We start from the raw sequence: 115343 nt of genomic DNA, 5'->3' as shown, positions 1-115343 counted from the left end.
AATCGGCATTAATTTTTCCATCATTTATATATTCAAAATAGCAGCCTTTTGTATAATCGAAATTAAAAACGTTGTTTGCCGACATTAGTTCTTTGGTCGTTATTTTACCATAATCGCAATTAATAGTTGCATCGCCTTCAAGTTTACCTAAATTAATGTTGCCGTAATCGTTATTGAGGTGTACGTTATTGGTTGCAGGCATTTTAATTACATAGTTAACTTTCATGTTTACTTTATTGTTGTTACTCCAGTTCCACCATGAATTCGAATTGTTTTTGTTGAAAATTGTTTGCGCCGAAACATAGTTTGAAGCTCCTGAAAACTTTACATCAATGGCTTGTAATTTTTTTTCAACTTTATCTTGGTCGTTGCCAGAGGTAGTAATTGTTATTTCGAAAACTACACGGTTTTCATCCCAAGTAATCACATCTAAATTGCCGTAGCTGTTTGATACTTTTACCGTAGCATTTGGTGCTACTGAAAACGTTTTTGAAATGGTTTTGCTTTTTGAGTGTTTATCTTTAGCGGTTTTGGCTTGAGATAAAACGGGAAAAAGTAAAAAAGCGATTAAGGTGATATGTAATATTTTTTTCATAATTGTAGTTTTTTGATTGATGATTTTGTTGTTAATGATCAAGATAAATACGATTTAAAACAGCTTAAATAATTTCAGGTTCTTGGTTTGTTGTGTCTGCTTTCATCTGTTTTATGTTATCAATTTGCTGAAGTGTTTGTTGTAAAATTTCAATACGACTTTGAAAGTTTGATATCATAGCATAAATAACACGATTGTCGTCACCACTTTCATATAAATCTTCTTTTAAAAGCGAATAATCGTTTTCAAGTTTTTTAATTTGAAACATAGTATCTTTAATTAAACCTTGTACTTCGGGCGATTTTTCGTTGTTTAGTTTATTAAGTTCTTCGTTAATAGTAACTGTAAAAAAATCTTGCGTTTGCGCCATTTTTGGTGAAACACTTGCCAAATCGAGCGCCGTTTCTGGTTTGTTTGTGTTTAAAACAAAGGTAAAAATAAGCACTAACGAAGCCGCAATGCCCATTATAGGTTTCCAAAAGCTTTTTTTAAAGGCTATGGTTTTTGCTTTTGGGGTATTATTTAATTTTTCGAGAAATCGGTTTTCGTGCCCTGTATTTGGTTGGGCAACATCAAACTTATTTTCGAGGTTTTTAAATAAATTGTCGATATTATTTTTACTCATAATATATTTACTTTAAGCAAAATGGGTTTGTAATTTTTGTCTTAAGCTTTCTTTAGCCCTCGATATTATTGTACGGCAATTGGCATTCGATATTTTTAATATCTCGCTAATTTCGTCATAATCATAACCTTCAATTAAATTAAGCGTTAAGGCAATTCTGTAATTATCTTTTAAGTTTTTAAGCGTGTCTAAAACTTGTTGTGCTTTTAAATTGGTAAACTCCTCGTTACTGTTTAAACCGCCGGTATCGTCTTCCATTTTATAAAGCATATTGTCTAGAGCAACTTCTTGGTATTTATTGTTTTTTTTATAATGATAAATACTGTTGTTAATAACAATTCGTTTAAGCCAAACACCAAACGTTTTTGCATCGTTTAAACTATCAAGCTTTGTAAAAGCCATTAAGAATGAATCTTGCATAATGTCTTCGGCTTCAAAACTGTTTTTTACAATTCTTAAAGAAGCGTTGTACATGGTTTTGTAGTACCTGTTGTAAATTTCCAATTGCGCATTTTGGTTGCCGGCTTTACAAAGTGCTACGAGTTGTTCGGTATTTGGTTTGGTTGATATCAAAAAACATAAACGGGTTGTTATCTTAAAGATGCCCCTTTTTTTAGTTTGTTACAGTTTATTATAAAAAAGTTTTTTTAGAAGATTTTTTAGATCTATTTATCATGAGGTTTTATGCTCGAACGACCTTCTTCAAGAATTGATTTTGCCCAGGTAATAGCTTCATCAATATCTGTAAATAACTCAAAGGGTTTATTTAAAAACAATTTTTCAATTTCGGCATTACTTAAAGATAAGCTGTTGGTAGAAACAACTGCAAATCCAACGAGGTTTTCTATAAGAGATGTTTGTTTGTAAACAGAGGGATCTACAGCATAGGAGTTTATGCGATTAGTTATGTAAACGAAATTTTTGTCAACATAGAATGTGTCAACAATATCAACAAGAATGTTATTAGAATCGGGGGTTACTGTTATACCTTCATTCATTTCTACAACCAAGTAGTTTTTATAAATATAAAAATTACCTATTTCAATTTTTATGGTTGTAATCATAGATTAAATATAGTAAAAAAAATAAAAAGCTCAGAATTTTAGTACTGAGCTTTTCGTATTGAAAGGTTTTATATTCACTCTAAGCAAGTTTTAGAGTTTCTTGTCTTAATTTTTTGGCAACAAGCACTAAATTTTTAAGTGCACTTTTAGTTTCTGGCCAATGGCGTGTTTTTAAACCACAATCTGGGTTTACCCAAATATGTTCTTTTGGTAATACTTGTGAGGCTTTTTGTAGTAATGTTTCAATTTCGGATATTGAAGGTACTCTTGGGGAATGAATATCGTACACTCCAGGACCAATTTCATTTGGATATTTAAAGTTAGCAAACGCATCGAGTAATTCCATTTCAGAACGTGAGGTTTCAATGGTAATAACATCGGCGTCCATTTTAGCTATATCTGCGATAATGTCGTTAAACTCGGAGTAGCACATATGTGTGTGAATTTGAGTTTCATCTTTAGCTACACTCGCCGAAATTTTAAAGGCATTTACCGCCCAATTAAGGTAGTTTTGCCATTCATTTTTACGTAAAGGCAAGCCTTCTCTAATAGCAGGTTCGTCTATTTGAATAACTTTTATACCGCTGTTTTCTAAATCGGCTACTTCATCGCGAATCGACAGCGCAATTTGATTACATGTTGTTGCACGTGGTTGGTCGTTTCTAACAAAAGACCACTGTAAAATGGTTACAGGACCAGTAAGCATGCCTTTTACAGGTAATTGGGTTAACGATTGTGCGTATTGCGACCATTTTACGGTTAAAGGTTCTTTTCTAGAAACATCGCCAAATAAAATAGGAGGTTTTACACATCTTGAACCATAACTTTGTACCCAACCAAAATTACTAAACACAAATCCGTTAAGGCGCTCGCCAAAATACTCAACCATATCATTGCGCTCAAACTCACCATGAACCAATACATCTAAACCAATGTCTTCTTGAAAGCTAATGGAGGCTTCTATTTCTTCGGCAATATTTTTTTGGTAAGTTTCGGTTGGCAATAACCCTTTTTTGTGTTGTAATCGCCAGCTTCTAACTTCTTTAGTTTGCGGAAATGAACCAATAGTTGTTGTTGGAAATAGCGGTAAATTAAGGTGAGATTTTTGCTTTTCCTGTCTTAATGCAAAAGGACTATTACGCTCACTATCTTCAGGTTTTAAGTTAGCCACACGAGATTTTACCTCTGGATTGTGAATAATTTTAGATTTCGATTTGTTGATGTTAGCCAACTTATTTTCTTCAAACAAATAGGCGTAATCATTAGCTTCATTTGAGACTAAGTTTTTTATAGCGATAACTTCCTCAAGTTTCTGTTGCGCAAAGGCTAGCCATTGTTTTATTTCGGGATTAATATTTTGTTCTAAATTTAAATCGTAGGGCACGTGAAGCAGAGAGCAGGATGTGCTAATCCATAATTTATCTTTTGGAATTTTCGCAGTAACCTTTTCAATCGTTTTTAGTGAATTTTCGTAATTATTAATCCAAATATTTCTACCATCAACTAAACCAAGGGATAAATGCGTTTCGGAATTATAATTTTCTGATTGTAAAATATCATCAATTTGAAGTGAGCATCGCACCAAATCTAAATGCAAAGTATGTACTGGTAATTGTAAAGCAATGTTGAGGTTGTTTCCGTAGCAATCGAAATAATTAGCTAAATAGATTTTTAAATTGGGAAATTTTTCACTGATGGATTTATAGGTGTATTGAATCGCTTCTTGCTCGTTTTTGTTTAAATCTAGTGCTAAACAAGGTTCGTCAAACTGAATATATTCTACTCCTAAGTTTGATAATTCTTCAAGAATTTCAAAGTAAATTGGTAATAGTTTTTCTAATAAATCGAGTCTGTGGAAGCCAGTTTCCTTTTCTTTTCCCAATAGTAAAAAGGTAACAGGAGCAATTAGTACAGGTTTGGTTTTAATGCTTAAACCTAAAGCTTCTTTATATTCTTCAACAATTTTTTTTGAAAAAAAACTGAAGTCTTGATCTTTTTCAAATTCAGGAACAATGTAGTGGTAATTAGTATCGAACCATTTAGTCATTTCCATGGCCGTAACATCAATATGTTCGTTTTGCAAGCCGCGAGCCATAGCAAAATAAAGATTTAGCAGATTGTTTTTCTCTATTGATTTAAACCTTGACGGAATGCAGCCTAATGTTAAACAAGTATCTAAAACTTGATCGTAAAAAGAAAAATCGTTCGATGGAATACTGTCAATACCCAATTGTTGTTGATTTAACCAATTTTCTTGTTTTATTTTGGTTGCTACATTTTGCAATTCGGCTTCATTTATTTTTCCTGACCAATAGTGTTCGCAGGCTTTTTTTAGTTCTCGATTTTTGCCTATTCTTGGATGACCTAAAATGGTTGTTTTCATGATTGTTGTAGTGGTTTTTATTACGTTTCAAAACTACAAACACAGAATAAAAACAAATAAATTCTCGTAAATATTGGTTTAAATAACTTTTAATGGTTTTATTTGAAGAATAAAATTCTTTTTAACTCGATTAAATTTCAGATCAATGGAAAATAATTCTACAAGTCGTCTAGACGATATTGATTTACGACTTTTAAAGCTGCTACAAAACAATTCTAACTTAACAGTAAAAGAGCTGGGAGCTAAAGTAAATTTATCGGCGACACCTGTTTTTGAACGCGTAAAAAAATTAGAGAAAAACGGGTTTATAAAAAAATACGTTGCCGTTCTTAATGCAGAAAAACTCGATAAAGGATTAATTGTTTTTTGTAACGTAACTCTAAAAGAACATACACGTGAAATAGGGCGGCAGTTTGTTAAGGATATTATTGCGCTAAAGGAAGTTGTAGAATGTTATAATATTTCAGGTGATTATGATTTTTTACTTAAAATTATGGTAAGTGATATGAAGGAATACCAAAATTTTGTTTTGGATCATTTGGGAAGCATTAAGAATATTGGTAGTGCGCACAGTACTTTTGTAATGGGCGAAATAAAAAATGATTATGCTGTACCTATTTAATAAAAATAAAAAAGGCAGACTTTAAAGCCTGCCTTTTGGATATATCTAAAAATTCTAAATTAAGATTCTGTTGGTTTTTCAGATTTTTCAATAGAAATGACTAATTCGTCTTTACTATCATCAAAATCGAGTTTTATACTATCGCCTTCTTGCAGGTTCGATGCCACAATTTCTTCGGCTAAAGCATCTTCAACATACTTTTGTATGGCTCGTTTTAATGGCCTTGCACCGTATTGTTTATCGAAACCTTTATCGGCTATAAAATCTTTAGCAGGATTGGTAATTGTTAAATTATAACCTAAACCTTTAATTCTTGCTAATAATTTTTCTAATTCAATATCAATAATTTTATTGATGTCTTCTTTCTCTAGTGCGTTAAAAACAATTACATCGTCAATTCTGTTTAAGAACTCGGGAGCGAACGATTTTTTCAAGGCGTTTTCAATTACACTTCTGGCATTTTCGGCTTCTTGAGCTTTTTGCGATGCTGTGCCAAAACCAATTCCTGTACCAAAATCTTTTAATTTACGGGCACCAATATTTGATGTCATAATGATTATGGTATTTCTAAAATCGATTTTTCGCCCTAAACTATCGGTTAAATAGCCATCATCAAGTACTTGTAATAGCATGTTAAATACATCTGGATGTGCTTTTTCAATCTCATCAAGAAGTATAACCGCGTAAGGCTTACGACGTACTTTTTCGGTTAATTGACCACCTTCTTCGTAACCTACGTATCCTGGAGGTGCACCAATTAATCTAGAAATAGCAAATTTCTCCATGTATTCACTCATGTCTATTCTTACTAAAGAATCTTCACTATCGAATAATTCACGAGATAAAATTTTAGCCAATTGCGTTTTACCAACACCAGTTTGACCTAAGAAAATAAACGATCCAATTGGTTTATTCGGGTCTTTAAGCCCCGCGCGATTACGTTGTATGGCTTTTACCACTTTAGCAACAGCATCATTTTGGCCAATTACTTTACCTTTAATAAGGTTTGGTAATTCGGCAAGCTTATTAATTTCGGTTTGCGCGATACGATTTACAGGAACGCCAGTCATCATCGAAATAACATCGGCAACATTATCTTCAGTTACAATTTCGCGATGTTGTTTGGTGTCTTCTTCCCATTTTTCTTGAGCAATGGCGAGTTCTTTCTCAATACGCTTTTCGTCGTCTCTTAAACGCGCTGCTTCTTCGTACTTTTGTTTACGAACCACGGCGTTTTTCGACTCTTTAATGTCTTCAAGCTGTTTTTCAAGCTCAATAATTTGCTTAGGTACATCGATATTTGTGATATGAACGCGCGAACCAGCTTCATCTAAAGCATCAATAGCTTTGTCTGGTAAAAAGCGCTCTGTCATATATCTGTTGGTTAATTTTACACAAGCTTCAATAGCTTCAGGTGTATAATCAACATTGTGATGATCTTCATATTTAGCCTTAATGTTGTTAAGAATTTCAATAGTTTCTTCAACACTTGTTGGCTCCACAATTACCTTTTGAAAACGACGTTCTAAAGCGCCATCTTTTTCAATATACTGTCTATATTCATCAAGCGTTGTAGCACCAATACATTGAATTTCCCCACGTGCCAAAGCAGGTTTAAACATGTTTGAAGCATCTAAGCTACCAGTGGCACCACCAGCTCCAACAATGGTATGAATTTCATCAATAAATAAAATAACATCATCATTTTTTTCAAGCTCGTTCATTACGGCTTTCATGCGCTCTTCAAATTGTCCTCGATATTTTGTTCCAGCTACTAAACTAGCCAAATCTAAAGTCACTACACGTTTATTAAAAAGTATGCGTGATACTTTACGCTTAACAATTCTAAGCGCTAAACCTTCGGCAATGGCCGATTTACCAACACCAGGTTCACCAATTAACAGTGGGTTATTTTTCTTTCTTCTACTTAAAACTTGAGAAACACGCTCTATTTCCTTTTCGCGTCCCACAACGGGGTCAAGTTTGCCTTCTTCAGCAAGGGCGGTTAAATCGCGCCCAAAATTATCTAAAACAGGGGTTTTAGACTTTTTATTCGATTTGTTTGATGGCGAATTAAATACATCCTTTGTTCCTTCGTCATCAGAAGCCGTATCATCATCTTGAAACGATTCCGATTTAGGTTCTATGTAGTTATTATCGTTTGTAATCATAAACTTAAATTGTTCTTTAACATTGTCATAGTCAACTTTTAACTTATTTAAAAGTTTGGTAGTTGGGTCGTTTTCATTTCTTAAAATACAAAGCAAAAGGTGTGCGGTATTAATAGAAGTACTTTGAAAAAGTTTGGCTTCTAAAAAAGTTGTTTTTAAAGCGCGTTCGGCTTGCCTTGTAAGGTGTAAATTCTTTTTTTGGTTGGTAGTAACAGATATATTGGGGTTGGCAGGACTTAATATTTCTACCTTACGCCTTAAATGATTTAAGTCGATATCTAAGGCGTTTAAAATATTTATTGCTTTGCCACTTCCGTCGCGTAATAGCCCAAGCATTAAGTGTTCGGTGCCAATAAAATCGTGCCCCAAACGCAATGCTTCTTCCTTACTAAAGGCAATTACATCTTTTACTCTTGGTGAAAAATTATCATCCATAAATTGTGTCCTTTCTGCATTAAAAATAGTAAAACATTTAACTAAAGGCAAAAACTATACCTAAAAAAGTCTGTTTGATGCTAATTGACGAAAAATTCTGTAAATAATCAAAACCTTTAAAAGGATACTTATTAACTAAAAAAGGTATAGAAATTGTTAATAAAAAAACGTTAAAAAAATATTTTGAAGGCTTAACAAAACTAATGAAATACGTATATTAGCACGTTTTGAATTATACATAAAATTAAATTAAATTATATATGGCAGAAGGAGAAAAACTCATTCCTATTAACATAGAAGATGAGATGAAATCGGCTTACATTGATTATTCAATGTCGGTCATTGTGTCACGTGCGTTACCAGATGTAAGAGATGGATTTAAGCCGGTACACCGTCGTGTACTTTATGGGATGCATACTTTAGGAGTAAGATCGAATGTAGCTTATAAAAAATCTGCAACTATTGTTGGTGAGGTTTTAGGTAAGTACCACCCGCATGGCGATTCTTCGGTATACGATACCATGGTTCGTATGGCACAAGATTGGAGTTTACGTTATTTATTAGTTGACGGTCAAGGAAACTACGGTTCTATAGATGGTGATAACCCTGCAGCAATGCGTTATACCGAAGCGAGAATGCAGAAAATTTCTGAAGACATGTTGGCAGATATCGATAAAGATACCGTAGACCACAAGCTTAACTTCTCCGACGAATATAAAGAACCTACCGTTTTACCTACCAAAATTCCAACTTTATTAGTTAATGGAGCATCTGGTATTGCAGTTGGTATGGCTACAAATATGCCGCCTCATAACTTAACCGAAGTTGTTGATGGAACTATTGCTTACATTGAAAATAACGATATTGAAGTAAGCGAATTAATGCAACACATTAAAGCGCCAGATTTCCCAACAGGAGGAACTATTTACGGTTATGATGGCGTAAAAGAAGCTTTTGAAACTGGTCGCGGACGTATTGTGTTACGCGGAAAAGCAGTTATTGAAGAAGTAAATGGACGTGAGTGCATTATTGTTACTGAAATTCCTTATCAAGTGAATAAGGCAGATATGATTAAAAAGACTGCCGATTTAGTAAACGATAAAAAACTTGAAGGTATTTCTACCATTCGCGACGAGTCCGATAGAAACGGTATGCGTGTGGTTTACGTGTTAAAGCGCGATGCCATACCTAATATCGTTCTTAATAAATTATACAAATACACGGCTTTACAATCGTCGTTTAGTGTAAACAATATTGCGCTTGTAAATGGGCGTCCGCAGTTATTAAATCTTAAGGAATTAATACATTATTTTGTTGAACACAGACACGAAGTAGTAACGCGCCGTACACAATATGAATTACGCAAAGCGGAAGAACGCGCGCACATTTTAGAAGGTTTAATTATTGCTTCTGATAATATTGATGAAGTTATCGCACTTATTCGTGCCTCGTCAAACGCCGATGAAGCGCGTAATAAATTAATTGAACGTTTTGAATTAACCGAAATTCAAGCGCGTGCTATTGTAGAAATGCGTTTACGTCAGCTTACAGGATTAGAGCAAGATAAATTACGCTCTGAGTACGAAGAGTTGATGAAAACCATCGAGGATTTAAAAGACATTCTTGCTAAAAAAGAGCGTAGAATGGATATTATAAAAGAAGAATTAACCATAGTAAGAGACAAGTATGGTGATGATCGTCGTTCGGTTATCGAATATGCAGGCGGAAGCTTAAGCATTGAAGATATGATACCTAACGAAAAAGTGGTTATTACTATTTCTCATGCAGGTTACATAAAGCGTACGTCGTTAAACGAGTATAAAACTCAAAATAGAGGAGGTGTTGGTCAAAAGGCATCAACCACTAGAAATGAGGATTTCTTAGAGCATTTATTTGTGGGTACTAACCACCAGTACATGTTATTCTTCACTCAAAAAGGAAAATGTTTCTGGATGCGTGTTTACGAAATTCCAGAAGGAAGTAAAACATCAAAAGGTAGAGCTATTCAAAACCTTATAAATATTGAGCAAGACGATAAGGTTATGGCCTTTATTTGTACTCAAGATTTAAAAGATGAAAATTACATAAACAGCCACTATGTAATTATGGCAACCAAGAACGGACAAGTAAAGAAAACGGCTTTAGAGCAGTATTCGCGTCCGCGTACTAACGGTATTAATGCCATAACAATTAAAGATAACGACGAGTTACTTGAAGCTAAATTAACCACAGGTAACAGTCAAGTTATGCTAGCTTTACGTTCAGGTAAAGCTATTCGTTTCGAAGAAGCTAAAACAAGACCAATGGGGCGTGGTGCTTCTGGTGTAAGAGGTATTACTCTAGCGCACGAGAACGACGAAGTTATTGGTATGGTAACAGTAGAAAACCCTCAAGAAGAAACGGTTTTAGTAGTAACCGAAAATGGTTATGGTAAACGTACTTTTATTGACGATCCAGAAGATGGTGAAGCAGTATATCGTATTACTAACCGTGGCGGAAAAGGTGTAAAAACCATTTCTATTACAGAAAAAACGGGTAATTTGGTGGCTATAAAAAGTGTTACAGATAACGATGATTTAATGATTATTAATAAATCTGGTATCGCCATACGTCTAGCTGTCGAAAATTTACGTACAATGGGTAGAGCAACGCAAGGTGTTAGGTTAATTAACTTAAAAGGTAACGACTCGATTGCTGCGGTTGCTAAAGTGATGCATGATGAAGAAGAAGTTGGTGATGAAGATGCCGAATCTATTGAAAACACTGGTGAAACTCAAGATGGCACAACTCTTGATAATTCATCAACAGAAGAATAAACCTTAATAAACTTAATATTACTTAAAAATGAAAAAACAAATTATTTTTGCTTTAGCCTTATCAATGAGTGCCTTTTCATTTGCACAAAAAAAAGAATTGAAGGCTGCTGAAAAAGCAATTAAAAGTGCTAATTTCTCTGAAGCTAAAACCGTTTTGAGCGCAGTAGAACCAATGATTGGCTCTTTAGACGACAAATTAAAGTCGAAGTATTACTTTTTAAAAGCGCAAGCACTTTATTCTAATGGTAGTGCAAGCGATAGTGACGTTGATGCGGCTATTGAAAATTTAGATAAAGTAGGTTCAACATTATCTACCGATGCAGGTACGTTAAAAACATCAATGATCGAAGCTTTCCTTAAAAAAGGAAACGAAGCTTACGAAAGTAAAGATTTTGGATCGGCTTCTGTTAATTTTGAGCGCGCTTACAACTTAAAGCAAGCTGATACATCGTATTTATATTATGCGGCGGCTACAGCTATAAACGTTCCAGATTATGATAGAGCGTTATCGCTTTACGAAAAATTAAGAGATCTTGGTTATACTGGTATCGAAACACAATTTTATGCGACTAATGTAGAAACAGGAGAAGAAGAAATTCTTGGAGATAAAAACACCCAAGATTTATATGTTAAAGCGAAAAGCCATATAAAACCAGGACAACGTCAAACAGAATCTAAACTTCCAGAAATCGTTAAAAACATTGCACTTATTTATGTGAATAATGGTGATAATGAAAAGGCATTAGAAGCAATGGCACAAGCCAGAGCAGCCAACCCAGAAGATATTAACTTACTTTTAAATGAAGCTAATATTTATTACAAAACTGGAAATACAGAAAAGTTTCAAGCCTTATTACAAGAAGCTGTTACTTTAGATCCTAGTAACCCAGAATTACGTTATAATTTGGGAGTTATTGCAACAGAATCTGGAGATGTGGAAGAAGCTAAAAAACAATATGAAAAAGCGGTAGAATTAGATCCTAAGTATATAAATGCTTATATTAACTTATCCGCATTGGTTTTAGAGCAAGAAGCGCCTTTAGTTGAAGAAATGAATGGTTTAGGTACTTCGTCTGCCGATGATAAACGTTATGAAGAATTACGTTTAAAAAGACAATCGCTTTACAAAGAAGCTGTACCATATTTATCGAAAGCTTTAGAGTTAGACGAGTCTAACTTAAACGCAGCAAAAACTTTAATGAACATTTACAGCATTTTAGGAGAAACTGATAAATACCAAGCATTAAAAACTAAAGTTGAAGCTATTGAAACCGGACAGTAAGGAAATTACATTTATAAAACTTAAAAAACCACTTTTTAGTGGTTTTTTTTATGTCATAAAATTGTTGTTTTACTCAACAGGTCTTAAATCTACAGCAACATTCATTTTGTTTCTTCCTGTGCTGTAAATAACACCTTTTAGTGGTGGTACATCGTAATAATCACGGCCATAAGCAACAACAATGTGCTTATTTTTAGGAATGTGGTTATTTGTAGGGTCGAAGTCTATCCAACCATGATGCGGAATATAAACCGAAAACCACGCATGCGAAGCATCGCTACCTATTAGCTTTTCTTTTCCAGGAGCTGGTAAGGTTTCAATATAACCGCTTACATATCTTGCAGGCAGGCCTACCGAGCGCACACAGGCTATGGCAATTTGAGCAAAATCTTGGCATACTCCTTTTTTCTGTTGTATTACATTATGTATTGGTGTTGCAACATTGGTGGCTTTGGTATTAAATTCAAAATCGGTATAAATACGTTGCATTAACTCAAACGAAGCTTCAAAAACTGAACGGTTTGGTTTAAAAGAAACTTGAGCGTATGCTTTAATTTCAGGAGTTATTTTAGCCACTAAAATAGATTCTAAAATAAACTGCTTTATAGCAACAAGCTCGGGTTTAGTCTGTTTAAAAAAAGCAATACTTTCGTTTAAAGTAATTTGTTTTGCTTGCAAATTTGTATTTATATCTGGTAAAACACTAAAATCACGAATAATTTTACTTTTTGCAATTACTTTTAATTCTTTATGATGTTCCTGTATAGAAAACCTCGTAATGTTATTGCCGAAAAAATCTAGTTTATCGGTAATTTCACTCGGGGTTGGCGTAATTTCTAAATGATATTCTAATAAGGTTTGCCCTAAAATGGTTTTAGGTTTTAAAGTCGCCAAATTATGGCAAAAAGTTAGGCCATTTTCGTAATTGTATGTGGTGGTATGTGATAATTGATAGGTGGTCATGCTTTAATTAAGGTAACGGAAAGTTTTGTGTTACCAATTGTGTTTGTTGGTAAGCGTGGTTAAAATAGGTGTCTGAAATTGCTAAAGAGGTTTCGTGCAATAACTCACTAAGTTCTGCCAATACATCATCCAGTTTTTGTCTTACAGATTCTGTTTCATCTAACTCAATTAAATCGCCAACATGGAGTTCTTTTATAATATTGTACGCTTTTTCAATAGTTTCTTTACAAACATTCACAGCTTCCAAATCGGTGTTAGGCAACCTATCTAAATCCTTTTTTATACGTTTTAGTTGATAGGTTAGCGATTTTGCGTATTCCTTGTCTAACAACACTAAATTAATCACGTTTTCAATACTTAAATAGGAGCGATAACTGTATCTATAAATATTTAAACTTTCATGACTTGATAAAAAGGACTCTAAAATTTCGTACTGCAAGTGCTCTTCATATTTAGGTACTAATAACGATCTACATTTGGCAACATGCATCATGGCTTGTTCGGTTTGCAACCCTATAAAATAGAGTAGTAGACCTTGATTTACTAATATACTTTCCTCAATTAAACCCATAAAAGCAATAAGCCTTGTAATAATGCGGTCTAATAGTTTGGTAAGTGTAATAATGGAATAGTTTTTATCTTCTTTAAATTTGCCCCATAACTTTTTTATACTATCAAAAACACGCCACATGTCTTTGGACCATAGGCTTCGTAACGAATAATAAGAATGGTTAAAACTCATCATGGTTTGGGCAAAACTACCAATTCTGGTATCGTCCATTATTAGCGATGTGAGTTCTTTAAGTGGATTTTTTAAAGTGTCTTTTGAATTTGCACCAACAAAACCAGGAAAAGTTGAGGTAATATTGGTAACCGATTTATAAAGAATAGTTAAGCTTTCTGTATTTGAATAGGACACATCGTAATGCTGCTGATTCATTCGATTTAAAACCATGCGTAAATAACGTGCGGTTACTAAAGCACGCCCCAAATAACGTCCGGACCAAAATAAATTTTCGGCGGTATTACTTGGTAAATCGTTAATATCGGCAATAGAAATTCTACAAGAATTATCCCAAGAGTAACTTTGAAAATTAGTTTGAGCCTCATCGGTTACTACCCAAAAATCTTTACTAATTCCGCCTCGGTTGTTTGATATAAAAAGCGTTTCACGTTCTGCGGCTACACGAACCAAACCACCTGGCATTACTTTATATTTTTCTTTATTTGCAATCGCAAAAATACGGCACATTACTTTTCTTGGTTCTAAAGCACCATTTATAAAATTAGGGGCGGTTGAAAACGATATTTTAGCTTGAGCTACAAATTTATAAGGAGCCGATAAAATGTCTTCTTTTAATTTATTTAAGGCTTTTTCATCTAAAAACTCGCAAAAAAATATGTTTTCTCGATTCGATCGGTCAATGTGTTTTACAACCAACTCGTTTAAATGATTTAATACATAATCGAGCTCCTTTTTTTGTCCGCACCACCACGAGGCTATTTGAGGTAAAATTAAATCTTCATCGAAAAAATAATTACAAATGCGATTCATAAAAGGGATTAGTCCAGAATTTTCCAGAACGCCACTACCAATTGGGTTAACCACAGCAACCTGCTTGTTTCTTATAATGTCGAGTAATCCGGCAACGCCCAAATAAGAATCTTCACGAAGTTCTAGCGGATCCATAAATGCATCGTCAACTCGTTTTAAAATAACATCAACTTGCTTTAACTCTTTTAAGGTTTTCATATAAAGCTTACCATTACGCACTACTAAATCGTTGCCCGTAACCAACGGATAACCTAAAAACGAAGCCATATAAGCATGCTCGAAATAAGTTTCGTTTAATGGCCCAGGAGTTAAAATTACAATATTGGGGTTGGCTTTATTTTGCGGCGCACAATTAATAAGCATTTGGTTAAACTCATAAAAGAATTTAGACGATTGCTTAACATTTATATTTTTAAAAGCTTCAGGAAATACCCGACTTAAAGAATAACGATTTTCTAGAGCGTAACCCATTCCCGACGGGGCTTGAGTGCGGTCGTTAACCACCCACATTCTGCCATCTGGCCCTCGTGCTAAATCTGTAGCATGTATTAATAAGTGCTTACATGTAGCGTAATATATGTTATCGCATTGTCTTAAAAAGCCACGGTGCGCATAAACTACTTCTTGGGGTAAAATACCTTTTTTAATAAGCTCTTGGTCGCCGTAAATATCTTTTAAAATAAGATTTAAAAGCTCTGCCCGTTGTGCAATCCCTTTTTCAATTTTAGACCATTCAGTTTCGTGTATTAAAAAAGGTACAACATTTAAATCCCATGAACGATGAATGCCTTTAGGGTCGTTATAAACATTGTAAGTAACGCCATTTTCTTCCATTAACCAGTTCACTTCCTTTTGTTTATTTGATAGGTTTTCAAAACCAATATCAGATAAGTTAGCAAGCAATTTTTGCCAATTAGAATTAATGGACATGTTGGATTTTAAAACCTCGTCATAATTCTCAAAATCGGAAAAATAATTTTGAAATAAAGTGCTATTTGGTTTGGTTGGCATTATTTATTTTCTTCTTAAATCTAAAGTATTAGGAAACTCCGAATTAAATTCAATCTCTCTGGTCTGGAAATTTTTATTGCTAGTTGCAGTTTTTTGAAACTTCTTAATTTCTTTTTGGTCTACAACATATCGCTTAGGTTTAAAAACTTCACCTTGCGCTTGCCCAATTTCCCAAAAACGATTAATTCGTCTTGATTCTGCTTCGTAACTATTTATTGGGTAGGTATCGTACGATCGGCCACCAGGATGCGAAACAAAATAAGTGAAACCACCTAGCGATTGGTCGTTCCATGTATCAACTACATCAAAAACAAGCGGCGTGTCTACACCAACTGTAGGATGCAATGCCGAATACGGATTCCAAGCTTTATAACGAATTCCAGATACATATTCGCCTTTTATCTTGGTTTTTTTCAACGGAATTTTAATACCGTTGCAAGTTACATTATATCTTTCACTTATAAAATTAGAAACCTTTATTTGGACACGTTCTGTGGAAGAGTCTACGTAACGCGATGTGCCAGCACCACTCATTTCTTCGCCTAAAACATGCCAAGGTTCGATAGCAGCTCGTAATTCTAAATGAATATCGCCAACGGTTTTTAAGCCAAGTAGCGGGAAACGGAATTCGAAAAACGGATTAAACCATTCGGTTTTAAATTCGTAACCTGCTTGGTTTAATTGTTCTACAATACTGTTTATATCGTCGCGTACAAAATGCTCAATTAAAAACTTATCGTGTAACTCGGTTCCCCAACGAATTAATTTATGTTCGTAAGGTTTTTTCCAGAACCAAGCCACTAGTGTTCTTACCAATAAGTTTTGTAATAAACTCATTTGAGGGTGTGGCGGCATATCGAAAGCACGAAGCTCTAAAATACCTAAGCGACCCGATGAAGAATCTGGCGAGTATAATTTATCGATACAAAATTCGGCGCGATGCGTATTTCCTGTTAAATCGGTTAATAAATGTCGAAATAACCTATCGGTTAACCAAAACGGTACATCGCCATCTTTGGGTATGTTTTCGAAAGCTATTTCTAGTTCGTATAAATTTTCTAAGCGACCTTCGTCTACACGAGGCGCCTGACTTGTTGGACCAATAAATGCACCAGAAAATAAGTAAGATAACCCCGGATGATGCTGCCAAAAAGTTAGTAAACTTCGTAATAAACTTGGTTTACGAAGTAAAGGGCTATCGGCAGGTGTGTCGCCACCTAATGTAACATGGTTACCACCACCAGTTCCTGTATGTTTACCATCAACCATATATTTTATGGTGCCCAAACGCGATTGTTTGGCGTTTTCATAAAGTTTTAATGTGGTTTCGGTGAGTTCTTTCCAGTTTTTTGCAGGATGTACATTTACTTCGATAACACCAGGATCGGGCGTGATTTTTAATGATTCTAATCGGCTGTCCTTTGGGGCGCTATAACCTTCTAAAATAACCGGTATTTTTAATTCAGCCGAAGTAGCTTCAATAGACGCAATAAGGTTTAAAAATACTTCAGCAGAATGCGTTGGAGGTAAAAATAAATGCAGTTTGCCATCTCTAACTTCTGCACATAAGGCGGTTCTTATAAAAAATTCGTTATCGTATTGTTTTAATTGATTTTTTAAGAATTTATCTCGTCTTATTAAAACGGATGAAAAATACTGCGGTAATTCTTTTTGTTTTGAAAACTGATCTGGAATGAAAACAGGAAACTCTTGTTGATGTGCTTGCTGAATTAAAGAACTTAAAGGTAAGCGTAATCCAATTGGTGAATTACCTGGAATTAAAAAGAGGTGTTCGCGCCTAAATAGCCAACTACAAGTAAACCATTTATCTCTGTAATTATTAATGGGTAATACATAACCAACAGGGTTAGATTTTCCGTCTTTTAATAACTTTTGAAGCTTATCTTTAACCAACATGTTGCCGTTTTCCTTAGTTGGATCTATATCAATTGGCATTTTACCTTCTTCCCACAAGAAATAGAAACTATCTTCGTAGGTTGGCATGATGGTTTTATTGGTAATACCCAAATAGGTGGTTAAAGTTTCTAAAAACTGCTTGTCGGCGTTTGGTGGCAAATTGTTATTTTCGGCAAATACCGAGAATAAGGCTTTGTTATGATTGCGCCACATAGATTTACCGTCTTTACGCCAACATAATTCTATACTCCAACGTGGTATTGGTTCTCCTGGATACCATTTTCCTTGGGCTTGATGTACAATACCATTGTTACTAAATTCGTCGTATAATTTATGCGCTAAATTTTTAGCAAGTTCGCGTTTATGAGGGCCATCGGCTTCGGTATTCCATTGTTCCGATTCCATATCGTCAATAGAAATAAAAGTAGGTTCTCCACCCATAGTTAACCTAACATCGCCTTTTTCAAGTTCTTTTTCAACTTTAAAACCTAAGTCGTAAATGGCATTCCATTGGTCTTCGGTGTAAGGTTTTGTTACACGAGGCGATTCGAAAATACGTTTTACCGAGTTATCAAATTCAAATTCAGTTTCACAAACATCGGTCATACCTGTAACGGGTGCAGCACTTTCAAAAGAAGGTGTACAAGCTAAAGGAATATGGCCTTCGCCAGCTAATAAACCAGATGTGGCATCGAAACCAATCCAACCCGCACCAGGTACGTAAACTTCGGTCCAAGCATGTAAATCGGTAAAATCTTGCTCTGGTCCCGATGGGCCATCTAGTGATTTTTCATCAGATGAAAGTTGCACCAAATACCCCGAAACAAAGCGAGCACCAAAACCTAAGTGACGTAATGCTTGTACAAATAACCAAGCATAATCGCGACACGAACCACTTTTTTTGGTTAAGGTTTCTTCACAGCTTTGTACACCAGGATCGAGCCTGATGTTATATTTTAAATAGTCGTAAATTTTCTTATTTAAATCAATTAGAAAATAAATGGTTTTACGCGGTGTTAGGTCTACGGTTTTTAAAAAATCTTTGAGCAAATCACCTTTTTCGGTAACTTCTAAATAAGGCAGTAGTTCTTTTTTTGTGGTTTCGGCATATTTAAACGGGTAGTCTTCAGCATAATCTTCAACAAAAAAATCGAATGGATTTATGGTTTTTAAATCGGCAATAATTTCTACATCAATAGAAAGCTCTTTAGTTTTTTCAGGGAATGTTAATCGCGCTAAATAATTTCCAAAAGGATCTTGCTGCCAATTAAAAAAATGTTTTTCGGGCTTTATTTTAATAGAATACGATTCTATTGGAGTTCTGCTATGTGGTGCAGGACGAAGCCTAAAAACATGTGGAGATAAAGAAACCGAACGGTCATATTTGTAAACTGTTTTATGAGAAATAACAACTTTTAACGCCATGTAAGTAAGTTTTGCTAATTAACTACAAATTAAGCAATTTTTGTTTCTATTAAGCGGAAAGAAAGTTTAAATAAACTTAAAATTAAATTATTATTAAAATACTATTTAAGCGATGAAAATTTTGTTGATATGATAAATTTATCTGTTAAATCTTCCTGAAGTATTACCGTTTAAAATAGCTGTAACTTCATCAACTGTGGCATAATTTACGTCGCCTTCGTAGGTGTGTTTTAAGGCACAAGCAGCACTAGCAAATTCCATTGCTTTACCATCGTTGTATTTTTGTAAACCATAAATTAAACCAGCCGCAAAGGCATCACCAGTGCCAATTCTATCGATAATATGTGTAATATCAAGATCGGTAGTTTCATAAAACTCGTTTCCATTCCACATTCTGGCTCTTATTTTATGCCAAGACGCGTTAATGGCAGTTCTTATTTTATCGAAAACCTTTTCAATGTTTGGGAATGTTTCCATTAGGAGTTTACTGGCTTCAATAAACTCATCGTTAGAGTAGCCAAAATTGGTGTCTAAAATTTCATTCATTTCATTTATACCGCCAATAAAAATGGTAGAATACGATACTAAATCGTTTAATACATCCTTAGGATTTTCACCATATTTCCACAAGCCGCTCCGGTAAGTGGGGTCGGTAGACACAGGAATACCGAGTTTCTTTGCAATAACTAAACCCGCTTTTAGGGTGTCTTTAGCACCTTTAGATAGGGCAGGAGTAATACCCGTCCAATGTAACCATTTAGCTTTGGTAAGGAGTTTTTCCCAATCGACCATTTCGGGTTTAATATCAGAAAACGAAGAGTGCGACCTGTTATAAGAAATAGCACTTGGGCGCATAACCGCACCAACTTCCAAAAAATAGACGCCTAAAGGTCTGGAAGAGCGTACAATTGCCGAGGTGCTAACGCCAAACTTTTGGATGTAAGATAATGCCGTGTCGCCAACAAAATCATCCGAAACACAACTTATATGTTTTACAGGCTCTCCAAAATTAGCAATAGAAATACCTACGTTAACCTCAGTGCCACCAAAATAAAATTCTAGTAAATTTGCCTGTTTAAACTTTTTGTTGCCTTCGGGGGATAAACGCATTAAAACTTCACCAAAAGTTATTATTTTTTTCATTTAAAGCGGTTTTAAATTATAAAGAAATTACTTGGTGTAAATTCTATTTTCCTGTTCGTTAACCCTAATAAAAGTAGTCCGTTTAGTAAGTTCTTTTAATCTGGCAGCGCCAACATAGGTACAGGTGCTACGAATGCCGCCTAAAATATCTTGCAACGTATATTCTACAGGACCTTTATAATCTACTTCTACTGTTTTACCTTCGCTAGCGCGGTATTCGGCAACGCCACCCACGTGTTTTTCCATTGCTGTAGATGAGCTCATTCCGTAAAATTGTTTGTAAGTTTTACCGTTTTTCTCAATAATTTGTCCGCCGCTTTCGTCGTGACCAGCCAGCATACCACCAAGCATAACAAAATCGGCTCCTGCGCCAAAGGCTTTAGCTATATCGCCAGGAGTAGTGCAGCCACCATCGCTAATAATTTGTCCGCCAAGTCCATGAGCAGCATCGGCGCACTCAATAATTGCCGAAAGTTGCGGATAGCCAACGCCTGTTTTTACACGTGTAGTACAAACCGACCCAGGACCAATACCCACTTTTATAATATCGGCACCGCAGAGTAATAATTCTTCAACCATTTCTCCTGTAACAACATTACCTGCAATAATTACTTTTTCTGGATAAAGTTCTCGTGTATGTTTTACAAAATTGGCGAAGTGTTCGGAGTAGCCATTGGCCACATCAATACAAATAAACTTTATATTGGGGTTTTGCTTAATTATTTGCGCTAGTTTTTCGGAATCGTGCTGACCAATACCAGTGCTAACAGCAATAAAATTTTCGGTTTCTGGTGTTAAACTCTCTGCAAATACTTTCCACTCGGTTAAATCATAATGTTTGTGAATTGCTGTGAAAAGTTTTTTGTTTGTTAGTGCTTTGGCCATTTCAAAAGTACCAACGGTGTCCATGTTTGCAGCCATTATAGGGATGCCTTTCCATGTAAGCGGACTGTGTAAAAATTTAAATTCTCGTTCTAAATTTACTTCCGATCGACTTTTTAAAGTAGAACGTTTTGGGCGAAACATAACATCTTTAAAACCCAGTTTTATATCGTATTCTATGCGCATAAAAATTTTTGAAAATCTATTTTTGAAGATTATGAAATTAGAAAATATATTTAAAAATAACCAATTTAAATCAATAGTTTTGATAATTATAAATTTTATAGATAAGTTTGTTTAAATGTGAATTTTAATGGGGTTTTCTTCAAAATTTAATAGAAACAGAAGGACTTTATCGTACTTTGTTTTATTTTCAATAGTTGTTATTTTCGGTATTGCCTACTGTTATTTAGAAGGTATAGTTCAAGTTGAAGCAACAGCGGTTATTCTTTTTGTACTTGCAATTAGCCAAGTTTTTGTGCTTCAGTTTTTTTTAAAAAATCAGCTTAAAAACAATATAATTACCAAAAGCCAGAAACTTAGAATTGAGGAATTAAACAAGAATTTGGATAAAAGCGAACAAATTTTTGAAGATAAATCGATCAACCTTATAAATATGAGTTATGAGGTACGAACGCCTTTAAATACCATTTTGGGAATGCTTAAAATGTTGTCGGAATCTGATTTGGATGAAGACCAATTACTTAAAGTTGAAATTGCCGAATACTCATCGAAACACTTACTTCAGTTTTTTAATTTGGTGGTTAGCAAGGAAGAAATTAAAAAGAATGAATTTACGCTTAATAAAAGCGCGGTAGACTTAAAAGCCGATTTACGTAATCTTTTTAAAGTGTTTGAATATCAAGCTTGGGAGCATGATTTAGATTTTGAATACGAGTTTCTTAGCGAAGAAAAAAATGATAGATTTTTAGTTTTAGCTGATTCTGAGCGTATTCAACTTATATTAATTAATCTTATAAATAATGCCATTAAGTTTACCGATTCTGGTAAAATTTCTATTATCGTTGATCAAACTATTGAAATAAACGACGATCAAATAGTGAGCTTTTACATAAAAGATACGGGTATTGGTATGACGCCCGAAGAAATTAAATATTACTTAGGAAACACAAAAAGCAAGCGCATTACAAACGAATTTATGAATGAGTATCGCGGTTGGGGTGTTGGACTTGCTATTTCGTATCATTTAGTTGAAAATATGGGTGGCGAGCTAAAATTAGAAAGTAAAGAAAACGAAGGCACCACGTTTTATTTTAGCTTACAACTTAAAAAGACACTAAATATAAAAACCGAAACAGAACCTATTGAAGCCTTGTCTTTAGGGTTAAATAAGATAAATGTTTTAGTGGCCGAAGATAACCGAATGAACCAAAAGGTAATTCAGTTTTTATTAGAGAAAAATGGAGCGCAATGTACGTTTGCAAAAAATGGGGTAGAAGCTATAGATTTGTATAAGGTTTTAAATTTCGATATTATTTTTATGGATATTTATATGCCAGATATGGATGGATACGAGGCAACCAGACAAATAAAGTCTACTAAAAAATATGCTAAAAAAAACACTCCAATAATTGCGGTTTCGGCTAGTGCTTTTGAGGAAGATATTATTAAAGCTAAAGAAGCGGGAATAAATGAGTTTTTAGCAAAACCTATTGATGTTGTAAAACTTAAAAAATTACTTTTAGAGTATGCAGGATCAAGTGTAGCCTAAATTAAATTACAGCAATCATACTTATTTCAACATTTACACTTTTAGGTAATTGAGCCACTTGTACCGTTTCGCGTGCAGGTGCAGTAGCTTCGTCAAAATAACTACCGTAAACATCGTTTATTTCAGTAAAATTATTCATGTCGCTTATAAAAATAGACGATTTTACCACGTTGTTAAATGTTAGGTTTGCGGCTTCTAAAATAGCTTTTAGGTTTTCCATTACCTGCTTAGTTTCTGTTTTAATATCGTCAAGAATTAAATATCCAGTGGTTGGATTAAAAGCAATTTGTCCTGAAATGTATAAGGTGTTTCCAGCCAAAACGGCTTGGTTGTACGGGCCAATAGGAGCTGGAGCGTTTGTTGTGGTAATTATTTGTTTCATAATGTATAATTGTTATAATCGGCGGTCTGGTTGACGGCGTTTTTCGTATTTTAAATCGGATAATAAACTAGATTTAATACCTATAAAGAAGTTCCAAGAGGCATTTGTACTAAAAGGAATCCAGCTAAAATTCATGCGCCAACTCATTAAATCGCGTTCAAATCGTAATTGTGTATAGGTAAAACCTGCATTTTTTAAATCGTATCCCGATGATGCTCCAATATTCCAATTTTCGGTAAGTTTAATATCGCCCGAAAACATTAATGAGTGCGACGAAATTTCGTTTTGTCTGGCAGAGTTCGAGTAATTTACGGCGTAGGCTAACCTTAAATTCCAAGGAATTTTAAAATTGTAAAAACTTTTAGTCGCCTCGTCTTCTTCACCTTTTTTATCTTGAATTTGCTCGTTTGCAAAATCTTGCGGCATACCAAATAAATCGTCGTCGCGTCCACCGCTTCTTAGATTTTCGTCGATGCCTTGTTGTTTCTTTTCGTCGTTTTTCTTATCACCCGATTTGCTAGAGAACGACCAACTTGCTGTGGCATTTGCACTTGTAAGTCTAAATAAACTACCGCCGTTATCAATATTAAATTTATCAATTTTTCGGTTGTTGTTATCTAAAGCGTAGGGGTCTAGTGTCGCACCAAAATTTACACTTAATTTATTATCGAAAAACTGCGTACCACCACTCATTCTTACGGGACTCCATTGCAATGAATCGCCAGCAAAATTGTATGACGTAGAAAAGTTTAAGTTATTAAGCAGTTTTATATTTTTTGGTTCGGTTGCGGTACTGTCTTTATCTTTTACTTTAGCTTCAAAATTATTTGCTAATGAAATGCCCATAGAACTCGAAAAGGTTTTACCAGGTGTACCAAAAATGCTTTGCTCAAAACGGGTGTATTCTACATCGCTAGTAGTTAATCCATCGGCGCTTATAACTTCATAAGAATCATAATATTTATCGAAAGCAGGATTAATATTGTAACTAATTGAAGGACGCATAACATGGCGTATTTTTTGAATTTTAGGATCTTTCCCTTTCTTTTCAAAATTAAACATACCATAAATAGTGGTTCCTAAACTGGTACTAAAGTTGTAGGTTCTAAAGGCATCAAAACCATTAATAGTGTCTGTAATAACTTCTCTATTTATTTCATCAAAATGTTTTTCAACAGTTTTAAAGGTCCAAACCTCATTATAACTGGTACTAGCACTCACACTAAAGTACTTAAATAGTTTAAAGTTAGTACTTAATGGTATAGAGTGTTGAAAGCCTATTTTGGCATCGTTAAACATTTCTTTTTTAAAGAATAGCGAATCGGTAGTTGTAATTCTGTTTTCCCCACGAATGTTATACTGTAAATTTATGTTTTGTATTAAACCCTTTTTAGTGCCTTCTTTTGGTGCTAACGGATAAATTCTACCTACACTGGCTTGTAAAGTAGGTAGCGTCATGTTAATTACTTGTGTATTGGTGTTTTGCGAATGCGTTGCTGTTAAGCTGAAATTAACTTCGGGTTCGCCAGCAAACGATTTTGAATATGATACCGACGACGATAACGTATTGTTTAAGAAAGAACCTGCATTTACCTGATTGATAGAATTTCGGTAATAACGGCTACTACCAAGGTTTACAGATGCTGAAAAACGAGAACTCGGACTCGCTTTTGAGTCTTGACTATGTGACCAACGAATGTTATAAATTACGTTTTTGGAATAGTCGGAAAAACCGCGTTCGCTATTAATTAAATTCTCGTAGCGTAAAGCAAAATTACCTCTGTATTTGTAACGTCTATTGTAGGTGTTTTCTACACGTAAACCGTAGCTTCCATTGGTGTAATAATCGCCCATAACGGCCAAATCTATATAGTCGCTAATTGCAAAATAATAACCACCATTTTGTAAAAAGAAACCCCGTGTATTATTCTCACCAAAAGTTGGAAATATAACACCAGACGTATGTTTTTCGCTTTGAGGGAAAAAGCCAAAAGGCAAGCCTAAAGGTGTTGGAACATCGTAAATAAATAAATTAGCTAAACCCGTAACAATTTTTTTACCAGGCACAATTTTAGCTTTACGAAGTTTTATGTAGTATTCTGGATCGTCTAGATTTTCGGAGGTGGTGTATTTGGCATTTTTCAAAAAATACACCGAGTCGTTTTCCTTTTTTGTAATATTTGCAATTACAGTTCCTTCACCTTGAGCCGTTTTTGAATTGTAAATTAAGGCTTTTTTCGACTTTGTATTAAATAAAATGGAGTCTGGTTCTACCTCGCTGTTGGATTGTTTAAAAACGGGTTTTTGTGTATAAGCTCCGGTAGAATCAACAATACCTTTAGCGTAAACTGTGTTGTTTACATGGTCAATTATAATAATACCCGCTTTAATATTCATATCGCCATAATCAATAGAGGCATTGTTGTATAAATACAATTTATGGTCTTTTTGGCTAAAACGCGTGTAATCATCAGCGTGGTAAACCACCTTATGCTCAAGCAATTCTTTTTTAGGTTTAACCGAATCTGTTATGGTAGAATCTTGCTCAATTTCAACATCATTAAGTTCTAAAACGGTAAGCGAATCGGTTTCTTTTAGCGCCACATCTTTTTCGGTACGCTCGAAGCTGGCTTTCTTTTTTGGGATGTCTTGAGCATAGCTTAACATGTTAATAAACATTGTAAAACTTAGTGCAAAAAGTATTTTAAAGTTGTTTGTATGCAACGCTTTTAAATGTATTTTTGTAAAAGTATGGCTCGGTTTTTGAAATGCCAAAATTACATATATTTTTCTGGGATTGATTTATTATTTAATTAAAAATTTTATTTAATAAAACCGCCCTTTTTTATCGAGAGCAAATATTACTTTTTATTAGTTCTCTTTCAAAAAAAATATGAGTTTTAAAACTGTAATTAACACCGTGTTGTAAATAAATTTTCATGGAATTAAATAGAAAAAATAAAATTCACCCCTTAAAAACGACGGGAATATACGTTTTCGTATGCTTTATCATAGTATTAACATTTTCGGCATTTACAGGACAAGATGTTGAAAAACAAGAAAACAAATTTGTTGTGGTTTTAGATGCAGGCCACGGCGGAAAAGATTCTGGAAATACAGGAAGTGGTTTTAAAGAAAAAGATATTGCATTAAAAGTGGTGTTGCAAGTAGGAAAAGAACTTGAGAAAAACCCAAATATAAAGGTTATATATACTCGAAAAACCGATAAGTTTATAGATTTATTTGTTCGTGGTAAAATTGCCAATAAGGCGAATGCCGATTTATTTGTGTCTGTTCATTGTAACGCACATCGGGCGGGTTCCTCGGCACATGGCACCGAAACTTTTGTTTTAGGTACTCATCGAAATGAAACTAATTTTAATGTCGCAAAAAAAGAAAACTCGGTTATTTTTATGGAGGACGATTACGAGAAAAATTATAATGGTTTCGATCCAAATTCTCCCGAATCGGTAATGAGTATTCTTTTAAGTCAAGAAGAATATTTAGATCAAAGTATCATGTTGGCAAGTGCTATTCAAAAAAAGTTTACTTACGATTTAAAAAGAAAAAACAGAGGTGTAAAGCAAGCTGGATTTATTGTGTTACATCAAACGGTTATGCCTAGTGTTTTAGTCGAGTTAGGTTTTTTAACCTATAAACAAGAAGGCCAGTATTTAAACTCCAAAAAAGGGCAAAATCAAATTTCGACAGCCATAACAGATGCCATTTTAGATTATAAAGCAAAATTAGATGGTAATGTTGAAACAATTTATGAAAATAATATAACAGAAGATGTTGTAGACACCAATGGCATTTCATATAAAATTCAAATTGCGGCAAGTTCTAATGCGCTCGAAACAAAACCTTATAATTTTAATGGGCTAAATAATATTTCTCGAGTAAAAGAAGGTAACTTATATAAATATTTTTATGGTAACACCTCTAATTATGAGGAATCTAAAGTGTTAGAAGAACAAGCAAGAAAAAAAGGATACGGCTCGTGCTTTGTAGTTGCTTTTAAAGATGGCGAAAAAATAGATTTAGCAAAAGCCTTAAAATCGCAAGCAAATTAGTAACAGTTCTTTTTAAATTTATATTAAATTTGTTTAAAAAACATTTTTATTTTGAAGATATCAAAAGAAATCAAAACAGGTATTTTAGTATTATTAGGAATCATCCTTTTTATTTTTGGGTTTAACTATTTAAAAGGGCAAAACCTTTTAGAGTCTAATAATGTATATTATACCGAGTTTAATTATAATGCTTTAACGCCGTCGTCGGTAGTTACGGTAAAAGGAAATCCTGTTGGAAAAGTAACCGAAATTAAATACGACTATAAAACAGGAAAAACCAGAGTAGCTTTTTTTGTAAACGAACAATTAGTGTTTTCAAAAAACAGTAAAATTCGTATGTACGAAACAGGCTTAATGGGCGGTAACGGATTAGCCATTTTAGTTCGTAAAGACGGTGAAAGAGCAAAACCAGGCGATGTTTTAGAGTCTGAAGTAGAAGTTGGATTGGTAACGAGTTTATCAAAAAACTTTTCCGGTTTAAGTACCGATTTAGATCTTACCTTAAAATCGGCCGATACATTAATGTCTAACTTAAATAAGTTGGTAGAAGATGATTCTAGCCAAGGATTAAAGGCAACCATTTATGAGCTAAACGAAACCTTAAAGTCTTTTAAAGGTACATCAAATTCTGTAAACAGTTTAATTGGGAAAAATGATGCTAATATAGAAGCACTTTTAGCTAATTTTAAAACTATGAGTGCCGATTTAGCTGTTGTTATTACCGAATTAAAAGAAGCTAATTTAGGCAATACAGTTGCAACGCTCAATACAACTTTAGCAAATTTAAATAACGTTTTAGCAAAAGTGAATAGTAGTGATGGTACACTTGGTAAATTACTTCAAGACGATGCTTTGTATACTAATTTAGAAGGTGCCACAAAAGAACTAGAAGCACTTTTACAAGACATAAAATTGCATCCAAAACGATATTTTAGGATTTTATCGAAAAAAGAAATACCTTACCAAGAACCACAAACTAATTAAACTTAATGAACTTTATTCCCAATATTCTTTTTGTAATAGCACTCATTGCGGGAATAGGCTTTTTTGCTAAAAATGTAAAAAAGCTTATTCGTAATATTAAATTAGGTCAAGATGTCGATGTAAGCGATAATAAATCGCAGCGCTGGAAAAACATGGCGATGATTGCTCTTGGGCAAAGTAAAATGGTACGCAGGCCAATAGCAGGAATACTCCACGTAATTGTTTACATAGGTTTTATTATAATAAATATTGAAGTACTCGAAATTATAGTTGACGGTATTTTAGGCACCCATCGTGTTTTTTCATCTATAGGAAGTTTATACGGGGTTTTAATTGGTAGTTTCGAGGTATTGGCTTTGTTAGTTTTTGTCTCAGTTATTGTTTTTTGGATACGCCGAAATATTATAAAACTACAACGTTTCTGGAAAAATGAAATGAATGGTTGGCCAAAAAACGATGGCAACTTTATTTTGTATTTCGAAATGGTTTTAATGACCTTATTTTTGGTTATGAATGCTACCGATGTTCATTTTCAAGCCATGAATTCAGGCAATGTTATTAGCCAATTTATAGCACCTTTGTTTTCAGGGTTATCAGAAGGCGCACTTCATATTATCGAGCGCAGTGCTTGGTGGTTGCATATTTTAGGCATTTTGGTGTTTTTAAACTATTTATATTATTCAAAGCATTTGCACATCTTGTTGGCGTTTCCAAATACCTTTTATGCCAAACTAACACCAAAAGGACAGCTTAATAATTTGGAAGCTGTTACTAAAGAGGTAAAAATGATGATGGATCCTAATGCAGATCCGTTTGCAGCTCCTGCTGAAGGTGACGATGATGATGTACCCGCAAAATTTGGAGCTTCAGATGTAGCCGATTTAAATTGGGTACAACTCCTAAACGCTTATACTTGTACAGAGTGCGGACGATGCGCCAGCGAGTGTCCGGCAAATTTAACAGGTAAAAAGCTATCGCCACGAAAAATAATGATGGATACGCGCGATCGTTTAGAAGAGGTTGGAAAGAATATCGATGCCAATAACGGCGAGTTTAAAGACGATGGCAAACAATTGTTAGACGATTATATTTCTCGCGAAGAACTTTGGGCATGTACAACCTGTAACGCGTGTGTAGAGGCTTGTCCTGTAAGCATCAATCCGCTGTCAATAATTTTAGATATGCGTCGTTATTTGGTTATGGAGCAAAGTGCCGCACCTACCGAGTTAAATAATATGATGACAAATATTGAAAATAACGGAGCGCCATGGCCTTATAATCAAATGGACAGACTTAATTGGAAAGACGAGTAATGTATGAAAACCAAACTTATCATAGCGCTAATTTTATCTTTTGGTCTGTACCAAATGCAAGCGCAGGTAGGTTATCAAAAAGATTCGCTTCAAATTAAGGTTTACGCCACCATTCATTACACCGATGGCAATGCAAAATCTATTAAGGTAAAACATGTATTTTGCGATTATTGCTCCGATTATCAAAAGGAAAGAGTTTCAGAAGAAGCTAAACGCCAAACCTTTTTAATTCGAAATGCAAAAGGCGTTAGAATGTTAAATGGTATATATAGACACGCGGTTTATATTAGAGTTTCAAAAGAAGATTTTGCGAATTTAAAAGAAGAAGAGCAGCAACATCAAGACGAATCAAATGAAAAAATATCAAGTAAATATTAAAATGAAGTTTTTAAAAGTATGGTTTTTAACCTTAATATTATGTTTTAGTATTGCAGGTTTTTCACAAAGTGATGCTTCCGAAGTTCAACAAATCAAGGAAATTGCAAATGCCATGTTAAACGATGTCGCTACAAAAAACTACGATGCGCTTATCGATAAAATGCACCCCAAAGTGTTTTCAATTGTTCCTAAAGAATCTTTAAAAGAAGTTTTTAAAAGCACTTTTGAAGGAAATGGCATGTTGTCAATAGATATGTCAGAAGAAAAACCAGAGTTTAAAATTTCAGATATTTTTAATGTGCATGATACTTTAAAGTATGCTTTTATTTCTTACGATATGAAAATGAAAATGACTTTTAAAGACCAAGAGTTCGATGAAGCTTCGCAAGATATGATGAAAAACATGATGAAAGCCAAAGGAATGGACGTTAATTTTATTACTAATAATACCCTCGATGTTTTAGCAAATAATAGCATGACCATTGCTTTAAAAGATAAGGCAAGTAATAACCAATGGACGGTTTTAAACTACGATGCCGATTCGCCATTGGTGTACCAAATACTGCCTTCAGAATTGTTAGAAAAAGCAAAATATTATAAGCAAGATTTAATGCTTGAGAGTAAAAAGAAATCAGAATAAAATACTATGAGCGAGACATTAATAGTACCAACTATGGCCGATTTAATGGCCGCAGGAAAAACGCCCGAAATATTATTTTGGGTGGGTTCTGCTGGTAGTTACGACGATAGAGCAAAAAAAATAACACGTGCTTTTGTTAAAATTTTAAATAAAGCCAATGTAGATTTTGCAGTTTTAGGAACTGAGGAAAGTTGTACTGGCGATGCTGCTAAACGTGCTGGAAACGAGTTTCTGTTCCAAATGCAAGCGGTAACTAATATTGAAGTTCTAAATGCTTACGAAGTAAAAAAAATAGTTACTGCCGATCCGCATTCGTACAATACTTTAAAAAACGAATATCCTGAATTAGGAGGTAATTACGAGGTGTTACACCATACGCAATTTATAAAACAATTATTTGATGATGGGCGCATAAAACCATCAACATCAAATTACAATGGTACGCGTGTAACGTTTCACGATCCGTGTTATTTAGGTCGAGCTAATGGTGTTTACGAAGTGCCACGCGAATTACTAAAATTAGCAGGAGTAGAATTGGTAGAAATGAAACGCCACAAACGTACGTCCTTATGCTGTGGCGCTGGTGGTGCGCAAATGTTTAAAGAACCTGAAAAAGGAGATAAAGATGTTAATGTACTTCGTACCGAAGATGCGCTTAAAACCAACCCTAAAATTATTGCTACTGGTTGTCCGTATTGTAATACTATGATGACCGATGGTATAAAATTTAAAGAAAAAGAAAGAGAAATTGCGGTGTTAGATATCGCTGAAATTATTGCAAATTCGCAAGATTTATAAATTCATATGCTGACGAATTTATATTGATTGCAGTATACGTCAGGCAATTGTTATTTTAAAAAAAAATGCTAGTAGATTTTAATACATTACCAGAAACATCAATAGTTTGGATATACCAAGCGAATCGTTCTTTTTCGGAAGAAGAACTACAAGAACTACAAACTAAACTAGATACATTTATAGAAAGTTGGACCGCTCATGGTAACGATTTACAAGCAGGCTATACTATTAAATACAAGCGATTTATCGTAATAGGCTTAAATCAAGATCTTAACAAGGCAACGGGCTGTTCTATTGATGCTTCGGTGCGTTTTATTCAAGAATTAGAGCAAACGTATAAGGTCGATTTAATGGATAAAATGAATGTGTCGTACAAACAAGGCGAGTTTGTCGCTTATAAATCGTTAACCGATTTTAAAAAAATGGCCAAGGACAAAGCTGTTTCTAAAAAAACAATCGTGTTTAATAATCTTGTAGCCAATGTAGCCGAATTCAATGAAAATTGGGAAGTGCCAGCAAGCGAGAGTTGGCATAGTCGTTTTATTAAATAATTTAAAAGTAATTTACCTAAAAAAACTTTTATAATTCAATAAGAATAGGCATTTTTACAGCTTATTAGTGTTTTAAAAAATTATGGCTAACGATATTTTTTTACTGAATATTTCAGGACAAGATAAACCCGGTTTAACAGCAGAATTAACAAGTGTTTTAGCAGCTTACGATGGTAAAATACTCGATATTGGTCAGGCAAATATACATGACACCTTATCTTTAGGTTTAATGTTTGAAATTGAATCGGGCGAAAAATCTTCAGCAGTTCAAAAAGAATTACTTTTTAAAGCTTACGAACTTGGTGTAACTGCAAAATTTTCACCTATTTCATTGGCTAATTACGAAGATTGGGTGAGCCAACAAGGTAAAGATCGTTACATTGTTACTATTTTGGGAGAAAAGCTTGCGGCGAACCAAATAGCCGAAGTAACCAAAGTCATTTCAGAAAAAAACTTAAACATTGATGCGATTAAGCGTTTAACAGGGCGTTTATCGTTGGTTAAACAGGATGAATACCCAAGAGCATCCATCGAATTATCTATTCGTGGGCGCTTGGATAAAAAGTCAGATTTAACCGAAAAATTTATGCAAATTTCACGCGAATTAGATGTGGACATTGCATTTCAAGAAGATAATATTTACCGTAGAAACCGCCGTTTAGTATGTTTCGATATGGATTCTACACTTATTCAAACCGAAGTTATCGATGAGTTAGCAGAACTTGCAGGTGTTGGCGAACAAGTAAAAGCCATAACAGAAGCAGCGATGCAAGGCGAAATAGATTTTAACGAAAGTTTTAAACGCCGCATGAAACTTTTAGAAGGTTTAAGCGAAGAAGTGTTACAAGGTGTTGCCGAAAGATTACCTATTACAAAAGGTGCTCGCCGTTTAATTGATACTTTAAAAAGCTACGGTTTTAAAACAGCTATTTTATCGGGTGGTTTTACCTATTTTGGTCATTATTTGCAAAAAGAGTTGGGTATCGATTACGTATATGCTAACCAACTAGAAATAAAAGATGGTGCCTTAACAGGTAATTATTTAGGCGATATTGTTAACGGTGCTAAAAAAGCCGAATACCTTAAAGAAATTGCTGATAAAGAAGGCATACATATAAATCAAACCATTGCTGTGGGCGATGGTGCTAACGATTTACAAATGCTTAACTTAGCTGGTTTAGGGATTGCTTTTCACGCAAAGCCTAAGGTAAAAGATAATGCACAAAGTTCAATTTCTAGCATCGGACTCGATGGTGTATTGTATTTGTTAGGATACCACGACCGACACATCGATTTGTAATTATAAAAGGTTAATTATTTCTTTATAAATCTATCTTAAAGTCTTTTAAACTTCTTTTTAAAAGTAGTATTTTGGCATGATTATTTATGTAATAGTTTTGTTACATCATAATTATTAATTAATACTTTTTATGCGTTACTTAGTTTGCAGTATACTATATTTTCTGATTTTTTTTAATGCTTTTGGTCAAACAATAAACCCGTTGTTAACTACAGATGCCGAAGCTCAAAAAAAATGGGTTGATAGCGTTTATAATGCCATGACCTTGCAGGAAAAAGTAGGGCAACTGTATATGGTTCAGGTAATGTCTAACCACGATGAAACCAAGAAAAGAGAAATAATCGATATTATAAATAAGCACCACATTGGTGGTATTATTTATTCGCTTGGTGGCCCTGTAAGGCAAGCTAAACTGAATAACGAATTACAAGCTCTATCAAAAATTCCGTTGTTAATTGGTATGGATGCCGAATGGGGTTTAAGCATGCGTTTAGATTCTACTTATGCTTTTCCTTGGAATATGACATTAGGAGCGATAAAAAATCAAAATTTAATTGAAAGGACGGGAAAACATATTGGCGAACATTGTAAACGTTTAGGTGTACATTTCAATTTTGCGCCAGATGTAGATATTAATACAAATCCCGATAATCCTATTATTGGAAACCGTTCTTTTGGTGAAGATCGTGATAATGTTACCGAAAAAGCTTCAGCCTTTATGAAAGGTATGCAAGGTGCAGGTGTTTTAGGTAATGCAAAACATTTTCCAGGTCATGGCGATACAAATCAAGATTCACATAAAACCCTGCCATCTATCAGTTTTACTGAAAAGCGCATTGATTCTATTGAGCTTTATCCGTATAAAAAATTAATTAAAGAAGGACTTGCGAGCGTTATGGTAGCGCATTTAAATGTTCCTAGTTTAGACGATACAGGTTATCCTTCCTCTTTATCGAAACCAATTGTTACTGGTATTTTAAAAGAAAAATTAGGGTTTAAAGGACTTATTTTTACTGATGCTTTAACAATGAAAGGTGCCGCAAATTTCGATGAAGTTGGCGATATCGATTTGGCAGCTTTTGAAGCAGGAAACGATGTTATGTTGATGTCTGAAGATGTTGAAAAAGGCGTATCTAAAATTATTGAAGCTTATAATAATGGCGATATAACTGAAGAACGCTTATCACTTTCTGTTAAGAAAATTTTACAAGCAAAATACAAAGTTGGTTTGCATAATTACCAGCCAGTTGGATTGTATGATTTACCGAATGATTTAAATAGGCTAACCGATGATATGTTGTACGAAGAGCTTATGGAAAACGCCATAACCTTAGTACAAAATCGTTTAAATGTAGTGCCTATTCAAAATTTAGACAAGCAAAAATTAGCGTATGTAGGTTTGGGTGACGATAGTGGAGAGGCGTTTTTTAATGCTTTGAAGCGTTATGCTAAAATTCATAAAATAGAAGCTGATACTCCTAATAATTTTGAAGATTTAACTACTAAACTGCAATCTTATAATACCGTTATAATTGGTTTGCATCGCTCTAACGCTTCACCATGGAAAGCCTATAAATTTACTAAAGACCAAATTTCGTGGATAGAAGAAATAGCTAAAACGCATACAGTAATTTTAGATGTATTTGTAAAGCCTTATGCTTTAATGGATTTGAAGAATATTGATGATATTGAAAGCATTATAGTTAGTTATCAAAATAGTGAAATAGCCCAAGAAACATCAGCCGAAATTATTTTTGGTGCACTTGGAGCTAAAGGGCATTTACCTGTTTCGGCTGGAGACCATTTTGTTGTTGGCGAAGGGTTGCCGTCGGTTGCTTTTAAACGCTTAGGTTATAGCTATCCTGAACGTGTTGGTATGAGTTCCGAAAAATTAAAGCGCATCGATTCTGTGGCTAATGTGGCTGTAGATTCAATGATGACACCAGGAATTCAGTTGCTCGTAGCTAGAGAAGGTAAAGTTATTTACAACAAAAACTTTGGCAAACATACTTACAAAGGCGACGACATTGTAACCTCCGATGATATTTACGACTTAGCATCACTTACTAAAATTTTAGCCACTTTACCACTTGTTATGGAACTTGAAGAGCAAGGTGTGATTGATTTGGATACGAAGCTTTCAACTATTTTACCCGAATACAAAACGTCAAATAAGTCAAATGTAACTATAAAGAAAATGTTGTCGCATTATGCGCAGCTACGTCCTTGGGAACCGTTTTATTACAAAACATTAGATTCGGTTACAAAGCAACCTAGTGAAAAATATTATAGAAAAAAACGCAGTGATACTTTTAATATTGAGGTTGCTAAAAATTTATATTTACGTACTGATTATCAGGATTCTTTGCCCGAAATTATTAAAGATTCGGAGTTGTTAAGCAGATTGCGATACCGTTATAGTGATTTTCCTTATTACATTTTAAAGAAATTTATTGAACAACATTACGACCAATCTTTGGAAGATTTGGTACAATCACATTTTTATAAGCCATTAGGAGCAAGTTACACCATGTATAATCCGTACAAGCGCATAAGTAGTAAAAAAATTGTACCAACAGAAATTGACGATTATTATCGCTACCAAGAGGTACATGGTTATGTGCACGATATGGGAGCTGCTATGCAGAATGGAGTTGGTGGTCATGCTGGTGTGTTTAGTAATGCTAACGACGTGGCAAAAATCATGCAAATGTATTTGCAAAAAGGATTTTATGGCGGAAAGCAATTTTTAAAACCAGAAACGGTTGAAAAATTTAATAGATGTTATTTTTGCGATAACCATAACCGTAGAGGTGTAGGGTTCGACAAACCACAATTAGGCGAATCTGGACCAACCTGTGGCTGTGTTAGTATGACTAGTTTTGGGCATTCTGGATTTACAGGAACCTATACTTGGGCAGATCCAGAGGAAGAACTGGTTTATGTGTTTTTAGCCAATAGAACTTATCCAACATCGGCTGGAAAAAATTTATTATTAAGAGAAAATATTAGAACCGAAATTCAACGCTTAATTTATGAAGCAATTGAAAATTAGGTCACTTAAAGGTAACGTTTTAAGTCTATAAAAATTAAAAAATGAAAATAGGAATAGTGTGCTACCCAACATTTGGCGGTAGTGGTGTTGTAGCAACAGAATTAGGTTTAGAGCTTTCTAAACGTGGCCATGAGGTACATTTTATAACATACAATCAACCAGTAAGGTTAGAGCTAATTAGTAACAATGTGCATTACCACGAGGTAAATGTTCCTGAATATCCGTTGTTTCATTATCAACCATACGAGTTGGCTTTATCGAGTAAATTGGTAGATATGGTGAAGCTTTACAAGATTGATATTTTACACGTACACTATGCAATTCCGCACGCTTATGCTGCTTATATGGCAAAGAAAATGCTTCGTGAAGAAGGTATTTTTGTGCCTATTGTAACTACGCTTCATGGTACCGATATTACTTTAGTTGGGAATCATCCGTTTTACAAACCAGCAGTTACTTTTAGTATAAATAAATCTGATGCTGTAACAGCAGTTTCCGAAAGTTTAAAAAACGATACACTACGTTTATTCGACATAAAACGAGAGATAAATGTGGTGCCAAATTTTATCGATTTAACAAAATACCACGATCATTTTAATGATTGCCAACGCAGTATGATGGCAAAGCCCGAAGAGCGCATTGTAACGCATATTAGTAATTTACGCCCGGTAAAACGAGTGCAAGATGTAATTTCTGTGTTTTACAATATTCAAAAGGAAATGCCTGCAAAATTAATGTTGGTAGGCGAAGGGCCTGAGCGCGAAAAGGTGGAATTACGTTGTAAAGAACTCGGTATTTATGAGAAAGTTGTTTTTCTAGGGAAAAGTAACGAAATAGATAAGATTTTATGTTACAGCGATTTATTCTTATTACCATCTGAAGCAGAGAGCTTTGGTTTAGCGGCTTTAGAAGCTATGAGTTCTAGCGTGCCTGTAATTTCTAGTAATGCAGGAGGTATTTCTGAGGTAAATAAACAAGGCGTTACAGGCTTTTTAAGTAATGTAGGTGATGTAGATGATATGACTAAGAATGCGCTTTACATTTTAAAAGATGAAAAACGCTTAAATACATTTAAAGCTAATGCGAGAGCGGAAGCTAAAAAGTTCGATTTACATACTATTGTACCGCAATATGAAGCTATTTATGAAGATACCTTAACAAAATGCTTGGTACTGTAAAAAGTTAAATTCTAGACGTTAACCAAGTTTTAAACTCAAAAAAGTTTTGGGGTGCTACACCATGGCCAACAGGAAACTCGTTGTACTTGTGTTTTATATTTAAGCTATTAAGAAAAGGAGACGTCTGTTGCGCCCATTCTACAGGAATAACTTGGTCTACACTACCATGCGAAGTATAAATATCTAAATGACTGTAATCTTTAGTTTCTAAGTGGTCGCCTAAAATATCTTTATTAATGTAACCGCTTAAACCAATGACATTTTTAATTTTTTCAGGATATGTTAAGGCTACGGCAAAACTTAGAATGCAACCTTGACTAAAACCTAAAATTGAAACATTATTTTTATCAACAGGATAAGTTTCAACAGCTTTGTCAATAAAACTAGCAATTAAATCGCGCGATTGAATGGCTTGATCGTTATCGCTCCATTTACCTTTTTCAGCATCAAAATTTATTGCATACCAAGCGTTTCCGTATGGCTGCATAGGGTATGGCGCGCGTACCGAAATAATAAAAAGTTCTTCTGGTAACTCGGTTGCAAACGAAAACAAATCGTTTTCATCGCTTCCGTAACCATGAAACATGATTAACAAAGGTGCGTTTTCTTTTAAAGTTGATGGTCTTGTAATATGATAAAGTGGGAGAGACGTATTCATGTTTTTATTTTCCTATGTTAGCAAACCAATCTTGAAATAATTTTCCTAAATACGGCGTTAATTTAGTTTCACCTTTACTAGCGTTAATTAAACCATAAATCCAGAAAGCAAAAGTAATACACCAGCAAGCTGTACCTAACCAACTATTCACATATTTTTCTGTAACGTTCGAGAAAATTAGCATTAAAATTAAACCTAACATTTGTCGGCAATGAAATGCAATAAAAGGATTTTTTTTATTGGTATTCTGAAAAATAGAAATTATAAGTCCGATAAAAGTTAAATAAGCAACTATGCCTAATGTTTTTCCTTCTTGTATATCTTGGTTTGTCATGAATCTTAATTTATGAACGATTGATTGTTAGCTATAATACCATAAACTTTACCTTTTAAAGTTTCGTTTTCAAAAATGGCATTTTTAGAAGTTGAAACCACATTATTTTTAGTAAATGTGTATTTCTGGTCTGGATTAAATAAAGTTAAATCCGCTTGCTCACCTATGGCTATGGATGGCTTTTCCAAACCAAAACGTTTTGCGCCTTTGGTAAGCAACTCAACAGTTTTCTTGAGTGTAAATATATTTTGTAGGGCTCCAAAAGCACTTTCAAGACCAATAGAACCGTATTCAGCATGATCGAATTCTACTTTCTTTTGCTCAACATCTATAGGTGTGTGGTCGCTGGTAATCATGTCGATTGTGCCATCTTTTACTGCTCCAATTAAAGCATCAACATCGGTTTGTGTGCGTAAAGGCGGCATCACTTTGTAGTTGGTGTTAAAATCGGTTAAAACCTCGTCTGTGAAATATAAATTGTGAATGGCGACACTACAAGTTACATCTAATTTTTTCTGTTTAGCTTCACGAATCAATGCTACCGATTTTGCCGTAGAAATCGTTGGAATATGCAATTTTCCTCCTGTGTATTCTAATAAAAACAAATCGCGAGCCACATGCAATTCTTCAGCCAAAGCAGGAATCCCTTTTAATCCTAATTTGGTGCTTGTAATATGTTCGTTCATTACGCCTAAACCAGCTATTTTGCGTTCAAAAGGAAAGGAACAAACCAATCCGCCAAAATTACTGGCGTATTGCAAAGCAATCTTAACTAAATTCGGATTTTCAATCGGTTTTTTATAATCGTAAAACGCGATGGCGCCTGCGGTGTGCATATCGTAAAGTTCGGCTAAATCTTCACTATTACTTTTTACAGTAAGCGCGCCAATAGGTAACAAGTTTACAATGTTGTTCGCCGATTTTGCGTTTATAAAGGTGATATCTGCGTTGGAATCGATAATAGGATTAGAATTAGCATTAAGCGCAATGCTTGTAAACCCAGAAGATGCCGCTGTTTTTAATCCGTTTGCAATGGTTTCGCGTTCTTCGTAACCTGGTTCTCCAAAACTCACACTACTATCAAACCAACCTTGCGATACATGAAGGTTTTTTAAAGAAACTTCCTCGTAGTTTTTCGAGTTTTCAATGGATTTATCAATTTGGGTAATAACACCATTTTCAATTAAAATATCTTGAGTGGTGTTGTGAAAATCACTCTTAGAATCTAGTATTGTAGCAGATTTTACAAGTATGTTCATTTAAAGTATTTTAATATGAGCATTTCAATTAGCAATAATGCTAGCGCAAAAATAACAAACCATTTCCATAGCGCATTAACATTTGTGTTACTTTTTATGGTATCGAAAATAGCGGTAATTGAATTGCTGTAATTTATGTTTTCAATAGCTGATAAATCGCTGTAAACCAAATCACTTTCATTGCGGTTGTAATTAAAGCTAACGTTGCTAATGATTTCTGTTTTTCGGTTTACGTTATAAATTCCAGAAACTTCAGGGTTTTCGTTGGTGCTAACAACTACTTTATTATTGAAATACTGTTGTTTTGGAATAATATTGATGTCTTCATTTACAAGCGTGAGTACTTCATCTTGTTGTAATTGGGTGTCGATATCAAAAGTATTTTCTTGCCCTATAGTGTAATACAAATCAGGAATTTTGAAGCTTTGTTTTGCAATATTATATAAGGTTGGAACAATAAGCGGCGAATTTTTAAAGTTAGAATTTTCACTATTGAAGGCCGAAGCAAACACGTATGTATTTTGACGCTGACCAAGAAACAAGCTTTTATCTTCAAACTGTAAAATAGGCGCTATTCCAGCGGAAGCGATGTTATAAAAACTATTCACTTTAGGGTATTGAAAGTTGCTTACTTGCTTCTCGAAAACACCATTGTTGAATAACGGATGCCCATAATTTATAGTCGTTATGCGCTTTTCTGAAGTAATAAAATTTGAAAAGTTAAATTGAAACGCATTTAAAAACGGATTGTAAGCATCAATATTCGCATTGGTTGACGGAATTACAATTAACGCACCACCTTGATTGGTAAATTGTTTTAAAGTCGCGGTTAACGATACCGGAATGCTGTTCAACTCATTTAAAACAATCAAATTTTGCTCGGTAATGCTATTATAGTTTAATTGATTTATGGGCGTTGATGTATAATTAAACTCATCGTTGGTATAAATACGTTTTAAAAAGTCATCATCGTCACCATTAATAACTAAAACATTGATTTTTTTGGTGTCGTTTATGTTGAAAAATAAGGTGTTATCGAAATCTAAATTGGCATCATCAATTTCTATTTTACCATTTATTTTTTGGTTTGCAGGCAACGAAAAAGTGGTTTCGGCTTCTTTTTCAATTGAAACGGATGTTTTGGCAATTAACTTATCGCCATTAAATAATGAAATTGGTAGGTTTTCAACCGTAGCGCCGCTATTTTTTAAACGTACTTTTAGTTCTATAATACTTGCGGTGGTTTTGCTTATGTAAGCGCTATCAATAGCGATATTATTGGTGTTTACAGGTTCAAGTTGCACCAAATGCAATTGAGTTAGCGTATCATTTTTAGTTTCGAGATTTAACTCGCTTTTTTGAAAATCGCTAACCAAAATCAAGTTTCTTACGGTATTTTTTTTGTTTGAAAAACTAGATTTCCCTTTTAATAAAACCGCATCAATAGGTGTTGGATTCGCGGTATAATCTAACTGTAACAAATCATTTTTAATAGCTTTTATAGTGGTGTTTTTATAGCTGGAATTATTAGTGAAAATGGAGATGTTATCATCCTCAGGAATATTAGTAATAAGATCTTGTACAGCGCGCTTAAATAGTTCGCCTTTTGGGCCTTTGGCTTGCATGCTAAAGGAGTTATCCAGGTAAATTACGGTTTCTTTTTCGACTTTAAATGCATTTGTTTTTGCCGTAAAAGGTTGCGCAAAAGCTAATACTAAAGCGGCTAAAAGTAACATTCGGGTAAGTAGTAATAACCATTTTTTTAATTGTCTACTTTTTCGGGTTTGTTGTGTGGCTTCTTTTAAAAATGCAACATTTGTAAATGCTACTTTTTGAAACTTACGAAGCTGAAAAAGATGAACAATAATCGGGATGAGCAGAAGAAAAAGTGCGTAAAGAATTTCGGGGTGTTTAAACTGCATTCCTGTTTCGGGTTTGTCAAATATAGAAAATGCACACGACAAATTTTATCAACAAAAGAAAATATAATCAATTACAGGTTGCTTTTTTATCGTTGCCATGTATTTATGAATTTCTTTTTGCGCTATTTTGTTGGCTACCGTTACTATGCTTTGCGAGTTTTCAACCGAGGCTAAATTCATAAAAGGTTGTAGTGTAACGCCGTAAATGGCTTTACCAATTTTGTTAGGGTTATCGCAAATCCATGTAAATGGAATATCTTTTTCAACCAAGGTTTTAGCTATGAGTTTGCCTTTATGTCCTGCACCCCAAATCACCAAATTTTTATCTGGATTATAATCGATTTCTAAAAAATGCATCAATTTTAAATCGATAAAATGATTTAAAGCATAGTGCTCGTGCGTTCGCGAGGTTCGGTAACTGTAATCGCGCCAATAATGCAACAATTGGTTGTTAGGTATGCATTTGTATTGGTTTTTGTAAAACCTAAAAGTTAAATCGTAATCTTCTGGATATACATTGGGGTTAAAGGCATCACAAGCAATTAAATCTTCTCGATGAAGCATCCAACATGGCGAAGCAATAACACATTCTTTGTAAATTTCGTTGTAATTGCTTCCGGTTTTGGTGAGGTTGTTAATCCAAGTTTCGTATTGTTGGTAGCCGTCACTTATGCCAGCATCAGAGAAATATTTTACCAATCCTGTGGCAACATGTTGTTTTCCGTGGGTTTTCAGCTGATTTACTAAGACTTCAAGTTTATTATCCGTCATAATATCATCGCTATCCATTCGTGTAATAAATTCGCCCGTACTGGTTTTAAAAGCGAGTTTCAAGGCATCGATAATGCCACTTCCTGTGTTTTTAAGTAGCTTTATTCTCGGCTCATTTTCCGCGAAAGCGTTAACCACATCATAACTATTATCGGTAGAATGGTCGTCGATAATAAGTAATTCCCAATGCGGATACGTTTGGTTTAAAATAGATTGAATGCACTCACCAATAAAGGATTGCGTGTTTTTAAACGGTGTTAATATGCTTACCAAGTTTTTTTGCATGTGGCGAATATACAGAATTCTCATTTTAACAAAATATTAGTTGTTAAAACTGTAACATAATGGTACTTTGCACGTCACATGAAAAATTAAACGAATTAAAAATGACTATTAAATTTTATCCTGCGTTAATTGCGGCAGGACTTATTTTAGCAAGCTGTAGTTCTACAAAAACGGGCAACGATTTGGCCACGGCTTCACCAATTGAAACTTCAATAAATTTATCGAATGTAAGCGACGATAAAGCTCCGGTAACTATAAATCCTGGTCGTTTTGTTGCAGAAACCGTGACGTATAGATTACCAAGAGTGGTACAAGGAACTTATTCTGTGAGCGATTTTGGTAAGTATGTAGACGATTTTAAAGCGATAGATTACAACGGAAACGAATTGCCAGTAACAAAGGTTGATGATAATACTTGGACGATTACTAACGCGAAACAACTTGATAAAATCACCTATTTAGTTAACGATACTTTTGATGAAGAAAAAGTAGGTGGTATTGGTAAAGAAGTGCCATTTTCGCCATCGGGAACCAATATTGAACCAACGAATTACGTACTTAATTTACACGGATTTATTGGGTATTTCGATTCATTAAAGAACAATCAATACAAACTTGATGTTACTGCCGATGCTACTTTTGTGCGTACTTCGGCATTACAAACTATAAATTCTACCACTAGCGAAGATGGTAAAATGTTAACCACAAGCTATTTGGCACCACGTTATTTCGATATTACCGATAACCCAATGATGTATGGTAATTTAGATGTTGAAGAGTTTGAGGTTGGCGACATTAAAATTGTATTAAGTGTGTATTCGCCAAACAAAGTGCATTCGGCAAAATCGTTAAAAGAAACGGTTTATAAAATGATGGAAGCGCAAAAAGCGTATTTAGGCGATATTAATTCTACACCACGTTATGATATTTATTTATATCTATCGGAAGGAAAAGAAGACTCACCAAAAGGTTTCGGTGCTTTAGAACATCATACGTCTACGGTTGTGGTTTTACCAGAATCTATGGATGATGCGGCTTTAGCTGAAAGTATGACTGATGTGGTTTCGCATGAGTTTTTCCACATTGTAACGCCTTTAAGTGTACATTCTGAAGATGTGCATTACTTCGATTACAACAAACCAACATTCTCGAAGCATTTATGGATGTATGAAGGTGTAACCGAATATTTTGCAACCTTATTTCAAGTAGATCAAGGTTTGGTTGATGAAGAGGCTTTCTATAATAAAATTATGGAGAAAATTCAGTTTTCTAAGCAACGTTACAACGATGCTATGAGTTTTACTATAATGAGTGAAAATGTTTTAAAAGAACCTTACAAAGACCAATATGCTAACGTGTACCAAAAAGGAGCGTTAATTGGTATGTGTATTGACATTTTAATGCGTGAAGAAAGTAACGGACAACGCGGTAATTTATCGTTAATGAAAGAGTTATCGGGTAAATATGGTAAAAATAAGCCTTTTGAAGATGATAAATTAATTGAAGAAATTACAGCAATGACTTACCCAAGCATTGGTGAATTTTTAAATACTTACGTTGTTGGAGATATTCCTATTGATTACAATACCTTTTTTGAAAAAGTAGGTTTAGAAATAGGTGAAGGTAAAGTTGAAACCAATTATATTTTAATGAATGGTGCGCCAATTGTAAGTGGCGATCCTCAAAAAGGAACCATTTTCTTTACCGATGCTGTTGCAGAAAATAGTTTTTGGGCAGATAATGGCGCGTTACCAAACGACGTTATTAAAACCGTTGACGGTACTGCTTTAACAATGCAAAATGCAAACACTGTTTTACAACAAATTTTTGGTTGGAAACCAGGACAGGAGATAGAAGTGGTTTTAGTTAGAGATGGAAAAGAGGTAACCATAAAAACTACCGTTGAAAAAACATTTACAACAGGTTCTGGAATTATGGAAAATGAAGATGCTACCGATGCTCAAAAAGCATTACGCAAAGCATGGTTAAAAGGATAATACCCAGAAATAAAAGCATAAAAAAAGACTGGTTTCGCGACCAGTCTTTTTTGTTTTAATATGTTTTTTTAAAATAATTAAAGAGAAAGCATAGAATTAATTTTTCTCGTATTTCGCTGCTTTACCATTGCTTAACGAGCTTTTAATAAATGCTCTAATGTCGTCGTTTGCGGTAATTAAATCTTCGTTACGTAAGTACATCATGTGTCCGCTACGGTAGCCTTTAAAAGTAAAACGATCTTTCATTTTACCACTTGGGTCTACTTGCCACATTGTGTATTTCGCACCAAAATAAGTGGTTGCGCCATCGTAATATCCCGATTGTATCATCACTTTTAAATATGGGTTTTGCGCCATAGCTTCACGCAAATCGTCACGTGTGTTGTTTCTAGAATTATCCCAAGGATGTACATCGCCAAACATATAATATTTCTCGTCGGTTTTAAAGTTTAAATGTTCGCGAATGTAATAGTTAATTGCTGGTGTAAATGAGTGGTTCCATGAGCTTAATTCAGCATTGTAGTCTGGTCGAGTACCCGCTTCGGTTCTGTCGATTCCTAAATAACGAGAATCTAGGCGACCTATGGTTTGTCCTGTTTCATCGCGAAGTAATTCTTTCCAGAAAAAAGATGCAGGTACTTCTAAATTATGTTGTAAAATAGAAGTTTCAGACAATCCTGAATAATAAGCCATCTTTTGGGCAACACTAAGTTTTTCTTCTTCAGAAATAAATCCGCCTTTAGCAATTGCAGGCATTAATTTATTAATGGTAAATTCTTCAACTTCAGGTAAAATTTCTAGTAAATCCTTCTGCTGTAAAGCATCAGGTAACACTTTTTGATACCAAGCAGCAGCAGCATAATACGGTAAGTTTAATGAAGAATAAACAGGTTGCCCAGTGTTGTACAATTTATAATCGGCAGGCGATACCATAATCACGCCGTTTAAATACATCCATTGGCTATTTTGTAACTCGTTTGCTAATCCCATAACACGCGTGCCACCGTAACTTTCACCGATGATATATTTAGGCGATTCCCATCTGTTTTTACGTGTCACAAAGGTGTTAATCCATTCGGATAGATATTTAATATCGGCGTTAATACCAAAAAACGTGTCTCGGTTTGGTAATTTTCCATCTTTATCGGCAATCATTCTAGAATATGCGGTGTTTACTGGGTTTACGTAAACAATATCAGCAACATCTAAAATTGAATTCGGATTATTTTTTACGCCATAAGGTTGCACGGGGTAACCTTCACTATCAATGTTTAAAACTTTAGGGCCAGTGTACGCAATATGCATCCAAACCGAAGCCGAACCTGGACCACCGTTAAAAGAGATAACAAGCGGACGATTAGCACGATCCTTTACATTGTTACGTTCGTAATACGTGTAGTAAAGTGTTGCCATAGGTTCGCCTTTACTGTTCCAAACAGGTTGTGTTCCTGTAGTGGCTTTGTATGAAATACTAGTGCCTTTAATGGTTGTTGTATGATTGGTAACAACCATGGTATCGACAGGTATTTTTCGATTTTGAGCAAAAGTTAAGGTAATAGTGAGCGTTATTAAGACGGAATAAAAGTGTTTCATTTGGTTTTGATTGATTAGTTATGATTAAAATTATTTGTGTTCTCTATTTTAATATACTGAATTTAAATGTTGTGCCTTCATTTATTATTGATGATACTTCAATGGTGCCATTAAGTTTGGTAATAAGCGATTTTACTGTAAATAGACCAATACCAGTACCTTTATTTCCGTGTTTATCAGCTTCGTGAGCGGTATTAAATAAATCGAAAAGCGCCTCTTGTTTATTTTGGTCTATGCCTTTTCCGTTGTCTTTTACATAAAAAATGTGGTGTGTTTCATTTTCTTCATAATCAATTGAAACTACGGGCTTTTCTTTGAAATTATATTTAAATCCGTTATCGACTAAATTGAGTAATATTTGCTCTAAAACGTAGGTGTTTACATTTTTAAGAGTGCCGTTGTGTAACAGTTTAAAGTTGTTTTCGTTTAAGCTTAAAATCGTTTTTATAGATTGATAAACATCTGCAAGTTTGGTTTCTTTCTTGTCTTTTTCAAGTAAAGATTCACTTTTATAGTGCTTTAAAATCCCATCGATGTAAGCGCGAAGCGTATCGGCAGATTCTTCAATAAAATTTAAATACTCTAAATTTATTTCGGGGTAAGTTTCAATTAATTCACTTTTAAATAAATGTGATAATGAGGTAATGTTTGCCAAAGGCGATTTTAAATCGTGCGATACCTTATTGGCAAAAGTTTTTAAGGTGTTATGGCGTTCTTCAAGCGATTCTAGGGTTTCATTAAGCACTTTGTTTTTTAAACGCAATTCAAACAAGTTAACCACTTGTTTTGCTAAAATAATTAAGGCTTCTTTCTGTTTTTCGCTAAGTTTACGTGGCTCAACATCATATATACATAGTGTTCCAAGCGCATAACCATTAGGGTTTATTAATGGCACACCAGCATAAAATTTTACATTATTTTCGGTAATTATTGGGTTGTCGAAAAAGCGTTCGTCTTTTGTGGCATCTTCAACAATAAAAATGGGGTTATTATCTAAAATGGCATGACCACAAAACGAAATATTTCTAGGCGATTCGTTAAAGGTTAAACCATGATGCGATTTTAAATAATTACGTTCGGTATCTAACAGGGTAATTATTGATATGGGAACATCACAAATACTAGCTGTTAAACTAGTAATGTTGTCGAAATCTGGCTCAGGTAAGGTATCCAAAAGGTTATAATTTCTAACAGCCTCAATACGTTGGGGCTCGTTAGAAGGTATACTTGGTTTAATCATAAGTAGGCATTATAAGTTAATTATACCTACGTAAATATAGAACAAAGAGTTTTTATTAAATGTTAAAATTTCTCAAAAACTCCTAAGCCAAATAGCGCAAAGTCATATTTAACGGGATCTATTTCGTCTAATATTCTTAAGTTATAATCTAGTTCGCTCAAAGCCTTTGAGTCGTTTTGTTTTCTACTTAACAAATTTAATTTTCGAGCAACGTTGCCCGAATGCACGTCGAGTGGGCAGGACAGTTGGCTAGGAGCAATGCTATTCCATATACCAAAATCTACACCGGCATTGTCTTTTCTTACCATCCAACGCAGGTACATGTTTATACGTTTTGCTGCCGAATTTTTTAAAGGATCGCTAATGTGTTTTTGGGTTCGTGGTAAATGCTCAACTTCAAAAAACACAGTTTTAAATTTAGAAATAGCTTCTTGAAGATTATTGGTATTTAGTTTATTAAACAAACTTTCTAAACCATTATGGTTTTTATAAATATGCTGTAAAGCACGAATAAATGTAATGCAATCGGTACCATTAAAGGTGCGGTGTACAAAGTTTTCTAGCTTTTGTAAATCGTTTTCTTCATGGTTTATAATAAAATCGTGAGGTGCATCATCTAAAAAATGCATTAACTTTTTAGCGTTGTTAATTATGCTTTTACGATTTCCCCAGGCAATAGTTGCAGTTAAAAAACCTGAAATTTCAATATCTTCTTTTTTACTGAATTGATGCGGAATTTGTATTGGGTCGCTTTCTATAAATTTAGGGTTATCATAGATTTCAACCTTTTCGTCTAAAAAATCTTTTAATTCTAAAATAGATTTGTTGCTAGCCACAGAATTTTTTTTTCAAAAATAGCAACAGTTTCTTAAACGGCTATTCAATACGCATGTAATTTTCGGCTAAAATTCTATCGCCATTTTCGTCTAATTCAATTTGGCTGTAGCTATCTTTATCTAAATCAAGTTCAAAATAAAAATCATGGCCATGTTCGCCATCAATATATTTATTTACAACATTGGATCCAAAAACAAGATTTTCATGCAAAGTGCTATCGGTAGTATCATAATCGCCATAACCAAAAAAATCGGTAGAATCTAGCTTGTTTAAACGGCTCCACATTACTTTTGTTGGTGTATACACTTTTATTTGTTTATAGGCATCGCTACTCAGAAACGAATCAACAATTTTATTGTCTCTGTAATTATAATATCCAACCATTTGCCAAACGCCAACTAAAGTATGTTGTTCTTTTGCAACCTGTGCATCAATAGTTGGGTTTTTTGTATCGGTTTTACAAGAAATAAAAAGGCAAGCAATTAAGGCGGTAGTAGTAATAAATAGTTTCATAATGAGCTGATTTTAGTGTGTTGGTACTACCTGTAATTTACGAAAAAAATGTAATATTATAACTAATAGTTTTTTATAGATTTTTTTTAAACTTTATGATAATACCGACGAAATACCATTTAAGTGCAAATAAATCAATAGCTTAATCATAAATAATACAATATAAATGGCATTTTTCGTTATTTACAAAACAAAAACTTTAGTTATGAAAAAAATTTTGGTTCTTATTTTGGTGAGTGTCTTTTTTAGTTGCGATACGGAAACAGCGAGTAATACAACAAATCCTACCTCGGCTGTTGAGGCTTTAACCGAATATGTTACTATAAACAAAGTATTTCAAGATGTTGGTAATAATAGTGGCGATAATGTGTTAAGCGCTGAAACTTCGGCTTCTGCAAGATCAACGAGTCATAAGGGCGATGCAACGGTGACCATTGAGCCTTACGATTTAACTAGTTTTCCAAAAACTATAACCATCAATTACGGTGATGGTGTTTTAGGGCCAGACGGTATAACTCGAAAAGGTATTGTAACTATTGTTTCAACCAATTGGTATCGTGTTGAGGGAAGCACGCATACAACTACTTTTACAAATTTTTATCACAACGATTTTAAAGTTGAAGGCACACATATTGCTGAAAACTTAGGTGAAAATAACAAGGGTAATTTGCAATTTGAAGTTACAATTACCAATGGAAAAATTACAAATAACGAAAACCAAAGTATTTATTATACCGAGAATGTAACACGAACTTGGATTGCAGGAGATAATACGCCACTTTATATTTGGGATGATGAATATTTATTAGAAGGTATACAATCGGGTATTAGCTCGAAAGGCGTAAATTATACCTTAACCACCGATGAAGCTTTGCATTTTACTTTATTACCTCGAAATATAGAATCAGGAATATTAGATGTCACTTTAGGGGTATTTAATGGGATAAAAATTGATTATTCAGAATCTACTATAACTATTTTAGGTGTTGTTTATCCGTTTGAAAATTGAAAGTAAGTAGAAAATTAAAAATGTAAGGTCTTCTAAAAAACTACATTTTTGTCAATCTGAGTTTGTTTAACATCCTGAAGTAAAATCGGAATGACAGATTTCACAATTTTTAGAAGATCTTTTTTATTTTTTTAAGGAAAAACTGAAGCAGCTTCCTTTGCCAACAGCAGACTTTACACTGATATTACCACCCAATTTGGTAACCAATTTTTTAACCGTAGAAAGTCCAATACCATGACCTTTTTGTCCGAATCTATCAGTTTCTTCAACTGTAGAAAATAGCTTGAAAATTTTCTTTTGCTTTTCTTTTGGTATGCCGATACCGTTATCGGTAACGGTTACGTAGTTAAAATTTTCGTTTTCAGTCTTTAAATCAATATCAATAATAATTTCTGGTTTATCGTTATACTTTAAACTATTGGTAATTAAATTAAGTAAAATTAGTTCTAAAGCTGCACGATTGGTAACTATATCGAAATCTTTTTCAGGAATATTAATCGTACAATTTACTTTTATGTTTAAAATATCGATAACCTCTTCAAGTAATTGATTAAAAGAAAAGGACGTTACATTTTTTTTGTCTACACTACTGTTTTCGTAGTAGTTAAGTAAATTGTTAATGTAATTGCTTAAAGATAGCGACGAATCTTTTATATTAATAAGGTAACTAAGACCTTTATCGTCGATGTTTTTTTGATATTTAGATTTTAAAATATCGGTTGTTAAAATCATATTGGCTAAAGGCATTTTCATATCGTGCGCTACTTGCGATGCAAAACTCTTTAGCATTTTATTTTTTTTGATAAGTTTACGCTTTGTTTGCTTAAGCTTGGTGTTACTTTTATTAAGTTCAATAAGTTTTACAACTTGTTTAGAAAGCAATTGTAATGATTCAATTTGCTCGTCGTTAAGCGTATTTTCTTTATGGTCTATAACACATAATGTACCTAGTTTGTGATCGTTTTTATCTTTTAAGCAAACACCTGCATAAAAAACAATGGGTTTTTCGGCATCTTTAACAAAAGGGTGATTTATAAATTTTAAATCCTTTTTTGCATTTTCAACAATATAAACATCTTTATCACTAGCTACGGCATAACTACAAAAAGATAAATTTCTGTCTGAGCTACAAATTTCCATGCCTTTAGCCGATTTAAACCAAACCTCATCTTTTTCAACAATAGAAATTAAAGCATTAGGTATTTGGGTAATCGAGCAAGCTAAATCTGTAATGTTATTAAAATTAACATCGTTTTGGTTTTTTTGCAACTTATAGCTTTTAACCGCTTGGAGTCGTTCGGGTTCGTTTATTGGAATGCTACTTAGTTGCATTTGATGGGTTATTTAATGTTCAACTAAAATACTAAAAAATTCAACAAAAATGATAGAAAAATGAATTTAAATAATTTTTCCGTCCACCATAGTTAATTTCCTATCGGCCATATTAGCTAATTCTTCGTTATGAGTAACAATTACAAAAGTTTGACCAAACTCATCACGAAGTTTAAAAAATAGGTTATGTAAATTTTCAGCTGATTCGCTATCTAAATTTCCAGAGGGTTCATCTGCAAAAATTAAATCAGGATTGTTTATAAGCGCTCTAGCCACAGCAACACGTTGTTGTTCGCCACCAGAAAGTTCATTAGGTTTATGATTATAGCGATGCGATAAGCTTAAAAAATCTAAAAGTTTTTTGGCTCTTTTTTCGGCTTCATTTTTTTTTGTGCCTTTAATAAACGCAGGTAAACAAACATTTTCTAGGGCTGTAAACTCTGGTAATAATTGATGAAATTGAAATATAAAACCAATATTTTCATTCCTAAATTTGGCCAAAGCTTTATCGCTTAAATCATTAACGATTTGTTCGTTTATTTTAAGTTGAAAGTCAGTTTCGGTTGAAGCTTTATCTAAAGTACTTAAAATTTGAAGTAAGGTAGTTTTTCCTGCTCCCGAAGCACCAACTATCGAAATTATTTCGCCTTTTTCTATTTGAAGATTTACACCTTTTAAAACATGTAAATCGCCATAATATTTATGAATATTTTTTGCTTGAATCATCAATAAAAATTAATACCGTGAAATTACTGTTTTAAACTGGTATGTACAATTATGATAAGCTTTTCTTCGTAAAAATTATGATAACATTTCGAGTTATTTTAAATATCACTATTTTTATAAAAAATGAATGTTATATGCCATATAATAAGTTTGAAGAATACAACATGCAAGTAACCGATGATGTTAAAGAGCGTTACAAAAACATTATTGACGATTTAGGAGAAGATACCAAACGCGAAGGCCTTTTAAAAACTCCAGAACGCGCCGCAAAAGCAATGCAATTTTTAACGCAAGGATATAACCAAGATCCTGTTGAAATTTTAAAAGGCGCTATGTTTAAAGAGTCTTACAATGAGATGGTTATTGTAAAAGACATTGAGTTATATTCACTTTGTGAGCATCATATTTTACCTTTTTTTGGAAAAGCGCATATAGCTTATATTCCTAACGGACAAATTGTTGGGTTAAGTAAATTGCCTAGAATTGTTGACGTTTTTGCACGCCGATTACAAGTGCAAGAACGATTAACCGAGCAAATTCTAGATTGCATAAACGATACTTTAAAGCCTCAAGGTGTAGCGGTGGTAATTGAAGCAGCACATATGTGCATGATGATGCGCGGTGTGCAAAAGCAAAACTCAACAACAACAACCTCTGGTTTTCGTGGGCAATTTGAAAAAATTGAAACAAGAAATGAGTTTTTAAAGCTTATAGGGAAATAGTTTTAAAAACGGTACGTTTCTTGTTTATAGTAAATTAAAATATTACTATATGAATGAAAAGCACAAAAAATTACTACTCTCTATATTTTTAGATGCACTTGGTTACGTATCATTTGTAATTCCTGTTGTGGGAGAATTTACCGATGTGGTTTGGGCACCATTTTCTGGTTGGTTAATGATGAAACTTTACAAAGGTAAACCTGGTAAAATCGCCGGAGTTGTATCGGTAATAGAAGAAGCTTTGCCTGGTTTCGATATCATTCCAACCTTCACAATTATGTGGTTTTATACTTATGTGTTTAACAAAAAATAAAAACTTTTTTAACATTTCTTAAACTAAGAGTCCTTGCTGTTTTCTTTAAATTTTGAAAAAAAACAAGTATGGCGATATTAGGTAATATTATTAAAGGCATTATAGATTTACAAGGTGTTTTTACTTCAGAGGTTAACCATGTTGAAGCACAACATAACGTTTTAAAAGATTTATTAAACAAAGCAAAGCACACACAATTTGGAGAGCATTACAATTTTGAGTCTATTTTAAAGTCTGATAATATAGAAAAAGCTTTTGCTAAAGCCGTACCATATTTTGATTATAACCGAATAAATGATGCCTGGTGGCATAAATTACACGAAGGAGAAACCAATGTGACTTGGCCAGGAGATTTATCGTATTTTGCTTTAAGTTCGGGTACGACTGGTAAAACAAGTAAACGTATTCCAGTAACAGACGATATGGTCGAAGCCATTAGAAAATCGGGAATAAAGCAGGTATTAGCTTTAAAAAACTTTGATTTTCCAGCCGATTTTTTTGAAAAAGAAATTATGATGCTTGGTAGCTCTACCGATTTAGAAGAGAACAACGAGTTTCTTGAAGGCGAAATTAGTGGTATTAGCGCGAGTAATATTCCGTTTTGGTTTAAAAGTTATTATAAACCAGGAGAAGCCATTGCAAAAATTGACGATTGGGATGCCCGTGTACAGCGGATAGCCGAAAATGCTAAAAAGTGGGATATTGGCGCATTAAGCGGTATTCCGTCTTGGATTGAATTAATGCTTCAAAAGGTAATCGATTATCATAATTTAGATACTATTCACGACATTTGGCCAAACTTAAAAGTGTACACTTCTGGAGGCGTTGCATTTGGACCTTATGAAAAAAGTTTTCATGCTTTAATGGGAAAACCTGTTACGGTTATTGATACGTATTTAGCTTCCGAAGGGTATATGGCAACTCAAATAAGACCAGAAACTGATGCGATGCAATTAAATACAGAACATGGCATTTACTTTGAGTTTGTTCCGTTTAAGCCAGAATATATTAATCCAGATGGATCTTTAAAACAAGAAGCTCCTGTTGTTAGTTTACAAAATGTTGAGCTAGAGCAAGATTATGTTTTAATAATTAGTGCTGTTAGTGGTGCGTGGCGCTATTTAATTGGTGATACTATTGAATTTACTAACATTGAACGTGCCGAAATAAAAATAACAGGAAGAACAAAATTTTTTTTAAATACTGTTGGATCACAGCTTTCTGTAAATAAAATGGATGCTGCAATGAAGGGGTTAGAAGAGCAATTTTCAACAAAAATTACCGAATATACCATTTGTGCTAAACGAGGAGAAGATGGCGAGTTTTACCATTTTTGGTATCTAGGAGCAGCAGATGAAAATTTAGATGAGACTAATGTAGCAAACGCTCTTGATGATTTATTGATAGAAGCAAACAAAAATTATAAAGTTGCCCGAAGCAAAGCGTTAAAAGGCGTAAAAGTTAAATGTGTAGCCCCTGAAGTATTTCACGATTGGAATGCGGAAAACAAGAAAAAAGGCGGACAAGTAAAAATGGAACGTGTTATGGCAGAAGATAAATTTGAAGCTTGGGAGGCCTTTGTAGCAGCGTGTTAATTAAGTTGTGGTTTCGCATTGTTTGCATTAACCAGTTCCATAATTTCTTCGGGAGATAAGTAGTATTTTTTAATACGCATTACGTACGAAGGATTAATATCGGCGTGGTTTAATATAAAATTTTTAGTTTTTAAAATATAATTGCCCATGCCATGTTTTACCGCATAAGTATCTGCAGCACGTTCGGCTTCAATAATGTGGTTTTCAGAAAATAAATAACTAAAACCAAAACCAATAAGGTTTAAAGTACTTCGGTTTTGGTAATCTTTTATATGTCCTAGTTCATGTCCAATCCAACCAATTAAAATATCTGAAGGAATGTTTTCGGTCAAGAACTTTTTGTCGGATATTTTAAATGTTTCACTTATTAAAATAATATAACTTCTATTTTTTTTGCCCTTAAAAAAACTACTCAATTTTGGCTGCGCCTGCATTGTAGATTTTTTTATGTTTTTTTTAAACTTAAATTCTATAGAAGTATTTTTTAGTTCTGGAAAATAAGATAAGGCTGTTTCAACTTCATTTTTAATACTTTTAGGAATTATCTTTTGTGTAGTCATAGATGATTTTATGTTTGCTCCCAATATTGTTATAACAAATAATAAGGTTGCTATTACTAATTTCATTTTCATTCATTTTAATATAACAATAAATTAAAAAAGCACCCAAAATTGAGTGCTCTTTAAGTTTTATTTAGCGTTTTGGTTAGAATTGATAGCGTACTCCGAGAGCCACATCAAAATCAACATCATTGTTATCATAATAATCTTCGCCAAAACCAATTTCTGGTCTAAAATCTAACGATAGTTGTAACGGAAAATCAAATGAATATTCAACACCAATATTACCGGCAGCGAAAACAAAAGTATCGTCATTGTCATACCCAAAAGCGTTGTTATTATAATCATACGATGCTAAACCGCCACCAACACCAGCGTACCAGTTAAAATCGCCATCAAGCAACCATACCCATTGGTACAAACCAGTTAGTTTAAAACCATCAAAATCTCTTGCACTTCGCCAGCCTAAATCAAATTCTGCACGATTGTTATTGGTTATGGCACGTTGGTACGAAACTTCAGGTCCTAAGCCATCACTTCCGCCTAAGCGTAAACCAATAGCGTTTTCTGAAATGTTTTGAGCGCTTGTAGTAAAGGCAAAACCTAAAATAGTTAATGATAATAAAAATAATTTCTTCATAAGTTGAATTTTTTTGTTTAATGAATAGTACGAAAAACTAATCAAAATGGATGTTAAGGATATTTTAAAGTTTGATTTTACAAAAATAACGTCAAAAATGTGTTTATATTTAGCCCTTTGGCACATAAATTTTTACCATGTCTTTAATATCTTTAAAATCAACTTTATCAGGCGAATTATATTTCGATAATCTTATAAAATCTATTTATGCTACCGATGCGTCAGTGTATAGGATGTTACCAAAAGCAGTAGCATATCCTAAAAACAAAGCTGATATTAAAGCATTAATAACCTATGCCAAACAGCATAAAACATCGTTAATTCCTCGAACGGCGGGAACATCTTTGGCTGGACAATGCGTTGGAAATGGTATTGTAGTTGATGTCTCTAAATATTTTACTGAAATTATTGATATTGACACCAAAGCCCAAACAGTTACCTTACAACCGGGTGTAGTTCGAGATGCTTTAAATAACAAAGTAAAGCATTTAGGTTTGTTTTTTGGTCCTAATACATCAACATCAAATCGTTGTATGATTGGAGGTATGGTTGGTAATAATTCTTCTGGTACAACCTCAATTCAATATGGTGTTACACGCGACAAGGTTATAGAAATGCATACCATATTAAGTGATGGTAGTGAGGTTGTTTTTGGAGAATTAACAAAGGATGAATTTCAAGAAAAGTTGAAGTTAAAAACGCTTGAAGGTGATGTTTACCGTAATATTTATGCGGAATTAAAAGATGAGTCCATACAAAAGCAAATAACAGAAAACTTTCCTAAGCCAGAAATTCACCGTAGAAATACGGGTTATGCAGTTGATGAGTTGTTACAATCGGAAGTGTTTAATACTTCAACACAAAAATTTAACTTTTGCAAATTGCTGTGTGGTAGCGAAGGTACTTTGGCATTTACCACACAAATTACGGTGAAGTTAGATAAATTGCCACCAGAGCAAGCCATTATGGTAGCAGCGCATTTTAGTAGTATTGAAAACTGCCTAAATGCCGTTGAAATGGTTATGCAACACAATTTGTACACTTGTGAAATGATGGATAAAACCATTTTAGATTGTACAAAACACAACAAAACACAGCAAGAAAATCGGTATTTTATTGAAGGCGATCCTAAAGCAATTTTAATGTGCGAAGTCCGCGCAAACACTATTAAAGAAGCGGAAGCCAATGCAGAAAAACTAATAAATGCGATTAAAAATTCTGGTTTAAGTTATGCGTTTCCAACCTTAGTTGGACCAAATATTAATAAAGCTAACCATTTAAGAAGTGCAGGTTTAGGACTTTTAGGAAACATTATAGGCGATAAAAAATCGGCCGCTTGTATAGAGGATACTGCTGTAGCATTACCAGATTTAGCCAATTATATTGCCGATTTTGGTAAACTTATGCAGCGATATAAACAAGAAGCTATTTATTATGCTCATGCAGGTGCTGGTGAGTTACATTTGCGTCCTGTTTTAAATTTAAAAAAGTCGGGCGATATTGCTTTATTTAAGCAAATAACAACCGATGTGGCGCATTTAGTTAAAACCTATAATGGCTCAATGAGTGGTGAACATGGTGATGGTATTGTGCGTTCGGGATTTATAAAGTTGATGTTAGGTGATGCTAATTATGAACTTTTAAAGCGTATAAAACACGTTTTTGATGCTGATAATATTTTTAATCCTGGTAAAATAATTGATGCCTTACCAATCGATGAAAATTTGCGTTATGTAGCCGATAGGGAAGAACCTAATATTGAAACGTTTTTAGACTTTTCGAAGTCGCAAGGCATCTTACGAGAAACCGAAAAATGTAACGGTTCGGGTGATTGCCGAAAAGCGCCAGAGTTTGGGGGTGTTATGTGCCCTAGTTACAGAGCTACAAAAAATGAAAAAGATACCACACGAGCCAGAGCAAATGCATTACGTGAGTTTTTAACTAACTCTAACCAAGAAAACAAGTTTAATAACACCGAACTTAAAGCCGTTTTTAGTTTATGCTTAAGTTGTAAAGCTTGCGCTAGCGAATGCCCAAGTAGTGTAGATGTGGCTAGTTTAAAAGCTGAATTTCAATACCAATACCAAAAGGCTAATGGTACGAGTTTACGAACTAAATTATTTGCTTACAATAATAAGCTAAATGGTATGGCTAGTAAATTTCCAAGACTTTCAAATGCGGTATTTTCAAATGGCGTTTCTGCTTCAATCATTAAAAGTGTTACAGGTGTAGCCGCACAACGTAGTTTGCCTTTGGTTTCTAAAACAAGTTTAAAGTCTTATTACAAAACATTTAAAAAGGAGCATTATCAAGCAAGTTATATAAAGAAAATCTATTTATTTAACGATGAGTTTACCAATTATTTGGATTCCGAAATTGGTCAAGATGCTATACAGTTATTAACTTCTTTAAATTATAAGGTTGAAATTTTAAATAATGCTGAATCTGGGCGAGCATTTTTATCAAAAGGACTGCTAGAACAAGCTAAAGTTGTTGCGAATAAAAATGTCGCTTTATTTAAAGATAAAGTATCAAAAGAAACACCGCTTATTGGTATTGAACCTTCAGCAATATTAAGCTTTAAAGATGAGTATTTAAAATTGGCAGACGATAAATCTTCCGCGGAAGCGATATCAAAAAACACGTTGTTAATCGAAGAATTTATTCAGCAAGAAATTTTAATCGGAAACATAAAAACCGAGCAATTTACAACCGAAGCTAAAACCGTGAAATTTCATGGGCATTGTCACCAAAAAGCATTGGCAAATCAATTATCGAGCTTTGCAGTGTTGAATTTGCCAGCAAATTATAAAGTAACCATTATACCTAGTGGCTGCTGTGGTATGGCAGGTAGTTTTGGCTACGAAAAAGAACATTACGAAGTTAGTATGACAGTGGGCAGTCAAACTTTATTTCCAGCCGTAAACAATGCAGCAAACGATGTTTTAATATCGGCAAATGGAACAAGTTGTAGGCATCAAATTAAAGATGGAACAAATAGAATTGCAAAACACCCAATTAGTATTTTAAAGGAGGCTTTGGTTTAGTGGGCAGTCGCAGTACACAGTCGCAGTATTCAGTCGCAGTCTCAATGGTCAGTATTGAGTATGGAGTTACAGTTTTAAAGTATAACCATTTAAAGTGTCTTTCTGATTGCAGTCGAAGAATTTTTTGTAATTAAATTTTTAAATTGAAGTTAGAGTAAACTCTAATCCTTTTTCTTTTTTTTCTTCTTCTTTTTTTCTTTGTCAACAATAGTTATGGCTGCAATAAGTTCGTTAATTTCCATGTTTTCTACGTCATCTTCAACTACAAAAGGCGCGAGTTTATCTTTATTATAATTGTAAATTTTCCAACGCTTAAATTGATATTCTAAGGCAGTAAAGTTTTCAACCCAATCTCCCGAATTTAAGTAAGTAGTGGTACCATTTTTAGTTTCAATTCTTTCAAGTTTTGGCTGGTGAATATGTCCGCAAACCACGTAATCGTAAGCATTTTCAATAGCAATTTCGGCAATTACTTTTTCAAAGTCGTTAATGTATTTTACGGCACCTTTTACGCCGTTTTTAACCTTTTTACTAAGCGAAAACCGTTCTTTTCCCCGTTTTTCTAAATACCAATTTACACCACGGTTTAGTAACGTAAGTAAATCGTAACCCCAACCACCTAGTTTAGCTAGCCATTTAGCGTTTTGTATCGAAACATCGAATACATCCCCATGAAAAAACCATGCTTTCTTACCGTCTAAATTTAAAACTAGCTTATCTACAATCGAAATTTTTCCAATGTTAGTACCGCTAAATTTACGTAGCATTTCGTCGTGATTTCCTGTAATGTAAATTATGTCAACACCATCAGAAGCAAAATCCATAATTTTTTTAATCACTTTTAAGTGCGATTTAGGGAAGTAACGCTTGCTAAACTGCCAAATATCAATAATATCGCCATTTAAAATTAGTTTTTTGGGCTCAATGCTATTTAGATAAGTTAATAAATGTTTGGCGTGACAGCCATAAGTGCCGAGGTGAACATCTGAGATAACGGCAATTTCTACTTTTCTTTTAATCTTCAATTGTAAATAGGGTATTGGTCATAACAAATTACCCATTCTAATATTATTCAATCATTATGTAATAATTATTTATATATCAGCTTATTGTTAAGTTAAAGTTATCCAGATGGTATTTTATGTCATCAAAATGCAATTTTATTTCAGTATTTCTAAGAATAGAATTATTTTAGCGTCAAAATTTTATTATGGCTGGAAATTCTTTTGGAAAACTATTTAATTTAACAACTTATGGCGAATCTCATGGGCCTGCATTGGGCGGTGTAATAGATGGTTGTCCTCCTGGAATTGAATTAGATTTAGATGCAATACAAAACGAATTAAACCGCCGTAAACCCGGTCAGTCGGCTATTGTAACCCAGCGTAAAGAGCCAGATACGGTTAAATTTCATTCGGGTATTTTTGAAGGTAAATCTACCGGTACACCAATTGGTTTTGTTATAGAAAATACCAACCAAAAATCGCACGATTACTCACATATAAAAGATAGTTACAGGCCAAGTCACGCCGACTACACTTACGATAAAAAATATGGTTTAAGAGATTATCGTGGCGGCGGACGCAGTTCTGCTCGCGAAACCGCTTGTAGAGTAGTGGCTGGAGCCATTGCAAAACAAGTGTTAAAAGGCATAGAAATTAAAGCTTATGTTTCGGGTGTTGGCCCTTTAAAACTAGATAAGCCACATACCGAAGTTGATTTAAACAATATAGAGTCTAACATTGTTCGTTGTCCAGATACCGAAATAGCAACTAAAATGGAAGCTTTTATTAAAGAAGTGCGTAGTAAAGGCGACACCGTAGGTGGTATTGTAACCTGCGTTATTAAAAATGTTCCTGTTGGTTTAGGCGAACCAGTGTTCGATAAATTACATGCCGAATTAGGAAAAGCCATGCTATCTATTAACGCTGTAAAAGGTTTTGAGTATGGTAGTGGTTTTCACGGCAGTACAATGTTTGGTAGCGACCATAACGATGCTTTTAATACCGATGGAAGTACTAAAACAAACTTTTCGGGAGGCATTCAAGGAGGAATAAGCAATGGTATGGACATATATTTTAGCGTAGCCTTTAAACCCGTTGCAACATTAATTCAAGCTTACGAAACTATTGATAAAGAAGGTAAAGTAGTGCAAATGCATGGTAAAGGGCGTCACGACCCCTGTGTTGTACCGCGCGCTGTACCTATTGTTGAGGCCATGGCGGCACTAGTTTTAGCCGATTATTTTTTAATAAATAAAATGCATAATTAGTAGCTGTTTCCCGCTTTCGCCTATATCTTTTTAAAACCTTTAATAATAAACAGGATGATTTTTTAATAATTGTCCTGTTTTTGTTTTTAAAATAATAACTTACTAATCAAAGTTTTAAAAAGGATGCCGTCTCAATCGGGGCTAAAATTTTTGCGAATTCTTCAACCAAAGCCTAAAAATACTTATCTTGTTTGCGAATAACTCAAAACGAACTACATGAAAAAAATAGCATTACATTGGAAGATTTTAATAGGCATGGTTCTAGGAATCATTTTTGGTTTTATAATGAACACGGTCGATGGTGGAAAATCGTTTGTAGGCGATTGGATAGCCCCTTTTGGTAAAATATTTATAAATCTTTTAAAGTTAATTGCTGTTCCTTTAATTCTAGCTTCACTTATAAAAGGAGTTTCCGATTTAAAAGATATTTCTAAAATAAAATCTATGGGATTACGCACCATAGGAATTTATATTGGCACAACGGTAGTTGCCATAATTATTGGTTTAAGCATTGTAAATGTTGTAAAACCTGGAAATGGTATGCCGCAAGATACCATCGAAAAAATTAAACTTAAATATGAAAATGATGCTGGTGTAACCGATAAATTAGTAAAAGCATCAGCGCAAAAAGATGCTGGACCTTTACAGGCTTTAGTAGATATTTTTCCGAGTAATATTTTTCAATCGTTTGCCGAGGCGTCAATGCTTCAAGTTATCTTTTTCGCTTTATTTGTTGGTATTTGTTTGTTATTAATTGGTGAGAAAAAGGCAAAACCATTAATCGATTTCTTCGATTCGCTTAACGAAGTCGTTATGAAAATGGTCGATTTAATTATGCTTTTTGCGCCCTATGCCGTTTTTGCGTTGTTGGCAAACGTTATAATTGCATTCGATGATACCGAAATTCTATTAAAACTATTGTATTACGCGCTTTGTGTTGTTGGCGGACTAATAGTAATGATTGGATTTTACATGCTATTAGTAAGTGTATTTACAAAAAAATCACCATTATGGTTTATAAAGCAATTAAGTCCTGCGCAATTATTGGCTTTTTCAACCAGTAGTAGCGCCGCTACTTTACCTGTAACCATGGAACGCGTTGAAGAACATTTAGGTGTCGATAAAGAAGTATCTGGGTTTGTATTGCCTGTTGGTGCCACGGTAAATATGGATGGTACAAGTTTATACCAAGGCATTGCCGCCGTATTTATTATGCAAGTAATTTGGCCCGAAGGTTTAACGTTTGGTAATCAGTTAGTAATTGTAGCTACGGCTTTATTAGCCTCAATTGGTAGTGCCGCGGTACCAAGTGCAGGTATGGTTATGCTAGTTATTGTATTAGAATCTATTGGGTTTCCAGCAGAATTGTTACCTATTGGTTTAGCACTTATTTTTGCGGTAGACAGACCACTGGATATGTGCAGAACGGTTGTAAACGTTACTGGCGATGCTACCGTATCGATGCTTGTTGCAAAGTCTTTAGATAAATTACACGACCCTAAACCAAAAGAATGGGACGATCATTACGATGAAGTAAAATAAAAAATATGCTATTAACCACGCCTTTAGTTTCTGTAGAATGGCTTAGTGCCAATTTAAACAATGACAAACTTATTGTTTTAGACGGTACTATAGCCAAAACTTTTGAAGCAGATTCGAAGCAAATTAAGCATGCACGTTTTTTTGATATAAAAAATAAATTTAGTGATACTACAAATAATTTTCCAAGCGCCTTTCCTTCAGAAGCTCAATTTCAAGAGGAAGCTCGAAAATTAGGTGTAAATAATGATAGCGCTATTGTAGTTTACGACGATAAAGGGATTTATTCTAGTGCCAGAGTATGGTGGCTTTTTAAAGCTTTTGGATTTAATAATATAGTGGTTTTAAATGGTGGATTACCTGCTTGGTTAAAGGCGAGTTATCCAACCGAATCTATGATACTCTATAACGGTAGTACAGGTAATTTTGTAGCGAATTTACAACCTGGTTTTATGCAGTTTTTTGAAGATGTAAAACGAGCTTCTAAAGATAAAACGCATACTATCATTGATGCACGTGCTGCGGCAAGATTTAATTGTGAAGTGCCAGAGCCGAGAGAAGGATTACGTTCTGGTACAATACCAAATTCGGTTAATTTACCTTTTCAGGATTTATTAGAAAATGGGATTTTTAAATCTAAAGCAGAAATTGAGTTAATGTTTAGTAAAATGGCAAAACCTGAAGATGACTTAATATTTTCTTGTGGCTCTGGAATTACAGCTTGTGTGTTAGCATTAGGCGCAGAAATGTCTGGATACAAAAATATTTCTGTATATGATGGCTCATGGACAGAGTGGGGAACCCTTGTTGAATAGAATATTAGATTATAGGGCGAAGCTTTTAGTTTAAAAACTTATTTTTTAATTCTGGTGTTGGTATCATACAAGCTTCTTTTTTACCATACCATTTGTATCGATTTTTTGCAATAAAATCGTAAACCCAATTGCGTATAAATGCTGGAACAATTAAAAAAATAGCCATCAAATGATTTGGAAAACCTAAGTAAAATGCAATTTTTAATGCCGCAGTACTTTTATAAACAATGCCTTTGTTGGGCGTGTAAAGTAAAATAGAATCGGTTTTTTGGGTATCTATATTAAACTGATTAATAATTTGTTTTCCTAGGTCGCTTTGTAACGCAGCAAATCGAAATACATCGTTTTTATCATGTTTAATAATGTATTGCACCGAGCTATCGCAAAGGTTACACACACCATCAAAGAGTATTAGTTTTTTGTTATCTGGAATAGGTATTCCCATATTACAAAGGTAGGTGTTTTACAAGCCATTTAAAAAACTTCCAAGGTCGGTTTCTTTATCGAGTTTTAGTTTCTTTTTAAGTCGGTATTTGCTTTTTAAAACACTTTCGGGTAAAACATTAAGCATCGATGCAATTTCTTTGGTAGATAGGTTCATGCGTAAAAACGAAGCCAAGCGTATCTCTTTCTCCGAAATATCAGCATAAATAGCTTTTAATTTGTTGTCGAAATTATTGTGTACTTCAGAGAAGTAGCTTTTAAAAACCTCCCAGTCTTTATCTTCGGCACTTTCTTTTTTTAGTAGCATAACTAAGCGTCGAAATTCTACTTTAAACAATTCTGGCGACTGTTTTATTTTCTCCAAATTTTCTTTTAGTTCTTGAATAAACGTATTTTTTTGTACCAAATGTAAAGTTTGGCTAGCGAGTTCTTTTTGTTTGAATTCTATTTCTTGTTTGTAAATTTCTTCTTGTTTTTCGCGTGCTAGTTTATTCTTTTTTATACGTTGTTTAAACCCGAAATAGAGTAGACCAGCAATAGCTAAAAACGAAAACATACCAATGGCATAAAGGGTTTTTATAAGTTTATCATTTTCTGCTTGAACATTTAAAGTATTTATTTCTTCATTTTGTAGAGCGATTTGGGCTTCTTTTTTTTCGGTTTCATAAATGGTTTTTAATTCTTCTATTTGTTTTGATTTTGTCTTGTTAAAAATACTATCATTTAAAACTTGAAATTTTTTTCTATCTGCCAATGCAGCTTTGTAGTTCCCTTGTTTTTCATAAGTTTCAGCACGCCCATAATAACTGTCAAGAATTACATCTGTGGCTTTAATTGAATCAGCTAGCTGTATTCCTAAATTATAATATTTTAGCGATTCGGCATAATTTTTTTTAAGAGAATATACTTCTCCTAAACTATTGTAAGCTATTGTTAGATTGATTTTTGAACCTATTTGTTTTTCAATAGGAACAGAACCTAAAAGTGTTTTTAAAGCTTCGTTATAACTACCTTTTTTTATTTGCAATGATGCAATATTTGAAAGATTCATCGAAATGAAGTCTTTACGATTTATTTCTTTAGAATAGTTTAAACTTGTGGTGTAACTATTTAAGGCATTATCATAGTCGTTTAAATACCAATAAGCATTTCCAATTTCCATAAAATTAACAGCAAGCCACTTTGTGTTTTTTATTGATTTCAGAATTTTTATCGATTCTAATAATGGTTCGAGTACAAGTTTGTAATTCCCTCTTAACATTTCTATTCTCGCCTTATGACCAAGAGATACAGCTTTTAGTAGAGGTTTTTTACGTTTTAAAGAATCAATTATATTTAGTGATAATAGATTAATTATAGTTGCCTCTTTAAAATCACCTTTATCCATAAGCGTTGTTACTTTTCTGTTAAGGGCAACAGCCATATACTCACCATTGTTATTTGTTTTAGCATGATTATAACCAGTTTCTGCAATTTCTATTGCTTCATTATAGTTCCCTTGAACACACTCAAAAGTTGCAAACTCTTCACAGGTTTTGGCTGCTTCTAAGCTATTTTTATTTTCACTTAAAATTTTTAGAGATTTTTTAAAAGAATATCTTGCAGAATCTACATTTGGTTTAAATCTAAAATAATACCCTTTGTTTCTTAAGCTAATACCAATGCCTTTTTTGTATTTGTTTTGTATTGAGGTGCTTAGCATGTCATTAATATAATTATATGTTTCTTCAGGATTTTTATGTTTCAATTCTTGAACAATTAAATCACCTGTTTTAATTTTATCTATAAAACTTATAGATGATTTATATGATTGTTTCAAACTATCAATAAGTTTTGTGTTTTGAGAAAAACCTATTTGAACAAAAAGGATAATGGATAAGGCGTAGTGTAACGGTTTCATAATTATGGTTATTAGCTAGCACTAAGATACTTATAAAATCAATTCAAACTCAATGGTTGTCCGCTGCTTAAAATGTCATTGTCCATGTAAAATCTATATTGCAAGTTTGTTTTAGAATAGATGTAATTATGGTAAATATTTGATTTTTAAGTATTTGTGTGTGTTTTGTTGTTTTGTTAAAAACGCCATGTCCATGCGCTATTTTAGGTAAAACCCAATTCGTTGTCCATACTTTGTCCATGCCTAAAATTAGAAAATAGCTTATGTGCTTAGTAATTTTGAAGTGTTGAATCACAAAAACTAAAATTATGAAAACAAGGCTATTAACATTGATTCCCCAATTAAAATTAACCTGCTTAGTTATGTTTTTATGCATATTTAGTTGTAGTAAAGAAACTATAGACGAGGTTGGTAAAAGCGTTTCTGGCGAAACTGCCGAAGCAATTGAAGATTATTTAGCAAGTTTAAATTATAATCCAGACGATTTGTTAAACGTACAGAGCAATACAGGTAAGAATAATTATAATTCATCAGAAAAGTCTAGCAAATACCAAGGTATGGTAAACCAGTGTATTACGCAATATTATAATATCCGTTCAAATTTTGAAGATGTTGTTATGTTCGATCCTGGAAATGGTGTTATTTATCCTGGAGCGTTGGTTATAGGCAACAGCGATATGTTAGGAGGCGCACCACAACCATTACAAGTTCCGCGCGCTGCGGCAAGTTTAAGAGTGGATTTACCGGGTATTGGTGAAGATGGAAATATTACCATTGATAACCCAGGGCAAAACACAAATGTACAAGCCGGAATTGATAAAGCTTTAGAGCATTGGAATGCAAACATACAACCACAAGGTTACGAAATTGATGCCGATACCTATTTTGAAAAAACCGAAGCACACTCATCCGAACAAATGAGTTTAGACTTAGGTATTAGTGGCGAATGGGCAACAGGATCTAGTTTTGAGTCTAGTTTTAGCTACAATAAAACCACCGAAAAACGTGTTGCAGCTCTGTTATACCGCCAAATTTTTTATGAGGTTACCATGGATACTCCAGCAACACCGTCGGCCGTTTTTGGTAGCAATGCCAGTTTAGAAACTATTGAATCGGCCATGAATAGCGAAAACCCACCAGCTTATGTGCACTCAGTGCAATACGGTCGTATTATAATGATTAGAATGGAAACCACCGATACCCAAACCGATGTTAGTTTAGAAGCTGCATTATCCTACGCTACTGGCGCTGGCGATTACGACGGTACGTTATCGGCGAGCTATAAAAAAGTAATTTCAAAATCTACATTTAATGTGGTAACTATTGGTGGTAATGCCGAAGTTGCAACTAGCGTAATTACAGGCGATAGTATTGAAGAAAACACCGAAGGTGGACTAAATTATGTTATTACCGAAAATGCACTGTATAGCCGCCAAAATCCAGGTGCGCCAATTGGTTATACCATTAAATATTTAAAAGATAACCGCATAGCCAAAATGGGATATAACACCGATTATCAAATTGAAACCTGTGGCGAATTCCCATACGATCATAAAAATGTTTATGCAAAACGTACAACTGGTCTTTACAGTATCAGATTCAGATATTCTTATTTTGGCAGAAATGATAATGACGACCGTAAATATTCTGGTTGGACCACTTTAAAAGACCAAAAAGTGAACTATTCTCAAAGTCCGCCAAACGGAGCACACGACATAAAAGTACAATTTCAATTATGGGATTTAACCTGGAAAACCATGGGAGAATTCGATTTAGATTATGTAACCAGAGACTACTATTTTGAAGCCTATTGTTCTAAAAAAGTCCTCGGAATTTGTACTCAAGTTTCGGTAAAAGAAATTTAAACACTAAACTTTGTATTAGTAAAACAGCTGGCACCTAAAGTTGCGATTCAACTTGGTGTTGGCTGTTATTTTGTGTTTAAATAGTTTGTTATTTTGGATGTTTCCCTCCTAAGGTCGGGTCGGGCTTTCGGCAGTCGCTCTCTCCTGCGTCGAGGAGCTCCAACAGATGCCTCAATCCCTAACACAAACTACCTTAAAGCAAATAGATTACTTAATACTGAATACTTGAATACTGCAAACTGCCTACTGTATCAATCTACTTCTTCACCGCCTCAACTAGCTCCAGTTGGTCTAAACTAACATTTGTGGTAAACATGCCGTAGTTAACAACGGCTTTATTTTTTTCAATTTTATCTATTGAACCTACTGAACGGCTATCTTCAAGTCGTACACGGTCGCCAACTTTTAAAATAGGTTTTGGTTTTGGTGGTTGTTTGGCTTTAAGTTCTTTTTCCTTTTTTTTCTTCTTTCTAATAACTTCCACCTTTTTATCAACCTCTTGTTTTACCTTTTGTTCTTTAGCTTTTTCGGCTTTTTTCTGTTTTGCCGAAATACGTTTACGCTTCGAGTTTTCAATTTGCACCAACTTAAAAAGCTCGCCCATAAGCTCACGTTTTTGTTTGTTGTTAAAATACTTTTCGGCTAAATCATCAATTTTTTGCCCTAAATAAATTAAACGCTGATTGCTATCGTAAAGTTCTTGGTAACTTTCTAATTTTTTCTGAATACGTGCGTTAATTTCTTCAAGCTTATCAGCTTCTTCAATTTTTTTCTTTTCGTTGGCTTTTAACGATTGTCCCGTTTTTTCAAGCTTGCTGCGTTCCTTTTGAAGTTTTGCAATAGTAGCGTCAAAGCGCACTTTACTACGTTCAATTTTCTTTTTAGCACGATTAATTAAACTATACGGAATACCGTTTTTTTGTGCAACTTCAAAGGTAAAACTACTTCCGGCTTGCCCGATAACCAGTTTGAACAAAGGCTCCAGAGTACGCTCATCAAACAACATGTTAGCGTTAAGCATGTGCGGTAGCTCGTTAGCCAAAATTTTAAGGTTGGAGTAGTGGGTCGTAATGATTCCAAAAGCTTCACGATGGTAAAATTCTTCAAGAAACGTTTCCGCCAAAGCGCCACCCAATTCAGGATCACTACCTGTACCAAACTCATCAATTAAAAACAGCGTGTTTTTGTTACATTTTCGCAGAAAGTAATTCATCTGCTTTAAACGGTAGCTGTAAGTACTTAAATGATTTTCAATAGATTGGTTGTCGCCAATATCGCTTAAAATTCTATCAAAAATATAAGCCGAACTACGTTCGTGCACCGGAATTAACATGCCGCTTTGCAACATGGCTTGCAATAAACCAACCGTTTTTAAAGTAATGCTTTTTCCGCCAGCGTTAGGACCTGAAATCACAATAATACGGCTATCGGCTTTTAAAGTAATGGTTTGAGGGTATGTAGTTTCCTTTTTCTTTAGGTTGTTTAAATACAATAGCGGATGGTAGGCATCGCGTAAAAACAGACTTTTATCTTCCGAGAAATTAGGTAAAATCGCGTTTAACGATTGTGCATATTTCGCTTTCGCAGAAATGACGTCGAGTTCGATTAAAAATGTTTGATAATCTTTTAAAAGTGGTAAAAACGGACGAACATAATTAGTAACTTCCTTAAGAATTCTAATGATTTCTTCTTTTTCTTCGTACTCTAAATTGTTTAATTCTCGGGTGTGTTGTAAAGTGGTTTCGGGTTCAATATAAACAATGCTTCCTGTTTTACTGCTTCCCATAATTGAGCCTTTTACCTTACGACGGTACATGGCTTTTACGGCTAAAACACGACGATTTTCAATTACCGTTTCTCTAATATCATCTAAATAATCGAGGTTATTGTAAGACGTTAAAGCCGAGGTAAAGCTTGCATTTATCTTGCCTTTAATTATGTTTATAGCCTGCCTAAGTTGTTCTAAAAGCGGTGATGCGTTGTTTTTTATTTCACCAAAGCGGTCTACAACACTGTTTATTTTTTCAATAATAAGTTTGGTAACTTCGATATGCGAAGCAAAAGTATTAAGCGTAGGGTAGTATTCTTCAAACTTTTTTAAGAATACTACAATCTCGTTTGCAGTGGTAGAAATAGCCACAATTTTCTTTAAACTATGAACTTCTAAATAGGTGTTTTCAATTTTTAAAAGTTTGAGCTCTTTGGTAATTTCATCGAAACCATGATTTGGTATTCGGTTTTCGTTGGTAAACGATGCTACATATTCGTTGGTTAGGTTTAACGAAAAAAACAGTTCCTCTTTCGTTTTGTAAGGCGAAATTTTAAGAGCTTCGGCGTTACCTAACTCGGTAATGCAATGTTCGCTTACCTGCTGTAAAACCTTTGGGAACTCTAAATCTTGTAATGTTTTTTCGTGAATATGAATCATTCTTTTGCTAACCACTTTTTATTGAAAGCAGCAAATTTAAGCAATTACTTCGCAAGTTTAAATAGTGCTAATGGCTTCTTGTTAAAATGTTATTTAACAGATCATTACCGTAGTTTAACAAATAACTAACAATAAGGAAAGCAATTTCTGATAATTTTACGATTGAAAATTCATCAATCATCAAACCATCAGTTATTTAGCTCAATTAATTTGTTTTAATTGGGCTTTTAACTTATATAATTCCAAATATTTTTAAACTTAGCTAATTGGCGATACGTATTTAAAATGACTTGATTTTCTGGTAAAGATAAACTGCTGTCGTTCTTTAATGTTAGTTTCGCGTAATGTCTTGCGCTGTTTAAAATAGCGCTATCTTTTACAATATCGGCAATGCGAAGGTTTAAAACGCCACTTTGTTGTGTACCCATTAAATCACCAGGACCACGCAGTTTTAAATCGGCTTCAGCAATTTCAAATCCATCATTAGTGCGTACCATAGTTTCTATACGGGTTTTACTGTCGTTACTTAATTTATGTCCGGTCATTAAAATACAATAACTTTGTTCGGCGCCACGACCAACACGACCACGTAATTGATGGAGCTGCGATAAGCCAAAACGTTCTGCGCTTTCAATAATCATAACCGATGCATTAGGCACATTAACACCAACTTCAATAACTGTGGTGGCCACCATAATTTGAGTTTCGCCTTTAATAAAGCGTTGCATTTCGTATTCTTTGTCGTCGGGTTTCATTTGTCCATGAACAATGGATATTTGATATTCTGGCATCGGGAAGTCTCTAGAAATACTTTCGTAGCCATCCATTAAATCTTTGTAATCCATTTTTTCACTTTCTTGAATTAACGGATAAACAACATAAACTTGACGGCCTTTTTTTATTTCGTCACGGATAAATCGAAACACATTTAAGCGGTTTTTGTCGTATCGATGTACGGTTTTTATAGGTTTACGTCCGGGAGGTAATTCATCGATGACAGAAATATCTAAATCGCCATAAACCGACATGGCTAGTGTTCGCGGAATTGGAGTGGCAGTCATAACTAAAATGTGGGGTGGGATAGAAGCCCCACCAACCTCCCCAGAAGGGAGGCTTTTTAAAGTGTTTTCGATATAAGTTAAAACGTTGTTTATATCACCAATTACTTGCTCGTTTGTAAAACGGATAACTTTAAAACCTATTTCTTTTAGTATTAGAGTTCGAAGTTCGTCTGCTTCTTTCTGCTCGATGGAAGTGTGATAGCCACCATCAACTTCAATAACCAAGCTTTTTTCAATACAAACAAAATCAACTATAAACTCATCAATAATATGTTGCCTTCTAAATTTTAAATCTAGTTTTTTATTTCTTAAACATTCCCATAAAATTTGTTCTGCTTCAGTGGCTTGTTTTTTGTTTTTAGTCTGTAATTCTTTTAAAAGATTGTATGTTGATGGGCGAGCTGTCATGTATTTTTGGCGTACTGTTTTAGCTTCCTCCCAATGGGAGGATTGAGGAGGACTTGTTGGTCCTTTTTTCCATAATTTGCTTCGTTGTGCGACTCCAAATCGGTGTTGCTCATCTACGATGGCGAGTCCTAAATTCTTAAATTTTACTTTGTCTTCAAGCAGTGCATGCGTGCCAATTAATATTTGTAAATCACCATTTTCTAGACTTTTATGAATTTTTTTTCGTTTTGAAGTTTTTGTTGAACCTGTAAGTAATTCTATGTTGATATTCAATTTTTTACAGTACTCTCTTAAACCGTTGTAGTGCTGAACTGACAAAATTTCAGTTGGTGCCATTAAACAGGCTTGGTATTCGTTGTCAAGTGCCATGAGCATTGACATAAGCGCGACTATCGTCTTTCCAGAGCCTACATCACCTTGCAGAAGACGGTTCATTTGTGCTTGACTACCCAAATCGGCACGAATTTCTTTTAAAACACGTTTTTGGGCATTGGTTAAATTAAAAGGTAAATGCTCACTAAAAAAGGTATTAAAGTAGGAGCCAACTTTATCGAAAGGTAGGCCTTTAATTTTCTTTTTATGCGATAAATTTTTAATTATTAATTGAAACTGTATATAAAATAGTTCTTCAAATTTTAATCTAAATTGAGCTTTATGAAGTAGCTCTGTACTTTTAGGAAAATGAATATTAAATAAGGCCTCAGATTTATTAATCAACTTTAAATCTTCTAAAATAGGTTTCGACAAGGTTTCAACAAATCGACCTTTAGTTTCAATAAAAAGTTGTTGCATGATTTTACTAACCACTTTGTTAGTGATGCCTTTATTCGATAATTTTTCTGTGGATGGATAAATGGGTTGCATCGCAGAACGAATATTTTTTTCGTGTTCTTCTAGAGGTTCTAACTCCGGATGTGCCATACTAAATTTACCACTAAACCAATTTACTTTGCCAAAAGCGACATAAGGTTTGTTGGTTTTAAGGTTGTCTCGAATCCATTTATGGCCACGAAACCAAACCAATTCCATAACACCTGTGTCGTCTTGAAAATTAGCAACAAGTCGTTTACCACGTTTTTGAGCTACTTCTTTAAATCCTGTAATTTTTCCAATTATTTGTACATCGGCATTAGTTTGTTGCAGCTCGTTAATTTTGTAATATCGTGTTCTATCAATATATCTGTTTGGAAATAAGTTGATTAAATCTTGATACGTGTAAACACCCAATTCGCTTTTTAGCAAAGTAGCTCGATTAGGCCCAACGCCTTTTAAATAATCTATGGGTGTTTGAAGGTTAACAGACATAAAAGCGAATTTAAGTTATTTCGTTTAAGATTAAAAGTGCTATTTTGGTCTTATACTTGATGAAGTTATGTTATGAAAAATGTACTGTGTTTTGTTTTTGGATGCTTTTGTTGGTTTGGTTTTTCGCAACAAACTGATTACGTTGATTTTAAATCGTGCAGAGCTTCAATTGCCTTTGGCAACCTTCAAAATAAAGAAGTAAAAGGAAAAGCGATTTACGAGTTGAAAATATTAAAAGACATCGATTCTGTTTTTCTAGATGCTCAAAATTTTTCAGAAATTAAATATATTTTAAATGATGCTATTGAAGGCCATTTATACGATGGTAAACATCTTATTATAAAACATAAATTTAAAGCAAAAACAAGACATAAATTAGAAGTAACTTGGGAAACTTCACCTAAAAAAGCCATGTATTTCATAGATTGGAGCGATGTCTCTTCGAGTGATTTTGAAGTTAATCAAAATCGTATCGATAAGGCAATTGTGGTAAAATCTGGACAAATCTGGACGCAAGGACAAGGCAAATACACCAGTAATTGGCTCCCAAGTATCGACGATATGAACGATAAAATAGAGTTCGATTTAAACGTGACATTCGACAAGGATTATCAAGTAATTGCCAATGGAAAGTTAATAGGAAAAGAAAATCGTCTTAATAAAACCATTTGGCATTACGACATGCGCAAACCCATGAGTAGTTATTTAGTGGCCTTGGCTGTTGGGAAGTACAGGAAAAACGTTGAAATTGCTAAAAGCGGTATTCCTTTAGAAATGTATTATTATCCTGAAGATACCTTAAAAGTAGAGTCAACATACCGCTACACAAAACAAATGTTCGATTTTCTTGAAGATGAAATTGGAGTTGCTTATCCTTGGCAAAATTACAAACAAGTTCCTGTAAAAGATTTTTTGTATGCCGGAATGGAAAACACCAGTTGCACCATTTTTTCTGATGCTTTTATGGTTGATGATGTGGGTTTTGTAGATAAAAACTATGTTAATGTAAATGCGCACGAACTTGCACACCAGTGGTTTGGCGATTTAGTTACCGAAACTTCGGGAACACACCATTGGTTGCAAGAAGGTTTTGCTACGTATTATGCTTTATTGGCCGAAAAAGATGTGTTTGGAGAAAACTATTATTACTGGCAACTTTACGAATATGCGCAAGAATTATACGAGCAAGATAAAGCAGGAGCAGGAGGAACATCGTTACTAAACCCAAAAGCGAGTAGTACTACATTTTACAAACGCGGTGCTTGGGTATTGCATGCCTTACGAGAAAAAGTAGGAGATAAGACTTTTAAAAAAGCAGTTAAAAGCTATTTAAAGAAATACAAATTTGAAAATGTTGAAACCAATGATTTTATAAATGAAGTTGAAAAATATAGCAAAACTGATTTATCGGAGTTTGTTGAAACATGGTTAATGGCTGAAACCTTTAATTATGATGATGCTTTACTAAACTTAAAAAAATCGACTTATATAAATGAGTATCTTATGGTAGATTGCGAGGTTTATAGCTCAAAATGTGTAGACTATTTGAAGTATTACGCTTCCGATGAAGCTAAAGCTAAAGTAGTATCGCAAATTCCAGATAAAATATCGGCGACCGATTTTAAGAACCCGTTAAAAGTGCGTCAAGCCATTGCAAAATATGTAACTAACGTTTCGCCATCAATAAAAACGGAGTATGAAAGTTTGCTCGACGATAAATCGTATGTAACTATTGAAGCAGCTTTGTTTAATTTATGGAGAAATTTTCCGCCACAGCGCCAAAATTATTTGAATAAAACCAAAGAAATAATCGGCTTTAACGATAAAAATGTTAGACTTTTATGGTTAACGTTGGCATTAGTTACAGAAGACTACGAACCTGAAAACAAAACAAAATATTTAAATGACCTTACAAATTACACAAGTCCAAACTACGGTTACGAAACCCGAATGAATGCATTCCAGTATTTACATCAAATAGAAGCCTGTAATGCCGAATGTATACGTAATTTAGAGCAAGCAACTACGCATCATAATTGGCGTTTGGTAAAGTTTGCAAAGGAATTATTGAATGTTATAAAACCCAAATAACTACTTCCTACGCTCCATTCTAGCAGGATCTCTACAAATTAAACAGCCTGCCAAATAGGTTAGTGATATTTCGTAAACACCGTTTGTGTTTCCAATTTTTGTGGTATTAAAATCGTAAGAGAAACCAAAGCGTAATTTTTCATATTCTAAACCAATAAAAGTATTGACAGATGTAAGTAAATGACTCTGCGAATGGTTTTTATTTGGGTTAGTTACAGCCGTTGCACCAATAAATAATTTGCTTAGTTTAATATTTGTTCCAATATCTAAACGGTTAAATTCGCCTTGTTGCATGTAATTTAGTGACACTTGCATTTTATTACGGTCTAAATACGGGAATTTATAATTAGCATGAACAGAGTAAAAAATATCTAAAGGCACATGACTGTTTTCAACAAACGAAATATTTGGTCGGTTAAGGTGTTTTATAGCAAAACCAAACCATAAATCGGTGTCGTTGTAAATATTCTGTTGGTCGAAAACAAAGCCGGCTGTAAAATCGAAAAATGTTTTGTTATCGTTGGCATTCATGGCAAACGGATCGGAAGAGGAATTGCTAACTGTTCCGCTATTAATATTTAATTGGTCGCCCAAAACAATACCACTAAAATTGAACGATCGCGTTCCGAAACCTAATTCTACAGCGGGTCTAAACGCCCAGTCGTTACCAAGCCGTACTATATAAGCGTAGTTTACATTGGCTTGTAAATGGTTAAAATTGGTGTTGTTTTCATGCTGATTTAAAATACTAAAGCCAACGCCGCTATCTAAATTTTCAATCCATGTATTAATAAATGCGTATTGTGTATTTATTCGTAAATCTAAACTTGGCCATTGGGTGCGATGTAATATGCCGAAATAAGTGGCGTCTTCAAAACCCGAAAACCCTGGGTTTAGCGTTTCTGGAACTAAAAAGTATTGCGTAAAAACAGGATCTTGAGCTTCGGCTTTAAAAAAAAGACCACTTAAAATTATTAGGATAGATAGTTTTATTTTCCTCATGTATAGCAATTTATTTTAATGCAGAAAATGCGCCTTTTTTAGTAATAGTTTCACCGTAAAGTGTTTTAGCAGTTAAGGTGTAATAAAAGTTTCCGTTTTCGGTGTCGTAGTCTTTTATCGTGCCGTTCCAACCTTGCAAGGCATCACCACTTTCAGAAAAAATTAAACTGCCCCAGGTGTTAAAAATGCTAAAGGTCATATCGGTTAACGCCTTAGTTTTAGGAACAAAATAATCGTTAATGCCATCGTTGTTTGGGGTAAATGTGTTAGGCACCATAAGGCTGTAGCCTTTCTCGATAGTTAAAATGATTTCTTTGGTATATGCACAACCAAAAGGATAAGTTACCGTTTGAATTATGGTATAAGTACCTTCGTTATTGTAACTATGAGTTGGACTTTCGTCGGAAGAAAAAGTGCCATCACCAAAATTCCAAGAAACCGCTTCGAAATCTCCTGTAGATTCATTGGTAAATTCAATAGGAATTAATTTTGAATAAAATCCGAAATTTGTGAAGCTTTCGGAGGTTTGGGTAAAATCAGGATAACCCAAAACAGGAATTTCAACTTGATACGAGTATGAAATTGAACATCCCATGCTGTCGGTAACATCAATGATAGTTAAACCATTTTGGTTGGTGCTCATAAACTCATTATTTGTACCAGAAACTGTTCCGCTAGACCATTGTATTTGATACGGCGGAACACCACCACTAGGTTTGGCTTCAAAAGTTTGATTGACTTCGCGAGTCGCGCAGTCGTGTATGGTGTGTGTTTCAACATCAACAATTAAAGGTTCAAAACGGTTAATGTTCCAACTTCCAGAAACGTCGCAACCATTCGCATCGGTTACGGTAACCGAATAATCTCCTGGTGGAATATTACTTAAATCTTCAGTGGTTGCACCGTTAGACCAAGAATAAGTAAACGGCATGGAGCCACCAGTAACCACAAGGTTTATAGCGCCACTTTCAGCAATATCACAATCTAAAGCATCTGTTGTGTTAGCAGACAGGTTTAACTGTGCTGGTTCTGTTATCGTAAAAGTTTCTGATATTGTACACGGTGTGCCATCGGTAATAGTAACAGAATACGTTCCAGGACCAATATTATTGCGTTCTACACCGGCAGTTGGGTCGTCGTCCCAAACCAAAGTAATTGGGGCAATACCGCCTTCAAAATTTAGAGTTATTCGTCCGTCCATAGCACCATAACAACTCACATTACTTGTTGTTGGTGTTATTCTAAAAATAGGAGGTTCTTCTATAAAAATAGTCGCTTCTTTTACACAATTAGCATCATCGGTTACCGTGATAACATAGGTTCCTGGCGATAAATTATCTTGTACCATACCCGAACCTAAATTACTCCAGCTAACCGTATATGGTGCAATACCTCCCGTTATCGAATTTATAGTTATTACCGCATCATTATCGCCATAACATTTAATTTCGGTGGCTGTATAATCTATTGTTATTTCGCCGGTTTGGTTAACAATAATTTCCAGTGTATCTGTACAACCCGATCTGTCTGTAACAGTTACATTATAGGTGCCTGCGAATAAATTATTGATATTTTGATTGCTACTACTAAATCCATTTGGGCCTGTCCAAGCATATGTATAGTCAAAAACACCAGGGCTTAATTCGTTTGGTCGCCCGCCATTAACGTTGATGTAAATTTCTCCGGTTGAATCACCATAACAAATCACATCAACTCTCGATGATAAAGCAACTTGTAATTCTGCAGGTTCAATAATTTGAAAACTTTGGGAAATACTTGGGCAATTGTTAGCATCAGTTACCGTAATTTCGTAATCGCCTGGACCGAGATTTGTTAAATCTTCATCGGTGCTAAATGGCGTTCCGTTAAGCGTCCAGTTGTAAGTGTAGGGCGTTGTACCACCAGAAATATCAATCCCAATATTACCATCATTCGCGCCAAAACACGAAATAGTTTCAGGATCAAAATATACATTACTAAAAATAAGTTCTTCGGGTTCGATAATCGTGTATGTGTTGCTATATGGGCATCCGCCGTTGTCGTTGATAGTAACGGTGTAATCACCAGGTTCTAAGTTGTTAATATCTTCGATATTACTTGTAAATCCGTTAGGGCCAATCCATGTTATTTGATATAAATTTCCTGAAGTAAACGGTACACCACCAGTAATAGAAATATCAATCGAACCACTTTGTGAATTGTAACAGGTACTATTTGCGATAGTTTCAGTTACACTTATTGAAGGATTTACGGTGATAGTAACCGTAAATGGAGTTCCTGCACAGTTTCCTGATGTAGGCGTAACCGTGTAAGTTACTGTGGCAGGATTTATAGTGGTATTTGTAAGGGTTTGACTAATGCTTGAAGCTCCAACAGTTTCGTTTGAAGCACCCGTAACAGATCCAGTTGGTGCAATAGTTGGTGTGTCCCAAATGTATGAAGTGTTACTAGGAACGTTGTCGCCATTGGTTTCATCTGGAGAAATATCAAAAGTAACACCACTACAAATTGTTAAATTATAATTGCTAATACTTGGCGTTTGGTTTACCGTATGCTCTGTGATATCGGACGTAATTTGAGTACATCCACCAGAAGCAAAGGTGATAACCACGTAATAATAAGTAGTTCCAACAGTTCCCGATGGTGGTGTAAATGATGCATTTGTTTCTCCTGAAATGGCAGTTCCAGAAGTAGAATTGTTAACGGTATTGCTATACCATTGATAACTTGGAGTACCCACACCATTATTGTAACTCACTGATATGGCATTAAAAGTTTCACCAAAACAAATGGTTTCCGAAGTGGGTTGATTGGTTATGTTTGGTGCCGCATTTACATTAACTTCTGCTGTATTGCTTTTGGTGTAACAACCTGGTTCAGTTTGCGAAATTTCGCAATAATAATACAATGTACCAACATTGGTGGTTGGAGTTGTAAATGTACTATTTGTAGCACCTGAAATTAAAGTCCCGCCTGCATTGGTGTTAGTAGTGTTGCTATACCATTGATAGGTATATGTTGCACCAAGGCCACCTGAAACCACTACTTCCAAATCTTGAGGAATAATGCCTTGACAAAGTGTTTGTGAAGCTAAAGGCTGACTCGTAATGGTAGGAGCGTCCACCACAATAACCTCAGAAACGGCGCTGGTGATATCTCCGCAACCACTTCCGTTTAAAGAAATAACGACGTAGTAATAAAATGTACCTGCGGTTGTATAGGTTGGTGGCGTGTAAGAAGCATCGGTCGCTCCAGAAATAGCTGTTCCACCAGTATTGTTATTGGTTGTATGGCTATACCATTGGTAAGATACAGTACCTGTTCCACCCGAATGCGAAACCGTTAACGGATTGTTTAATTCACCACCAACGCAAAGACTTTGAGTGTTTAGTGGTTCTGTGTCTATCTGAACACCTTCAACCACCTCAATTCTAGCCGTATTGGATGCTATTTGATTACAACCAGCTCCAGACGAGCTAAATGAAACAACACAATAGTAGTATATAACTCCAATAGTATCATTTGGAGGTGTGTAAGTATTTGAGGTTTCTCCTGTAATTTCTGTTCCCGAAGAAGTATCATCAACCGTATTACTGTACCATTGGTAACTTGGCGTGCCCGACCCGTTAACGGCAACTGTTAAAGGTGTAATCGTTCCGTTTAAACAAACGGTTTCGGGTTGCGGTTGAGTTGTGAACTCGGGTGCAGGCTCAACTGTTACTGTAAATATTTGTGGCGCTCCGTCGCAACCATTTAACGATGGTGTTACCGTATAAGTTACATCTTCGGCTGTTGTTCCAGAGTTAAAAATAGTTTGAACTGGTATAGTATCGCTTCCAGAACTTAAAAAACCAGTTACAACTGCGGGAGCATTTGCTGTCCATGAAAATGTTGTACCACTTAAATCGGAAGTTAACACAATTTCATTCGTATCAGTTCCCGAGCAAATGGTTTGATTAACATCGGTATTCGTAATGCTTGGTTCTGGGTTAATTGTAAAGTCGTAAGTTGCAGTAACGGTATCGCAGCTATTGGTTACTTCTAAAGTTATAGTATAATCGCCAGGTGCTGTATAATTAACAGTTCCAGGATCTAAAGTGTTGGCAGTTGCAGGTGTTCCGCCAGGGAAACTCCATGCATAGGTTACGGTTTCAGAGGTTGGAGCACAAGTGCTTACGGTTGCTAAAGGGTTAAAGGATGCGCTTCCGCAAAAATCGTCAATTTGGTTTATGCTTGCTTGTGGAGGTTCTTTTACTTCAATAACTTCAGTGTGTTCGCTATCACCACAAGAGTTTGTAGTTGTTAAGGTTAAGGTATAAGTTCCTGCAGTAATAAATTCAAAAGAAGGTGCTGCTGAGTTTTCGTTGGTTCCATTAGTAAAACTCCATTGCGGTGTTGTGCTGCCACAAAACCCTTGCGTATAATCCACTTCCCAAAGATAGGTTTCGCCACCGCAGCTTTGAGCAAAATCGGTGGTATTCGTGCTTTGCACAGCTAGTGGTGAACAGTCATTATTGGTGTTTAAGGTGAAATCGGTTATTAATTCTGGTTCGATACAAATTGTATTTGAAATGGTATCGGTTGTACCGCAAAAGTTTTGGGCATATAATTCAATAGTGTAAACACCAGGACTGGTATAAGTATGGTTAGGATCGCGTAATGTTGAGGTGGTTCCATCACCAAAATCCCAATAATAACCAGCAGATGTATCACAATTTTGATTATAACCTGTTGTTGAGGTGTTTGTGAATTGCACAGGCATATTTAAACAACCACTGGAATCGTTGGTAAAAGAAACATCAGGCTTTTTTAAAATAATAATTGGACCAGCTGTAAGTGTAGTTTCTCCACAAGACGTGGTTATATATAAAACAGCAGTATAACTATAATCTGGACAATTCGATTCTGTATATTCATGTGGAATTGGAAAATCATCAGAATTTACGGGGTTAGCAGCATCAAAATAAGTAGAGGCTTCTAATTGTTGTTGCGAGTAAGTTATAATGGTACCGTCACCAAAATCAATATAATAATTTGTATCTGGTGGATTTGTACCCCAAGAACCTATGGCAAATTGTATAGGAGCAATAGGAGTACAAAGGTTTACCGTGTTTCCTGGATTTACAATAGCTCCTGTTGGGTTACTTGAATTTTTTACTAAATAAGTTATTTTGTTATCACAATCGGTTCCATGCGCAGTAATCGTCATATTATATGATCCTAGTTGCGCGTAAGTGTGTGTTAGCGGAAAAGTTACATTCGTTTCGGTTGTATTGTCCCCCCAATTAATATCATACGAAGTTATACAATTACCATTAGATCTATTACCTACAGTTATGGTGTATGTAGGGTCGGAGGTATTGTTCCCACAATTATCAAAATGCGGTGAAAAATTAGCTTCTGCATCAACATCATAGAAATTTAGGTTTGGTTTCCGTAAAACAGGAACTTGTTTGGTTATGGTTGCAGATTCATTGTTTGCGTCGGTTACTGTTAATGTTACATTAACATTTTGAATACCACAGCCAACAGCATTAAAAGTATGCGACGGATTAGCATTGGTACTCGTACTACCATCGTCACTAAACGTCCATAAATACGTAAATGGACCATCGCCAGAAACAGTTGATGTGAAATTTACTTGAGTACCCGAACAGGCGCCACTATTGTTAAAAGTAAAATTTATTGTTGGAGGTAAAAATGATGGTGTTTTGCTGTGATTAATTCGAGGTAATTCTAAATTAAAACTTCTATTTAAAGCAAAAAAAGAAACACTTAAAATTAAAAACGCAAATACTGTAAGAAAAGTGGTTTTTCTCATAGGAAATAGAATTGTTAATAGCTGAAACTAAAATAGATATTCTTTTTTTAAACCGATACAATTAAAAGATATATGTATCCTTTTTTTAGTTAAAATACCCAATGTTAGGTATATTTTTAAAGCTTAAATACTTAAAGCTTAGTTGGCAGTTTTTACTTTTATATATTTACAATTAAATATTTTAACATTGAAAGCATTAGTTATTTCTGGAGGAGGAAGCAAAGGCGCCTATGCAGGTGGTGTTGCCGAATATTTAATAAAAGAACAAAAACGCGAATACGATTTGTTTTTAGGAACATCAACAGGGAGTTTATTAATTCCGCATTTGGCAGCGGGAAAAATCGATGAGATTCATAATGTATATACCAGTGTAAATCAAGATGATATTTTTAGCGTAAACCCATTTGTTATCAGAAAAAAAGGCGATCGCGAGTTCGTGTCGATCGATTTTGTAAATACCATTTGGCAATTTATTAAAATGAAACGCACTTTTGGAGAAAGTAAAGCCTTAAGAAAACATATTAAAAAACATTTTACTAAAGGTGATTTCGATTTAATTAGAGCTACAAAGGAAGATGTGGTGGTAACGGTTTCAAACTTATCTAAAAATTGTGTAGAATATAAATCGATTAATGATTTTAGTTACGATGAATTTTGCGATTGGATATGGATTTCCTGTAATTACATTCCGTTTATGTCGCTTGTAAAACGAAATGGGTTTGAGTATGCCGATGGCGGATTAGGATGTGTTATTCCTATTCGTGAAGCTATTTTACGTGGCGCAACGCAAGTTGATGCCATTATTTTAGATACCGAAAAAATGGTTTATAATAAAGTGTTGGGGAAAAACCCGTTTTCGCTTTTAATAAATTTATTTGGGCATTTATTAGATCAGGTAGAACGAAGCGATATTATTATAGGAAAACTAGCGGCTAAAAATAAAAATGTTGATTTAAACTTATTTTACACACCATCACGATTAACCGAAAATGCTTTGATTTTCAATAAAAAATTAATGAAAGAATGGTGGCAACAAGGTTTTGATTATGCTAAAGACAAATTATCGGAAGCGCAATCGAACGAATTACGAGAATAATTACCAAATACTTGAAACTTCTTCTTTTACAAAAGCCAAAGCTGCATCGCTAGGCGATTTGCGTTCCATCATTTCGTTTAACAATACTTCTCTTAATTTATTTGCAGTATCGGTTTTTTCTAGTAAACTAGCTTTTCTAATTAGTTGAATAGTTGCGTTTTTTGCAGCGGTTATTATATTCCAGCATTTCTCGCTAATATAAATTTGTTGGGTTAAATTATGTTCAAACTCTTGCTCAATGTTTTGTATAAGTAAGCTTTCGTAAGCTTCTTTATTATCGCTAATAGGCGAAACACGAACTAAAAGTTTTGAAAGAGAAATACGCTCTAAAAATAAAACCATGCGTTCGTAAGCTTGCAAACGTGTTGGAAGCGCGTTAACTTGTAAATCTTTTTTTAATAAAAATCGGCGACGGCCGTCTTCATTTTGCGTGTGTGTTTTAAAAAAGTAATAAGCTATTAATCCCGTTATTACGGTTGGTATCGTGTATGATAGTAAATCGATTAATCTTTGTGCGTCCATAAATTATTTTTTTCCTCCCAAATATATACAATCTTTTAAATCTTGCATCGATGTAAATGGTACAGGAGTTTTGTTGTATTGGTAAGTGTTACTTAGTTGTTTTGATAAGTTGTGGTCGTCTACATTTACTTCAATATCATCCATAGTAAATTGGCAAGGGTGTTCGTAACCAGCAGCATGGGTTATTTCTATAAATTCCTTTTTAAATGTTTTGAAGTATTGGGCTAAACGTTCCGATTTTAAAGGTATATTAATGCCTTGTTGTAACCATTTACTTTGTGTGGCAACCCCAGCAGGACAGCGGTTGGTATGGCAAACTTGCGCCTGTATACAACCAATACTCATCATAGCCTCACGAGCCACATTAATACAATCGGCACCCATAGCAAAGGCCATAGCGGCTTTGGCAGGAAAACCTAATTTTCCACTGCCTATAAATACAATTCGCTCGGTTAAATCTCTATCTTTAAAAAGTTTGTACAAATCGCCAAAACCATATACCCAAGGTAGCGATACGTGGTCGGCAAAACTTGGTGGCGCAGCACCAGTACCACCTTCACCGCCATCAACAGTAATAAAATCGGGGCCTTTTCCTGTTTTTTTCATTAGATCGGCGAGTTCTTTCCATTGGTTAAGTTTTCCAATGGCCGCTTTAATACCAACAGGTAATCCTGTAGCTTCGGCAATGGTTTCAATAAAATCGACCATTTCTGGAATGGTTGAAAACGCCGAGTGGTTTGGTGGCGAAAGCACATCTTGCCCCATAGGCACGTGCCTAATTTCCGAAATTTCTTTGGTTATTTTACTCGCAGGAAGCACACCGCCTTTTCCTGGTTTAGCACCTTGCGATAGTTTAATTTCAATGGCGCGTATAAAAGGATTGTCTTCAACAAGTTTTTTTAGTTTTTCCAGCGAAAAGTTTCCGTCTTCACCACGCACCCCAAAATAGCCTGTTCCAAAATGAAAAATAACGTCGCCACCATGACTGTGGTAAGGGGATAAGCCACCTTCACCTGTATTATGATAAGCATCAGCAATTTTTACACCTTTGTTTAAGGATTCTATAGCCTTAGCTGAAAGTGAACCAAAACTCATTGCCGATACGTTTATTATCGATGCTGGTCGGTAAGGCCTTTTTCTATTGTTGAAGGCGCCCATAACTTTGGCACAAGGTAAAAACGATTTGTCTATGCTATTAGGATGATTTTTATCAACTTTAAAAGGAAACATCGCGTTATTAATAAAAATGTGCTGGTGTGCGTAAATATCTCTGTCGGTACCAAAACCTTCGTAGTTATTTTCTTTTTTAGCTGAAGCATAAATCCATCCGCGTTCAATACGATTAAAAGGTAATTCCTCACGGTTGTTTGCTACAAAATACTGACGCATTTCTGGACCTATACTTTCTAACCAATAGCGTAAGTGACCAACAATAGGGAAGTTATGGCTTATCGTGTGAGATTTTTGAATGAAAATATCACGGATAGCAACTAACGCTAAAATAATTATAATGTAAACCCACCATGGGATATTGCCTAAAATATCGAGAAAAGTATTCATGTTTAATTTAAAAAATAGAAGCTAATATATTTAAAATTTTAAACTTTCAATCCATATAAAAGTTAACGGTTTCATATTTTATGGTAAAGTATATTGTTTATAATTATTAATAAAAGCTTTTAAATAAAAGCTAAACAATGGTTAATTTCACGCCTTTAAATTACTTGTAGATTTTGGAGAAATATTTAAGTCAGTTAAACGACGCGCAATTAGCGCCAACCATACAAATAGATGGTCCCATGATAGTTATTGCTGGTGCGGGATCGGGTAAAACACGTGTGCTTACTTTTAGAATTGCTTATATGATGAGCAAAGGCATCGATCCGTTTAATATATTGGCTTTAACCTTTACCAATAAAGCCGCTCGCGAAATGAAAGAGCGTATTGCCAGCATTGTTGGTGCAAGCGAAGCTAAAAATTTATGGATGGGAACGTTTCACTCGGTGTTTGCTAAAATTTTACGTATTGAGGCCGATAGACTAGGTTATCCAAGTAATTTCACCATTTACGATACTCAAGATTCAGATCGATTGATACGCGATATTATCAAAGAAATGAATTTGGATAAAGATATTTACAAGTACAAACAAGTTCGTTCGCGAATTTCATCATATAAAAACAGTTTAATTACAGTTCGTGCCTATTTTCAAAATCCAGAACTAATTGAAGCCGATACTATGGCGCGACGCCCAAAAATGGGAGAGATTTATAAAGCCTATGTAGAGCGTTGTTTTAAAGCTGGTGCGATGGATTTTGATGATTTGTTGTTAAAGACAAACGAACTTTTAACGCGTTTTCCTGAGGTTTTAGCTAAATACCAAAACCGATTTAAATACATTTTGGTTGATGAGTACCAGGATACCAACCACTCGCAGTATTTAATTGTACGTGCCTTATCCGATAAGTTTCAAAATATATGTGTTGTGGGTGATGATGCGCAGAGTATTTATGCCTTCCGTGGCGCAAACATCAATAATATTTTGAACTTCCAGAAAGATTATCTGGATGTAAAAGTATTTCGCTTAGAGCAGAATTACCGTTCAACAAAAAACATTGTTAACGCAGCAAACTCGGTTATAGATAAAAACCAAACCAAACTAGATAAAGTGGTTTGGACTGCCAACGACGATGGCGGCAAAATTGTGGTGCATCGTTCGTTAACCGATGCCGATGAAGGTCGCTATGTAGCAAGTACTATTTTTGATAATAAAATGAATCATCAGCTTCAAAATAGTGATTTTGCCATTTTGTATCGTACCAATGCACAATCGCGTTCTATTGAAGATGCTTTGCGTAAACGCGATATTCCGTATAGAATTTATGGCGGATTATCCTTTTATCAGCGTAAGGAAATTAAAGATGTATTGTCGTATTTAAGGTTGATAATTAATCCAAAAGACGAAGAAGCTTTAAAGCGTGTTATTAACTTTCCGCCACGCGGTATTGGTCAGACAACGGTTGATAGACTTATGGTTGCCGCCAATGGTTATAACCGTTCGATTTTTGAGGTGATGAAAAACATCGATAAAACCGATGTTAAAGTAAACTCTGGTACCAAGCGTAAACTTTTAGATTTTGTGACGCTTATTGAAAGTTTCCAAGTCATGAACCAAACGGCTGATGTTTTTGAACTTGCTGAATATGTAACCAAAACCAGTGGTTTAATTCGAGAGTTTAATAAAGATGGCACGCCCGAAGGTGTTACCAGAATGGAAAATATTGAGGAACTTTTAAACGGTATGAAGGATTTTGTTGAAGGCCAAAGAGAAATTGCCGATGCTACAGGATCGTTAGCCGAATTTTTAGAAGATGTAGCCCTTTCTACCGATATGGATAACGATAAAGATGATGGCAATAAAGTCGCGCTTATGACGATTCACTTAGCAAAAGGATTGGAGTTTCCGTATGTGTACATTGTTGGTTTAGAGGAAGATTTGTTTCCGAGTGCCATGAGTATGAACACGCGTAGTGAGCTTGAAGAAGAGCGCCGCTTGTTTTACGTAGCCTTAACGCGAGCCGAAAAACAGGCTTATTTAACGTACGCTCTGTCACGTTACCGTTGGGGAAAACTGGTAGATTCTGAACCAAGTCGTTTTATTGAAGAAATAGATGAAGAATATCTAGAAATAGAAACACCTATTGAAGAACGCCGCATAAACCCGATGCTTTCTGCCGATATTTTTGGCGATGTTATGCCAGATCAACCTAGGAGAACCGATGCTAATAATGTACGTTTTAAACCAGCAAAACGGCCAAAGTTTCAAAAAGGAACAACAAAAAAAGCAGCAGAAAAATATCAAGCACCAACACCTAAAAATTTAAAACCTGTAGGTAAAAGTAATGCGGAAACGGGAAGTGCTAATTTATTCGATAATAATATTGCTGTTGGTAATACGGTTAAGCACAACCGTTTTGGAACGGGCGAAATTATAAAAATTGAAGGAACAGGGCCAGATACAAAAGCTGAAATTAAATTTCAAGTTGGTGTTAAAAAGTTGTTGCTTCGTTTTGCTAAATTGGAGGTAGTTGGATAAGTAACGGTTCGAACTATCAAAGTTGTAGCCGTTCATCGTTTTTGTTAAGTCTATTTTAAATCTAGAAAATAAAGAATTCGTTTAATTTAAATGCGTTTGTATAAACGCTTTTAATTTCGTCCAAGTATCAAGTAATGCTAAACCTTCCCAACCATGAGCTTCGTTTGGGTATAAAGTAAATTGATGTGTTACGTTTAACGCAGCCAGTTTATCCCGTAAATCGGTACCTTGAGTTGTTGGAATTAAAGGATCTTGTCCACCGTAAAATAAAATACTAGGTGGGGCGCTTGCTGTGAGTTGGTGCAACGGACTTGCTTCTTCCAAATAAGCGATATCCGGTGTTTCTCCAAACATATTTAAAAGAGCTTGTAGCTCAGGACTTGTGTTATTTAGATAAGCCGGATCTGTTAAATTTGTAGGGCCTACAATACTGCAAACCATGTTTATGCTTTTATCGGTGTCGAGTGCGTAGCTCCATAATAACGATAAATGTGCACCAGCGCTAACGCCAATAAACCCAAAGTTATTCGATATGGTGTATTTTTCAGCATTACTTTTTAAATAAGTAATCACGCTAGTAATATCGTTGGTTTGCATAGGGTAGGGCTTGTTTTCGGAATTTGCATAGCGATAATTTAGGTTTGCGATAGCCAAATTTGGAAAATCAGATCTTATTAAATCTTTAATGGTATTCATATCGCTTTTATCGCCCGAAACCCAACCACCACCATGAATTAAGATGATAGTTTTTGTATTTAAAGTTCGGTTGGCAGGTAAATACAAATCAAATTTTTGACGATTCTCATCACCATAGGGTATATTTAATTCTTGATAATATAATTTAGGTTCTTCAGTGTTTTCGTTAGTATCGTTGGAAGCGGTTGAGCAATTTTGAAGTGTTACAGCGATAAAAAAATAGCTTAAAACTTTAAAACCAACCTTCATATCTAAAATTATATTATTTTTAAACGTATAATAAGATACAAAAATTGGCTGATTTTATAAAAATTTACGAAGAAAACCCCAACCAAAAAGAAATCTCGAAGGTGGTTAACGTGTTGAAACGTGGCGGGTTAATAATTTATCCAACCGATACGGTTTATGGTTTAGGTTGCGATATTACAAATATAAAAGCGCTAGAACGCGTGGCGAGAATAAAAGGCGTGAAGCTTGAAAAGGCTAACTTTTCATTTATTTGTCACGATTTAAGTAATTTAAGCGACTATGTAAAACAAATTGATACCTCGGTGTTTAAAATATTAAAACACAACTTTCCGGGACCTTATACTTTTATTTTACCGGGTTCTAAAAACTTGCCAAATCCGTTTAAAAAACGAAAAACAGTAGGTATTCGTATTCCTAATAACAATATAGCTTTAGATATAGTAAAAACACTTGGTAATCCTATTATTTCAACTTCAATTCGCGATGATGATGAGATTATTGAGTACACCACCGATCCTGAACTTATTCTTGAAAAATGGGATAATCTAGTCGATTTGGTAATTGATGGCGGCTATGGCGGTAACGAACCGTCAACAGTAATCGATTTATCTGATGGTGAACCCATTCTAGTACGCGAAGGTAAAGGAAGCACAGAAATTTTTTAAAATAAAAACATGGTAAATACACCAATAAACTACATAGAATTTAAAGCTAAAGAGTTAGAAGACATTAAAAGATTTTACACTGCTTGTTTTAACTGGGAGTTTACCGATTATGGCGATAGTTACATAGCCTTTAAAAATAGTGGCGTTGAAGGTGGTTTTGAAAAAACTAACGCCCCAATAACTAATGGTGTTTTAGTGGTGTTGCATCATAAGGATTTAGATGCCATAAAAGCAAAAGTTATTAAAAATGGCGGACAAATTTCGGTAGATACTTTTTCATTTCCAGGTGGTAAACGTTTCCAGTTTCTAGATCCTTCTGGCAATGAATTGGCGGTTTGGTGCGAAGACATAAACTAGCCATTTTACCTGCTGTTTTAAAAAATATTCTTACATTTAAATTCTTTCCCTAAGTAGCAATTAATATTATAATACGTTTTTAATTGGCGAATCTTGTTATTTGAGATTCATCAGTTGTTTTATTTTTATTATTGATTTGGCAGTTTCTTATGTCTAGGATAATACTATTAATAATTTATAACTGTAACAAATAGTTTGTTACGCATAACATTACAATATTATGGCAGATGAAGGTCAAGAATCAGTTGCAGTATGGCTAATTCCTAAGTTTTATTTCCGAGTAAAATTTAAGACTCTTAATAATGTTGTTGCTTTTCAAGAAGTATCAGGATTATATGTTGAATCGGAACAACTACTTGGTAATAGTAATTTGGTTTCAAGCGTTAAAAAACTTGAAAGAATCAAAACAAGTAGTGTAATACTTAAAAAAGGGGTTTTTATAGATGATAATAACTTCTGGAATTGGTACCGTGCTGTAATAATGAATACTGTAAATCCGGAAACAATTGTTATTGAATTGATAGATGATAGCTCTGCAGTGTCAATGACTTGGACATTAATTAAGGCTTGGCCTATTAAAATTATTGAAGCGGACTTAATAGCAGACGCTCCCAATATAGCTATTGAACTTTTAGAGTTGGCGTATGAAGGACAAATAGTTAATAGTGGTGCCTGATTTTTTTTGCAGCACTGAGTTTTTGCGTTAAGGATTGAGGTATTTGTTGGAGCTCGCCCGACGTGTCGGGAAGCGACTACCGAAAGCCTGACCCTTTAGGGTAACGCCCATTTAAAGGCATAAAAAAAGAGGCTGATTGGAAAAACATAATGTTTTAACCAGCCTCTTTAAAGTGTTATAAAAGTGGATTAATTACCAGCTTCTAAATTTTTCATTTCTTTTTCAATCATGTCGTAAAACTGATCGATTTTTGGTAAAATAACAATACGGGTTCTGCGGTTTTTAGCACGGTTTTCAGCGGTATCGTTATCTACTAATGGTACGTAGTGGCTACGACCAGCAGCAATTAACTGGCTTGGGTTAACGTCTAAACTTTCTAAGACGCGAATAATAGAGGTAGAGCGTTTTACACTTAAATCCCAGTTATCTAACAAGGGCTCTTTACGATACGGTACATTATCGGTATGACCTTCAACCATACACTCGAAATCTGGTTTGCTATTCACAACTTTTGCTACTTTAGCAAGTACACCTTTAGCTTTGCTAGTTACATTGTAACTGCCGCTTTGGAATAATAATTTATCGGCAATAGATATAAATACAACGCCTTTTTCTACGTTAACTTCAATGTCCGGGTCGTTAATACCAACCTCGCGTTTTAAGCTTGTAACTAAAGCTAATGTTACGCTGTCTTTTTTGGTAAGCGCATCTTGTAAACGCGAAATTTTAAGATCTTTTTCTTTTATACTTTCAAGGGTTTTTTCTACGTTGCTGGCTCCTTTAGCCGATAGTACTTGTAAATTTTCATTGTACTTGCGTAAATCTGCAATTTGCTCTTCTAAGGCTGTTGCTCGTGCTGATGTAGAAGCTTTTTCTTCTAAACAAGAGTTTAGTTTCACGGTTGCAGAGTTAAGCAAATCTTCTTTTTCATTGAGTTTTGCTTGTAAGTCTGTAAATTGTTTTTTCGATACACAAGAACTTAGTGCTAACATAGCTGATGCACCAAGTATTAAAACTTTTTTCATAATACTGTTTAGGATTAATTTCTCTTTAAGATTAACACAAAAATATATAAAAAAGCGAGGAATTTAACATTTTAACAAAACTTTTGCTATCCAAATTACAATTCGCTAAAATGCTTGGTTTTACTTATGAAATATGCAAGAACAATAGATTTTTTATGATAATACTTTATCTTGTTTTTGGACATTTTACGTTGCTTAAGTAATGTATTACAGTGTTTGTAATATGCAAAATGCGCTTTTATAATAGCAAGCGTATGTAATGGTTTTAGTTCTAGTAGAAATTTAATACCAGCGACAGCATCAAATAGGAGACGTGTAAAAATTAATGGGAACAGAGGGCCTTTGGCGTTTTTGGTTAGAATATAAAGGTTATTTCTAAAATTTAAATAGGTTTTTTTAGGATTTATAGCATTTAAAGTGGCGCCACCAACGTGGTATACCGTAGCGTTACCAATGTATTTAATAGTAAAGCCTAAGTTTTTTGCTCGCCAGCATAAGTCTATTTCTTCCATATGCGCAAAAAAATGTTCATCAAAACCATTTAATATGGTAAAAACCGAACGTTTTATAAATAAACAGGCGCCTGTTGCCCAAAAAATGTCGCAATCATTATTGTATTGTCCGTTATCTTTTTCGAGGGTGTTAAAAATGCGTCCGCGACAATAAGGAAATCCATATTTATCAATAAAACCACCAGCAGCTCCAGCATATTCAAAATAATTTTTGTTTTTAAAATCTAATATTTTAGGTTGAATAATCGCTGTATTTGTATCGTTGTTAAATTCCTTGGTAATAGGTTGTAGCCAATTTTTTGTAACTTCTACATCATTATTTAGTAAGCAAAACACATCAGCTTCTACATGTTTTAAAGCATCGTTATAACCTTTGGCATACCCACCATTTATGTTGTTTTGAATGAGGTTTATTTCTGGGAAAGCAGCTTTTAAAAACTTAACAGAATTATCAGTTGATGCGTTGTCTGCTACATAAATATCGGCTTCAGGTGAATATTCAATAACCGATGGTAAAAATTGTTTAAGCAGTTGTTTTCCGTTCCAGTTTAATATTACAATGGCAATTTTCATAATTAAAAACTAGGGATGTCTGCTAAAAAGTTATAACATTCATTTTTAAAATCCATAGCACAATAATAGTGATTTAAGCCATTGGTTACCATTAAAAAATCGGCTTTTAAATTTAAATTATAGCGCGCAATTTGGTCGAAAGTGCTTTGCGAAATATTAATTTTAGGTGCTTTACATTCTACAATTAAGTAAATACTTCCGTTAGGCTTAAAAACAACAATATCGTAGCGTTTTTTTAAATCGTTTATAATAATTTCTTTTTCAACATTTATTAAAGAAATAGGGTAGTTTTTTTCGTTTATTAAAAAGTTAATACAATGTTGGCGCACCCATTCTTCAGGTTGTAAAATCACAAACTTTTTACGAATGCTATCAAAAATAGAAACTTTATTTTCGTTATTTTTGAACCGAAACGAATATGTTGGGAAATTAAGTTTTTGCACAAAGCAAATTTATAATTATAATGTTATTTTGGGTGTTTTTCTTCCGAAATAATTGTAATGCATTTTCAATTTTAATTTCTGTAATCTTTAATAAATACACGTTTGGACGAAGTAAAACAACTGGTAACCGATATAAAAAACGGCCAATTAAAACCCATTTATTTTTTAATGGGTGAAGAACCTTATTATATTGATAAAATTTCCGATTTTATTGAAAATACCATTTTAACCGAAGAAGAGCGTGGGTTTAACCAAATGTTGTTATACGGCAGAGATGTTACTATTGAAGACATTGTAAGCAATGCAAAACGTTACCCAATGATGGCCGAATACCAAGTGGTTATTGTAAAAGAAGCCCAAGATTTATCGCGACATATCGAGAAGTTGGCAAGTTACGCGAGTAACCCGCAACCAACAACCATTTTAGTTGTTAACTATAAATACAAAAAAATAGATAAGCGTAAATCGTTGTATAAAACCATAAAGAAAACAGGCGTAATTTACGAGAGTAAAAAGCTTTACGAAAACCAAGTTGCCGATTGGATTCGCCGTGTGCTATCTCCTAAAAAATACACGATTACACCAAAAGCAGCTCAAATGCTTGTAGAGTTTTTAGGTACTGATTTAAGTAAAATATATAATGAGTTAGAAAAGCTTCAAATTATTTTACCAAAAGACACCGAAATTACACCCGCTCATATTGAAGAGAATATTGGAATAAGTAAAGATTACAACAATTTTGAGTTACGAAAAGCCGTTGGCGAACGCAATATTAAAAAGGCGTTTAGCATTGTTAATTATTTTGCAAATAACCCCAAAGATAATCCCATAGTGGTTACGGTAGCCTTATTGTTTAACTTTTTCTCGCAATTACTATATTTTCATGGGTTGGCAGATAAATCGCCACGTAATGTCGCTTCGGCATTAAAAATAAACCCATATTTTGTAAACGAATATATTAATGCAGCCCGAAATTATCCTATGAGAAAGGTGAGTGCAGTTGTAGCAACATTGCGCGAATTTGATGTTAAAAGCAAAGGTGTTAACGCCAATGCGGTACCACAAGGAGATTTGTTAAAAGAGTTGTTGTTTAAAATTTTTAATTAGAAATGATTTTAAACATTGATGAGAGTTGGTTGCCTTATTTAAACCACGAGTTTAATAAGCCGTATTTTAATGATTTATTAGATTTTGTTAAAACAGAGTATACTACAAAAACCTGTTATCCGCCAGAGCATGAAATTTTTAATGCTTTTAATGCTTGCTCATTTAGCGATGTAAAAGTGGTTATTATTGGTCAAGATCCGTATCATGGTTATAATCAAGCTAACGGACTTTGTTTTTCGGTAAATGATGGTATAAAACATCCGCCTTCTTTAGTAAATATTTTTAAAGAAATTGAAGCCGATTTAGGTGTTTTATATCCTAAAAGTGGCAATTTATTGCGTTGGGCTAAACAAGGAGTTTTACTACTTAATGCAACCTTAACGGTACGTGAACATGAAGCAGGGAGTCATCAAAAAAAAGGATGGGAAACATTTACCAATGCTGTAATTAAACAGCTAAGTAATAATAAAACAAACTTAGTGTTTTTGCTTTGGGGAGGATATGCAAAGCAAAAAACAAAGTTGATTGATGTTAAAAAACATCATGTACTTACATCGGGACATCCGTCACCGTTAAGCGCCAATCGCGGTTTTTGGTTTGGCAATAAGCACTTTAGTAAAACTAACTACCTGTTGGAGCAAGCGTCTCAGCTTCCTGTAACATGGTAAGGTCTGGTCTTAAAATAACAGGTTTTCTGTTATTTGGCTTTGAAATTTTGTTACAGCTAAATTTTAAAAGCAGTAAGTTGGTTACGATTAGTGTAGATAAAACTAGAGTAATTGTTAAAATCATATAAATTCGGGTTTTAATTATCGGCAAAATACATAAAAAATCGGTTAAATGCAAAATTTATGTAAATTAACTTTCACTTTGTTAATTAAATTTAAAACAAAATTATATAATTAATACTAGTTGTACTACATTAAGTTTACGTTAACAGGGCTTTTTACGAGATGAATAATTTCAATTGTTGTTTCTTGCTGGATTCGTAAAAATTATCATAAAATATTATCAACTTCACTACAATAAATTCGGTTTAAATTTTTAAAAATCCGCTAAAGTATAAATTTAACAAGAAAAAGAGTACGAAATTATATTATGGTGAACTTAAACATTTTCAAAATAAAACTTATTTTTGGCTAAAATTAAATTTTATGAATCAACCAAAGTGGGAAACTGCTAAAGAATATACCGATATTACCTATAAAAAGTGTAATGGTGTGGCCCGAATTGCGTTTAACAGACCAAATGTACGTAACGCATTCAGGCCAAAAACCACTAGTGAATTATATGATGCTTTTTATGATGCAAATGAAGATGTAAATATTGGCGTTGTACTCTTATCTGCCGAAGGGCCTTCTACTAAAGATGGTGTGTATAGTTTTTGCTCAGGTGGCGATCAAAAAGCTCGCGGACATCAAGGTTATGTTGGCGAAGATGGGTATCATCGTTTAAATATACTAGAAGTACAACGTTTAATTCGTTTTATGCCTAAAGCTGTTATTGCAGTTGTACCTGGTTGGGCAGTTGGTGGCGGCCATAGTTTACACGTGGTTTGCGACCTTACCTTAGCCAGTAAAGAACACGCTATTTTTAAACAAACTGATGCTGATGTAACCAGTTTTGATGGTGGCTATGGTTCAGCATATTTGGCTAAAATGGTAGGGCAGAAAAAAGCACGTGAAATATTTTTCTTAGGTAGAAACTATTCTGCTCAAGAAGCATACGAAATGGGAATGGTGAATGCGGTAATACCACATGATGAATTAGAAAGTACGGCTTACCAATGGGCACAGGAAATTTTAGCAAAATCACCAACCTCAATTAAAATGTTAAAATTTGCCATGAATTTAACCGATGATGGCATGGTAGGACAACAAGTGTTTGCAGGTGAAGCCACGCGTTTAGCTTACATGACTGATGAAGCGGTTGAAGGCAGAAATGCGTTTTTAGAAAAACGTAAGCCTAATTTCGATAAAAAATGGATTCCTTAATATGAGTACATTTTCAGTATGGATTTCGGCAATGCGTTTACGTACGCTACCTTTGTCGGTTTCTGGTATAATTTTAGCATCATGTTTAGCACATTATAAAGGTGTTTTTAGTTGGTCAGTTTGTATTTTAGCTATTTTAACAACGCTAAGTTTTCAAATTTTATCCAATTTTGCCAACGATTATGGAGATGGCGTAAAAGGCACCGATAATGCCGAACGCATAGGGCCAGAGCGAGCTATTCAATCGGGCAAAATAACACCTAAACAACTTTTTAAAGCCATTAAACTAAATATAGTTATCGCTTTATTATTGGCAATTACGCTTATTTATGTGGCGTTTGGTACAAATTATTTATTATTAAGTAGCTTGTTTTTAGTACTTGGTGTCGCATCAATTATTGCAGCCATGAAATATACTGTGGGCGACAATGCTTATGGCTACCGGGCTATGGGCGATATTTTTGTATTTATATTTTTTGGTTTGGTTAGTGTTTTAGGGTGTTATACACTTTTTGCAAAAAGCCTTGATTTTATTCCGGTTTTACCAGCTTGCACTGTGGGACTGTTAAGTATGGGCGTGTTAAATTTGAATAATATGCGCGATAGAGTTTCGGATGAAAAAGTCAATAAAATTACACTGGCTGTTAAATTAGGAGCTCAAAAAGCTAAAATATATCATTTTGCATTAATAATAACTGCGTTAAGTTTGGCTATAATTTTTGGAGTTGTATTTTATAAAAATGCTTTAAATTTAATATTTTTAATTGCTTTTATTCCGTTACTCATACACTTAAAAACGGTAGTTAAAAATAAAGAACCAAAATTGTTAGATCCCGAACTTAAAAAAGTGGCATTAACCACGGTATTATTAGCTATTTTGATGGGAGTCGGTCAATTACTTTAAATAAAAAATTACATGAAAATTACATTTTACGGTCACGCTTGTTTAGGTATAGAAATTAACGATATTAATATTATTGTTGATCCGTTTATTACTCCAAACGAAAAAGCTTCAGAAATAATTGATGTTAATGCACTTAAAGCCGATTATATTTTAATAACTCACGCTCACGGCGATCATTTAGCCGATGCCGAAGTTATTGCAAAACGTACTAATGCGTTAATTGTTTCCAATTGGGAAATAGCCACGCATTATCAAAATAAAGGTTTAGATGTACATCATATGAACAATGGTGGTAAGTGGGACTTTGAGTTTGGTACCGTAAAATATGTAAACGCCATTCATTCTTCTTCGTTTCCCGATGGAAGTTATGGCGGGCATCCAGGAGGTTTTGTTATAGAAAGTGAGCATAAAAACATTTACATTGCTGGCGATACGGCTTTAACGTTCGATATGAAATTAATACCAATGCAAACTAAGTTAGATTTGGCTGTTTTACCTATTGGCGACGATTTAACTATGGGTATTGAAGATGCTATTTTAGCAAGCGATTTTGTAGAATGCGATAAAATTTTAGGCTATCATTTTGATACTTTTGGTTACATTGAAATTGACCACGAGGAAGCCAAACGAAAGTTTTTTGAAAAGGATAAGGATTTAATGCTTTTAAATATTGGGGAATCTATTGAATTGTAAATGATTACTGCTAACTACAAACAATACATTCTTAATTTTAAACAACCTAGCGGAACCTCAAGAGGTGTTTTAAAAACAAAAGAAACCTGGTTTTTAATTCTCGATAAAGATGGTAAAAAGGGTGTAGGCGAATGTGGTTTATTTCGAGGACTTTCAATTGATGACAGACCCGATTACGAAGACAAACTGCAATGGGTTTGCCAAAATATTAATTTGGGCTTACAAGTTTTGTTGGACGCTACAATAGAATTCCCGAGTATTCAATTTGGTTTAGAAACGGCGTTTTTGTCGTTAAATAATGAAAATCCGTTTCGTTTATTTTCTTCAAAATTTACTACTGGTGAAGCTAATATCCCCATTAACGGATTAATTTGGATGGGAAGCGAAGCTTTTATGAAACAACAAATTGAGGATAAAATTAAAGCAGGATTTTCGTGTATAAAAATGAAAATTGGCGCTATCGATTTTCAAAGGGAAGTGAATCTTTTAAAATCGATAAGGCAAAGTTTTTCTAAAACCGATATTGAATTGCGAGTTGATGCGAATGGGGCATTTTCAGCTTCAGAAGCATTAGAGAAGTTAAAAATATTATCAGATTTAGAGCTTCATTCCATAGAACAACCTATAAAACAAGGTCAAACTGAAGCTATGGCGACACTTTGTGAACAAACACCATTACCAATTGCGTTAGATGAAGAACTTATTGGTGTTTTTTCTGTAACAAACAAAACGGCATTGCTACAAACTATAAAACCGCAATACATTATTTTAAAACCGAGTTTAGTTGGTGGTTTTGCAGGAAGTGATAGTTGGATAAATATTGCAGAAAACAATAATATTGGTTGGTGGATTACTAGTGCTTTAGAGAGTAACATTGGGCTTAATGCAATTGCGCAATACACTTACAAAAAACATAGTAACATGCCACAAGGTTTAGGTACAGGTAGATTATTTACCAATAATTTTGAGTCACCATTACAGGTAAAAAATGGAACTTTAAGTTTTGATATGAATAAAGATTTTAAATTCAATTTATAAATGAATTATATACAACAAGCATACAAAGGCAAACGCGAATTATGGATGTTTTTACTAACCGCCTTGTTAATTTCGGGTATTTTTATAATTAATTTTATTGCTTTTTTATTTACAAGTAAAGAAGATATGGAAAAGCTTTACGAGACCATGAAAGCCATTCCATCAAACATCTCATTAGTGGCAAATTTGTTGCCTTTTGCGTTTTTATTAGGGTTACTATTTTTATTAGTGCGTTATTTACACGAACGCAGTTTGTTATCGTTAACCACAGCAAGAAAAAAGGTCGATTTTAAGCGTATTTTCTTTTCATTTTTTATAATTGTAACCTTAACCGTTGGTAGTTTTGCAGTGGCTTATTTTTCCGATTCTAGTCAAGTAGAATTACAGTTTAATCCCGTAAAATTTGCCATTCTTTTTGTAATAAGCATCCTTTTATTTCCGTTTCAAATCGGGTTAGAAGAGTATTTATTTCGAGGGTATTTAATGCAGCATATTGGCATTTTGGTAAAAAATAAATGGTTTCCTTTAATTTTTACTTCGGTTATGTTTGGTATTGCGCATAGTGCCAACCCCGAAGTTGCCGAAATGGGTTTTATTACTATGGTGTTTTATATTGGTACGGGTTTACTTTTAGGAATTATGACTTTAATGGACGATGGTTTAGAACTGGCTCTAGGATTTCACTTAGGTAATAATTTAATGGCTGCGCTTTTAGTAACTAGTGATTGGTCGGCTTTACAAACCGATGCTATTTTTAGATATACCGCAGAAGAAGCAAACACAACAATAACAGAAATTTTACTGCCTGTTATCGTGTTTTACCCAATAATTCTGTATCTTTTTTCTAAAGTTTATAAATGGAACAATTGGAAAGATAAACTATTAGGAAAAGTTGATGAACCCGTGCAAGAAAACTATAAAATAATTGAATAAATAACGCTTAGCTATGACACCAACCTATAAAAATGTCCACCTAAAATTTAAGTTAGATGGTTTAAGTTACAAGTATGACGATTTAATGGAAATCGCATATAATTACGTAAAAGAAGGCTTCGGCTACCAAAAAGAACTAGGTGAATTTTTATTAGATTGGTTAGATCAGCATGATTATGTAGAGGTGCAAACTTCTGGTTCTACAGGGAAGCCTAAATTGCTTAAAATTAAAAAATCAGCCATGATTAATTCTGCTTTGGCAACTGGCGATTTTTTTAATTTAAAACCTGGCGATAAAGTGCTTCACTGTTTACCTTCAAACTTTATTGCAGGAAAAATGATGATTGTACGTGCCATCATTTTAGGATTAGAACTCGACATGGTACAGCCCGCCGCTCTTCCTGTAATCGATTTTGAAAAGCAATACGATTTTTGTGCGTTAACCCCTATGCAACTTAAAAAATTAGAGCCTTACATTAATACGGTAAAAACCATTATTGTTGGTGGCGGTATGGTATCAAAACCCATAGTAGAATCTATTCAAAATAAAAAAACACAGATATACGAAACTTATGGGATGACCGAAACAGTATCTCATATTGCAGTTAAAAAATTAAATCATATTGAAACTACTGCAAGTGATAATTATTTTAAAACACTTACCGATGTTACCGTTGAAACCGACGATAGAAATTGTTTAGTTATTAACGCACCAAAACTTTCTGATAATAAAATTATAACAAACGATATTGTAAAGATACATTCTGAAAACACTTTTGAGTGGTTAGGGCGTTTCGATAATGTTATAAATTCTGGGGGTATAAAATTGTATCCAGAACAAATAGAACGAAAACTTCAAAGCAAAATAAAAGAAGAGTTTTTTGTAACGGCACAACCTGATGATACTTTAGGTGAAAAATTAGTATTTGTGGTTGAAACCGATAAAGAACCTTTCGATACTTCAATTTTTGATGTGTTGGATAAGTACGAAAAACCTAAAGAAATAATTAAAATACCTAAGTTTGTTGAAACAGCTTCAGGTAAAATTCACAGACAAAAAACATTAGCTTTATCCCAAGCAAAGTGTTAATTAAATAGCAAATATGAATTTTTTAAAACGCGTCCTTTCTACCGTAGTAGGTATTATTGTATTTTTATTATTAGGTTTTTTTGCCCTTTTAGGCCTTGGTATGTTGTTAGGTCCTGGCGACGATACTATTGTTAAACCCAAAGCCAATTCGGTTTTAGAGTTAACGCTCGATTTTCCTATTAAAGATTATGCTGGTAAAATTGTTTTTCCTGAATATCCATTTTTAGATGAACAAGAGAAAAACGGGTTATTCAATATTATCGATGCCATTCATTTTGCCAAAACCGATAATAATATAAAAGGAATTTCAATTGATAATAATTTTATAAATGCGGGTATAACACAGACTAAAGAACTGCGTAAAGCTTTGATAGATTTTAAAGAATCGGGGAAATTTGTGGTGGCCTATGCCGATATTTATTCGCAAAAAGATTACTATTTAAGTTCGGTCGCCGATACAGTTTACATTAATCCCGCTGGTATGATGGAATTTAAAGGATTGTACAGCGAGCATTTGTATTTTAAAGATTTTCAAGAGAAAACGGGTTTAAAAATGGAAGTTATCCGTTTAGGAAAATACAAAAGTGCGGTGGAACCTTTTCTTGATAATGTGATGAGTGACAATAACCGCGAACAAATTACAGTCTATTTATCGTCTTTATGGACAGAAATAAAAAACGATATTTCAATAAGTAGAAATATTCCTGTTGAAACTCTAAATACCATCGCCGATAGCCTTTTAGGTCGCAACCCTAATTTGGCACTTAAAAACCAATTAGTAGATAAAATAGCCTATCACGATGAGTATGTGAATGCTATGAAACAAGCCATTGGTATTAGCGAAAAAAAACCATTAGAAACCATTACTATTGAAGATTATGCGTTATATGCTTCAACTAAAATACCGGTTAATTATAGCGCCAATAAAATTGCTGTAATTTACGCCGAAGGCGATATTATTTATGGAGAAGGAGATGAGAATGCCATTGGTCAAGGTACCATGACTAAGTCTTTACAAAAAGCCAGAAGTGATAGTAGAATTAAAGCGGTTGTTTTGCGCATTAATTCTCCTGGTGGAAGTGCTTTGGCCAGTGAATTGATTTGGCGCGAAATTGAGCTTACAAAACAGGTAAAACCAGTAATTGTCTCTATGGGTAATTTAGCGGCATCAGGTGGTTATTATATGGCGTGTAATGCCGATAGAATTTTTGCTGAACCAACAACAATAACTGGTAGTATTGGTGTTTTTGGTATGTTGCCTAACGGAAAAGCTTTAGCCGATAATATTGGCATTAATGCCGAACAAGTAAAAACCAACGAAAATGCTGTAACATATAGCTTTTTTGAATCGTTAAACGATACCCAACGCGCATTTATTAAAGAAGGTATTTTAGATATTTACGAACTGTTTACTAAGCGTGTTGCTGACGGAAGAAACCTAACCAGAGATGATGTTGAAGCTATTGCTCAAGGTCGTGTATGGACGGGTGCCGATGCGTTAAATATAGGTTTAGTAGATGAATTAGGAGGATTGGATGCAGCCATACAATACGCGGCAGAAACTGCAGAATTAGCCGAATATCGCAAAGTAGAATACCCAATTTTTGAAAAAGATTTAGATAAAATGCTTGAAAGTTTCGGACTTGTAAAAGCCAAAGAAACAATTTTAATGGAAGAGCTAGGCGAGGAGCAATATAAAATGTACCAAAAAATTAAAGTCATTTCTCAGAAAAAAGGGATTCAATTGTTGTTTCCTTTTGATACAGAGATTAAATAATTTAATTAATTTTTAACTAAATATTATAATACTATGAATTTGAGAAACACATTTATTTTATTTTTTATTTTACTTTCAATGAATTTATTTGCTCAGTCTAATCCACAAGGCTTGATTGATACATTTTTTAATACATACAAAGTAGATGCAGGAAAAGCAGTAAAAGAACTTTATGGAACAAATAAATGGACCGAAAGAGTAAAAGATGATATTGATAAAGTTGTTGGTACAGTAAATGGATTTACTGAAAGTTATATGGGGAAATATTATGGACAAGAATTAATAACAATAAAGAAATTTTCAGAAAGTTTTGTATTGTACTCATATCTTGTAAAATATGACCGACAACCTATTAGGTTTATATTTAAGTTTTATAAACCTAATGATAAATGGGTTTTATATTCATATGCATTAGATGATAGTTTAGATGATGAAATCCAGGAAGCAGCGAAGCTATATTATTTAAATTTAGATAAAGATTAGTATTTAAACAATTTTTCCCTAACCCAAACCACTCGTTCCCTCATTCTTGGTTTTAAAAAATGTATTTACGTAATAGTTTTAAGGTAAACTTAAAAATCAACTATTATGAAAACGTTTTTAAAATTAACATTTGTGTTTATATCTGCAATTGCATTTTCGCAAAGTATACCAACTATAAATGTCGGAGAGGATAAGTTAGGCATTTCATCACTAGATATAGAAGTCGAGGTAGTAGGAAACATAGCAACAACAACTTACGATATGCTGTTCTACAACCCCACAAATGCTGTTTTAGAAGGCGAATTGGCATTTCCTTTAGGAGAAAATCAGCATGTATCTCGGTTGGCACTCGAAGTCAACAATAAATTACGAGAAGCTGTAGTTGTTGAAAAGGAACAAGGTAGAGTTGCTTTCGAGGCTGTTGTTAGGAGAGGTGTTGATCCTGTTTTATTAGAAAAAGGTACTGGTAATAACTACAAAGCAAGAATTTATCCTATTCCTGCGAACGGCCATAAACGTGTGGTTTTAGCTTACGAACAAGAGCTTATTTTAAGTGAAGGCGCGCATTATTTTCATTTGCCTTTGGAGTTTAAAAAGAAGTTAGATCACTTTGCCTTTAAGATGGACATTTTAAATCAAAAGTTAAAGCCAGAGTTAACTAAAGGCCGTTTAAGTAATTTTAAATTCAATACAATAAACAGTAATTATTCTGCCGAATTTGAGAGTAATAATTACACTCCAGAAACATCGTTGTTAATAAAAATACCTCAAAATTATAAGAGCACTAAATTAATTGCAGATGAAGACTATTTTTATTTCTACAAAACTTTAAAAACAGAAAAAAGAAAAAGAGAAAAGCCGAAATCTATCACAATATATTGGGATGCTTCACTCTCAATGAAATCTAGAGACTTAGAAAATGAACTTAAGTTTTTAAACGCATACCTAAATTATTTAAATGAAGTAAATGTTAAGTTAATTACCTTTAGTAACAGTATTTTACTTGATAAAACGTATCACATTAAAAGTGGTAAATGGGAAGCTTTAAAAAGCGAGCTAACTCATATTATTTACGATGGCGGAACATCTTACGCAAGTTTATTTCTGCAAAATTCTTCAGATGAAATATTAATGTTTTCAGATGGAATGAAAAATTTAAGTGATTTAATTGTTAATACCATAGCACCTGTTTTTGTTGTAAACTCTATTTTAAAGGCAAATCATTCCGAATTGAATAATATTTCCGAATCAACCAAAGGAAAATACATTAACCTTAAAACCACTACAGTTAATGAAGCTCTAGAAAAGGTAAAATACCAATCGTTCAAGTTTTTAGGTTTTCAATCATCTAATAAACATTTAGAAGCTTACCCAAATAAACCTTTTTCAGTAGACAACGACTTTTCTTTTACTGCAAAAAACTTTAAAGTAAACGATTCTGTTGTTCTAAAATTTGGTTACGGCAATGATACTATTCAAAAAATTCAATTTCAGATTACTCCAGAAGTCAATAACAATTTGGTTAAACGAATTTGGGCTCAGAAGAAGTTAAAAGCTCTCGAAGAAGATAACACTTTGAATAAAGATGAAATAATTAAGCACAATAAATCTTATAATTTGGTTAGCGATTTTACCTCTTTAATTGTGCTTGAAACAGTCTGGGATTATATAAAATATAATATTACGCCACCAGAAGAATTACTTGAAGAATACAATAGTATTGTAAATAGAAAACAGCATAAAAATATTGTAACACGTGAAGAGCAAGTAAATAGATCTAACAGTTCAGGCGGGAATATTTCTGGTGTTGTCTCAGATGAATCTGGTTTACCACTGCCAGGTGTTAACGTTATAATAAGAGGAACTAGTATTGGTGTTGCGACAGATTTTGATGGAAAATACGCTATAGATGCAATTCCAGGTTCTACTTTGGTTTTTAGTTACATTGGTTATCAAACTTTAGAAACAACTGTGCAAGATGGCTATACAATAAATATTTCCATGAAAGAGGATTCTGCAGCATTGGATGAAGTGGTGGTAATGGGCTATGGCACTCAACGCAAGAGCTCTGTAACTGGTTCGGTAACTGTTATAAAAAACGAATCGTTGAGTAGTAATGGTTTTACAAATGTAGCTCAAGCTATCCAAGGTAAAGTTGCAGGAGTTCAAATAACAAATACTTCAGGAATGCCGGGGCAAAGTCCTAATATAATAATTCGTGGTTCAGCTTCTTTGAGTAATGGAGGTCAACCCTTGTTTGTAGTAGATGGTATGCCTGTAAATGGTAATATTGATGACTTTGTTAATATCAATGATATTGAAAGTGTTACAGTTATTAAAGATATCTCTGCGGCTGCAATTTATGGCAGTAGAGCAGCAAATGGAGTAGTTGTTATTTCAACAAAATGGAGTAATTTCAGTCCATCTAGTAATCATGAAGAAAGTTCAAGTAATACCAATACCGTTAACAAATATAGAGGTAAACTAAAAGTAAAAACGGTTATAAACAATGAACCATATATAAAAGCTCTTGAAAAAGCTACTTCTGTAAACGATGCATATCAAATTTATTTAATTCAGAGAGAAACTTACGGACGCTTACCAGCGTTTTATATTGATGTTCATGATTATTTTAAAAAATGGAATAATCGAGATTACGAATTAAAAATCTTAACTAATATAGCCGAAGTAGATTATGATAATTACGAATTAATGCGCGTTTTGGGGTATAAGCTTGAAGAAAGAAATAATTATGGTTTAGCAAGTTTTGTGTATGCCCAAGTTTTAAAATTAAGACCTGAAGACACGCAATCTTACAGAGACTTAGCTTTGGTTTATAAAGAAATAGGTTTAGAGCAACAAGCTTTTAAACTATTACAGAATATCGTTAACGAAAACGTATACAAAAGCAATAGCAATAGAAGAAAGTTTAGCGGTATGCAAACTATAGCTAAAAATGAATTGAATAATGTATTGCAACATTTCCCAAATATTGATAATAGTAATTTTAAAAAGAAGTTTGAAACTAAAACTACTTTTGATGTTAGAATTGTTATTGACTGGAATCATAACGACACAGATATCGATTTACATGTTATAGATCCAGATTTAGAAGAATGCTACTTTAGTAATAATAAGACTAAATTGGGCGGACGATTATCTCAAGACATGACACAAGGTTTCGGACCCGAAGAATATACTTTAAAAGAAGCCAAAAAAGGTGCTTACTTTATAAAAGTAAATTATTATGGAGATAGATACCAAAAATTGGAAAATCCAACGTTTATGAAAGTCACTATGTTTAAAAACTATAATAAACCCAATGAAACAAAAAATATAAAAATTATTAGGTTAACAAAACCAAGAGATAAACAAATAGTGGCAAAACTTGAAATTTAAAACCGTTTCTTTAAAACCACATCCTTGTTAAAATTATAGGCGCGCCAAGTACCACTTTGTGCACCATTTTTATATTTCCCCGATAATTTTAAAGCACCATTTTTGTAATAACTTTGGTATTTGCCATGTGGTTTACCATCTTTTAATTCAACTGTAAAACGGGTATTGCCGTTGCTGTGTTTTCTACTAAATGAGTCGGCGGTTAAATCGGTTGGATAAATTTCAGGAATGCTAAAAACCGCATCAACAGGCATGGCGTTAGTTAGCTCTTTTTCAACTTTTGCTTTGGTTTGGTTTTTTGTCGTGTTACTTAAAATTTGGTACTTTTCTTTAACCAAATCAACGTCTTGATAACTAATGGCGATGCGGCTTTCAAAAAAGTCATCTTCAGGCGATAGTTGGAAACCAAATTGCGGGAAACAAATAAAATAATCTTTATTTTCTTTTAGTTTTTGTTTCGTTGAAGCATCAGCAAAATGATAAAGGTTGTTGTATAAATATGGCGTATTCGCATACGTAAATACCGATGTTCTGCTGTTAAAATGGTCGCTGAAATCGGTAAAATCATCAGAAAATGCCAAGGTTTCCCTTTCGGTGTAGCTTTTAATTATGGTTTTTAAAGTGTTAGGGTTATTACTAAAAACAACAAAATCGTCGATTAAGGTGTAATACGGTTTTTCAATGGTGTTAAATAAATTTCCAAGAATAATTTTAAAAAAGCTCTTTATAGATAAATAATTTATGTCGTGTCCTAAATAATTAACCGTTTTAAACTTTACGGGACTGCGTTTTTTTATTTGATTTAATATGAAGTTTAAACGGTATTTGGCATCATCAACATCTTTAGTTTTTAAAACAAGAGCCACATCTTTAGTCGAATGGCTTACAGTAGATTGCATTTGAAGCAGTGCCATTTCATCATCAATCCAGCTAAAAAAATGTTCTTTTAAATTAATGTTTAAAAAGTTTTCAATCTGTTCGGTGCCATCTAAATAACTTTTAAATTGCTCGGGATTTTCCTGCTGAATGGTTTCAAAATTTTGGTAAAACTCCGAAAAACTACTAAACGTAAAACTGGTGTATAAAGCGGTTTGTTTAGGTGCAATATTAAAAACACTGCGTTTCGAGGTGCCAGATTGTTGTAAAGCTTTCAAGTAAATTGAAGCATTGGTATTGGTTTTTGTAACACCATTGGCCACAATATTGTTGTTTTTATCGATGTTAAAACTAAAACCACTCCAGTTTAAGCTATTGTTTAATGTTTTTACATATTCAGTTTCTTCATTAGAAAACACGCTCGTAAATGCATTGAGATATTTAAAGTTGAAGAATAATCGAAACAAATTACCATCATCTACCGCTTTATTAACTTCAATAAATTGCAAATCTCTACCAATTTTAGGTTCGTTATATTGGTCTATTGAAGCTTCAATGATGGTGTGCACATAAGATAAAATCATCTGGTTTTTAATAAAACTTATGTACAGTGTTTCTCGGGAGTTATTACTGTAAACTTCAATAATTTCATGCTGATGATAAATCCGCTTACTCACCTTAAAATCATCATTTATAAAAGTGTTTAAATGACTTTTAACAACATTTAGTTTGGCTATTTTTTGTAAATCTATGGCGTATAAAAAGCTATATTTTTTGGGAGCATACATATGAGCTGATATTAAAATTTCCCGATTACCAATGTAGTTTAAAATCTTTTGCTCTTGTTTAAAAATGGTGTCAAGCGCATTTAAATTCTCCGATAACGCGTTAAAATAATTATTGGTGTTTAGGTGTTTCCAAATGGGACTTTCGCTTATAGTATTCCAATCGTCCAGCGGTTTTTGGGTTTCAATAATGTATACAGCATCTTCAGGAATAAGATAAATGGATTTAATATTGTCGTTATTATCTATATAAAACAAGTAAATAAGATAAAAAATAACAGCAACCATTAAAAAGACAATAGAAGCTAAAAGATGCTTTTTTTTCATAATTTATACTTGCAAAACACCCAAATTAAAAGGTTTTTCAATAGGAGTGTGGTTGGCGGCTTCAATACCCATGCTAATCCATGTTCTGGTGTCTAACGGATTTATAATCGCGTCAGTCCATATTCTGGCGGCAGCATAATAAGGTGAAACTTGGTTATCGTATTTATTTTTAATTTTATTGTAAAGTGCTTCTTCTTTTTCGGGTGTAAAGGTTTCGCCTTGTTTTTCAAGTGACGCTTTTTCAATTTGCATTAATACTTTCGCAGCCGAATTACCACTCATTACCGCAAGTTCTGCACTTGGCCATGCTACAATTAAACGCGGATCGTAAGCTTTACCACACATGGCATAATTGCCTGCGCCGTAACTGTTACCGATAACTACAGTAAATTTTGGCACTACCGAGTTGCTCACCGCATTTACCATTTTAGCGCCATCTTTAATAATACCAGAATGCTCACTTTTGCTACCAACCATAAAACCAGTAACATCTTGTAAAAACACTAACGGAATTTTCTTTTGGTTACAATTTGCTATAAACCGAGTGGCTTTATCGGCGCTATCGTTATAAATAACACCACCAAATTGCATTTCACCTTTCTTAGTTTTTACTAGTTTTCGTTGGTTAGCTACAATGCCAACAGCCCAACCATCTATTCTGGCGTAGCAAGTAATAATGGATTGTCCGTAGCCTGCTTTATATTCTTCAAATTCCGAATTATCAACCAAACGCTTAATAATCTCATACATATCGTATTGATCGGCACGACTTTTTGGAAGAATACCATAAATATCGTCTGGGTTTTCAAGAGGTTTTTTAGCATCAACGCGGTTGAAACCCGCTTTGTCGTAATCACCAATTTTATCAATGATGTTTTTTATTTTATCAAGCGCATCTTTATCATTTTTGGCTTTATAATCGGTAACACCGCTAATTTCGCAATGCGTAGTCGCTCCGCCAAGGGTTTCGTTGTCGATACTTTCACCAATAGCCGCTTTTACCAAGTAGCTTCCTGCCAGAAAAATGCTTCCTGTTTTGTCAACAATTAAAGCTTCATCGCTCATAATAGGTAAATAGGCACCACCTGCAACGCAACTGCCCATTACGGCCGCAATTTGGGTGATTCCCATACTGCTCATTATGGCGTTATTTCTAAAAATACGACCAAAATGCTCTTTATCTGGAAAAATCTCGTCTTGCATGGGTAAATAAACGCCTGCAGAATCGACTAAGTATATAATGGGTAACTTATTTTCTATAGCAATTTCTTGAGCGCGTAAGTTCTTTTTTCCCGTAATAGGAAACCATGCACCCGCTTTTACCGTAGCATCGTTCGCCACTACAATACACTGTTTACCTTTTACATAACCTATTTTTACAACAACGCCTCCCGAAGGACAACCACCATGTTCGGCATACATATCTTCTCCAGCAAATGCAGCTATTTCAATCGATTTTTTATTGTCGTCCAACAAATAATCTATACGTTCTCTAGCGGTTAATTTGCCTTTTGCATGATGCTTTTCAATTCTCGATTTACCACCACCTAATTTCACTTTGGTAAGTCGTTTTTTTAATTCTGATACTAAAAGTTTGTTGTGATCTTCGTTCTTATTGAAGTTAATGTCCATTGCAATTTCAGTTTGTGCTAAATTATAAAATATTACACGAATGTTACTAGCAATTGTTAACGAAATATTAAAAATGATAACATGGAAATATATTCCTTGGAATATAAATTTATTTCACGTAATTTTGTATCAAATAAAACAGATAAAATGAAAAATATAATAGCCTTTGCAGGAAGCAACAGTAAAACCTCAATAAATAAACAATTAGCCATTTACGCTTCAAGTTTAGTTGAAGATGTAAACGTTGATGTTTTAGATTTAAACGATTACGATTTACCACTTTATGGTATTGATTTAGAGAATGAAAAAGGTATTCCAGACGATGCTCACAAGTTTTTAGATATTTTAAAAAACACCGATGGTATTGTGTTGTCGTTAGCAGAACACAACGGCACATATGCTACAGTTTTTAAAAATTTATTCGATTGGTTAACGCGTATTGAAGGTAAAATGTTTTTTGATAAACCAATGCTTCTTATGGCAACATCGCCAGGTGGTAGAGGAGGTTTAACCGCTTTAGAAATTGCAAAAGGTCGTTTTCCATTCCATGATGGCAACATTATTGAAACATTTTCATTACCATTTTTCGGTGACAATTTTAAAGACGGAAAAATTACGAATGAAGATTTAGATACACAGTTAAAAAACTCTGTGAAACAGTTTCAAAAAAGTCTTTAAACAATGGGAGACATTTCAAAAGACATAAAATCGAAGTTTATAAATAATAAGGTTAAGGCTTTAATTAATATTATTTACACGGCTAATTGGATTAATAGTCACCAAAACGAGTATTTTAAAACTTTTGGAATATCACCACAGCAATTTAATATCCTTAGAATTTTACGTGGTGCAGGAGAGCCGTTAAAAGTACAAATCATAAAGGAACGTATGATTGAGCGAGCACCCAATGCCACTCGTTTAATGGATAAATTGTGTGATAAAGCTTTAATTGAGCGTTTGCCGTGTCCCGGAGATAGACGTGTGGTTCACATTGCTATTACTAAAAAAGGTTTAGAACTTTTAAGTGCTATTGATTTAGATTTTAACGACGATTTACTGGCTAATTTAACCGAAGAAGAAGCATCTCAATTAAGCGATTTGCTTGATAAAATTAGATGAGTTTTGGGTTGAGCGCAGCCGAAATCAAATAAAAAAAAGAAAAAGAAAATGAAAACAGTTATTCATAAAGCAGGAACAAGGGGTTTTGCCAATCATGGTTGGTTACAAGCCAATCATTCATTCAGTTTTGCAGGATGGTTTAATCCAGAGCGTATTCATTTTGGGGCGTTACGCGTGTTAAACGATGATACAATTGCACCAAAAATGGGTTTTGGAACACATCCGCATAACGATATGGAAATTATCACCATTCCATTAAAAGGTGTATTAAAACATCGCGATAATATGGGGGATGAATGGATTCCAGTAGTTCCAAGCGAAGTACAAGTTATGAGTGCAGGTACAGGTGTACAGCATTCTGAAATTAATGGTTCGAATGATGAATATTTAAGTTTATTTCAAATTTGGATAATTCCTGAAAAACAAGGTGTTTCACCAAGGTACGACCAAAAAACATTTAAAGCTGAAGATAGACAAGGTAAACTACAAACTTTAGTAACATCGTTTGATGACGAACACGCAGAAAGTTTAAAAATTCATCAAGATGCTAAATTATCGCGAATAGATTTAGCAGAAGATACCGAGTTTACTTACGAACTTAAAAGTGAATCGCATGGAGTTTATATAATGAACATTGCGGGCAATTTACAAATAGAAGATCACACACTTGAATCTAGAGATGCTATAGGTGTTTCAGAAACGAAGCGTGTTACCATAAAGGCCAAAAATGACAGCCAGTTATTATTTATAGAAGTTCCTATGATAGTACTTTAATGTCTTAATCCCAAGGCCCTATTAATAGCAGAGAAAGCATCGCCACCGCGGTGCTTTTGTTGTTTTTGCCAACGATGAAAACAATAAAAGTTCCGATTAACAATTGTTAAAAATCCGTTTAACGGTAAAATCAATATTTTTAAAGTTTTTATTTCTTGGTCGTTTATTATTAGACAAAATTTGCTGCAAACAACCCTCAAATCTTACTAAAAAATGAAACTTAAAAACAGACTACTGTTAGTCGTACTTGTGGTTAATTTGTATTCAGGATTTTCTCAAACTCCTGTGTTAACAAAAAACGATTCTATTATTAAAAGCTCTTGGATTGTTGGCTTAGGCTACCATTTTGTTGATGATTCTGGCGATGTTTTCGATAATTTATTAAACTTTGATTCTACATGGAATGCTGTAGCTTATCCTTCTAGAGTGAGCATTGGTAAGTATTTTGAAAACGGACTTGGTTTAGAAGTAATAGGCGCTTATTTAAGATACAATTTTGGAAATCGAGTTGATTTACAAAATATGGAAAGTACTACCAATTTTTTATCGCTAGATACAAGATTAAGTTACGATTTAAATAAACTAATAGGAGAAACTGGTTGGTTCGATCCTTACATTGGGGCTGGTATTGGCTATACGGATGCGAATAATGCTACTCGTGGTACGTATAATGCTGTTCTTGGTTTTAGAACATGGTTTACAGAGCGAATAGGTTTAGATTTTAATGCATCGGGGAAATGGGCTATGAATTTTACACCTGAAACTACAAATTATAAGCAATATGCAGCAGGAGTGGTTTATAGATTTGGAACTAAAAAGAAACTAACGGAAGAAGGAGAAGAAAAAATTTCAATAATAGAACAACTTTATCAAGAACGTGTTAACGATTCTATCGCTTTTGCTCAAGAACAGGAAAAGGCATTACAAGAAAAATTAGCTAAAGAAAAAGAGCAAGCTCGATTAGCCCAAATTGAAAAAGAAAAGGAACAAGCCAAGGCTGAAGAACTTAAATCTATTGAAGATGCTATAAAATTATTAGATAAAGTGAATTTTAATTTTAGTTCGGCGGTGGTTAAAACGGCATCAAAAAATACTATTTTAAAACTGGCTAAAATTTTAGAACAACATCCTAATTTGGTAATAGAAATAAGTTCGCATACCGATTCTAGAGGATCGAAAGCGTTCAATCAAAAACTCTCAGAAAAACGTTTAAAATCTACGATAGATTATTTATTAACCTTTGATGTAAATCCTAATAATATCGTTGGAAAAGCCTTTGGTGAAGAAAAACTACTTAACGAATGCGATGATAACACTAAATGTACAGAAGAAAAACATTTGGAAAATAGACGTTCGGAATTTAAAGTACTAAAATATTAAGTGCAAATATATCCCTCAACAAACATCAAGAAGCTATTATGAATTACAAATAATAGCTTCTTTTTTATTTACAGATTTCGATTTTCTTAAAGTAAAAATAGCCAAAGCAACAAAAATACCACTTAATGCCATAGCCGCACCAACCCAATCGGCCGAAGTAAAGCCATAGCCCATTGCAATAGGTAAACCAGCAAAATAAGCACCACAAGCATTACCAATATTAAATGCACTTTGGTTTAACGATGATCCTAATCGTTCGGAGCCTTTTGCAGTTTTAATAATTAGCATTTGTATAGGTGTAGAAACAGCAAACGAAATCGCACCAATAATAAAGGTCATAATTAAAATAAGAACTTTATTTGCGGCTAAAAAAGTATTCAAACCTAAAGCTAACATCATTACAAATAATACCAAGGTTACAGTATTTAATAACGAAAACTTTTCAGTTAATTTTGCTCCTATAAAATTTCCAATTACCATTCCTAATCCAGCTAAAATCATAGCATACGGCACCACACTATTATCGTAGCCAGCAACTTCGGTAATTAAAGGCGCAATGTAACTGTACCAAGCAAAAAAGCCACCTGTTCCAATAGTGGTTAGTAAAATTACAAGCCAAAGTTCTAAACGTTTAAAAATTCTAAATTCTTTAAAGAAATTACCTTCTTCCGATCCACGTTTTAATTCTGGCATCCAAAATTTTAAGCTTAAAACCGTTAAAATACCTACAACGCCAACCATTAAAAATGAGATACTCCAACTAAAATGTTTTCCTAAATAAGTACCTAAAGGAACACCTAACAAGTTAGCAACGGTTAAACCACTAAACATAATAGCAATGGCCTGAGCCTCCTTTCCATTTTTTGCCAATTTTCCAGCAACAACGGCGCCAATTCCAAAAAAAGCACCATGTGGCAGTCCCGATAAAAATCGCAATACTAAAAAGGAATAATAACCTGTGGCAAAAGCAGATAAAGTATTAAATACGGTAAACCAAATCATTAATCCAATTAAAACTTTATTCGATGGCCATTTACTTCCTAAACCAGTTAAAATGGGAGCACCTACAACAACACCCAAAGCATAAGCCGAAATAAAATGTCCTGCAATAGGAATACTAATGTTAAATGCCGTGGCTACATCGGGTAAAATACCCATGATTACAAACTCGGTGAGGCCAATTCCAAATCCGCCAATAGCTAAGGTTAATAATGCTTTGTTCATAGTTTAACTTGAAAAAAATTAAACGACAAAATTAGCTCTAAAAAGGTGTTTTTAAGAATTAAAATTGCTAATAAAAAGTTAATTTGAAATATTACGAATAAAGCTTTAAATGTTTATTAAATACATAAAATGTCAGGTTGTTTTTTATGTGATTAAAAATAAAGATACGTGGAGAATTGAAGCTGTTTTAGTTGAAATACAATATGGCTAATGGAAGCAATTCTTAAAAAACAGCGGTTTTTAATTGAATTTTTTACTTAAAAAGCGATATTTGTATTCTTAACTAAATAATTAACACAAAATGGCGATGAATAAAAATACCGTGTTAGCATGGGCTACATGGATTATGATTTTTGAAGGGTTAACATTAATTGCACTTGGCGCTTTTAGGTACGATGAGATTGCCGGATGGGGATTTGCATCTGTTGGAATAGGATTTTTAGCTATAGCTTGGGTCTTTAACGCTTTAAAAGGACGCGTTTAAAATTATTATTTAAAACCATCAAATGAGTTTAAAACTCAAAACTCACCATTAATTTTTTCATTATTTAAAATATGAGCGACGATAAAAAAATAATCTTCTCAATGTCTGGTGTTACAAAAACGTTTCAAAGCGCCAATACACCAGTTCTTAAAAACATTTATTTAAGTTTCTTTTATGGAGCTAAAATCGGTATTTTAGGTTTAAACGGTTCGGGTAAATCTACGTTACTTAAAATTATTGCAGGGGTCGATAAAAATTACCAAGGCGATGTGGTATTTTCTTCTGATTATTCGGTAGGATATTTAGAGCAAGAACCACAATTAGATGAAGAAAAAACAGTTTTAGAAGTTGTAAAAGAAGGCGCCGCCGAAACCGTAGCAATCCTTGATGAATACAATAAAATAAACGATATGTTTGGTTTAGAAGAAGTGTATAGCGATCCAGATAAAATGGAAAAGCTTATGAACAGACAAGCCGAACTTCAAGATCAAATTGATGCTGCTAATGCTTGGGAACTCGATACCAAGTTAGAAATTGCCATGGATGCGTTAAGAACACCTGATGGTGATAAAAAAATAGGGGTTTTATCTGGTGGAGAGCGCCGCCGTGTAGCACTTTGTCGTTTACTTTTAAAAGAACCAGATGTATTGCTTTTAGATGAGCCTACTAACCACTTAGATGCCGAATCGGTACATTGGTTAGAGCATCATTTGGCGCAGTATAAAGGTACCGTAATTGCAGTAACGCACGACCGTTACTTTTTAGATAATATTGCCGGTTGGATTTTAGAGTTAGATAGAGGAGAAGGTATCCCATGGAAAGGAAACTATTCTTCTTGG

The 115343-nt window shown here is 34.1% G+C and carries 89 protein-coding genes (2 of these 89 running past the window's edge); 47 read left to right on the top strand and 42 right to left on the bottom strand.

The genetic code is table 11. The annotated features are described in order from the left end of the window. The 5 genes from PK35_RS08750 to metE form a co-directional block, all read right to left on the bottom strand. Positions 1 to 595: the 5' portion of a hypothetical protein gene (locus tag PK35_RS08750; protein ID WP_044626322.1), read on the bottom strand. Its footprint begins 488 nt before the window's first position; only the first 595 of its 1083 coding nucleotides appear in the window; the start codon lies at positions 593 to 595; the stop codon falls past the left edge of the window. A 64-nt stretch (positions 596 to 659) separates the two neighbouring features. Next, entirely contained in the window at positions 660 to 1220 is a 561-nt protein-coding gene (locus PK35_RS08745) for a hypothetical protein (RefSeq protein ID WP_044626321.1), read from the bottom strand. A gap of 12 nt (positions 1221 to 1232) precedes the next feature. Next, positions 1233 to 1793 carry an RNA polymerase sigma factor gene (locus tag PK35_RS08740; RefSeq protein ID WP_044626320.1) on the bottom strand — a complete coding sequence of 187 codons (561 nt, stop codon included), beginning with the start codon at positions 1791 to 1793 and terminating at the stop codon, positions 1233 to 1235. 92 nt (positions 1794 to 1885) lie between these two features. Then, entirely contained in the window at positions 1886 to 2284 is a 399-nt protein-coding gene (locus PK35_RS08735; protein WP_044626319.1) for a hypothetical protein, read from the bottom strand. A gap of 79 nt (positions 2285 to 2363) precedes the next feature. Continuing rightward, on the bottom strand, positions 2364 to 4667 hold the full coding sequence (metE, locus tag PK35_RS08730) for a 5-methyltetrahydropteroyltriglutamate--homocysteine S-methyltransferase (protein ID WP_044626318.1): 2304 nt from the start codon (positions 4665 to 4667) through the stop codon (positions 2364 to 2366). Positions 4668 to 4812: 145 nt separating this feature from the next. Here metE and PK35_RS08725 point away from each other — a divergent pair, with 145 nt between their 5' ends. After that, entirely contained in the window at positions 4813 to 5289 is a 477-nt protein-coding gene (locus tag PK35_RS08725; RefSeq protein WP_044626317.1) for an Lrp/AsnC family transcriptional regulator, read from the top strand. Between the two features lie 59 nt (positions 5290 to 5348). Here the strand turns inward: PK35_RS08725 and PK35_RS08720 are convergent, their stop codons facing one another. After that, on the bottom strand, positions 5349 to 7895 hold the full coding sequence (locus PK35_RS08720) for an ATP-dependent Clp protease ATP-binding subunit (RefSeq protein WP_044626316.1): 2547 nt from the start codon (positions 7893 to 7895) through the stop codon (positions 5349 to 5351). Between the two features lie 260 nt (positions 7896 to 8155). On the opposite strand from PK35_RS08720, the gene gyrA reads away from it, so the two are divergent. Both gyrA and PK35_RS08710 read left to right on the top strand, forming a co-directional pair. Beyond that, positions 8156 to 10711: a DNA gyrase subunit A gene (gene gyrA, locus PK35_RS08715; RefSeq protein WP_044626315.1), complete on the top strand. Its 2556-nt coding sequence runs from the start codon at positions 8156 to 8158 to the stop codon at positions 10709 to 10711. A 28-nt stretch (positions 10712 to 10739) separates the two neighbouring features. Then, positions 10740 to 11993 carry a tetratricopeptide repeat protein gene (locus PK35_RS08710; RefSeq protein WP_044626314.1) on the top strand — a complete coding sequence of 418 codons (1254 nt, stop codon included), beginning with the start codon at positions 10740 to 10742 and terminating at the stop codon, positions 11991 to 11993. Positions 11994 to 12062: 69 nt separating this feature from the next. On the opposite strand, the gene PK35_RS08705 is transcribed toward PK35_RS08710, so the two are convergent. The 5 genes from PK35_RS08705 to PK35_RS08685 all read right to left on the bottom strand — a co-directional run bounded on the left by PK35_RS08705 (position 12063) and on the right by PK35_RS08685 (position 21075). Then, complete coding sequence (locus PK35_RS08705; protein WP_044626313.1) at positions 12063 to 12956, bottom strand: transglutaminase family protein; 894 nt, start codon at positions 12954 to 12956, stop codon at positions 12063 to 12065. A gap of 7 nt (positions 12957 to 12963) precedes the next feature. Next, on the bottom strand, positions 12964 to 15522 hold the full coding sequence (locus PK35_RS08700) for a circularly permuted type 2 ATP-grasp protein (protein WP_044626312.1): 2559 nt from the start codon (positions 15520 to 15522) through the stop codon (positions 12964 to 12966). A gap of 3 nt (positions 15523 to 15525) precedes the next feature. Beyond that, positions 15526 to 18864, bottom strand: coding sequence for a transglutaminase family protein (locus tag PK35_RS08695; RefSeq protein WP_044626311.1), 3339 nt, complete (start codon positions 18862 to 18864; stop codon positions 15526 to 15528). A gap of 138 nt (positions 18865 to 19002) precedes the next feature. Continuing rightward, complete coding sequence (locus PK35_RS08690) at positions 19003 to 20007, bottom strand: sugar kinase (RefSeq protein ID WP_044626310.1); 1005 nt, start codon at positions 20005 to 20007, stop codon at positions 19003 to 19005. 27 nt (positions 20008 to 20034) lie between these two features. Beyond that, the gene (locus tag PK35_RS08685) at positions 20035 to 21075 is read right to left on the bottom strand and encodes a GMP reductase (RefSeq protein WP_044626309.1); all 1041 of its coding nucleotides are present in this window, start codon (positions 21073 to 21075) and stop codon (positions 20035 to 20037) included. 127 nt (positions 21076 to 21202) lie between these two features. On the opposite strand from PK35_RS08685, the gene PK35_RS08680 reads away from it, so the two are divergent. After that, on the top strand, positions 21203 to 22621 hold the full coding sequence (locus tag PK35_RS08680; protein ID WP_044626308.1) for a response regulator: 1419 nt from the start codon (positions 21203 to 21205) through the stop codon (positions 22619 to 22621). Between the two features lies 1 nt (position 22622). Here the strand turns inward: PK35_RS08680 and PK35_RS08675 are convergent, their stop codons facing one another. Both PK35_RS08675 and PK35_RS08670 read right to left on the bottom strand, forming a co-directional pair. After that, positions 22623 to 23003, bottom strand: a complete 381-nt coding sequence (locus PK35_RS08675; protein ID WP_044626307.1) for a RidA family protein — start codon at positions 23001 to 23003, stop codon at positions 22623 to 22625. 12 nt (positions 23004 to 23015) lie between these two features. Then, positions 23016 to 25778 carry a putative LPS assembly protein LptD gene (locus PK35_RS08670; protein WP_044626306.1) on the bottom strand — a complete coding sequence of 921 codons (2763 nt, stop codon included), beginning with the start codon at positions 25776 to 25778 and terminating at the stop codon, positions 23016 to 23018. 164 nt (positions 25779 to 25942) lie between these two features. Here PK35_RS08670 and PK35_RS08665 point away from each other — a divergent pair, with 164 nt between their 5' ends. The 10 genes from PK35_RS08665 (at position 25943) to bshA (ending at position 37273) form a co-directional block, all read left to right on the top strand. Then, positions 25943 to 27076, top strand: a complete 1134-nt coding sequence (locus PK35_RS08665; RefSeq protein WP_044626305.1) for an N-acetylmuramoyl-L-alanine amidase — start codon at positions 25943 to 25945, stop codon at positions 27074 to 27076. A gap of 51 nt (positions 27077 to 27127) precedes the next feature. Next, positions 27128 to 28060, top strand: a complete 933-nt coding sequence (locus PK35_RS08660) for an MlaD family protein (protein WP_044626304.1) — start codon at positions 27128 to 27130, stop codon at positions 28058 to 28060. Positions 28061 to 28065: 5 nt separating this feature from the next. Further along, positions 28066 to 29373 (top strand): 4Fe-4S dicluster domain-containing protein, encoded by a 1308-nt coding sequence (locus PK35_RS08655; protein WP_044626303.1) that lies wholly within the window; start codon positions 28066 to 28068, stop codon positions 29371 to 29373. 3 nt (positions 29374 to 29376) lie between these two features. Further along, a complete protein-coding gene (locus PK35_RS08650) occupies positions 29377 to 29751 on the top strand; it encodes a hypothetical protein (protein WP_052825938.1) in 375 nt (124 codons plus the stop codon). After that, positions 29726 to 30391, top strand: a complete 666-nt coding sequence (locus PK35_RS08645; protein WP_044626302.1) for a hypothetical protein — start codon at positions 29726 to 29728, stop codon at positions 30389 to 30391. Before PK35_RS08650 ends, PK35_RS08645 begins: the two co-directional genes overlap by 26 nt. A 6-nt stretch (positions 30392 to 30397) precedes the next feature. After that, positions 30398 to 31189: a (Fe-S)-binding protein gene (locus PK35_RS08640; RefSeq protein ID WP_044626301.1), complete on the top strand. Its 792-nt coding sequence runs from the start codon at positions 30398 to 30400 to the stop codon at positions 31187 to 31189. Between the two features lie 65 nt (positions 31190 to 31254). After that, positions 31255 to 31740 (top strand): ABC transporter ATPase, encoded by a 486-nt coding sequence (locus tag PK35_RS08635; protein ID WP_044626300.1) that lies wholly within the window; start codon positions 31255 to 31257, stop codon positions 31738 to 31740. 82 nt (positions 31741 to 31822) lie between these two features. After that, on the top strand, positions 31823 to 33040 hold the full coding sequence (serB, locus tag PK35_RS08630; RefSeq protein ID WP_044626299.1) for a phosphoserine phosphatase SerB: 1218 nt from the start codon (positions 31823 to 31825) through the stop codon (positions 33038 to 33040). Positions 33041 to 33170: 130 nt separating this feature from the next. Next, positions 33171 to 36095, top strand: coding sequence for a serine hydrolase domain-containing protein (locus PK35_RS08625; RefSeq protein ID WP_044626298.1), 2925 nt, complete (start codon positions 33171 to 33173; stop codon positions 36093 to 36095). A 41-nt stretch (positions 36096 to 36136) separates the two neighbouring features. Continuing rightward, on the top strand, positions 36137 to 37273 hold the full coding sequence (gene bshA / locus PK35_RS08620) for an N-acetyl-alpha-D-glucosaminyl L-malate synthase BshA (protein ID WP_044626297.1): 1137 nt from the start codon (positions 36137 to 36139) through the stop codon (positions 37271 to 37273). A 4-nt stretch (positions 37274 to 37277) separates the two neighbouring features. On the opposite strand, the gene PK35_RS08615 is transcribed toward bshA, so the two are convergent. From PK35_RS08615 to PK35_RS08595, 5 genes are read right to left on the bottom strand one after another with little or no spacing between them, the layout of a single operon-like run. After that, on the bottom strand, positions 37278 to 37931 hold the full coding sequence (locus tag PK35_RS08615) for an alpha/beta hydrolase (RefSeq protein ID WP_044626296.1): 654 nt from the start codon (positions 37929 to 37931) through the stop codon (positions 37278 to 37280). A 4-nt stretch (positions 37932 to 37935) separates the two neighbouring features. Next, positions 37936 to 38265: a hypothetical protein gene (locus PK35_RS08610; RefSeq protein ID WP_044626295.1), complete on the bottom strand. Its 330-nt coding sequence runs from the start codon at positions 38263 to 38265 to the stop codon at positions 37936 to 37938. Between the two features lie 5 nt (positions 38266 to 38270). Further along, positions 38271 to 39524 (bottom strand): dihydroorotase, encoded by a 1254-nt coding sequence (locus tag PK35_RS08605; RefSeq protein WP_044626294.1) that lies wholly within the window; start codon positions 39522 to 39524, stop codon positions 38271 to 38273. Beyond that, positions 39521 to 41446 (bottom strand): BatA domain-containing protein, encoded by a 1926-nt coding sequence (locus PK35_RS08600; protein ID WP_044626447.1) that lies wholly within the window; start codon positions 41444 to 41446, stop codon positions 39521 to 39523. The genes PK35_RS08605 and PK35_RS08600 overlap by 4 nt, the downstream gene beginning before the upstream one ends. 48 nt (positions 41447 to 41494) lie before the next feature. Continuing rightward, a complete protein-coding gene (locus PK35_RS08595) occupies positions 41495 to 42526 on the bottom strand; it encodes a glycosyltransferase family 2 protein (protein WP_238320903.1) in 1032 nt (343 codons plus the stop codon). A gap of 77 nt (positions 42527 to 42603) precedes the next feature. On the opposite strand from PK35_RS08595, the gene PK35_RS08590 reads away from it, so the two are divergent. After that, positions 42604 to 44499 carry a M61 family metallopeptidase gene (locus tag PK35_RS08590; protein ID WP_044626446.1) on the top strand — a complete coding sequence of 632 codons (1896 nt, stop codon included), beginning with the start codon at positions 42604 to 42606 and terminating at the stop codon, positions 44497 to 44499. A 96-nt stretch (positions 44500 to 44595) separates the two neighbouring features. Here PK35_RS08590 and PK35_RS08585 read toward each other — a convergent pair whose 3' ends face one another. The 4 genes from PK35_RS08585 to PK35_RS08570 form a co-directional block, all read right to left on the bottom strand. After that, the gene (locus PK35_RS08585; protein ID WP_044626292.1) at positions 44596 to 46092 is read right to left on the bottom strand and encodes a S10 family peptidase; all 1497 of its coding nucleotides are present in this window, start codon (positions 46090 to 46092) and stop codon (positions 44596 to 44598) included. A gap of 43 nt (positions 46093 to 46135) precedes the next feature. Continuing rightward, entirely contained in the window at positions 46136 to 47332 is a 1197-nt protein-coding gene (locus tag PK35_RS08580) for a sensor histidine kinase (protein ID WP_044626291.1), read from the bottom strand. A 62-nt stretch (positions 47333 to 47394) separates the two neighbouring features. Further along, a complete protein-coding gene (locus tag PK35_RS08575) occupies positions 47395 to 48168 on the bottom strand; it encodes a TIGR02757 family protein (RefSeq protein ID WP_044626290.1) in 774 nt (257 codons plus the stop codon). Between the two features lie 40 nt (positions 48169 to 48208). Next, positions 48209 to 48682, bottom strand: coding sequence for a hypothetical protein (locus tag PK35_RS08570; protein ID WP_052825936.1), 474 nt, complete (start codon positions 48680 to 48682; stop codon positions 48209 to 48211). A gap of 205 nt (positions 48683 to 48887) precedes the next feature. Between PK35_RS08570 and PK35_RS08565 the strand changes: the two genes are divergently transcribed. After that, a complete protein-coding gene (locus PK35_RS08565; protein ID WP_131474403.1) occupies positions 48888 to 49691 on the top strand; it encodes a hypothetical protein in 804 nt (267 codons plus the stop codon). Positions 49692 to 49814: 123 nt separating this feature from the next. On the opposite strand, the gene PK35_RS08560 is transcribed toward PK35_RS08565, so the two are convergent. Both PK35_RS08560 and PK35_RS08555 read right to left on the bottom strand, forming a co-directional pair. Next, positions 49815 to 51023 carry a GAF domain-containing sensor histidine kinase gene (locus tag PK35_RS08560; protein ID WP_044626288.1) on the bottom strand — a complete coding sequence of 403 codons (1209 nt, stop codon included), beginning with the start codon at positions 51021 to 51023 and terminating at the stop codon, positions 49815 to 49817. Positions 51024 to 51089: 66 nt separating this feature from the next. After that, complete coding sequence (locus PK35_RS08555; RefSeq protein WP_044626287.1) at positions 51090 to 51749, bottom strand: ABC transporter ATP-binding protein; 660 nt, start codon at positions 51747 to 51749, stop codon at positions 51090 to 51092. Positions 51750 to 51883: 134 nt separating this feature from the next. Here PK35_RS08555 and folE point away from each other — a divergent pair, with 134 nt between their 5' ends. The 3 genes from folE to PK35_RS08540 all read left to right on the top strand — a co-directional run bounded on the left by folE (position 51884) and on the right by PK35_RS08540 (position 54379). Further along, positions 51884 to 52471, top strand: coding sequence for a GTP cyclohydrolase I FolE (folE, locus tag PK35_RS08550; protein ID WP_044626286.1), 588 nt, complete (start codon positions 51884 to 51886; stop codon positions 52469 to 52471). A gap of 49 nt (positions 52472 to 52520) precedes the next feature. Next, complete coding sequence (locus PK35_RS08545) at positions 52521 to 52784, top strand: hypothetical protein (protein ID WP_044626285.1); 264 nt, start codon at positions 52521 to 52523, stop codon at positions 52782 to 52784. Between the two features lie 68 nt (positions 52785 to 52852). Next, positions 52853 to 54379 carry a GH3 family acyl-acid amido synthetase gene (locus PK35_RS08540; protein WP_044626284.1) on the top strand — a complete coding sequence of 509 codons (1527 nt, stop codon included), beginning with the start codon at positions 52853 to 52855 and terminating at the stop codon, positions 54377 to 54379. Here PK35_RS08540 and PK35_RS08535 read toward each other — a convergent pair. Together PK35_RS08535 and PK35_RS08530 are read right to left on the bottom strand one after the other, a co-directional pair. Then, a complete protein-coding gene (locus PK35_RS08535) occupies positions 54376 to 55005 on the bottom strand; it encodes a hypothetical protein (protein ID WP_414629297.1) in 630 nt (209 codons plus the stop codon). The two genes, PK35_RS08540 and PK35_RS08535, sit on opposite strands and share 4 nt — an antisense overlap. A gap of 79 nt (positions 55006 to 55084) precedes the next feature. Continuing rightward, positions 55085 to 55579, bottom strand: a complete 495-nt coding sequence (locus tag PK35_RS08530; RefSeq protein ID WP_044626443.1) for a hypothetical protein — start codon at positions 55577 to 55579, stop codon at positions 55085 to 55087. Positions 55580 to 55716: 137 nt separating this feature from the next. On the opposite strand from PK35_RS08530, the gene PK35_RS08525 reads away from it, so the two are divergent. Beyond that, entirely contained in the window at positions 55717 to 58626 is a 2910-nt protein-coding gene (locus tag PK35_RS08525; protein ID WP_044626283.1) for an FAD-binding and (Fe-S)-binding domain-containing protein, read from the top strand. A 161-nt stretch (positions 58627 to 58787) separates the two neighbouring features. Here the strand turns inward: PK35_RS08525 and PK35_RS08520 are convergent, their stop codons facing one another. After that, positions 58788 to 59651 (bottom strand): UDP-2,3-diacylglucosamine diphosphatase, encoded by an 864-nt coding sequence (locus PK35_RS08520; protein WP_044626282.1) that lies wholly within the window; start codon positions 59649 to 59651, stop codon positions 58788 to 58790. 185 nt (positions 59652 to 59836) lie between these two features. On the opposite strand from PK35_RS08520, the gene aroC reads away from it, so the two are divergent. The 3 genes from aroC (at position 59837) to PK35_RS08505 (ending at position 63252) form a co-directional block, all read left to right on the top strand. Next, the gene (aroC, locus tag PK35_RS08515) at positions 59837 to 60898 is read left to right on the top strand and encodes a chorismate synthase (protein ID WP_044626281.1); all 1062 of its coding nucleotides are present in this window, start codon (positions 59837 to 59839) and stop codon (positions 60896 to 60898) included. A gap of 216 nt (positions 60899 to 61114) precedes the next feature. Beyond that, a complete protein-coding gene (locus tag PK35_RS08510) occupies positions 61115 to 62440 on the top strand; it encodes a dicarboxylate/amino acid:cation symporter (protein WP_044626280.1) in 1326 nt (441 codons plus the stop codon). Between the two features lie 5 nt (positions 62441 to 62445). Then, positions 62446 to 63252, top strand: a complete 807-nt coding sequence (locus PK35_RS08505) for a sulfurtransferase (protein ID WP_044626279.1) — start codon at positions 62446 to 62448, stop codon at positions 63250 to 63252. A 25-nt stretch (positions 63253 to 63277) separates the two neighbouring features. On the opposite strand, the gene PK35_RS08500 is transcribed toward PK35_RS08505, so the two are convergent. Beyond that, positions 63278 to 63697, bottom strand: coding sequence for a thiol-disulfide oxidoreductase DCC family protein (locus tag PK35_RS08500; protein WP_044626278.1), 420 nt, complete (start codon positions 63695 to 63697; stop codon positions 63278 to 63280). Between the two features lie 18 nt (positions 63698 to 63715). Continuing rightward, positions 63716 to 65596 (bottom strand): tetratricopeptide repeat protein, encoded by a 1881-nt coding sequence (locus PK35_RS08495; RefSeq protein WP_044626277.1) that lies wholly within the window; start codon positions 65594 to 65596, stop codon positions 63716 to 63718. Positions 65597 to 65958: 362 nt separating this feature from the next. On the opposite strand from PK35_RS08495, the gene PK35_RS08485 reads away from it, so the two are divergent. Continuing rightward, positions 65959 to 67461 (top strand): thiol-activated cytolysin family protein, encoded by a 1503-nt coding sequence (locus PK35_RS08485; protein ID WP_044626275.1) that lies wholly within the window; start codon positions 65959 to 65961, stop codon positions 67459 to 67461. A gap of 256 nt (positions 67462 to 67717) precedes the next feature. On the opposite strand, the gene PK35_RS08480 is transcribed toward PK35_RS08485, so the two are convergent. Together PK35_RS08480 and PK35_RS08475 are read right to left on the bottom strand one after the other, a co-directional pair. Next, entirely contained in the window at positions 67718 to 69889 is a 2172-nt protein-coding gene (locus PK35_RS08480) for an endonuclease MutS2 (protein ID WP_044626274.1), read from the bottom strand. 227 nt (positions 69890 to 70116) lie between these two features. Then, positions 70117 to 72663 (bottom strand): DUF559 domain-containing protein, encoded by a 2547-nt coding sequence (locus tag PK35_RS08475; RefSeq protein ID WP_044626273.1) that lies wholly within the window; start codon positions 72661 to 72663, stop codon positions 70117 to 70119. A gap of 72 nt (positions 72664 to 72735) precedes the next feature. Between PK35_RS08475 and PK35_RS08470 the strand changes: the two genes are divergently transcribed. Then, the gene (locus tag PK35_RS08470; RefSeq protein WP_044626272.1) at positions 72736 to 74754 is read left to right on the top strand and encodes a M1 family metallopeptidase; all 2019 of its coding nucleotides are present in this window, start codon (positions 72736 to 72738) and stop codon (positions 74752 to 74754) included. On the opposite strand, the gene PK35_RS08465 is transcribed toward PK35_RS08470, so the two are convergent. Both PK35_RS08465 and PK35_RS08460 read right to left on the bottom strand, forming a co-directional pair. Beyond that, entirely contained in the window at positions 74755 to 75756 is a 1002-nt protein-coding gene (locus tag PK35_RS08465) for a PorP/SprF family type IX secretion system membrane protein (protein WP_044626271.1), read from the bottom strand. Between the two features lie 10 nt (positions 75757 to 75766). Then, positions 75767 to 81577, bottom strand: coding sequence for a T9SS C-terminal target domain-containing protein (locus tag PK35_RS08460; RefSeq protein WP_044626270.1), 5811 nt, complete (start codon positions 81575 to 81577; stop codon positions 75767 to 75769). A gap of 187 nt (positions 81578 to 81764) precedes the next feature. On the opposite strand from PK35_RS08460, the gene PK35_RS08455 reads away from it, so the two are divergent. Then, positions 81765 to 82673 carry a patatin-like phospholipase family protein gene (locus PK35_RS08455; RefSeq protein WP_044626442.1) on the top strand — a complete coding sequence of 303 codons (909 nt, stop codon included), beginning with the start codon at positions 81765 to 81767 and terminating at the stop codon, positions 82671 to 82673. On the opposite strand, the gene PK35_RS08450 is transcribed toward PK35_RS08455, so the two are convergent. Both PK35_RS08450 and PK35_RS08445 read right to left on the bottom strand, forming a co-directional pair. Then, complete coding sequence (locus PK35_RS08450) at positions 82674 to 83195, bottom strand: DUF7935 family protein (protein ID WP_044626269.1); 522 nt, start codon at positions 83193 to 83195, stop codon at positions 82674 to 82676. A 3-nt stretch (positions 83196 to 83198) separates the two neighbouring features. Continuing rightward, positions 83199 to 84755, bottom strand: coding sequence for an FMN-binding glutamate synthase family protein (locus PK35_RS08445; protein WP_044626268.1), 1557 nt, complete (start codon positions 84753 to 84755; stop codon positions 83199 to 83201). A gap of 173 nt (positions 84756 to 84928) precedes the next feature. Between PK35_RS08445 and PK35_RS08440 the strand changes: the two genes are divergently transcribed. Next, positions 84929 to 87289, top strand: a complete 2361-nt coding sequence (locus tag PK35_RS08440; protein WP_044626267.1) for an ATP-dependent helicase — start codon at positions 84929 to 84931, stop codon at positions 87287 to 87289. Positions 87290 to 87370: 81 nt separating this feature from the next. On the opposite strand, the gene PK35_RS08435 is transcribed toward PK35_RS08440, so the two are convergent. Next, positions 87371 to 88234, bottom strand: a complete 864-nt coding sequence (locus PK35_RS08435) for an alpha/beta hydrolase (RefSeq protein ID WP_044626266.1) — start codon at positions 88232 to 88234, stop codon at positions 87371 to 87373. Between the two features lie 44 nt (positions 88235 to 88278). On the opposite strand from PK35_RS08435, the gene PK35_RS08430 reads away from it, so the two are divergent. The 3 genes from PK35_RS08430 to PK35_RS08420 all read left to right on the top strand — a co-directional run bounded on the left by PK35_RS08430 (position 88279) and on the right by PK35_RS08420 (position 89932). Further along, positions 88279 to 88899: an L-threonylcarbamoyladenylate synthase gene (locus tag PK35_RS08430; RefSeq protein ID WP_044626265.1), complete on the top strand. Its 621-nt coding sequence runs from the start codon at positions 88279 to 88281 to the stop codon at positions 88897 to 88899. A gap of 9 nt (positions 88900 to 88908) precedes the next feature. Further along, entirely contained in the window at positions 88909 to 89256 is a 348-nt protein-coding gene (locus PK35_RS08425; protein WP_044626264.1) for a VOC family protein, read from the top strand. A gap of 220 nt (positions 89257 to 89476) precedes the next feature. Next, positions 89477 to 89932 (top strand): phage tail protein, encoded by a 456-nt coding sequence (locus PK35_RS08420; protein ID WP_044626263.1) that lies wholly within the window; start codon positions 89477 to 89479, stop codon positions 89930 to 89932. A gap of 188 nt (positions 89933 to 90120) precedes the next feature. Here PK35_RS08420 and PK35_RS08415 read toward each other — a convergent pair whose 3' ends face one another. From PK35_RS08415 to PK35_RS08405, 3 genes are all read right to left on the bottom strand, one after another. Beyond that, positions 90121 to 90957, bottom strand: coding sequence for an OmpA family protein (locus PK35_RS08415; protein ID WP_044626262.1), 837 nt, complete (start codon positions 90955 to 90957; stop codon positions 90121 to 90123). Between the two features lie 95 nt (positions 90958 to 91052). Next, entirely contained in the window at positions 91053 to 92042 is a 990-nt protein-coding gene (locus tag PK35_RS08410) for a glycosyltransferase family 2 protein (protein WP_044626261.1), read from the bottom strand. 2 nt (positions 92043 to 92044) lie between these two features. Then, positions 92045 to 92485 (bottom strand): type I restriction enzyme HsdR N-terminal domain-containing protein, encoded by a 441-nt coding sequence (locus PK35_RS08405; RefSeq protein ID WP_044626260.1) that lies wholly within the window; start codon positions 92483 to 92485, stop codon positions 92045 to 92047. A gap of 102 nt (positions 92486 to 92587) precedes the next feature. Here PK35_RS08405 and holA point away from each other — a divergent pair, with 102 nt between their 5' ends. The 11 genes from holA to PK35_RS17150 all read left to right on the top strand — a co-directional run bounded on the left by holA (position 92588) and on the right by PK35_RS17150 (position 105903). Next, the gene (holA, locus tag PK35_RS08400) at positions 92588 to 93592 is read left to right on the top strand and encodes a DNA polymerase III subunit delta (protein WP_044626259.1); all 1005 of its coding nucleotides are present in this window, start codon (positions 92588 to 92590) and stop codon (positions 93590 to 93592) included. Positions 93593 to 93594: 2 nt separating this feature from the next. Beyond that, positions 93595 to 94260 (top strand): uracil-DNA glycosylase, encoded by a 666-nt coding sequence (locus tag PK35_RS08395; RefSeq protein WP_044626258.1) that lies wholly within the window; start codon positions 93595 to 93597, stop codon positions 94258 to 94260. A gap of 486 nt (positions 94261 to 94746) precedes the next feature. Continuing rightward, positions 94747 to 95586, top strand: coding sequence for a 1,4-dihydroxy-2-naphthoyl-CoA synthase (locus PK35_RS08390; protein WP_044626257.1), 840 nt, complete (start codon positions 94747 to 94749; stop codon positions 95584 to 95586). 1 nt (position 95587) lies between these two features. Continuing rightward, positions 95588 to 96490: a 1,4-dihydroxy-2-naphthoate octaprenyltransferase gene (menA, locus tag PK35_RS08385; RefSeq protein WP_044626256.1), complete on the top strand. Its 903-nt coding sequence runs from the start codon at positions 95588 to 95590 to the stop codon at positions 96488 to 96490. A gap of 12 nt (positions 96491 to 96502) precedes the next feature. Next, entirely contained in the window at positions 96503 to 97183 is a 681-nt protein-coding gene (locus PK35_RS08380; protein ID WP_044626255.1) for a metal-dependent hydrolase, read from the top strand. Beyond that, a complete protein-coding gene (locus PK35_RS08375) occupies positions 97184 to 98221 on the top strand; it encodes an o-succinylbenzoate synthase (protein ID WP_082048554.1) in 1038 nt (345 codons plus the stop codon). Further along, positions 98222 to 99154: a CPBP family intramembrane glutamic endopeptidase gene (locus tag PK35_RS08370; RefSeq protein ID WP_044626254.1), complete on the top strand. Its 933-nt coding sequence runs from the start codon at positions 98222 to 98224 to the stop codon at positions 99152 to 99154. A 13-nt stretch (positions 99155 to 99167) separates the two neighbouring features. Next, positions 99168 to 100244, top strand: a complete 1077-nt coding sequence (locus PK35_RS08365) for an AMP-binding protein (RefSeq protein WP_044626253.1) — start codon at positions 99168 to 99170, stop codon at positions 100242 to 100244. A gap of 13 nt (positions 100245 to 100257) precedes the next feature. Further along, positions 100258 to 102021 carry a signal peptide peptidase SppA gene (sppA, locus tag PK35_RS08360; protein ID WP_044626252.1) on the top strand — a complete coding sequence of 588 codons (1764 nt, stop codon included), beginning with the start codon at positions 100258 to 100260 and terminating at the stop codon, positions 102019 to 102021. Between the two features lie 33 nt (positions 102022 to 102054). Then, complete coding sequence (locus PK35_RS08355) at positions 102055 to 102504, top strand: hypothetical protein (RefSeq protein WP_044626251.1); 450 nt, start codon at positions 102055 to 102057, stop codon at positions 102502 to 102504. A 105-nt stretch (positions 102505 to 102609) separates the two neighbouring features. Then, positions 102610 to 105903 carry a VIT domain-containing protein gene (locus tag PK35_RS17150; RefSeq protein ID WP_052825934.1) on the top strand — a complete coding sequence of 1098 codons (3294 nt, stop codon included), beginning with the start codon at positions 102610 to 102612 and terminating at the stop codon, positions 105901 to 105903. Here PK35_RS17150 and PK35_RS08345 read toward each other — a convergent pair. Together PK35_RS08345 and PK35_RS08340 are read right to left on the bottom strand one after the other, a co-directional pair. Then, positions 105900 to 107891 carry a toxin-antitoxin system YwqK family antitoxin gene (locus tag PK35_RS08345; RefSeq protein ID WP_044626250.1) on the bottom strand — a complete coding sequence of 664 codons (1992 nt, stop codon included), beginning with the start codon at positions 107889 to 107891 and terminating at the stop codon, positions 105900 to 105902. The two genes, PK35_RS17150 and PK35_RS08345, sit on opposite strands and share 4 nt — an antisense overlap. A 3-nt stretch (positions 107892 to 107894) precedes the next feature. Further along, complete coding sequence (locus PK35_RS08340) at positions 107895 to 109523, bottom strand: acyl-CoA carboxylase subunit beta (RefSeq protein ID WP_044626249.1); 1629 nt, start codon at positions 109521 to 109523, stop codon at positions 107895 to 107897. Positions 109524 to 109670: 147 nt separating this feature from the next. Between PK35_RS08340 and PK35_RS17750 the strand changes: the two genes are divergently transcribed. The 4 genes from PK35_RS17750 to PK35_RS08320 all read left to right on the top strand — a co-directional run bounded on the left by PK35_RS17750 (position 109671) and on the right by PK35_RS08320 (position 112796). Continuing rightward, complete coding sequence (locus PK35_RS17750; RefSeq protein WP_044626248.1) at positions 109671 to 110201, top strand: NADPH-dependent FMN reductase; 531 nt, start codon at positions 109671 to 109673, stop codon at positions 110199 to 110201. A 3-nt stretch (positions 110202 to 110204) separates the two neighbouring features. After that, positions 110205 to 110642, top strand: a complete 438-nt coding sequence (locus PK35_RS17745) for a MarR family winged helix-turn-helix transcriptional regulator (protein ID WP_044626247.1) — start codon at positions 110205 to 110207, stop codon at positions 110640 to 110642. A gap of 48 nt (positions 110643 to 110690) precedes the next feature. Continuing rightward, positions 110691 to 111416, top strand: a complete 726-nt coding sequence (locus PK35_RS08325; RefSeq protein ID WP_044626246.1) for a pirin family protein — start codon at positions 110691 to 110693, stop codon at positions 111414 to 111416. Positions 111417 to 111629: 213 nt separating this feature from the next. Next, the gene (locus PK35_RS08320) at positions 111630 to 112796 is read left to right on the top strand and encodes an OmpA family protein (protein WP_044626245.1); all 1167 of its coding nucleotides are present in this window, start codon (positions 111630 to 111632) and stop codon (positions 112794 to 112796) included. Positions 112797 to 112832: 36 nt separating this feature from the next. Here the strand turns inward: PK35_RS08320 and PK35_RS08315 are convergent, their stop codons facing one another. Then, complete coding sequence (locus PK35_RS08315; protein ID WP_044626244.1) at positions 112833 to 114020, bottom strand: MFS transporter; 1188 nt, start codon at positions 114018 to 114020, stop codon at positions 112833 to 112835. A 301-nt stretch (positions 114021 to 114321) separates the two neighbouring features. Here PK35_RS08315 and PK35_RS08310 point away from each other — a divergent pair, with 301 nt between their 5' ends. Together PK35_RS08310 and ettA are read left to right on the top strand one after the other, a co-directional pair. Continuing rightward, positions 114322 to 114504: a CAL67264 family membrane protein gene (locus tag PK35_RS08310; protein WP_044626243.1), complete on the top strand. Its 183-nt coding sequence runs from the start codon at positions 114322 to 114324 to the stop codon at positions 114502 to 114504. Positions 114505 to 114575: 71 nt separating this feature from the next. After that, positions 114576 to 115343, top strand: partial view of an energy-dependent translational throttle protein EttA gene (gene ettA / locus PK35_RS08305; protein WP_044626242.1) — the beginning only. 924 nt of this gene lie beyond the right edge of the window; 768 of the gene's 1692 nt are visible here — the first part of the coding sequence; its start codon is at positions 114576 to 114578; the stop codon falls past the right edge of the window.

Origin of the sequence: Neotamlana nanhaiensis (assembly GCF_000943555.1) — a bacterium.
In the GTDB taxonomy this organism is placed as follows: Bacteria; Bacteroidota; Bacteroidia; order Flavobacteriales; family Flavobacteriaceae; genus Neotamlana; species Neotamlana nanhaiensis.
Note: the sequence above shows the minus strand (reverse complement) of the source record. Positions and strands in the feature narration are given on the sequence as shown.

Coding starts and splice junctions, on each gene's coding strand:
- PK35_RS08685 (WP_044626309.1), bottom strand. CDS start 21,075: ATGCGCATAGAATACGATATAAAACTGGGTTTTAAAGATGTTATGTTT.
- PK35_RS08525 (WP_044626283.1), top strand. CDS start 55,717: ATGTCTTTAATATCTTTAAAATCAACTTTATCAGGCGAATTATATTTC.
- PK35_RS08480 (WP_044626274.1), bottom strand. CDS start 69,889: ATGATTCATATTCACGAAAAAACATTACAAGATTTAGAGTTCCCAAAG.
- PK35_RS08380 (WP_044626255.1), top strand. CDS start 96,503: ATGAAAATTACATTTTACGGTCACGCTTGTTTAGGTATAGAAATTAAC.
- PK35_RS08395 (WP_044626258.1), top strand. CDS start 93,595: ATGATTTTAAACATTGATGAGAGTTGGTTGCCTTATTTAAACCACGAG.
- PK35_RS08410 (WP_044626261.1), bottom strand. CDS start 92,042: ATGAAAATTGCCATTGTAATATTAAACTGGAACGGAAAACAACTGCTT.
- PK35_RS08635 (WP_044626300.1), top strand. CDS start 31,255: ATGCTAGTAGATTTTAATACATTACCAGAAACATCAATAGTTTGGATA.
- PK35_RS08540 (WP_044626284.1), top strand. CDS start 52,853: ATGGCGATATTAGGTAATATTATTAAAGGCATTATAGATTTACAAGGT.
- PK35_RS17745 (WP_044626247.1), top strand. CDS start 110,205: ATGGGAGACATTTCAAAAGACATAAAATCGAAGTTTATAAATAATAAG.
- PK35_RS08545 (WP_044626285.1), top strand. CDS start 52,521: ATGAATGAAAAGCACAAAAAATTACTACTCTCTATATTTTTAGATGCA.
- PK35_RS08735 (WP_044626319.1), bottom strand. CDS start 2,284: ATGATTACAACCATAAAAATTGAAATAGGTAATTTTTATATTTATAAA.
- PK35_RS08680 (WP_044626308.1), top strand. CDS start 21,203: ATGGGGTTTTCTTCAAAATTTAATAGAAACAGAAGGACTTTATCGTAC.
- PK35_RS08665 (WP_044626305.1), top strand. CDS start 25,943: ATGGAATTAAATAGAAAAAATAAAATTCACCCCTTAAAAACGACGGGA.
- PK35_RS08445 (WP_044626268.1), bottom strand. CDS start 84,755: ATGAATACTTTTCTCGATATTTTAGGCAATATCCCATGGTGGGTTTAC.
- PK35_RS08535 (WP_414629297.1), bottom strand. CDS start 55,005: ATGAAATTAGTAATAGCAACCTTATTATTTGTTATAACAATATTGGGA.
- PK35_RS08615 (WP_044626296.1), bottom strand. CDS start 37,931: ATGAATACGTCTCTCCCACTTTATCATATTACAAGACCATCAACTTTA.
- PK35_RS08625 (WP_044626298.1), top strand. CDS start 33,171: ATGCGTTACTTAGTTTGCAGTATACTATATTTTCTGATTTTTTTTAAT.
- serB (WP_044626299.1), top strand. CDS start 31,823: ATGGCTAACGATATTTTTTTACTGAATATTTCAGGACAAGATAAACCC.
- PK35_RS08565 (WP_131474403.1), top strand. CDS start 48,888: ATGAAAAAAATTTTGGTTCTTATTTTGGTGAGTGTCTTTTTTAGTTGC.
- PK35_RS08365 (WP_044626253.1), top strand. CDS start 99,168: ATGACACCAACCTATAAAAATGTCCACCTAAAATTTAAGTTAGATGGT.
- PK35_RS08505 (WP_044626279.1), top strand. CDS start 62,446: ATGCTATTAACCACGCCTTTAGTTTCTGTAGAATGGCTTAGTGCCAAT.
- PK35_RS08595 (WP_238320903.1), bottom strand. CDS start 42,526: ATGAGAATTCTGTATATTCGCCACATGCAAAAAAACTTGGTAAGCATA.
- PK35_RS08355 (WP_044626251.1), top strand. CDS start 102,055: ATGAATTTGAGAAACACATTTATTTTATTTTTTATTTTACTTTCAATG.
- PK35_RS08475 (WP_044626273.1), bottom strand. CDS start 72,663: ATGTCTGTTAACCTTCAAACACCCATAGATTATTTAAAAGGCGTTGGG.
- PK35_RS08460 (WP_044626270.1), bottom strand. CDS start 81,577: ATGAGAAAAACCACTTTTCTTACAGTATTTGCGTTTTTAATTTTAAGT.
- aroC (WP_044626281.1), top strand. CDS start 59,837: ATGGCTGGAAATTCTTTTGGAAAACTATTTAATTTAACAACTTATGGC.
- PK35_RS08600 (WP_044626447.1), bottom strand. CDS start 41,446: ATGCAGTTTAAACACCCCGAAATTCTTTACGCACTTTTTCTTCTGCTC.
- PK35_RS08425 (WP_044626264.1), top strand. CDS start 88,909: ATGGTAAATACACCAATAAACTACATAGAATTTAAAGCTAAAGAGTTA.
- PK35_RS08325 (WP_044626246.1), top strand. CDS start 110,691: ATGAAAACAGTTATTCATAAAGCAGGAACAAGGGGTTTTGCCAATCAT.
- PK35_RS08465 (WP_044626271.1), bottom strand. CDS start 75,756: ATGAGGAAAATAAAACTATCTATCCTAATAATTTTAAGTGGTCTTTTT.
- PK35_RS08315 (WP_044626244.1), bottom strand. CDS start 114,020: ATGAACAAAGCATTATTAACCTTAGCTATTGGCGGATTTGGAATTGGC.
- PK35_RS08640 (WP_044626301.1), top strand. CDS start 30,398: ATGAGCGAGACATTAATAGTACCAACTATGGCCGATTTAATGGCCGCA.
- PK35_RS08345 (WP_044626250.1), bottom strand. CDS start 107,891: ATGAAAAAAAAGCATCTTTTAGCTTCTATTGTCTTTTTAATGGTTGCT.
- metE (WP_044626318.1), bottom strand. CDS start 4,667: ATGAAAACAACCATTTTAGGTCATCCAAGAATAGGCAAAAATCGAGAA.
- PK35_RS08320 (WP_044626245.1), top strand. CDS start 111,630: ATGAAACTTAAAAACAGACTACTGTTAGTCGTACTTGTGGTTAATTTG.
- gyrA (WP_044626315.1), top strand. CDS start 8,156: ATGGCAGAAGGAGAAAAACTCATTCCTATTAACATAGAAGATGAGATG.
- PK35_RS08745 (WP_044626321.1), bottom strand. CDS start 1,220: ATGAGTAAAAATAATATCGACAATTTATTTAAAAACCTCGAAAATAAG.
- PK35_RS17750 (WP_044626248.1), top strand. CDS start 109,671: ATGAAAAATATAATAGCCTTTGCAGGAAGCAACAGTAAAACCTCAATA.
- folE (WP_044626286.1), top strand. CDS start 51,884: ATGCCATATAATAAGTTTGAAGAATACAACATGCAAGTAACCGATGAT.
- PK35_RS08450 (WP_044626269.1), bottom strand. CDS start 83,195: ATGGACGCACAAAGATTAATCGATTTACTATCATACACGATACCAACC.
- PK35_RS08340 (WP_044626249.1), bottom strand. CDS start 109,523: ATGGACATTAACTTCAATAAGAACGAAGATCACAACAAACTTTTAGTA.
- PK35_RS08655 (WP_044626303.1), top strand. CDS start 28,066: ATGAACTTTATTCCCAATATTCTTTTTGTAATAGCACTCATTGCGGGA.
- PK35_RS08570 (WP_052825936.1), bottom strand. CDS start 48,682: ATGAAACTATTTATTACTACTACCGCCTTAATTGCTTGCCTTTTTATT.
- PK35_RS08310 (WP_044626243.1), top strand. CDS start 114,322: ATGGCGATGAATAAAAATACCGTGTTAGCATGGGCTACATGGATTATG.
- PK35_RS08710 (WP_044626314.1), top strand. CDS start 10,740: ATGAAAAAACAAATTATTTTTGCTTTAGCCTTATCAATGAGTGCCTTT.
- PK35_RS08495 (WP_044626277.1), bottom strand. CDS start 65,596: ATGAAACCGTTACACTACGCCTTATCCATTATCCTTTTTGTTCAAATA.
- PK35_RS08705 (WP_044626313.1), bottom strand. CDS start 12,956: ATGACCACCTATCAATTATCACATACCACCACATACAATTACGAAAAT.
- PK35_RS08720 (WP_044626316.1), bottom strand. CDS start 7,895: ATGGATGATAATTTTTCACCAAGAGTAAAAGATGTAATTGCCTTTAGT.
- PK35_RS08555 (WP_044626287.1), bottom strand. CDS start 51,749: ATGATTCAAGCAAAAAATATTCATAAATATTATGGCGATTTACATGTT.
- PK35_RS08590 (WP_044626446.1), top strand. CDS start 42,604: ATGACTATTAAATTTTATCCTGCGTTAATTGCGGCAGGACTTATTTTA.
- PK35_RS08390 (WP_044626257.1), top strand. CDS start 94,747: ATGAATCAACCAAAGTGGGAAACTGCTAAAGAATATACCGATATTACC.
- PK35_RS08510 (WP_044626280.1), top strand. CDS start 61,115: ATGAAAAAAATAGCATTACATTGGAAGATTTTAATAGGCATGGTTCTA.
- PK35_RS08415 (WP_044626262.1), bottom strand. CDS start 90,957: ATGAAAAAAGTTTTAATACTTGGTGCATCAGCTATGTTAGCACTAAGT.
- PK35_RS08585 (WP_044626292.1), bottom strand. CDS start 46,092: ATGAAACACTTTTATTCCGTCTTAATAACGCTCACTATTACCTTAACT.
- bshA (WP_044626297.1), top strand. CDS start 36,137: ATGAAAATAGGAATAGTGTGCTACCCAACATTTGGCGGTAGTGGTGTT.
- PK35_RS08560 (WP_044626288.1), bottom strand. CDS start 51,023: ATGCAACTAAGTAGCATTCCAATAAACGAACCCGAACGACTCCAAGCG.
- PK35_RS08695 (WP_044626311.1), bottom strand. CDS start 18,864: ATGGCGTTAAAAGTTGTTATTTCTCATAAAACAGTTTACAAATATGAC.
- PK35_RS08605 (WP_044626294.1), bottom strand. CDS start 39,524: ATGAACATACTTGTAAAATCTGCTACAATACTAGATTCTAAGAGTGAT.
- PK35_RS08700 (WP_044626312.1), bottom strand. CDS start 15,522: ATGCCAACCAAACCAAATAGCACTTTATTTCAAAATTATTTTTCCGAT.
- PK35_RS08610 (WP_044626295.1), bottom strand. CDS start 38,265: ATGACAAACCAAGATATACAAGAAGGAAAAACATTAGGCATAGTTGCT.
- PK35_RS17150 (WP_052825934.1), top strand. CDS start 102,610: ATGAAAACGTTTTTAAAATTAACATTTGTGTTTATATCTGCAATTGCA.
- PK35_RS08375 (WP_082048554.1), top strand. CDS start 97,184: ATGATTACTGCTAACTACAAACAATACATTCTTAATTTTAAACAACCT.
- PK35_RS08435 (WP_044626266.1), bottom strand. CDS start 88,234: ATGAAGGTTGGTTTTAAAGTTTTAAGCTATTTTTTTATCGCTGTAACA.
- sppA (WP_044626252.1), top strand. CDS start 100,258: ATGAATTTTTTAAAACGCGTCCTTTCTACCGTAGTAGGTATTATTGTA.
- PK35_RS08370 (WP_044626254.1), top strand. CDS start 98,222: ATGAATTATATACAACAAGCATACAAAGGCAAACGCGAATTATGGATG.
- PK35_RS08580 (WP_044626291.1), bottom strand. CDS start 47,332: ATGATTAAACCAAGTATACCTTCTAACGAGCCCCAACGTATTGAGGCT.
- PK35_RS08420 (WP_044626263.1), top strand. CDS start 89,477: ATGGCAGATGAAGGTCAAGAATCAGTTGCAGTATGGCTAATTCCTAAG.
- menA (WP_044626256.1), top strand. CDS start 95,588: ATGAGTACATTTTCAGTATGGATTTCGGCAATGCGTTTACGTACGCTA.
- PK35_RS08675 (WP_044626307.1), bottom strand. CDS start 23,003: ATGAAACAAATAATTACCACAACAAACGCTCCAGCTCCTATTGGCCCG.
- PK35_RS08485 (WP_044626275.1), top strand. CDS start 65,959: ATGTTTTTATGCATATTTAGTTGTAGTAAAGAAACTATAGACGAGGTT.
- PK35_RS08470 (WP_044626272.1), top strand. CDS start 72,736: ATGAAAAATGTACTGTGTTTTGTTTTTGGATGCTTTTGTTGGTTTGGT.
- PK35_RS08690 (WP_044626310.1), bottom strand. CDS start 20,007: ATGAAAAAAATAATAACTTTTGGTGAAGTTTTAATGCGTTTATCCCCC.
- PK35_RS08725 (WP_044626317.1), top strand. CDS start 4,813: ATGGAAAATAATTCTACAAGTCGTCTAGACGATATTGATTTACGACTT.
- PK35_RS08500 (WP_044626278.1), bottom strand. CDS start 63,697: ATGGGAATACCTATTCCAGATAACAAAAAACTAATACTCTTTGATGGT.
- PK35_RS08645 (WP_044626302.1), top strand. CDS start 29,726: ATGAAAAAATATCAAGTAAATATTAAAATGAAGTTTTTAAAAGTATGG.
- PK35_RS08530 (WP_044626443.1), bottom strand. CDS start 55,579: ATGAAGAAATTATTTTTATTATCATTAACTATTTTAGGTTTTGCCTTT.
- PK35_RS08650 (WP_052825938.1), top strand. CDS start 29,377: ATGAAAACCAAACTTATCATAGCGCTAATTTTATCTTTTGGTCTGTAC.